At 69.9% G+C, this 110,694-nt stretch carries 111 protein-coding genes, 4 pseudogenes and 2 riboswitches (1 of these 117 only partly in view); of the genes and pseudogenes, 47 read left to right on the top strand and 68 right to left on the bottom strand.

Going from position 1 to position 110,694, the window contains the following annotated elements:
- Both G515_RS0110710 and G515_RS0110705 read right to left on the bottom strand, forming a co-directional pair.
- A protein-coding gene (locus tag G515_RS0110710; RefSeq protein ID WP_028660136.1) for a cation diffusion facilitator family transporter crosses the window boundary here: on the bottom strand, positions 1-603 show its 5' portion. Its footprint begins 315 nt before the window's first position; only the first 603 of its 918 coding nucleotides appear in the window; it begins with the start codon at positions 601-603; its stop codon lies off the left edge, out of view.
- Between the two features lie 201 nt (positions 604-804).
- Positions 805-4,242: a bifunctional proline dehydrogenase/L-glutamate gamma-semialdehyde dehydrogenase gene (locus tag G515_RS0110705; protein WP_028660135.1), complete on the bottom strand. Its 3,438-nt coding sequence runs from the start codon at positions 4,240-4,242 to the stop codon at positions 805-807.
- 164 nt (positions 4,243-4,406) lie between these two features.
- On the opposite strand from G515_RS0110705, the gene G515_RS0110700 reads away from it, so the two are divergent.
- Together G515_RS0110700 and G515_RS0110695 are read left to right on the top strand one after the other, a co-directional pair.
- Entirely contained in the window at positions 4,407-5,345 is a 939-nt protein-coding gene (locus G515_RS0110700; protein WP_028660134.1) for a LysR family transcriptional regulator, read from the top strand.
- On the top strand, positions 5,342-6,133 hold the full coding sequence (locus tag G515_RS0110695) for an SGNH/GDSL hydrolase family protein (RefSeq protein ID WP_028660133.1): 792 nt from the start codon (positions 5,342-5,344) through the stop codon (positions 6,131-6,133). Before G515_RS0110700 ends, G515_RS0110695 begins: the two co-directional genes overlap by 4 nt.
- 136 nt (positions 6,134-6,269) lie before the next feature.
- Here the strand turns inward: G515_RS0110695 and G515_RS0110690 are convergent, their stop codons facing one another.
- From G515_RS0110690 to G515_RS0110675, 4 genes are all read right to left on the bottom strand, one after another.
- Positions 6,270-7,121, bottom strand: a complete 852-nt coding sequence (locus tag G515_RS0110690; RefSeq protein ID WP_028660132.1) for an NAD(P)H-binding protein — start codon at positions 7,119-7,121, stop codon at positions 6,270-6,272.
- Between the two features lie 86 nt (positions 7,122-7,207).
- Positions 7,208-7,597, bottom strand: coding sequence for a VOC family protein (locus G515_RS0110685; protein ID WP_036555382.1), 390 nt, complete (start codon positions 7,595-7,597; stop codon positions 7,208-7,210).
- A 4-nt stretch (positions 7,598-7,601) separates the two neighbouring features.
- A complete protein-coding gene (locus G515_RS20820) occupies positions 7,602-8,459 on the bottom strand; it encodes a helix-turn-helix domain-containing protein (protein WP_211221016.1) in 858 nt (285 codons plus the stop codon).
- A gap of 55 nt (positions 8,460-8,514) precedes the next feature.
- The gene (locus G515_RS0110675; RefSeq protein ID WP_028660130.1) at positions 8,515-8,853 is read right to left on the bottom strand and encodes a hypothetical protein; all 339 of its coding nucleotides are present in this window, start codon (positions 8,851-8,853) and stop codon (positions 8,515-8,517) included.
- 165 nt (positions 8,854-9,018) lie between these two features.
- Here G515_RS0110675 and G515_RS0110670 point away from each other — a divergent pair, with 165 nt between their 5' ends.
- A complete protein-coding gene (locus G515_RS0110670; RefSeq protein ID WP_028660129.1) occupies positions 9,019-9,648 on the top strand; it encodes a TetR/AcrR family transcriptional regulator in 630 nt (209 codons plus the stop codon).
- An 80-nt stretch (positions 9,649-9,728) separates the two neighbouring features.
- On the opposite strand, the gene paaI is transcribed toward G515_RS0110670, so the two are convergent.
- The 6 genes from paaI to paaA are packed head-to-tail and all read right to left on the bottom strand — an operon-like array spanning position 9,729 to position 14,012.
- Positions 9,729-10,190 carry a hydroxyphenylacetyl-CoA thioesterase PaaI gene (gene paaI / locus G515_RS0110665; RefSeq protein WP_028660128.1) on the bottom strand — a complete coding sequence of 154 codons (462 nt, stop codon included), beginning with the start codon at positions 10,188-10,190 and terminating at the stop codon, positions 9,729-9,731.
- The gene (paaE, locus tag G515_RS0110660; protein ID WP_028660127.1) at positions 10,180-11,271 is read right to left on the bottom strand and encodes a 1,2-phenylacetyl-CoA epoxidase subunit PaaE; all 1,092 of its coding nucleotides are present in this window, start codon (positions 11,269-11,271) and stop codon (positions 10,180-10,182) included. The genes paaI and paaE overlap by 11 nt, the downstream gene beginning before the upstream one ends.
- Before the next feature lie 6 nt (positions 11,272-11,277).
- The gene (gene paaD / locus G515_RS0110655) at positions 11,278-11,802 is read right to left on the bottom strand and encodes a 1,2-phenylacetyl-CoA epoxidase subunit PaaD (RefSeq protein WP_245565346.1); all 525 of its coding nucleotides are present in this window, start codon (positions 11,800-11,802) and stop codon (positions 11,278-11,280) included.
- A gap of 2 nt (positions 11,803-11,804) precedes the next feature.
- A complete protein-coding gene (gene paaC, locus G515_RS0110650; RefSeq protein WP_028660125.1) occupies positions 11,805-12,746 on the bottom strand; it encodes a 1,2-phenylacetyl-CoA epoxidase subunit PaaC in 942 nt (313 codons plus the stop codon).
- Between the two features lie 10 nt (positions 12,747-12,756).
- On the bottom strand, positions 12,757-13,047 hold the full coding sequence (gene paaB, locus G515_RS0110645) for a 1,2-phenylacetyl-CoA epoxidase subunit PaaB (RefSeq protein WP_028660124.1): 291 nt from the start codon (positions 13,045-13,047) through the stop codon (positions 12,757-12,759).
- Entirely contained in the window at positions 13,047-14,012 is a 966-nt protein-coding gene (gene paaA, locus G515_RS0110640) for a 1,2-phenylacetyl-CoA epoxidase subunit PaaA (RefSeq protein WP_028660123.1), read from the bottom strand. The genes paaB and paaA overlap by 1 nt, the downstream gene beginning before the upstream one ends.
- 228 nt (positions 14,013-14,240) lie before the next feature.
- On the opposite strand from paaA, the gene G515_RS20815 reads away from it, so the two are divergent.
- The gene (locus G515_RS20815) at positions 14,241-15,206 is read left to right on the top strand and encodes an EamA family transporter (RefSeq protein ID WP_051218230.1); all 966 of its coding nucleotides are present in this window, start codon (positions 14,241-14,243) and stop codon (positions 15,204-15,206) included.
- 29 nt (positions 15,207-15,235) lie between these two features.
- Here the strand turns inward: G515_RS20815 and G515_RS0110630 are convergent, their stop codons facing one another.
- From G515_RS0110630 to G515_RS0110600, 7 genes are all read right to left on the bottom strand, one after another.
- Positions 15,236-16,048, bottom strand: coding sequence for an enoyl-CoA hydratase/isomerase family protein (locus G515_RS0110630; RefSeq protein ID WP_051218405.1), 813 nt, complete (start codon positions 16,046-16,048; stop codon positions 15,236-15,238).
- Positions 16,049-16,073: 25 nt separating this feature from the next.
- Complete coding sequence (paaK, locus tag G515_RS0110625; protein WP_028660121.1) at positions 16,074-17,381, bottom strand: phenylacetate--CoA ligase PaaK; 1,308 nt, start codon at positions 17,379-17,381, stop codon at positions 16,074-16,076.
- 208 nt (positions 17,382-17,589) lie between these two features.
- The gene (locus tag G515_RS0110620) at positions 17,590-17,799 is read right to left on the bottom strand and encodes a hypothetical protein (RefSeq protein WP_028660120.1); all 210 of its coding nucleotides are present in this window, start codon (positions 17,797-17,799) and stop codon (positions 17,590-17,592) included.
- Between the two features lie 153 nt (positions 17,800-17,952).
- A complete protein-coding gene (locus tag G515_RS0110615; RefSeq protein ID WP_028660119.1) occupies positions 17,953-19,347 on the bottom strand; it encodes a mycothione reductase in 1,395 nt (464 codons plus the stop codon).
- A gap of 413 nt (positions 19,348-19,760) precedes the next feature.
- Positions 19,761-21,482 carry a formate--tetrahydrofolate ligase gene (locus tag G515_RS0110610; RefSeq protein ID WP_051218228.1) on the bottom strand — a complete coding sequence of 574 codons (1,722 nt, stop codon included), beginning with the start codon at positions 21,480-21,482 and terminating at the stop codon, positions 19,761-19,763.
- The gene (locus tag G515_RS0110605) at positions 21,479-22,351 is read right to left on the bottom strand and encodes a methylenetetrahydrofolate reductase (protein ID WP_084653446.1); all 873 of its coding nucleotides are present in this window, start codon (positions 22,349-22,351) and stop codon (positions 21,479-21,481) included. The genes G515_RS0110610 and G515_RS0110605 overlap by 4 nt, the downstream gene beginning before the upstream one ends.
- Entirely contained in the window at positions 22,326-23,567 is a 1,242-nt protein-coding gene (locus tag G515_RS0110600; protein WP_028660116.1) for a glycine cleavage T C-terminal barrel domain-containing protein, read from the bottom strand. Before G515_RS0110600 ends, G515_RS0110605 begins: the two co-directional genes overlap by 26 nt.
- Before the next feature lie 196 nt (positions 23,568-23,763).
- Between G515_RS0110600 and G515_RS0110595 the strand changes: the two genes are divergently transcribed.
- A complete protein-coding gene (locus tag G515_RS0110595) occupies positions 23,764-24,546 on the top strand; it encodes an IclR family transcriptional regulator (RefSeq protein ID WP_028660115.1) in 783 nt (260 codons plus the stop codon).
- Positions 24,547-24,561: 15 nt separating this feature from the next.
- On the opposite strand, the gene G515_RS0110590 is transcribed toward G515_RS0110595, so the two are convergent.
- The 3 genes from G515_RS0110590 to G515_RS0110580 are packed head-to-tail and all read right to left on the bottom strand — an operon-like array spanning position 24,562 to position 28,727.
- Complete coding sequence (locus G515_RS0110590; protein ID WP_028660114.1) at positions 24,562-25,584, bottom strand: Gmad2 immunoglobulin-like domain-containing protein; 1,023 nt, start codon at positions 25,582-25,584, stop codon at positions 24,562-24,564.
- The gene (locus G515_RS20810) at positions 25,577-26,194 is read right to left on the bottom strand and encodes a SigE family RNA polymerase sigma factor (RefSeq protein ID WP_245565345.1); all 618 of its coding nucleotides are present in this window, start codon (positions 26,192-26,194) and stop codon (positions 25,577-25,579) included. The genes G515_RS0110590 and G515_RS20810 overlap by 8 nt, the downstream gene beginning before the upstream one ends.
- 22 nt (positions 26,195-26,216) lie before the next feature.
- A complete protein-coding gene (locus G515_RS0110580) occupies positions 26,217-28,727 on the bottom strand; it encodes a GcvT family protein (protein ID WP_028660113.1) in 2,511 nt (836 codons plus the stop codon).
- 177 nt (positions 28,728-28,904) lie between these two features.
- Between G515_RS0110580 and G515_RS0110575 the strand changes: the two genes are divergently transcribed.
- Both G515_RS0110575 and G515_RS0110570 read left to right on the top strand, forming a co-directional pair.
- Positions 28,905-29,786: an aldo/keto reductase gene (locus tag G515_RS0110575; protein ID WP_211221015.1), complete on the top strand. Its 882-nt coding sequence runs from the start codon at positions 28,905-28,907 to the stop codon at positions 29,784-29,786.
- 40 nt (positions 29,787-29,826) lie between these two features.
- Positions 29,827-30,582 (top strand): metallophosphoesterase family protein, encoded by a 756-nt coding sequence (locus tag G515_RS0110570; RefSeq protein ID WP_028660111.1) that lies wholly within the window; start codon positions 29,827-29,829, stop codon positions 30,580-30,582.
- A gap of 82 nt (positions 30,583-30,664) precedes the next feature.
- Here G515_RS0110570 and G515_RS0110565 read toward each other — a convergent pair whose 3' ends face one another.
- The 6 genes from G515_RS0110565 to G515_RS22690 all read right to left on the bottom strand — a co-directional run bounded on the left by G515_RS0110565 (position 30,665) and on the right by G515_RS22690 (position 35,117).
- Positions 30,665-30,997 carry a TraR/DksA family transcriptional regulator gene (locus G515_RS0110565; protein ID WP_028660110.1) on the bottom strand — a complete coding sequence of 111 codons (333 nt, stop codon included), beginning with the start codon at positions 30,995-30,997 and terminating at the stop codon, positions 30,665-30,667.
- Positions 30,998-31,003: 6 nt separating this feature from the next.
- Entirely contained in the window at positions 31,004-31,735 is a 732-nt protein-coding gene (locus tag G515_RS0110560; protein WP_028660109.1) for a mycothiol-dependent nitroreductase Rv2466c family protein, read from the bottom strand.
- A 194-nt stretch (positions 31,736-31,929) separates the two neighbouring features.
- Positions 31,930-32,226 carry an Rdx family protein gene (locus tag G515_RS0110555; RefSeq protein ID WP_028660108.1) on the bottom strand — a complete coding sequence of 99 codons (297 nt, stop codon included), beginning with the start codon at positions 32,224-32,226 and terminating at the stop codon, positions 31,930-31,932.
- Positions 32,227-32,246: 20 nt separating this feature from the next.
- Positions 32,247-32,909: a leucine efflux protein LeuE gene (leuE, locus tag G515_RS0110550; protein WP_211221014.1), complete on the bottom strand. Its 663-nt coding sequence runs from the start codon at positions 32,907-32,909 to the stop codon at positions 32,247-32,249.
- Positions 32,910-32,941: 32 nt separating this feature from the next.
- On the bottom strand, positions 32,942-34,195 hold the full coding sequence (locus G515_RS20805) for an MFS transporter (RefSeq protein ID WP_051218224.1): 1,254 nt from the start codon (positions 34,193-34,195) through the stop codon (positions 32,942-32,944).
- A 139-nt stretch (positions 34,196-34,334) separates the two neighbouring features.
- Complete coding sequence (locus tag G515_RS22690; protein ID WP_051218222.1) at positions 34,335-35,117, bottom strand: MOSC domain-containing protein; 783 nt, start codon at positions 35,115-35,117, stop codon at positions 34,335-34,337.
- 135 nt (positions 35,118-35,252) lie between these two features.
- Here G515_RS22690 and G515_RS0110535 point away from each other — a divergent pair, with 135 nt between their 5' ends.
- The 4 genes from G515_RS0110535 to G515_RS20795 all read left to right on the top strand — a co-directional run bounded on the left by G515_RS0110535 (position 35,253) and on the right by G515_RS20795 (position 41,307).
- Positions 35,253-37,052: a DUF429 domain-containing protein gene (locus tag G515_RS0110535; protein ID WP_028660106.1), complete on the top strand. Its 1,800-nt coding sequence runs from the start codon at positions 35,253-35,255 to the stop codon at positions 37,050-37,052.
- Between the two features lie 176 nt (positions 37,053-37,228).
- Complete coding sequence (locus tag G515_RS0110530) at positions 37,229-37,684, top strand: hypothetical protein (protein WP_028660105.1); 456 nt, start codon at positions 37,229-37,231, stop codon at positions 37,682-37,684.
- 28 nt (positions 37,685-37,712) lie between these two features.
- Positions 37,713-39,764: an ATP-binding protein gene (locus G515_RS0110525; protein ID WP_051218221.1), complete on the top strand. Its 2,052-nt coding sequence runs from the start codon at positions 37,713-37,715 to the stop codon at positions 39,762-39,764.
- An 82-nt stretch (positions 39,765-39,846) separates the two neighbouring features.
- Positions 39,847-41,307 carry an FAD-dependent oxidoreductase gene (locus tag G515_RS20795; protein ID WP_051218217.1) on the top strand — a complete coding sequence of 487 codons (1,461 nt, stop codon included), beginning with the start codon at positions 39,847-39,849 and terminating at the stop codon, positions 41,305-41,307.
- Here the strand turns inward: G515_RS20795 and G515_RS20790 are convergent.
- From G515_RS20790 to G515_RS0110500, 4 genes are all read right to left on the bottom strand, one after another.
- Complete coding sequence (locus G515_RS20790; protein WP_036555377.1) at positions 41,281-42,792, bottom strand: MFS transporter; 1,512 nt, start codon at positions 42,790-42,792, stop codon at positions 41,281-41,283. The two genes, G515_RS20795 and G515_RS20790, sit on opposite strands and share 27 nt — an antisense overlap.
- Before the next feature lie 130 nt (positions 42,793-42,922).
- Positions 42,923-43,321: a (R)-mandelonitrile lyase gene (locus G515_RS0110510; protein WP_028660103.1), complete on the bottom strand. Its 399-nt coding sequence runs from the start codon at positions 43,319-43,321 to the stop codon at positions 42,923-42,925.
- Position 43,322: 1 nt separating this feature from the next.
- Positions 43,323-43,574, bottom strand: coding sequence for a hypothetical protein (locus G515_RS0110505; RefSeq protein WP_028660102.1), 252 nt, complete (start codon positions 43,572-43,574; stop codon positions 43,323-43,325).
- A complete protein-coding gene (locus G515_RS0110500) occupies positions 43,571-44,629 on the bottom strand; it encodes a zinc-binding dehydrogenase (protein ID WP_342662867.1) in 1,059 nt (352 codons plus the stop codon). The genes G515_RS0110505 and G515_RS0110500 overlap by 4 nt, the downstream gene beginning before the upstream one ends.
- 92 nt (positions 44,630-44,721) lie before the next feature.
- Between G515_RS0110500 and G515_RS0110495 the strand changes: the two genes are divergently transcribed.
- Both G515_RS0110495 and G515_RS0110490 read left to right on the top strand, forming a co-directional pair.
- Positions 44,722-45,633 carry a helix-turn-helix transcriptional regulator gene (locus G515_RS0110495; RefSeq protein WP_245565341.1) on the top strand — a complete coding sequence of 304 codons (912 nt, stop codon included), beginning with the start codon at positions 44,722-44,724 and terminating at the stop codon, positions 45,631-45,633.
- A 37-nt stretch (positions 45,634-45,670) separates the two neighbouring features.
- Positions 45,671-46,714, top strand: a complete 1,044-nt coding sequence (locus G515_RS0110490) for a zinc-dependent alcohol dehydrogenase (protein ID WP_028660099.1) — start codon at positions 45,671-45,673, stop codon at positions 46,712-46,714.
- Positions 46,715-46,755: 41 nt separating this feature from the next.
- Here the strand turns inward: G515_RS0110490 and G515_RS20785 are convergent, their stop codons facing one another.
- The 4 genes from G515_RS20785 to G515_RS0110470 form a co-directional block, all read right to left on the bottom strand.
- Positions 46,756-47,745 (bottom strand): MBL fold metallo-hydrolase, encoded by a 990-nt coding sequence (locus tag G515_RS20785; RefSeq protein ID WP_211221013.1) that lies wholly within the window; start codon positions 47,743-47,745, stop codon positions 46,756-46,758.
- A gap of 29 nt (positions 47,746-47,774) precedes the next feature.
- Positions 47,775-48,293, bottom strand: a complete 519-nt coding sequence (locus tag G515_RS0110480) for a cysteine dioxygenase family protein (protein WP_051218213.1) — start codon at positions 48,291-48,293, stop codon at positions 47,775-47,777.
- A 51-nt stretch (positions 48,294-48,344) separates the two neighbouring features.
- Positions 48,345-49,394: an alpha/beta fold hydrolase gene (locus tag G515_RS0110475; RefSeq protein ID WP_028660097.1), complete on the bottom strand. Its 1,050-nt coding sequence runs from the start codon at positions 49,392-49,394 to the stop codon at positions 48,345-48,347.
- A gap of 85 nt (positions 49,395-49,479) precedes the next feature.
- The gene (locus G515_RS0110470) at positions 49,480-49,923 is read right to left on the bottom strand and encodes a MarR family winged helix-turn-helix transcriptional regulator (protein WP_028660096.1); all 444 of its coding nucleotides are present in this window, start codon (positions 49,921-49,923) and stop codon (positions 49,480-49,482) included.
- Between the two features lie 72 nt (positions 49,924-49,995).
- On the opposite strand from G515_RS0110470, the gene G515_RS0110465 reads away from it, so the two are divergent.
- Positions 49,996-50,415 carry an organic hydroperoxide resistance protein gene (locus G515_RS0110465; RefSeq protein WP_028660095.1) on the top strand — a complete coding sequence of 140 codons (420 nt, stop codon included), beginning with the start codon at positions 49,996-49,998 and terminating at the stop codon, positions 50,413-50,415.
- A 138-nt stretch (positions 50,416-50,553) separates the two neighbouring features.
- Here G515_RS0110465 and G515_RS0110460 read toward each other — a convergent pair whose 3' ends face one another.
- Positions 50,554-50,826, bottom strand: coding sequence for a DUF1905 domain-containing protein (locus tag G515_RS0110460; protein ID WP_028660094.1), 273 nt, complete (start codon positions 50,824-50,826; stop codon positions 50,554-50,556).
- A gap of 360 nt (positions 50,827-51,186) precedes the next feature.
- Positions 51,187-52,044 (bottom strand): SDR family NAD(P)-dependent oxidoreductase, encoded by an 858-nt coding sequence (locus G515_RS23075; RefSeq protein ID WP_211221012.1) that lies wholly within the window; start codon positions 52,042-52,044, stop codon positions 51,187-51,189.
- On the opposite strand from G515_RS23075, the gene G515_RS23635 reads away from it, so the two are divergent.
- Together G515_RS23635 and G515_RS0110445 are read left to right on the top strand one after the other, a co-directional pair.
- Positions 51,928-52,374, top strand: coding sequence for a TetR/AcrR family transcriptional regulator (locus G515_RS23635; RefSeq protein ID WP_342662866.1), 447 nt, complete (start codon positions 51,928-51,930; stop codon positions 52,372-52,374). The two genes, G515_RS23075 and G515_RS23635, sit on opposite strands and share 117 nt — an antisense overlap.
- 688 nt (positions 52,375-53,062) lie before the next feature.
- On the top strand, positions 53,063-53,629 hold the full coding sequence (locus tag G515_RS0110445; protein ID WP_245565339.1) for a TMEM165/GDT1 family protein: 567 nt from the start codon (positions 53,063-53,065) through the stop codon (positions 53,627-53,629).
- A gap of 251 nt (positions 53,630-53,880) precedes the next feature.
- Here the strand turns inward: G515_RS0110445 and G515_RS0110440 are convergent, their stop codons facing one another.
- Positions 53,881-54,684: an enoyl-CoA hydratase/isomerase family protein gene (locus tag G515_RS0110440; RefSeq protein ID WP_036555371.1), complete on the bottom strand. Its 804-nt coding sequence runs from the start codon at positions 54,682-54,684 to the stop codon at positions 53,881-53,883.
- 214 nt (positions 54,685-54,898) lie between these two features.
- Here G515_RS0110440 and G515_RS0110435 point away from each other — a divergent pair, with 214 nt between their 5' ends.
- The 5 genes from G515_RS0110435 (at position 54,899) to G515_RS0110415 (ending at position 60,961) form a co-directional block, all read left to right on the top strand.
- Entirely contained in the window at positions 54,899-56,383 is a 1,485-nt protein-coding gene (locus G515_RS0110435) for an AMP-binding protein (protein ID WP_051218209.1), read from the top strand.
- Between the two features lie 40 nt (positions 56,384-56,423).
- Positions 56,424-57,455: an NADPH:quinone oxidoreductase family protein gene (locus tag G515_RS20770; protein WP_051218207.1), complete on the top strand. Its 1,032-nt coding sequence runs from the start codon at positions 56,424-56,426 to the stop codon at positions 57,453-57,455.
- A gap of 3 nt (positions 57,456-57,458) precedes the next feature.
- Positions 57,459-58,622: an acyl-CoA dehydrogenase family protein gene (locus G515_RS0110425; RefSeq protein WP_028660090.1), complete on the top strand. Its 1,164-nt coding sequence runs from the start codon at positions 57,459-57,461 to the stop codon at positions 58,620-58,622.
- Positions 58,623-58,861: 239 nt separating this feature from the next.
- Positions 58,862-60,172, top strand: coding sequence for a TRAP transporter substrate-binding protein (locus G515_RS0110420; RefSeq protein ID WP_051218205.1), 1,311 nt, complete (start codon positions 58,862-58,864; stop codon positions 60,170-60,172).
- A 174-nt stretch (positions 60,173-60,346) separates the two neighbouring features.
- Complete coding sequence (locus G515_RS0110415) at positions 60,347-60,961, top strand: TetR/AcrR family transcriptional regulator (protein WP_028660088.1); 615 nt, start codon at positions 60,347-60,349, stop codon at positions 60,959-60,961.
- A 354-nt stretch (positions 60,962-61,315) separates the two neighbouring features.
- On the opposite strand, the gene G515_RS0110410 is transcribed toward G515_RS0110415, so the two are convergent.
- A complete protein-coding gene (locus G515_RS0110410; RefSeq protein ID WP_028660087.1) occupies positions 61,316-61,747 on the bottom strand; it encodes a VOC family protein in 432 nt (143 codons plus the stop codon).
- 181 nt (positions 61,748-61,928) lie between these two features.
- Here G515_RS0110410 and G515_RS20765 point away from each other — a divergent pair, with 181 nt between their 5' ends.
- Positions 61,929-62,693 carry a DUF4184 family protein gene (locus G515_RS20765; RefSeq protein WP_169570545.1) on the top strand — a complete coding sequence of 255 codons (765 nt, stop codon included), beginning with the start codon at positions 61,929-61,931 and terminating at the stop codon, positions 62,691-62,693.
- Positions 62,694-62,723: 30 nt separating this feature from the next.
- Here G515_RS20765 and G515_RS20760 read toward each other — a convergent pair whose 3' ends face one another.
- Complete coding sequence (locus G515_RS20760) at positions 62,724-63,455, bottom strand: winged helix-turn-helix transcriptional regulator (protein WP_036555594.1); 732 nt, start codon at positions 63,453-63,455, stop codon at positions 62,724-62,726.
- A 137-nt stretch (positions 63,456-63,592) separates the two neighbouring features.
- Between G515_RS20760 and G515_RS0110395 the strand changes: the two genes are divergently transcribed.
- Positions 63,593-64,453 carry a class I SAM-dependent methyltransferase gene (locus tag G515_RS0110395; protein ID WP_028660086.1) on the top strand — a complete coding sequence of 287 codons (861 nt, stop codon included), beginning with the start codon at positions 63,593-63,595 and terminating at the stop codon, positions 64,451-64,453.
- Between the two features lie 131 nt (positions 64,454-64,584).
- Here G515_RS0110395 and G515_RS0110390 read toward each other — a convergent pair whose 3' ends face one another.
- The 3 genes from G515_RS0110390 to G515_RS0110380 all read right to left on the bottom strand — a co-directional run bounded on the left by G515_RS0110390 (position 64,585) and on the right by G515_RS0110380 (position 67,598).
- Positions 64,585-65,067: a DinB family protein gene (locus G515_RS0110390; protein ID WP_028660085.1), complete on the bottom strand. Its 483-nt coding sequence runs from the start codon at positions 65,065-65,067 to the stop codon at positions 64,585-64,587.
- Between the two features lie 255 nt (positions 65,068-65,322).
- The gene (locus G515_RS23495; protein ID WP_028660084.1) at positions 65,323-66,606 is read right to left on the bottom strand and encodes an ankyrin repeat domain-containing protein; all 1,284 of its coding nucleotides are present in this window, start codon (positions 66,604-66,606) and stop codon (positions 65,323-65,325) included.
- Positions 66,603-67,598, bottom strand: coding sequence for an SMP-30/gluconolactonase/LRE family protein (locus tag G515_RS0110380; RefSeq protein ID WP_028660083.1), 996 nt, complete (start codon positions 67,596-67,598; stop codon positions 66,603-66,605). Before G515_RS0110380 ends, G515_RS23495 begins: the two co-directional genes overlap by 4 nt.
- A 140-nt stretch (positions 67,599-67,738) precedes the next feature.
- Between G515_RS0110380 and G515_RS0110375 the strand changes: the two genes are divergently transcribed.
- Positions 67,739-68,950, top strand: a complete 1,212-nt coding sequence (locus G515_RS0110375) for a sensor histidine kinase (RefSeq protein ID WP_028660082.1) — start codon at positions 67,739-67,741, stop codon at positions 68,948-68,950.
- A complete protein-coding gene (locus G515_RS0110370; RefSeq protein WP_028660081.1) occupies positions 68,947-69,573 on the top strand; it encodes a response regulator in 627 nt (208 codons plus the stop codon). Before G515_RS0110375 ends, G515_RS0110370 begins: the two co-directional genes overlap by 4 nt.
- 382 nt (positions 69,574-69,955) lie before the next feature.
- On the opposite strand, the gene G515_RS0110365 is transcribed toward G515_RS0110370, so the two are convergent.
- Positions 69,956-70,333 carry a hypothetical protein gene (locus G515_RS0110365; RefSeq protein WP_028660080.1) on the bottom strand — a complete coding sequence of 126 codons (378 nt, stop codon included), beginning with the start codon at positions 70,331-70,333 and terminating at the stop codon, positions 69,956-69,958.
- A 166-nt stretch (positions 70,334-70,499) separates the two neighbouring features.
- On the opposite strand from G515_RS0110365, the gene G515_RS0110360 reads away from it, so the two are divergent.
- Entirely contained in the window at positions 70,500-71,111 is a 612-nt protein-coding gene (locus G515_RS0110360; protein ID WP_028660079.1) for a BBE domain-containing protein, read from the top strand.
- Between the two features lie 140 nt (positions 71,112-71,251).
- On the opposite strand, the gene G515_RS20750 is transcribed toward G515_RS0110360, so the two are convergent.
- A complete protein-coding gene (locus G515_RS20750) occupies positions 71,252-71,611 on the bottom strand; it encodes an antibiotic biosynthesis monooxygenase family protein (protein WP_051218199.1) in 360 nt (119 codons plus the stop codon).
- 53 nt (positions 71,612-71,664) lie between these two features.
- Between G515_RS20750 and G515_RS0110350 the strand changes: the two genes are divergently transcribed.
- Positions 71,665-72,393 carry a GNAT family N-acetyltransferase gene (locus G515_RS0110350; RefSeq protein WP_028660078.1) on the top strand — a complete coding sequence of 243 codons (729 nt, stop codon included), beginning with the start codon at positions 71,665-71,667 and terminating at the stop codon, positions 72,391-72,393.
- Between the two features lie 37 nt (positions 72,394-72,430).
- Here the strand turns inward: G515_RS0110350 and G515_RS0110345 are convergent, their stop codons facing one another.
- From G515_RS0110345 to G515_RS0110335, 3 genes are all read right to left on the bottom strand, one after another.
- A complete protein-coding gene (locus G515_RS0110345) occupies positions 72,431-73,708 on the bottom strand; it encodes a pentapeptide repeat-containing protein (RefSeq protein ID WP_028660077.1) in 1,278 nt (425 codons plus the stop codon).
- Complete coding sequence (locus G515_RS0110340) at positions 73,705-76,122, bottom strand: P-loop NTPase family protein (RefSeq protein ID WP_028660076.1); 2,418 nt, start codon at positions 76,120-76,122, stop codon at positions 73,705-73,707. The genes G515_RS0110345 and G515_RS0110340 overlap by 4 nt, the downstream gene beginning before the upstream one ends.
- A gap of 271 nt (positions 76,123-76,393) precedes the next feature.
- Complete coding sequence (locus G515_RS0110335) at positions 76,394-76,873, bottom strand: DUF6326 family protein (RefSeq protein ID WP_028660075.1); 480 nt, start codon at positions 76,871-76,873, stop codon at positions 76,394-76,396.
- A 161-nt stretch (positions 76,874-77,034) separates the two neighbouring features.
- Between G515_RS0110335 and G515_RS20745 the strand changes: the two genes are divergently transcribed.
- Both G515_RS20745 and G515_RS0110325 read left to right on the top strand, forming a co-directional pair.
- Entirely contained in the window at positions 77,035-78,198 is a 1,164-nt protein-coding gene (locus G515_RS20745; RefSeq protein ID WP_211221010.1) for a sensor histidine kinase, read from the top strand.
- Positions 78,170-78,826, top strand: coding sequence for a response regulator (locus G515_RS0110325; RefSeq protein ID WP_028660074.1), 657 nt, complete (start codon positions 78,170-78,172; stop codon positions 78,824-78,826). Before G515_RS20745 ends, G515_RS0110325 begins: the two co-directional genes overlap by 29 nt.
- A gap of 24 nt (positions 78,827-78,850) precedes the next feature.
- Here the strand turns inward: G515_RS0110325 and G515_RS0110320 are convergent, their stop codons facing one another.
- The gene (locus G515_RS0110320; RefSeq protein ID WP_028660073.1) at positions 78,851-79,279 is read right to left on the bottom strand and encodes an aromatic-ring hydroxylase C-terminal domain-containing protein; all 429 of its coding nucleotides are present in this window, start codon (positions 79,277-79,279) and stop codon (positions 78,851-78,853) included.
- Between the two features lie 112 nt (positions 79,280-79,391).
- Positions 79,392-79,955 (bottom strand): dihydrofolate reductase family protein, encoded by a 564-nt coding sequence (locus G515_RS0110315; RefSeq protein ID WP_028660072.1) that lies wholly within the window; start codon positions 79,953-79,955, stop codon positions 79,392-79,394.
- Positions 79,956-80,041: 86 nt separating this feature from the next.
- Here G515_RS0110315 and G515_RS20740 point away from each other — a divergent pair, with 86 nt between their 5' ends.
- Positions 80,042-80,416, top strand: a complete 375-nt coding sequence (locus G515_RS20740; protein ID WP_036555367.1) for a nuclear transport factor 2 family protein — start codon at positions 80,042-80,044, stop codon at positions 80,414-80,416.
- A gap of 95 nt (positions 80,417-80,511) precedes the next feature.
- A complete protein-coding gene (locus G515_RS20735) occupies positions 80,512-80,967 on the top strand; it encodes a YybH family protein (RefSeq protein WP_036555365.1) in 456 nt (151 codons plus the stop codon).
- Between the two features lie 193 nt (positions 80,968-81,160).
- On the opposite strand, the gene G515_RS0110300 is transcribed toward G515_RS20735, so the two are convergent.
- Positions 81,161-81,997 carry a CPBP family intramembrane glutamic endopeptidase gene (locus tag G515_RS0110300; RefSeq protein WP_028660071.1) on the bottom strand — a complete coding sequence of 279 codons (837 nt, stop codon included), beginning with the start codon at positions 81,995-81,997 and terminating at the stop codon, positions 81,161-81,163.
- A 201-nt stretch (positions 81,998-82,198) separates the two neighbouring features.
- Between G515_RS0110300 and G515_RS0110295 the strand changes: the two genes are divergently transcribed.
- Positions 82,199-82,549 (top strand): DNA polymerase ligase N-terminal domain-containing protein, encoded by a 351-nt coding sequence (locus G515_RS0110295; RefSeq protein WP_036555364.1) that lies wholly within the window; start codon positions 82,199-82,201, stop codon positions 82,547-82,549.
- Between the two features lie 212 nt (positions 82,550-82,761).
- On the opposite strand, the gene G515_RS0110290 is transcribed toward G515_RS0110295, so the two are convergent.
- The 4 genes from G515_RS0110290 to G515_RS0110270 form a co-directional block, all read right to left on the bottom strand.
- Complete coding sequence (locus G515_RS0110290; RefSeq protein ID WP_157571076.1) at positions 82,762-83,595, bottom strand: hypothetical protein; 834 nt, start codon at positions 83,593-83,595, stop codon at positions 82,762-82,764.
- A 199-nt stretch (positions 83,596-83,794) separates the two neighbouring features.
- Positions 83,795-85,110 (bottom strand): IS3 family transposase gene (locus G515_RS0110285; RefSeq protein WP_425411231.1). Its coding sequence is split into 2 segments (ribosomal slippage): positions 83,795-84,822 and positions 84,822-85,110, totalling 1,317 coding nucleotides; the frame shifts between segments, so codons are not numbered across the junction.
- Positions 85,111-85,517: 407 nt separating this feature from the next.
- Positions 85,518-85,847 carry a YrdB family protein gene (locus G515_RS0110275; RefSeq protein ID WP_028660066.1) on the bottom strand — a complete coding sequence of 110 codons (330 nt, stop codon included), beginning with the start codon at positions 85,845-85,847 and terminating at the stop codon, positions 85,518-85,520.
- Positions 85,848-86,163: 316 nt separating this feature from the next.
- Positions 86,164-87,111 (bottom strand): NADP-dependent oxidoreductase, encoded by a 948-nt coding sequence (locus G515_RS0110270; protein ID WP_036555363.1) that lies wholly within the window; start codon positions 87,109-87,111, stop codon positions 86,164-86,166.
- A 69-nt stretch (positions 87,112-87,180) separates the two neighbouring features.
- Between G515_RS0110270 and G515_RS0110265 the strand changes: the two genes are divergently transcribed.
- Both G515_RS0110265 and G515_RS0110260 read left to right on the top strand, forming a co-directional pair.
- Positions 87,181-87,576: a winged helix-turn-helix transcriptional regulator gene (locus G515_RS0110265; protein ID WP_036555361.1), complete on the top strand. Its 396-nt coding sequence runs from the start codon at positions 87,181-87,183 to the stop codon at positions 87,574-87,576.
- A gap of 169 nt (positions 87,577-87,745) precedes the next feature.
- A complete protein-coding gene (locus tag G515_RS0110260; protein ID WP_028660063.1) occupies positions 87,746-88,435 on the top strand; it encodes a haloacid dehalogenase type II in 690 nt (229 codons plus the stop codon).
- A 122-nt stretch (positions 88,436-88,557) separates the two neighbouring features.
- Here the strand turns inward: G515_RS0110260 and G515_RS20730 are convergent, their stop codons facing one another.
- Together G515_RS20730 and G515_RS0110250 are read right to left on the bottom strand one after the other, a co-directional pair.
- Entirely contained in the window at positions 88,558-88,857 is a 300-nt protein-coding gene (locus G515_RS20730) for a nitroreductase family protein (RefSeq protein WP_084653442.1), read from the bottom strand.
- 254 nt (positions 88,858-89,111) lie between these two features.
- Positions 89,112-89,525, bottom strand: a complete 414-nt coding sequence (locus G515_RS0110250) for a MarR family winged helix-turn-helix transcriptional regulator (RefSeq protein WP_084653440.1) — start codon at positions 89,523-89,525, stop codon at positions 89,112-89,114.
- Between the two features lie 64 nt (positions 89,526-89,589).
- Between G515_RS0110250 and G515_RS0110245 the strand changes: the two genes are divergently transcribed.
- Positions 89,590-89,994, top strand: coding sequence for a hypothetical protein (locus G515_RS0110245; RefSeq protein ID WP_028660061.1), 405 nt, complete (start codon positions 89,590-89,592; stop codon positions 89,992-89,994).
- An 84-nt stretch (positions 89,995-90,078) separates the two neighbouring features.
- On the opposite strand, the pseudogene G515_RS20725 reads toward G515_RS0110245, so the two are convergent.
- Positions 90,079-90,303, bottom strand: a pseudogene (locus tag G515_RS20725) (nickel-binding protein); the annotation flags it as partial.
- A gap of 32 nt (positions 90,304-90,335) precedes the next feature.
- Between G515_RS20725 and G515_RS23070 the strand changes: the two are divergent.
- Entirely contained in the window at positions 90,336-91,085 is a 750-nt protein-coding gene (locus G515_RS23070; RefSeq protein WP_084653438.1) for an AraC family transcriptional regulator, read from the top strand.
- Here G515_RS23070 and G515_RS0110230 read toward each other — a convergent pair.
- Positions 91,033-91,431 (bottom strand): VOC family protein, encoded by a 399-nt coding sequence (locus G515_RS0110230; RefSeq protein ID WP_051218195.1) that lies wholly within the window; start codon positions 91,429-91,431, stop codon positions 91,033-91,035. The genes G515_RS23070 and G515_RS0110230 overlap by 53 nt on opposite strands.
- Positions 91,432-91,690: 259 nt before the next feature.
- Between G515_RS0110230 and G515_RS0110225 the strand changes: the two genes are divergently transcribed.
- Both G515_RS0110225 and G515_RS0110220 read left to right on the top strand, forming a co-directional pair.
- Entirely contained in the window at positions 91,691-92,119 is a 429-nt protein-coding gene (locus tag G515_RS0110225; protein ID WP_028660058.1) for a hypothetical protein, read from the top strand.
- Between the two features lie 315 nt (positions 92,120-92,434).
- On the top strand, positions 92,435-92,731 hold the full coding sequence (locus tag G515_RS0110220; protein ID WP_028660057.1) for a hypothetical protein: 297 nt from the start codon (positions 92,435-92,437) through the stop codon (positions 92,729-92,731).
- 173 nt (positions 92,732-92,904) lie between these two features.
- On the opposite strand, the pseudogene G515_RS20720 reads toward G515_RS0110220, so the two are convergent.
- From G515_RS20720 to G515_RS20715, 4 genes and pseudogenes are all read right to left on the bottom strand, one after another.
- Positions 92,905-94,174: pseudogene (locus G515_RS20720) on the bottom strand (IS3 family transposase).
- A gap of 247 nt (positions 94,175-94,421) precedes the next feature.
- A pseudogene (locus tag G515_RS24010) lies at positions 94,422-94,730 on the bottom strand (alpha/beta fold hydrolase); the annotation flags it as partial.
- 239 nt (positions 94,731-94,969) lie between these two features.
- Positions 94,970-97,465 carry a winged helix-turn-helix domain-containing protein gene (locus G515_RS0110200; RefSeq protein WP_157571074.1) on the bottom strand — a complete coding sequence of 832 codons (2,496 nt, stop codon included), beginning with the start codon at positions 97,463-97,465 and terminating at the stop codon, positions 94,970-94,972.
- Between the two features lie 202 nt (positions 97,466-97,667).
- Entirely contained in the window at positions 97,668-97,877 is a 210-nt protein-coding gene (locus G515_RS20715) for a hypothetical protein (RefSeq protein ID WP_051218193.1), read from the bottom strand.
- A gap of 249 nt (positions 97,878-98,126) precedes the next feature.
- On the opposite strand from G515_RS20715, the gene G515_RS0110190 reads away from it, so the two are divergent.
- The 3 genes from G515_RS0110190 (at position 98,127) to G515_RS0110180 (ending at position 100,117) form a co-directional block, all read left to right on the top strand.
- A complete protein-coding gene (locus G515_RS0110190) occupies positions 98,127-98,924 on the top strand; it encodes a bestrophin-like domain (protein WP_028660054.1) in 798 nt (265 codons plus the stop codon).
- 24 nt (positions 98,925-98,948) lie between these two features.
- On the top strand, positions 98,949-99,200 hold the full coding sequence (locus G515_RS0110185) for a hypothetical protein (RefSeq protein WP_028660053.1): 252 nt from the start codon (positions 98,949-98,951) through the stop codon (positions 99,198-99,200).
- An 83-nt stretch (positions 99,201-99,283) separates the two neighbouring features.
- On the top strand, positions 99,284-100,117 hold the full coding sequence (locus tag G515_RS0110180; protein WP_051218191.1) for a hypothetical protein: 834 nt from the start codon (positions 99,284-99,286) through the stop codon (positions 100,115-100,117).
- Here G515_RS0110180 and G515_RS0110175 read toward each other — a convergent pair.
- Positions 100,092-102,464, bottom strand: a complete 2,373-nt coding sequence (locus tag G515_RS0110175; RefSeq protein ID WP_036555358.1) for an arylsulfatase — start codon at positions 102,462-102,464, stop codon at positions 100,092-100,094. The two genes, G515_RS0110180 and G515_RS0110175, sit on opposite strands and share 26 nt — an antisense overlap.
- A gap of 180 nt (positions 102,465-102,644) precedes the next feature.
- Here G515_RS0110175 and G515_RS0110170 point away from each other — a divergent pair, with 180 nt between their 5' ends.
- The 3 genes from G515_RS0110170 to G515_RS0110160 all read left to right on the top strand — a co-directional run bounded on the left by G515_RS0110170 (position 102,645) and on the right by G515_RS0110160 (position 105,183).
- Positions 102,645-103,556 carry a formylglycine-generating enzyme family protein gene (locus G515_RS0110170; protein ID WP_245565333.1) on the top strand — a complete coding sequence of 304 codons (912 nt, stop codon included), beginning with the start codon at positions 102,645-102,647 and terminating at the stop codon, positions 103,554-103,556.
- Between the two features lie 292 nt (positions 103,557-103,848).
- Entirely contained in the window at positions 103,849-104,670 is an 822-nt protein-coding gene (locus G515_RS0110165) for a bestrophin-like domain (RefSeq protein WP_028660049.1), read from the top strand.
- A 288-nt stretch (positions 104,671-104,958) separates the two neighbouring features.
- Complete coding sequence (locus G515_RS0110160) at positions 104,959-105,183, top strand: hypothetical protein (protein WP_028660048.1); 225 nt, start codon at positions 104,959-104,961, stop codon at positions 105,181-105,183.
- A 135-nt stretch (positions 105,184-105,318) separates the two neighbouring features.
- Here G515_RS0110160 and G515_RS20710 read toward each other — a convergent pair whose 3' ends face one another.
- The 3 genes from G515_RS20710 to G515_RS0110140 all read right to left on the bottom strand — a co-directional run bounded on the left by G515_RS20710 (position 105,319) and on the right by G515_RS0110140 (position 108,193).
- Entirely contained in the window at positions 105,319-105,576 is a 258-nt protein-coding gene (locus G515_RS20710; RefSeq protein WP_051218189.1) for a TfoX/Sxy family protein, read from the bottom strand.
- 743 nt (positions 105,577-106,319) lie between these two features.
- On the bottom strand, positions 106,320-107,522 hold the full coding sequence (locus G515_RS0110145; RefSeq protein WP_028660047.1) for an MFS transporter: 1,203 nt from the start codon (positions 107,520-107,522) through the stop codon (positions 106,320-106,322).
- Positions 107,519-108,193, bottom strand: coding sequence for a GntR family transcriptional regulator (locus G515_RS0110140; protein WP_051218187.1), 675 nt, complete (start codon positions 108,191-108,193; stop codon positions 107,519-107,521). The genes G515_RS0110145 and G515_RS0110140 overlap by 4 nt, the downstream gene beginning before the upstream one ends.
- Positions 108,194-108,371: 178 nt before the next feature.
- Positions 108,372-108,466, top strand: a riboswitch (glycine riboswitch).
- A riboswitch (glycine riboswitch) is annotated at positions 108,467-108,549 on the top strand.
- Positions 108,550-108,616: 67 nt separating this feature from the next.
- Here G515_RS0110140 and G515_RS0110135 point away from each other — a divergent pair.
- From G515_RS0110135 to G515_RS20700, 3 genes and pseudogenes are all read left to right on the top strand, one after another.
- Complete coding sequence (locus G515_RS0110135; RefSeq protein WP_036555355.1) at positions 108,617-109,366, top strand: DUF5058 family protein; 750 nt, start codon at positions 108,617-108,619, stop codon at positions 109,364-109,366.
- Between the two features lie 69 nt (positions 109,367-109,435).
- Positions 109,436-110,263 carry a hypothetical protein gene (locus G515_RS20705; RefSeq protein WP_211221009.1) on the top strand — a complete coding sequence of 276 codons (828 nt, stop codon included), beginning with the start codon at positions 109,436-109,438 and terminating at the stop codon, positions 110,261-110,263.
- Between the two features lie 107 nt (positions 110,264-110,370).
- Positions 110,371-110,694 (top strand): annotated as a pseudogene (locus tag G515_RS20700) (hypothetical protein); the annotation flags it as partial.

Below are 110,694 nucleotides of genomic sequence, written 5' to 3'. Positions count from 1 at the left end.
CCCGATCGCGTCGTAGATCGCGTCCCCGGTCATCTGGTGCAGGGCCATCCCGGACGCCGCGATCACCAGCCCGATCAGGGCCGCGGCGTCCTCGGCAAGCACCGCGCGCAGGGTCGGATCGGAGGTCGCCAGCGCGTGACCCAGCGTGTCGCGGCCGAGTTCGCGTGCCTCGGCCCGGGTACGCCGGTAGGCCTGCATGAACGAGATGCCCTCCAGGCAGAACGCGAACGCCAGGACGACGTACCCGATCAGGTAATCCTCCCCCGGATCGTCGGAGCTCAGCTCGCGGATGCCGTGGTAGATCGAGAACGCACCGCCCGCGCAGAAGAGTCCGAGCGCGGCCAGCAGCGACCAGATGTAGACCTCGCGCCCGTACCCCAGCGGCCGGGACTCGTCGGGTGGCCGACGGCCGCGTCGTTCGGCGATGACCAGGAACACCTCGTTGCCGGCGTCCGCCCACGAGTGCGCCGCCTCGGCCACCATCGACGCCGAACCGGTCAGCCACGCCGCCAGCGTCTTGGCCACCGCCACCGCCACGTTCACGCCGAACGCGATCGCGACGGTCAGCGCCGACTCCGCACCTTCGTTCTCCGCAGTGGCCACGGCATCGCACGCTACCCGCGATCTCTCCCCGTGATCAGGTCACCACCCCGTGCGTCGGATCGGGCCTTCCGGGTTGTCGAGTCGGTCCTCGGGGATCACCACGAGGCCCAACTCAACGACCCGGGAGGCCCAACTCAACAGTCCGGGAGGCGCAACTCGACCGTCCGGGGAGGTAGCGGGGAGGTGGGGCCGGCCCGGAGCTCAGTCCAGGAGGCCGCGGACCAGGCTGGTGGGTGAGCCGAACCGGTGGGCGGTCATGCTGACGGCCTGCTCGTGGAGGAACGGGAGCAGTTCGACGCGGCCGGCCTCGACCACGGGCTGGGCGTACAGCGCGATCTCGGGGCGGCCGGCGGAGGCTTCGGCGAAGGCCTGCCGGTCGCCGCCGAGGAGGCGGACCCGGCCCGAAGGCAGGTCGGCGAGGGCGGCCCGCCAAGTCGCGGCGTCCTCCTGGGCGACCTCGACGCCGAGTTCACGGAGCAGGTCGACCAGCCGCAGATCGATGGTCGAGTGGAGCGAGACCCGCACGGCCGCCCCGGCGCGCAGACCGGCACCGACGACCCGCAGCAGGTCGCCGATCGGGCCGCCCTCGTGGCGCACCCAGACTGGGACGGGGAGGTAGCGGAGCACGTTGCGTTCGGCGTCCAGGCCGCTGACGTCGCTGACGGCGCCGAACTCCCGGACCCAGGCGGACTGGTCGGTGGCGAAGGCGCGGCGCAGCATGGCCAGTTCGTCCGCGGGTACGTCGAGCCGGGCGGCCGCGTCGATCAGCCGGCGTACCGGCGTGCAGAGGGCGCCGCCGGAGATCGAGGCCTCGGCGGGCTCCCAGTCGACCAGACCGACCAGGTAGTTCGGGCCGCCGGCCTTGGTGCCGGCACCGACGGCGGACTTCTTCCAGCCGCCGAACGGCTGGCGACGCACGATGGCCCCGGTGATCCCACGGTTGACGTAGGCGTTGCCGGCCTGCACCCGGTCGAGCCAGGTGGCGATCTCGGCCCGTTCCAGGGTGTGGATGCCCGCGGTGAGGCCGTAGTCGACCTGGTTCTGGATCTCGATCGCCTCCTCGAGCGAGTCGGTCTCGATCAGGCCGAGCACGGGGCCGAAGTACTCGGTGAGGTGGTACTCCGAGCCGCGCTGGACGCCGGTCTTCACACCGGGCGACCAGAGCCGGCCGCTGTCGTCGAGCGGCTTCGGCTCGACCAGCCAGCTCTCACCGGGGGCCAGCGTGGTCAGGACCCGCTCCAGCTTGCCCGACACGGGCTCGATGACCGGGCCCATCTGGGTGGTCGGGTCGCTCGGGTAGCCGACCTTCAGCGAGGTGACCGCGTCGACCAACTGCTCCCGGAAGCGTCGGGACGTGGCGACCGAGCCGACCAGGATGCCGAGCGAGGCGGCCGAGCACTTCTGGCCCGCGTGCCCGAAGGCCGAGGCGGCGAGGTCCTTCGCGGCGAGGTCGAGGTCGGCGTCGGGGGTGACGATGATGGAGTTCTTGCCGCTGGTCTCGGCGAGCAGCTGCAGGTCGGGGCGGAAGGAGCGGAACAGAGCCGCGGTGTCGAACGCGCCGGTCAGGATGAGCCGGTCCACCGCCGGGTGGGCCACCAGCTGGCGGCCGAGGTCGCCCTCGTCGACGTGGACCAGGCGCAGCACCTCGCGAGGTACGCCGGCATCCCACAGTGCCTGCACCATCACCGAACCGCACCGGCTGGCCTGCACGGCCGGCTTGACGATCACCGAGGAGCCGGCGGCCAGCGCGGAGACGGTGGAGCCGGTGGGGATCGCGACGGGGAAGTTCCACGGCGGGGTGACCACGGTGAGCCCGACCGGGACGGCCACGGCACCGTCCACGGTGTCGAGTTCCTCGGCCAGGTGGGCGTAGAAGGTGACGAAGTCGATCGCCTCGGAGACCTCGGGGTCGCTCTGGTCGAGGGTCTTGCCGCACTCGGAGGCCATCACCTCGAGCAGGTCGGCGCGGCGGCTCTCCAGTACGCCGGCCGCCCGGCGCAGCACCGCGGCACGCTCGGCCCCGGACCGGGCACCCCACTCCTTGCCGGCGGCCACGGCCTCCTGGATGGTCTGCTCGAGGACGTCGGCGTCGGTGAGCGTGTGTGCCGCGACCAGGTCCTCGCCCAGGGTCGATCCGGCGACCCGAGCGGTGATCCGGCGGCCCCAGTCGCGGTTGCCGGGAAGGGACGGGTCGGTGTCGGCGGCGTTGGCGAACTGCCCCTCGGGCGCGGGCAGGTCCGCACCGGTGGTGGTGCGGCGGTCCTGCCGGCGGTTGGGCTCCGGCACGGTCTCGTCGACGGCGGCGAGCGAGGCGAGGAAACGCTCGCGCTCACGCTCGAAGAGGGTGCTGTCGTCGTGCAGGTCGAACACGGCGGACATGAAGTTGTCCTGGCTGGCGCCCTCCTCGAGCCGGCGTACCAGGTAGGCGATCGCGACGTCGAACTCTCCGGGGTGGACGACCGGGGTGTAGAGCAGCAGCCCGCCGACGGTCTCGCGGACGGCCTCGGCCTGTCCGGTGGCCATGCCGAGGAGCATCTCGAACTCGATGCCGTCCCGCACGTCGCGCTCACCGGCGAGCGCCCACGCGTAGGCGATGTCGAACAGGTTGTGCCCGGCGACGCCGATCCGGACGTTGCGCACGCGCTCGGAGGTCAGCGCGTAGCGCAGGACCCGCTTGTAGTTGGTGTCGGAGTCCTGCTTGGTGCCCCAGGTCGCGACCGGCCAGCCGTGCAGGTCGGCCTCGACGTGCTCCATCGGCAGGTTGGCGCCCTTGACGACGCGCACCTTGACGGCGGCGCCGCCACGGGCACGCCGGTCCGCGGACCACTCCTGAAGCCGGACCATCGCGGCCACGGCGTCGGGAAGGTAGGCCTGCAGCACGATGCCGGCCTCGAGGTCGAGGAGTTCGGGTCGGTCGAGCAGACGGGTGAAGACCGCGACAGTGAGGTCCAGGTCGCGGTACTCCTCCATGTCGAGGTTGATGAACTTCTTCTGTCCCTGCGCGCAGGACTCGGCGGCCAGCCGGAACAGCGGCAGCAGGCTCTCCTCGATGTGCTCGACCGCCTGGTCGAAGGCCCACGCGTTGTGCGGGGCCACCGTGGAGGACACCTTGATCGACACGTAGTCGACGTCGGGCCGGGAGAGCAGCTTGCGGGTGCCGGCCAGCCGCTTGGCGGCCTCCTTCTCGCCGAGCACGGCCTCGCCGAGGAGGTTGATGTTGAGGCGTACGTCGTCGCGGCGGATCTTGTCGATCGCCTTGCCGAGCTTCGCGTCGGTGGCGTCGACCAGCAGGTGTCCCACCATCTCGCGCAGGGCGCGCCGGACGATGGGGATCACGAAGCCGGGGGCGACCATCGACAGCAGGGCACCCAGCCGCAGGCCGGCGCGCAGGTGCCACGGCAGGAACTTCGGGGCCCGCCCCGCCAGCTCCTGCAGTGCGTGCGCGGCCACGTGGACGTCCTCGGGACGGATCACCCGGTCGACGAAACCGACCGTGAACTCCAGGCCGCCCGGGTCCTTGAGAACGCCGGCGAGGCGCTGGGCCGCCGGGTCGACCGGTTTGGTGGCGGCCACGTCCAGCCAGCCGCGGACGAGTCGGTCGACCTCGGGGACGAGGTGCTGATCCGGAACAGTGGACATTTGAGTCCTCCGAGGGACGGGCAGGAGTGCTGCGTGCGGAACGACGGGAGGCGGGCGCGTCGTTACCAACGAAACGCCCTGCTGATCCGAGTATCAACCCGGATACAGATAAGGTATAGCGATCTTTTCTGTGCGTTATCGGTAAGCGAACCTGAAGGAATGCCGTGCTTGACATCCGCCGCCTCCGGCTGCTGCGCGAACTGAGCGTCCGGGGCACCCTGGCCGAGGTGGCCGAGGCCCTCCATCAGAGTCCGTCCTCGGTGTCCCAGCAGCTCACCCAGCTGGAACGCGAGGTCGGTGTCCCCCTGCTCCGGAAGGTCGGCCGCCGGGTCCAACTCACCGCCGCAGCCCACGTGCTGGTCGAGCACACCGGGGTGATCCTGGCGCGCCTGGAGCAGGCCGAATCGGAGGTGCTGGCCCTCGGCGACGCCACCGCCGGCACCGTGCGGATGGCGGTCTTCCAGTCCGCCGCGCTCGCGTTCATGCCGCAGACCCTCGCCGCCCTGACCCGCGACCACCCGAACCTGCACGTCACCATGACCCAGCGCGCCCCCGAGCAGGCGCTGCACGGCGTCTCGCTGCGCGAGTTCGACCTGGTGGTCGCCGAGGAGTACCCCGGCCACGCGGCCCCCTGGTACGACGGCCTCGACCGGATCCCCCTCACCACCGACGCCCTGGCCCTGGCCGTACCGCCCGAGGGGGAACCCTGGGACTCCATCACCTCGGTCGCCGACGCCGCGGGCGTGCCCTGGGTGATGGAGCCACCCGGCGCGGAGTCGCGCCACTGGGCCGAACAGGTCTGTCGGCAGGCGGGCTTCGAGCCCGAGGTGCGCTACGAGACCGACGACCTCCAGGCCCACGTCGCCCTGATCGAGGAGGGCAACGCCGTCGCCGTCCTGCCCGGCCTGATGACCGTGCGACACCGCCCCGACGTCCGCATGCTCGCCCTCCCCGGCACACCCCGCCGTACCGTCTTCACCGCCACCCGTACCGCCATCACCGACACCCCCGCCGTCGCAGCCTGCCGCGCCGCCCTCGCCGAAGTCGCTCAGCGATTCCCCGAATCCGACCGCCTCGGCCGGCTTGATAGCTTCCCCGGGTGACCAGCCACCGCACGCTCGCCGCACTCGGCAGCTCGTTCGCCGCAGGGCCCGGGATTGAGCCCGTCGCCGACCTCGGCGCGATGCGGTCGGGCCGCAACTATGCGCACCTGCTCGCCGACCGGCTGGGCGCGGACCTCGTCGACCTGTCCGTCTCGGGGGCGACCACGGCCACGATCCTCGACGAGCCGCAGCAGACCATGCACGGCGCCGAGTTCCCGCCGCAGATCCAGGGTGTGCCGGAGAACGCCGACGCGGTCACCGTGACCGCAGGCGGCAACGACCTGCACTTCATCGGGTCGATGCTGTTCTCGGCCTGGATGAACAGGGGCGAGCGCAACCCGATGGTCGACTTCCTGGCCGCCACGTTCCAGGACGGCATCCCGATCCCGACCGAATCAGCTGTCCAGGCGGTGGCCGACGGGCTGACCCGCATCGTGGCCGAGACCCGTCGGCGCGCCCCCGGGGCGCGGGTGATCCTGGTCGACTACCTGACCTTGGTCGGCGACGACACCGGACCCGGCGCAGGGACGATGTTCACCGAGGAGCAACTGAAGACCTTCCGCGAGATCCAGGCCGGCCTCCAGCGGGGGTACGAGATCGCCGCGCAACGATCCGGCGCCGACCTCCTGCGGGCCTCCGAGCTGAGCACCGAGCACGCCCTGGGCGCGGTCGACCCGTGGGTGTTCGACTACCAGGCGACCCTGGAGGAGTCCCCGCGGTCCTTCCACCCCAACGAGCGGGGCATGGCCGCGGTCACCGACGCTCTGGCCGCGCTGCTGTCCGCCTGAGCACAGGTACGCCGGCCGCCCGGCTCCTCCGCGCGGCGAAGCGCGACCGGTACGCCGTTCAAGCACGACCCGGGCACGGCCCGAGCACGGCCCGGGGCACGGCCCGAGCACGGCGCGGGCTCGGCCCGGGCACGCCTCAGTGGGTCGCGAGATAGCCGCGCAGGCCGATCGGCCGGTGCCCGGTGAGACGCTCGACATGGTCGGTGACGCCGGCGAGCTCGCCGGCCGCGATCGCGGTGTAGGTCGTCACCCACGCGTCGTACTGCCACTGCGGCGCATCCCACCGCCGACGGGACTCGTAGGCCTCCTCGACGGTCTCGTCGTGGAAGCGGACCACCCGCCCGGTGAACTCGGTGAGGATCTCGGCCACCTCGGCGAAGGTGAGTGCCTCCGGGCCGGTGAGGTCGTAGGTCGCCCCGCGATGCGGCTCGGGGTCGGCCAGGACCGCGGCGGCCGCCGCCGCGACGTCGTCGCGCGAGACCGCGGCGAGGCGTCCCTCGCCGGCCGGACCCCGGATCGCACCGTCACCGCCGACGAGGTCGGGCAGGATGTCGAGGTAGAAGTTGTCGCGCAGGAAGGTGACGGCCATCCCGCTGGCGCGGAGGTACTCCTCGGTGGCGGCGTGGGTGCGGGCGAAGGTGAAGGTCGCCTCCGGCGAGGCGCCGTAGAACGAGGTGTAGACGACGTGCCCGACACCCTCGGCCACCGCCGCGTCCACGATCGCCCGGTGCTGGTCCAGCCGGTCCGAGGACTCCGCCGCCGAGACCAGCAGCAGCGTGCTCACGCCGGACAGCGCCGCGCGCACGGCCGGGGCGTCGGCGTACCCGGATCCGAGGGAGGTGGCCACGGCACCTGGCAGGGCCGGCAACCGTTCGGGGCTCCGGGAGAGCAGCCGGGCGGGCACACCGCTGGCGGCCAGCCGGCGGGCGACCCGGCCCCCCAGACCTCCGGTGGCACCGGTGAGGGCGATCCGGGGCAGTTGCGGCATGAGTCCTCCTCGTGGCTTCCTTCCCCGACCCTCGCGCATCGGGCCGGGATCCGCCACCTGCCCGCCCGATCCGATGCCCCCGGCGACTACGCCTCCTCCCCCGCGTAGTCGCCGAAGGACCACAGGTTGCCTTCGGGGTCGCGCACGGAGAACTCGCGGGCGCCGTAATCGGTGTCGGCCAGCGGCCGGATCACCTCGGCGCCGCGCTCGGTGACTCGGGCGTAGAGGGCGTCGGGGTCGCCGGTGACCACGTAGCCGCCCGCGGTGCCCGGCTCACGGTTCCACGGGTTACCGGGCCGGTGACTGCCGAGCATGATCGCGCCGGCCCCCTCGGGCCAGTTCAATTGGGCGTGCTGGACGACGCCGTCCTCCTCGTAGCGGGCGGCCACCACGAAGCCGAAGGTGTCGACGTACCAGTCGATGAGAGCGGGCGCGTCGTGCGCCTGCAGGGTCAGGTAGACGGTCGGTGTGCTCATGGGCTCAGCCTTCCGCTGCGGGACGGCTGCCGTCTTGAATATTCCGGCGCTCCTCGGCGATCCACTGCCGCGGAGGTACGCCGGTGCGCCCGGTGAAGTCGCGGGTCAGGTGGGCCTGGTCGGCATATCCCGCCCGGGCGGCGACCCGCCCCAGCGCGGGACGCTCGCGGCGGCGTACCTCCGCGGTCAGCAGGTCGGTGGCGTGCTCGAAGCGCATCAGCCCTGCCACGGCCTTCGGCGAGCGGCCCACCTCGCGGGTGAACAGCTCACCGAGCTGGCGCCTGCGCAGGGCGACTTCGGCCGCTAGATCGCCGACCGCGATCCGGCCGTGCCTACGTTCGAGCAGATGCCAGGCCCGGGCCACCTCGGGCCGCAACCGCGCCTGCCGCCGCTCGTCGATCCGGGTGACCAGATGCTCGACGACCAAACGGAAGGCATGCGGCCAGCCGTCGGCCTCGGCCAGCTGCTCGTGCAGGCGACGGGCGTCGGCGCCGAGCTCGGCCAGGGCATCGAAGTCGCGCACGCTCAGCTCTGCGCTGGGCCGCCCGAAGAGGGCACGGCTGGCGAGCGGGTGCACGGCGAGCTGCACTCCCGTCTGCCCCCGCGCGGGCCGGATGAAGGCCGTGGTCAGGTGCAGTCCACCGAGCACCACCGGTGCCGGGCGGGCGGCAGCGAGGCCGGCCTCGGTGTCCGCCGACTCCACGCCCTCGTCGAGGCTGAGGATGAAGGTCAGCCGGGAGGACGGCAGGCCGCGGTGCAGCGTGCCGGCGTGGGCGGGCGTCCGGTAGCCGAGCATCGAGGTCGCCCCCGGCGCGGTGTGCGGGGGCGCCACCGCGAACTCCCACGAGTCGTCGGGACCCATGCCATCGAGGGTACGGCCGGACTCCGCCGGTGGGTACGGCGCGAACCGTGACCGGTCACCGCAGGACCAGCCACACCCCGATCACGGTGGGCAGGAAGCCGAGCAGCAGCCACAGGTTGAGCGGCCGGCGTCGGTGGATCAACTGCCCCGCGGCCACCCCGAACGCGCCGAAGAGCCCGGCGAGCACGCACAGGCCGATCTGCTGGGCACGGAACTCCGAGGACATCGCCAGCGCCGCCACGACCAGGCCGACGGCGAGGTGGGCGATGGTGAACACGGTGAGCACCGACATCACCCAGCGCTGGACCGTGGTCAGGCTGGCGTCGTTGACCGGCCGGACCGGGTTGGCGGGGTCCATCAGATGACGCGGCCTCCGGACCTGCTCGTGGGCCATGGCGCTCCTCGGTGTCGATCTGCTGCCCCCAGTCTGCACGCCCACCGCACCCGACCCCACATCCTCCCGACCCCGCCGTCACGGTCGGTCCGGTCGGTCCCGTCGGTCCCGTCGGTCCCGGACGACCCTCGCCGGCCCGAGTGGCGCCGGTGACACAATCCCCCCATGACCGATGCGGGCGAGCGGCCAGTACGCCGGGGGCGGCCGGGCTATGACCAGGGCACCGTGCTGCGCCGGGCGATCGAACTGTTCAACGAGCGCGGGTACGACCGCACCAGTGTCGGTGACCTCGCCAAGGACCTCGGCCTGACCAAGTCGGCGATCTACCATCACGTCGCCAGCAAGGAGGAACTGCTCGCGGCCGCGCTCGACGAGGCGCTGGACGGGTTGTCCGCGGCGATCGACGAGGCCCTCGCCGGCCCGGGGTCGGCCTACGACCGGCTGCGGCAGGCCGTGCACCGGTCGGTGGAGATCCTGGTGCGGCACCAGCCGGCCGTCACCCTGCTGCTTCGGGTCCGGGGCAACAGCGCGGTCGAGCTCGCCGCCCTCGAACGCCGGCGCCGGCTCGACGAGCAACTCGCCGCACTGGTCGCGGCGGCCGCGGCCGAGGGAACGGTGCGCGCCGATCTGCCGCCGGCCCTCGCCAGCCGCCTGCTCTTCGGCCTGGTGAACTCGCTGGTGGAGTGGTACCGACCCGATGGGCCGGTGGACGGCGACACGCTGGCCGACGACCTGGCCACGATGGCCTTCGAGGGCCTCGCCACCGGAGCCGCTCGCGCTCCCCTGCCTGCCTGAGCGTCGTACGCCGGACGACGTCGGTGCTCGGGTGAGGACCACCCCGGCGGCCCCGCCCGGTTTGCCCGACCGCGCCCGCCCTACCCGAGCCCGGGGTTGGGGCGACCGGTCGAGCGGGAGCGGCCGCGGAACACCGCGACGCTCTCGCCGTCCGCCTCGCGCACGACGGTGACGTCGTAGACGCCGGAGCGGCCGCTGAGCGCGACCTCGCGGGCGGTGGCCACCAGGACGTCGCCGAGCCGGCCCGGCCTGAGGAAGGTGACCTCGAAGCCGGCGGCCACGGTGACGGTGCCGCGGGAGTTGCACGCGACCGCGAAGGCGCTGTCGGCCAGGGTGGCGATCAGGCCGCCGTGGCAGATCTCCCAGCCGTTGACCATGTCGGGCCGCACGGTCATGGACACGACCGCGGTGCCCGGCCCGCAGGACCGCACCTCCATCCCGAGCGACTTGCTCGCCAGGTCCTCGCCCCACATCTGCTCGGTGCAGCGGCGGGCGGTCTCCTCCGCGGAGAGAGCCGCCCGCGGATCGGGTTCAGGCGTCATAGTCGACCCCCACCTGGTCGTCGACCGGGTAGGACTGGCAGGTCAGCACGAACCCGGCCGCCACCTCGTCCTCGTCGAGGGCGTAGTTGCGTCGCATCTGGACCGAACCGAAGGTCACCTTGGCCCGGCAGGTGCCGCAGACGCCGCCCTTGCAGGCGTAGGGCAGATCGTGGCGGACGGCGGCGGCGCCGTCCAGCACGGTACGTGCCTTCGGCAGCGCGGCGGTGGTGGAGCGTCCGTCCAGGGTGAGCGTGACCTGGCTGACCGCCCCCTCGACGACGGCATCGGCATGGCGCACCTCCGGCGGCGGCTCGTCGACGTAGAAGAGCTCGAAGTGCACGCGATCCCGAGGGACGCCGAGCTCATCACACACCTCGCGGGCGTCGGCGATCAGTCCGAACGGGCCGCACAGCCACACGTGATCGAGGGTGTCCGGCTGCGGCACCAGCACCGGCAGCAGGCGGCGCAGCCGGTCGGCGTCCAGCCGCCCGGAGAAGAGTTCGACGTCGCGGGGTTCGCGGGAGAGGACGTGGACCAGGTTGAACCGGGGACCGTAGCGGTTCTTCAGGTCGGCCAGTTCCTCGGCGAACATCACCGAGGACGTCGTCCGGTTGCCGTAGAGCAGCGTGACCTCCGCCGCCGGATGGGTGAGGACCGTGCCGATCACCGAGAGCATCGGCGTGATGCCCGAGCCCGCGGCGATGCACACGTGCCGACCGCCGACGGCCGGGTCGGCCCGGAACCGGCCACGGGGTGCCTGCACCTCGAGCACGTCGCCAACCCCCACCTCGCGGGTCAGCCAGGTCGAGAAGACGCCGCCGCCGGGCAGCTCACGGACGCCGATCCGCGGACGGGCCCCGGCCGGAGCGCACACCGAGTAGTCGCGCCGTTCCTCGCGTCCGTCGACGAAACGGCGCACGGTCAGGGACTGGCCGGCCGCGAAGTCGAAGGTCGCACGCAGCGCCTCGGGCACCTCGAAGGTGATCGCGACCGCGTCATCGGTGAGCCGCTCCACGTCCGCCACCGTCAGCGGGTGGAACGCCGTGCGCCCCGGTGCGGGCGCGGGTGCAGTGGTCGTCATCGACGCTCAGATCTCCTTCACGTGGTCGAAGGGCTCCAGACATTCCAGGCAGCGGTAGAGCGCCTTGCAGGCGGTCGCCCCGAACTCGCTGGTCAGCTCCGCACGCCCGGAGCCGCACCGCGGGCAGCGCACCTCGCGGCGCGTGGGCGACAGGTCGATCGCGATCGGCCCGCTCACCCGGCGTACCGGACCCGGCGGGGAGATACCGGCCTCCGCGAGAGCCCGCCGGCCCCGGTCGCTGATCCAGGCGCTGCTCCAGGCCGGGTGCAGCCGCACCCGCACCTCGACGTCGCGGACGCCGTGATCGTGCAGGGCGTGCACCAGGTCGTCGCGCATCGTCGCCATCGCCGGGCAGCCGGAGTAGGTCGGCGTGATGGTCACGACCACCTGCCCGTGGGGCTCCACCTCGACGTCGCGCAGCACGCCCAGGTCGGCCAGGGTCAGCATCGGCAGCTCGGGGTCGGCCACTGCCGCGGCCACCCCCCGGACCTGCTGCCGGAGCTGTTGGCGGTCCAGGGTGCCGGCGGACACGCTCACCACCGCCCCAGCGGGTGCGCCCGGGCCACCGACTGCATCTCGGCGAGCAGCCGACTCAGCGCCTCGGTGTGCCGCCCGTCCCGACCGGTGCCGCCGCTCACCGGGCCGGCGGAGGGGCCCGGGGGACGCTCGAGGCCGCTGGTCGCCAGCACCCGGTCGAGCAGCGCGCCCACCTCCTCGGCCACGCCCGCCGGATCGACCCCGACCCCCTGCTCGTCCAGCCGGCGGTCGACCTCGTGCGAGGCGAACAGGTCGGCGTAGTAGCGCCACACCACCGGCAGCGCGGTCTCGAGCCGGCGCCGGGACTCCTCGGTGCCGCGGGCCAGGGTGAGGAACCAGCGGCCGGCGTAGGCACGGTGGTAGGTCACCTCGGTGGCCCCCTTCGCCGCGATCGCTGCCAGCACCGGGTCACGACTCCCGGCCAGCCGCTCGAGCAGAGCCAGCCGCCAGGTCGCGAAGACCAGCAACCGGGCGACCGTGACCGCGAAGTCGCCGTTGTCGGGCTCCACGAAACGCACGTTGACGAACCCTCCGTCGTCGCGGAAGAACGCCAGCGCGTCCTCGGCCGGCACCGGCGACCCCTCGGGAAGCGCCGGCACCACCCTCGGGTCGGCCGCCCCTGCCCGGGCGAGCAGCAGCCGCGCCTGGCCGAGGAGGTCCAGGGCGATGTTGGCCAGGGCGATGTCCTCCTCCAGGTCGGGGGCGTTGCTGCACCACTCGGAGAGCCGGTGCGAATAGACCAGCGCGTCGTCCCCCAGCATCAGGCAGTACGCCGCCAGATCGGCCGGGTCCACCCCCTCGGGGATGGTGGTGTCCACGCCGGCCAGCGGATCCTCGAAGGAGGTGCCGAAGGCCCACTGCGAGGCGTCACCCTCCAGATCGGCCAGACCGTCGTAGACGGACTCGTGGTCGAGATCCTTGTCCGCGATGTGCGTCATCGGTCCTCCGCTACATGTGCGGCACGTCGGCCGGGATGTCGTAGAAGGTCGGGTGCCGGTAGACCTTGTCGCCGGCGGGCGCGAACAGCGGATCCTTCTCGTCGGGGCTGGACGCGGCGATCGCCGAGGAGCGCACGACCCAGATCGAGACCCCCTCGTTGCGCCGGGTGTAGACGTCGCGGGCGTGCCGGAGGGCCATCTCGTCATCGGGCGCGTGCAGCGACCCCACATGGACATGGTTGAGTCCGCGCTTACCCCGCACGAAGACCTCGTAGAGAGGCCACTCGCTCGGCGTACCCATCACTGCTCCTCCTCCTGCACCGATCCGCGGGCGGCGAACGCGGTGGCGGCCGCGCGCACCCAGGCGCCGTCGTCGTGCGCGCGTCGGCGGTGTGCGATCCGCTGGGTGTTGCAGGGTCCGCCGCCCTTGACCACGGTCATGAACTCCTCCCAGTCGGGCTGGGTGAAGTCGTAGTGGCCGCGCTCCTCGCTCCAGACCAGGCCGTCGTCGGGGAGGGTGACGCCGAGCCGCTCGGCCTGCGGCACGCTCATGTCCACGAACTTCTGCCGGAGGTCGTCGTTGGTGTCGCGCTTGATCCCCCAGGCCATCGACTGGGCGGTGTTGGGTGAGTCGGCGTCGGGCGGGCCGAACATCATCAGGGCCGGCCACCAGAACCGGTCCACCGACTCCTGCACCATCGCCCGCTGCTCCTCGGTGCCCCGCATCATCGTCATCAGCAGCTCGAACCCCTGCCGCTGGTGGAACGACTCCTCCTTGCAGATCCGGATCATCGCCCGCCCGTAGGGGCCGTACGACGTCCGGCACAGCGGCACCTGGTTGCAGATCGCCGCCCCGTCGACCAGCCACCCGATGGTGCCCACGTCGGCGTAGGAGAGGGTGGGGTAGTTGAAGATCGAGGAGTACTTCTGCCGCCCGTCGAGGAGGCGCTCGGTCAGCTCGGCCCGGGAGACACCGAGGGTCTCGGTGGCGGAGTAGAGGTAGAGCCCGTGGCCGGCCTCGTCCTGCACCTTGGCGAGCAGGATCGCCTTGCGTCGCAGGCTGGGGGCCCGGGTGATCCAGTTGCCCTCCGGCTGCATTCCGATGATCTCGGAGTGGGCGTGCTGGGCCACCTGCCGGATCAGGGTCTGCCGGTACTTCTCCGGCATCCAGTCCCGCGGCTCGATGCGATCGTGACCGCCCACGATCCGCTCGAACTCGTCCTCGAGCCGAGACGCATCGAGGACGATCTCGGGTGAGTTGGTCATGGCCCCTCCCCACATCCCACGCATTTACAGACCGATCGGTCAGGAATCACGTCACCACTGTGCCTCAGCACACCGGTGCGCGCAAGATCCGAGCTCGAGCGGTTCGCCGAGCGGGGTCGGTCGGTCCACCTGGTCGCCACCCGAGCACGACTGGCGTCCGACCGGTCGGGTCGTCACACTGGGCCACCGAACCGCCGCCCGTTGGGTATCGATCTGGGAGGGACCGGCATGCGTCGTACCGTGCTCGGCTTCGTCTTCATGGTCGTCTCGGCATTCTTCTTCGCCGTGTCCGGCCCGGTGGCCAAGACGATGTACGGGATCGGCTGGACGCCGGGATCGGTCGTGCTGGTCCGGCTCGCCGGGTCGGCGCTGGCCCTCATGGTCCCGACCCTGATCGCGCTGCGCGGCCGGTGGCCCGAGGTCGCCCGGCACTGGCGGACGGTGGTCGCCTACGGGCTGGTCTCGATGGCCGGCGTCCAGGGCTTCTACTTCATCGCGGTGGAGCACCTGACCGTGGCGGTCGCGCTGCTGCTGGAGATGACCGCGCCACTGCTGATCGTGTTCTGGCTCTGGGCGCGCAGCCGGCTGCGACCCTCGACCACCACGTTCCTGGGGGTGGCGGTCTCGATGATCGGGCTGATGCTCGTCCTCGACTTCCGCGGCTCGACGCTGGACCTGGTCGGCGTCCTGGCGGCGTTGGCGGCGGCCGTGTGCCTGGCCAGCTACTTCCTGGTGTCGGCGAAGGAGAGCATCGACCTACCACCGGTGGCGTTCACGGGCCTGGGGATGTGCGTGGGCACGCTCGCCATCGCGGTGGTGAACCTGACCGGCCTGATGCCCGGCAGGTTCGTGCGCGACGACGTCGCCTTCGCCGGCCTCCAGGTGTCCTGGCTGGTGCCGCTGATCCTGGTGGTCGCCTTCACCGTCGGGGCCTATGTCTGCGGCATCATCGGCCTCCGCTACATCGGCGCGACCATCGGCTCCTTCATCAACCTGCTGGAGGTGCCGTTCTCGGCGATCGCCGCCTGGATCATCCTGGCCGAGCTGCCCACCCGCATCCAGCTGGTCGGCGGGGCGGTCATCGTCATCGGCATCGCCCTGATCAAGTGGGGGGACGTCCAGCTCGAACGGCGTCTGGCGCGCGCACGACGCGGGTCGTCCGGGGATCCCTCCGTGTCGGAGGCGGTGCCGTGACCGACCCGGCGGGGCGGTGAGCACGCCCCTCATTCGCCGGTGAAGCTGGGCCTCTCCTTGGCCAGGAACGACCGGACGGCGCCCTGGTGGTCGGCGGTGAGGCCGAGTCGGGCCTGAGCGGCGCCCTCGGCGGCCAGCACGCTCTCCAGGTCGGCACCGGCGGCCGCCTCGGCGAGCAGGGCCTTGCTCTCGGCGTAGGCCAGGGTCGGGCCGGCGGCGAGGCGGTCGGCGAGCTCGCGGGCGGTGCCGAGGACCTCGTCGGGCGACACGATCCGACCGGCGACCCCCCAGGCGACGGCGTCCTCGGTGGAGAACATCGGCCCGAGCAGCAGGAGTTCGGCGGCGCGCGCCCGCCCGACCGCCTGGACCAGGGTCGCGGAGAGCCCGGAGTCGGCGGTGAGGCCGATCCCGCTGAACGCCGTACCGAGCTTGCCGCCCTCGGCGAAGACCCGCAGGTCACACGCGAGCGCGAAGCCGAGACCGGCGCCGACGCAGGTGCCGTTGACCGCGGCGATCACCGGTTTGGGCATGGTGGCCAGCGCGGAGACGATCGGCGAGTAGTGCGCCCCGACCGTGCCGAAGGCGGTGGCAGGATCGGAGTGGAGCAGGTGGGCGTGTTCGCCCAGATCCTGACCGACGCAGAAGGAGCGCCCCGCTCCGGTGAGCACCACCGCCCGCACCGAGACATCGTCGGCGAGGTCGGCGAGGACGTCGACCAATCGCTCCTTGAGCGCGACGTCGAGCGCGTTGTGCTGATCGGGCCGGTTCAGCGTCACCTCGGCCACCGCTCCGCGGCGCTCGAGGAGCACCGGCCCCGCCTGGTCCGTCCCCACCTGGTTCATCGGCTCCCCCTCGGGCATCCGCGTCTCACCGCTTCGGTCGCAGGTCGACGATACGCCGCATCTTGCCCACCGATCGCTCGATCGAGGCGGGGGCGAGGACGTCGACCTGGACGCTGACCCCGATGCGGTCCTTGATCAGCCGACGCAGGCGTGCGCCGGCCTCCTCGGCGTCCTCCCCCGGCACCTGGTCGCGCCGCTCGACGGTGATGCGGAGAGTGTCGAGGGTCGCCGGGCGCTCGAGCACGCACTGGAAGTGCGGCGAGAGGACCGGCAGGCCGAGGATGAGCTCCTCGATCTGGGTGGGGAACAGGTTGACCCCGCGCAGGATGATCATGTCGTCGGTGCGCCCGGTGATCTTCTCCATCCGACGCATCGTGCGCGCCGTGCCCGGCATCAGCCTGGTGAGGTCACGCGTGCGGTAGCGGATGACCGGCATCGCCTGCTTGGTCAGCGAGGTGAAGACCAGCTCCCCCTCCTCGCCGTCCGGAAGGACCTCTCCGGTCACGGGGTCGATCACCTCCGGATAGAAGTGGTCCTCCCACACGTGCAGGCCGTCCTTGGTCTCCACGCACTCGTTGGCCACCCCCGGCCCCATCACCTCCGAGAGCCCGTAGATGTCCACGGCGTGCATGTCCAGCCGCTCCTCCATCTCGCGGCGCATGTCGTTGGTCCAGGGCTCGGCACCGAAGATCCCGACCTTGAGCGAGGTGCCCCTCGGGTCGATCCCCTGCCGCTCCATCTCCTCGACGATGGCGAGCATGTACGACGGCGTCACCATGATCAGGTCGGGCTCGAAGTCGCGGATGAGCTGGACCTGGCGCTCGGTCATCCCACCGGAGACGGGGACGACGGTGCACCCCAGCTTCTCCGCCCCTGCATGCGCCCCGAGTCCGCCGGTGAACAGGCCGTAGCCGTAGGCGTTGTGCAGGAGGTCGCCGGTCCTGCCCCCGGAGGCCCGGATGCTGCGGGCCATCACGGTGGCCCACACGTCGAGGTCCTCGCGGGTGTAGCCGACGACGGTCGGGCGGCCCGTCGTACCGGAGGAGGCGTGGATGCGGGCGACCTGCTCGCGCGGCACCGCGAACATCCCGAAGGGGTAGTGCTCGCGCAGGTCGGCCTTGGTGGTGAACGGCAGGGTGGCCAGGTCGGCGAGGTCGGCGATGTCGTCCGGATGCACCCCGGCCTCATCGAAGGACCGGCGGTAGTGCGGGACGTGCTCGTAGGCGTGTCGGACGCTCCAGCGCAGCCGCTCGGTCTGTAGCGCTCTGAGCTCGTCGAGCGACGCCGTCTCGATCGGATCGAGCTCGCCCTCGCGCGGACTGAGGTCCCGCATGCCACACCCAACCTTTCCTGACCGTTCGGTCGGTAACGTAGCCGCGGTTCAGGTGATCCGGCAATGCCCATGCGACCGAAGCCCGGCCGGACCGGCGGGCGACGTCGACGTGCCCGGGGCCCGCCGAGCCGACGAGCGTCAGCCCGGTGTTCGGCCGGTGTTCGGCCGGTGTTCGGCCGGTGCTGGGCGCGGTGCCCGTCGAGATGGGTCAGTGCGACCCGTGCCAGGTCAGCACGTGCCCGTGCCGCCGGCCGGAGGAGAGCGGCCGGGAGCGACGGCGGATCTGACGGGCCTGCTTGCGCTCTTCTCGCGCGGCCCGGCTCAGCACGCCGGAGGAACCCGCCATTCCGATGCTCAGCAGCGCGACCAGCATGATGGCCGTGGCGATGAACCAGACGATGTAGGCGGTTGCGGTCATGGTCGCCCCTTCGCTGGTGCCGCGTCCGGCGCGACACCGGTCGCGTGATCCGTCCCGAAGGCTTCAATCTTCGAAACTACGCCGCGCGGGAGCGCACGACCACCCCCAAGATGGGTGGCTCGTCCCAGCGCGGTCCATGGGCCGCGATGGGACTCACAACTCGAGCTTGAGCAGCGCGTTCTCGACGAGTTCGGGCATCGACGGGTGGATCCAGTACTGACCGCGGGCCAGGGTGCGCACGTCCATGTCGAAGCTCATCGCCTGGATGAGCGGCTGGATCAGGGTCGGGGCCTGCGGTCCGATGATGTGCGCCCCCACCAGCCGGCCGGTGCCGCGGTCGGCGATCAACTTGGCGAAGCCGGTCTCCTCCTCCATCGCCCAGCCGTAGGCGATGTCGGCGTACTGCTGGAGGGCGACGGTGACGTCGAGCCCCTGATCGATCGCCTGCGCCTCGGTGAGCCCCACCGCCGCGATCTGCGGGGAGCTGAAGACCGCGTGCGGCACGAACCGGTGGTCGCTGGCCACGAGGTCGGTGGGATGTAGCAGGTTGTGCTGGACCACGCGCTGCTCGTGGTTGGCGACGTGCTTGAGCGCCCACGGTGAACTGATGTCGCCGAGCGCCCAGATCCCGGGAACGGTGGTGCGTTGGTGCTCGTCGACCACCAGATGGCCGTCGGCGGTGACCGCCAGGTCGGTGGCTGCGACGTTCAACCGGTCGGTGTTCGGCCGGCGACCGGTCGCCACCAACAGCACCTCGCCCTCGATGGTCTCCGCGCCGTCCGGCCCCACCACGTCCAGGCGGGTGAGGCCCCCGCTCTGCTCGACCCGGAGCGCCTGGGTGTGCAGCCGCACCTCCCAGCGCTGCGCCGCCAACTGGGTGAATCGCGCCGAGATGTCCTCGTCCTCGTGGCGCAGTACGCCGCCCGAGCGCGCGACCATGGTGACCCGGACGCCGAGCGCGCTGAACACGTGGGCGAACTCCGCGGCCACGAACCCGCTGCCCAGGATGATCATCCGCTCCGGCAGCTCCGCGAGCCGCATGACCGAGTCGCTGGTGTGGAAGTCCGCCCCCGCCAGCCCCTCGATGTCCGGGACCACCGGTCGCCCGCCCGCCGCGAGCACGATCTGCTCGGCGGTGATCGTCTCCGTGCCCGAACCGTCGTTGAGGGTGACGGTCAGCTCCTTGTGCCCGGTGAAGGCCGCGGTCCCCAGGTAGACGGTCACCTCGTCGTTGTCCGGGTGGGTGAGCCGGTACTCCCGGCCACTCCGCGCGATGGGGTCGATCCGGTCGGCGAAGATCCGGTCCCGGATCGCCGGCCAGCGGACGCCGTCCAGCGTCTCGTCCACCCCGAACCGGCCGGCCCGGCCCGGCGTGGCGGCGAGATCGGCGGTGTGGACGAGCATCTTGGTCGGGATGCAGCCGACGTTGAGACAGGTGCCGCCGAAGGTGCCGTGCTCCACCAGCGCCACCCGCTGATCGCGGAACCGCTCGTCGAGGATCGAATTGCCCGATCCCGTACCGACCACGATCAGGTCGAAGTGCCTCATCCAGTCTCTCCTCGGCGCTCGTCGGCACCGCGCGTCCCATCACCCGCGGCGTCCGGCCCCATCCTTCACCCCGCCCGTCAGCTCCCCTCCCACGACCGTCGAGTTGGGCCTCGTGGACCGTCGAGTTGGGCCTCGTGGACCGTCGAGTTGGGCCTCGTGGACCGTCGAGTCGTGCCTCGCGGACCGTCGAGTCGTGCCTCGCGGACCGTCGAGTTGAGCCTCGTGGACCCTCGAGTTGTGGCTTCCCGGCCGGGCCCACCGGGCGCGGCCAGCCAAGCGGTCCGGGAGGCCCGACTCAACCATCCGGGAGGACCCACTCAACCGTCCGGGAGGACCCACTCAACGATCCGGGAGGACCCACTGAACCGTCCGGGAGGACCGATTCAACCGTCCGGGGGGGGCACGTCGAGGGGTCAGAAGAGGCCGATGGTGCGACCGTGGTCGTCGATGTCGATGGCCTCGGCGGCGGGGGTGGAGCCGAGGCCGGGCATGGTGGTGATGTCGCCGCAGATGGGGTAGACGAAGCCCGCCCCGGCGGCGAGGCGGACCTCGCGCACCGGGAGGCGCCAGCCGGTCGGCGCGCCCTTCCGGGCGGGGTCCGCCGAGACGGACAGGTGGGTCTTGGCGACGCAGACGCCGAGGTCGCCGTATCCGTGGACCTGGTGGGATTCGAGGGCGCGTGCGGCGGCCGGGGCGTAGTCGACACCGTCGGCGCCGTACACCTCGGTGGCGATGGCCGCGATCTTGTCCCGCAGGGTCGCCCCCGACGGGTACAGGAAGGTGAACTCGCTGGATTCCGCGGCCGCCTCGGCGACCGCCTCGGCGAGTTCGAGGGCCCCGGCGCCGCCGTGGACGAAGTGCGTCGAGACGGCGGAGCGTACGCCGGCCGCCTCGGCGATCTCACGCACGGCAGCGAGTTCGCTGGGGTGGTCGGCGGGGAAGGCGTTGATCGCCACCACCGGGGTCACTCCGTGCCGCCTGAGGACGGCGAGCTGGGCGTGCAGGTTGACCGCGCCGGCATGGACGTCGTCCGGGCACTCCTCGAGCAGCTCGGGCGGGAGCGGACGCCCGGCGACCAGCCGGTGTCGGCCGGAGTGCGCCTTGAGTGCGCGCACCGTCGCGACGACCACCGCGGCGTCGGGCACCAGGCCGGACGCACGGCACTTGAGATTGAAGAACCGTTCGGCACCCATGTCGGCGGCGAAGCCGGCCTCGGTGACCAGGTAGTCGCCGCTGCGGATCCCGATCAGGTCCGCCACGACCGAGGAGTTACCGGTGGCGATGTTGCCGAACGGGCCGCAGTGCACCAGGGCGGGGGTGTTCTCCATGGTCTGGAGCAGGTTCGGCTTCAGCGCCTCGCGCAGCAGCACGGTCATCGCTCCCGCCGCGTGCAGGGCCTCGGCCGTGACCGGTTCTCCGTCGCCGGTGTAGCCGACCACGATCCGGCCCAGCCGGGCGCGCAGGTCCCGCAGCGAGGTGGTCAGAGCGAGGGTGGCCATCACCTCGGAGGCGGCAGTGATGTCGAACCCGGTCTCCCGCAGGGGTCCGTCGGTGCGCGCCCCGAGCCCCGTGACGATGTGGCGCAGAGCGCGGTCGTTGACGTCGAGGACCCGCCGCCAGCCGACCTCGGCCGGGTCGAGCCCCGACGGGCTGCCCCGGTGGAGGTGGTTGTCGACCATCGCGGCGAGCTGGTTGTGCGCGGCGCCCACGGCATGCAGGTCGCCGGTGAGGTGCAGGTTCATCCGTTCCATCGGTACGACCTGGCTCTGCCCACCGCCGGCGCCGCCGCCCTTGATCCCGAGGGCGGGCCCCATCGACGGCTGGCGGACCGAGATCGTGGCCCGGTGCCCGAGCCGGTTGAGCCCCTGGCCGAGCCCGACCGTGGTGGTGGTCTTGCCCTCTCCGAACGGCGTCGGGGTGACCGCGGTGACCAGTACGTACTTCGCGCGCGGCCGGTCGGCCAGCTCGTCGATCGCGGCCAGGTCGATCTTCGCGACGCCGCGGCCGTAGTGCTCGATCAGGTGCGGCCCCAGCCCCATCGCGCCCGCGACGTCCTCGATCGGCTTCAGGGTCGCAGCGGCCGCCAGTTCCAGGTTGCCCGCAGCGGCCCCGCGCGGGTCGGAGAGCGCGGTCATGCCGCCTCCTCCAGCCGGTCGAGCAGGTCCCGCCGCCATCGCTCGGTGTCCGCGACGGCGTTGAACGTGTAGAGGTGTACGCCGGCCACCCGCTCGACCGGATCGGCCGCGGCGGCCGACCCGGCGAGCGCGGCCAGCAGCCCCTCGGGATCGTAGGCGCCCGGCTTGGCCAGGCGCAGCAGGCCGGAGTGATCCTCCAGGAAGCGCAGCGAGGTCCCGACGCCGATCCGCAGCCCGACCCGCAACAGGCGTCCGGTCGAGACCGCTCCCGGCACGCCCACCAGCACCGGCAGGTCGATCCCGCGGCGACGGACCCGGGCGGCCCAATCCGTCACCGCCGCCGGGTCGAAGCAGAGCTGGGTGACGACGTAGGAGGCCCGTCGGCGCTTGTCCCACAACGCCTGGGCGGTCGCCTCGTCCGGGATCCGGGGATGGGACTCGGGGTAGCCGGCGACGCCGACGCGCAGCCGGGGGGCGACCCGGGTCAGGACCTCGAGCAGGTCCGCGGCGCCGGCGTACTCCCCTGCCGGGCGGGCCAGGTCTCCACCGACCACGAAGACCTCCTCGATCCCGCTGCCGACGAGCCGGTCGGCCACCTCCGCGACCTCGACCTCGTCGTGGAGGTGCCGGGCCGCAAGGTGCGGGATCGCCCGATGCCCGAGCGCGGTCACCTGCTCGGCGCAGGCGAGGGTCGCTCCGAGTCCGCGGGCGGCGGTCACCGTGACGGTGATCGTGGCCGGGGCCCTCACCTCGGCCGCGATCTCCTCGACCACCCCGGCGACGGGCAGCACCTCGTAGCGCGGTCGGGCGAGCCACTCGCGCAACTGCTGCCGTGCGGCGGCGTCAGAGGGTCGACTGCGGGATCGCATCGGAGGCGGCCTCCGCCGAGCGGGCGTCGGGGAGCAGCACCTGCTTGGGCAGCTCCTTGGTCGGGTCGACGAACGGCTTGGGTACGACGACCGCGCCGACCCGGCCGGACGGTGTCTCGACCACGACCTCGGTGCCCAGCTCGCCGAGCTCGACCGGGAGCATGGCGTAGCCGATGTTCCGCTCCAGCCGCGGCGACCAGCACGCCGAGGTGACCTCGCCGACCACACCACCGCGGTGATGCACCGGGAACGCCTCGATCATCGACCCGTCGTTGAAGGTGCCCAGCCGCTCGCCGGCGATCTCCACGCCGGCCAGGCGGCGGCGTACCCCTTCGGCCTTGATCCTGGTGAGCGCGGACCTGCCGATGAAGTCGGCCTCCTGCTCGAGGCTGACCATCCAGTCGTAGCCCATCCCGACCTCGAACGGGTTGGTGTCGTAGGTGATGTCGCAGCCGTGCGCCAGGATGCCGGCCTCGATCCGGCGGATGTGGCAGGGGCCGATCACCTGGAGGCCGAAGGGCCGCCCGGCCTCCCAGATGCGGTCCCACACCGCGACCCCGTGGCGGCTGGCTTCGCGCACGTAGACCTCGAAGCCGACCTCCCCGGTGTACCCGGTGCGGGAGACCACCACCGGCATGCCGTCCAGGTCGTACTCACCCAGGCGGTAGTAGCCGATGTCGAGGACGCTCGGGCCGAACAGTTCACGCATCACGGCGGCCGAGTGCGGCCCCTGCACCTGCACCGGTCCGACGTCCGCCTCCCGGATCTCGACGTCGTAGCCGAGCCCGTACGCCACCCCGCGGGCCCACAGCAGGATGTCGCTGTCCGCGAGGGAGAGCCAGAAGTGATCGTCCGCCAGCCGCAGCAGCACCGGGTCGTTGAGGATGCCACCGGCCTCGTCGGTGAGGAAGACGTACTTGCACTGGCCGACCTCGCACCTGGTGAGGTCACGGGTCACCAGCAGGTTGGTGAAGTCGAAGGCGTCCGGCCCGGTGATCTCCACCTGACGCTCGACGCCGACGTCCCACAGCGTGACGCCGGTGAGCAGCGCCCAGTACTCCGCGATCGGATCGCCGTAGTGGCGTGGGTGGTAGGTGTGGTTGTAGACGCTGTACTGAGCCACGCCGTGCCGCCTCGATGCGTGGAAGAACGGCGACTTGCGGATCCGCGGGTAGAGCAGGACTCGCGGGTCGGGGTTGGTGCGATCGACGGCCATCTCGGCCTCCCGGTTTCCCTGGTGCGAGCGTGCCTGCGCCTCCTGGACCAACGCGTTGGACGGGGCTTCGCCACGCTGGGGGCACCTGATTCGCTGACTTCCTCCAGTGCAGCACCGCACCGCGTCAGGCGCAATCCCGTGCGTAGAGCGCAACAGCTGCCAACGCCCGACCGCCGACCCGGCCTAGGGTGGTGGCATGAGCGAGGACGCGACCGCGACCACCGTGGGCCCCGTCCGCTCGGTCGACCGGGCGCTCGGCGTCCTGGAGATCCTGGCCCGCGACGAGCAGGCGTCGCTGGGCGCGCTGGCGCGGGAGCTCGGCGTACACCGATCGACGGTGTCGCGGCTGGTGAGCGTGCTCGTCGGGCACGACCTGGTGGCCCCGCCTCGCGGGAGCGGTGGGTATCGGCTCGGCCCGGGGTGCCTGCGGCTGGCCGCCGCCACCGCGGCCACCCTGGACGTCAGCACGGTGGCCCAGCCGTTCTGCGAGGGCCTGGCCGCCGAGCTGGACGAGACCTGCAACGTCGCCATCCTCCGCGAGGGCATGACGATCAACGTCTGCCAGGCGGAGGGCTCCTCCGCGGTGGCCACCCGCAACTGGGTCGGCCAGCGGACCGCCCCACACGCCACGTCCAGCGGCAAGATCCTGCTCGCCCACCTCGCCGCCGACGAACTGGCGGCCGTACTCCCCCACCGGCTGGAGCGGTTCACGACGCACACCATCACCACCCGCGCGGCCCTGCGCCGGGAGCTACGCGCCGTACGCCGGCAGGGGTATAGCTACGCGCAGGAGGAGTACGAGGTCGGATTGCACGCGGTCGCCGCGCCGATCCGCGACCACACCGGCGAGGTGGTGGCGGCGCTGAGCGCCGCCGGCCCCGGCTACCGCCTCACCGAAGAGGCCTTCCCCCGGGTCAGAGAAACCCTCCTGGCCTGCGCCGGAGAGATCTCCCGCCGGCTCCGGTTCAGCGCGGGGTGAGGAGCGGATCCGGCCTCACTCCACCACGAAGGTGCGCGTGTCGCTGAAGACCTGAGGGTCCTCGGTCGGCTCGTCGACGCGCGCGGTCAGGACGTACTCGCCGGGCGGCAAGCCGCTCAAGTCCAGCCGGGTCTCGAACGGGAAGAGCCGCTCACCCATCCACCCCGAGGCGGTGACCGGTTCCTGCCGCAGCACCCGGGGACCGTCCGAGACGGTGAGCACCACGTTCGCCTCGAACGCGTTGGCCGCACCGTTGACCTCGAGGGCGCCGTCGCCGACCACCGTGCCCTCCGCGGGGTCGGAGAGACTGACCCGGGAGAGCGTGTCCAACGGGGCCGCGTGGGCGACCTGCCAGGTATCGCCCACCTGCTGCATGGGTACGCCGAGCACCTGCTCGAGTTGCTCACCCTCGACCTCGAACGTCACCGGGGCCCGCGCTCCCGCTTCGGCCTGAGCGGTGTAGACCACCTGTTGGATCGCCAGGCGGGCCTCGTCCTCGGTCATGCCGGCCGGCCGTTCGCGCAGGGAGGCGTCGGTGAGATCGACCTGCAGGAGACCGCCGCTGGGTTCGTCGTAGTAGGTGACCCCGTCGGCCTCGGCGCCCTCGGGCCACAGGCTGCCGTAGTCGGGGTCCTCGGCGTCCCCCTCGATCGAGAGCCTGACGGGGTCGAGGAACCGGGTCTCCACCGTCCGGAACTCCCGGTACAGGCGCGGCCCCTGCGGGGTGTCGCCGGCGAAGTACACCGCGGCAGCGGCTCCCTCATTCGTCGGGGACGTCGACTCGACCGCGGCCGGCGTGTCGCTCGGGCCGGCGGGCTGGGGCTCGGGCGGCGGTGGTGAAGGGCGGGTCACCACGACCGCGGCGACCGCGGCTACGGCGGCGACCGCCACGGCGCTGCCGCCGGCGAGCCACCAGCCTCGCCGGTTCGTACGCCGGTCCGTCGTCGCCCGCTGGATCTCCTCCCAGCGCCGGCCCGGCTCGACCTCCTCCGCAGCACGTGCCAGCAGGTCTCGGGCCCACTTCTCGGGTTCACTCATCGCTCGTCCCACCTTCCGCCCGCCCCGACCGGTCCTCGTGCAACAGACCGCGAAGCTTCGCCAGCCCTCTCGAGGCGTGACTCTTGACCGCCCCTCGGCTGATTCCCAACATGTCTGCCGTCTCCGCCTCGGAGAGGTCGGCGTAGTAGCGCAGCACGACCACCTCCCGTTGCCGCCTCGCCAGCGACTGGAGACCCTCGAGCACCGCCTCGTGCCCGGTCCGGGCGAGCGCGCTCTCCTCCGCCGGCTCCACACGTTCCTCGGACCGGGCCGGGCCGTGCTTGGCCAGGAATCGGGTGGCCACCGTGCGACGCCGCAGCGCGGACCTGGCCCCGTTGACCACGCTCCGTCGCAGGTAGGCCAGCGCGAGGTCGGGCTCACGCAGCCGCCCCCAGTGCCGGTGCAGCGCCACGAACGCCTCCTGCACCACGTCCTCGGCGGTCTCGGTGTCGCGCACCAGCAGCGCCGCGGTGCGCACCAGCCGGTTCCAGTGGGCGGCATACAGCTCGGCCAGGACCTGATCCGCCTCGGAGCGGCCGGCGGCATCGGATCCGGCAGGTGGGCCCGTCAACGGCGCGCCTCGGGTGGCATGAGCGTTCACGCTACTCACACGCGCGACCCCGGCGCGGGGTTTACCCCTTCGGCCGCGACATCTCCGGGTCGAACGGGGCGGTGCGTCCCACGGTGAGCACCTCGGCCGGGAGCCGTTCGCCGAGGTAGTCGATCTGAAGGTGCGTGCCTAGGACGGCGTACGCCGGGGGCAGGTAGCCGAGCAGGAGGTAGCGCCGCAGCGAGGGGGCCGGGCCGGCACTGGTGACGAAGGAGCGCCGCCCCCGCGCGTCGAGGATCGGCCCACCGGCCGGATCGAGGATGGGTTCGTGACCGGTGGGGCACCGCTCCACCCCCGGGGCGAGGGCGAGCGTGCACAGTGTCGCCGCAGGATCGCGCCCCCGGGCCTGCAGATAGGACGCCTTGCCGACGAAGTCGGCGTCCTTCACCCGGGGCAGCGCCAGCCCGGCCTCGACCGGGTCGTAGTCCGACGTGAGCTCGGCGCCCATCAGCCGGTGGGCCTTCTCCAGCCGGCCGGTGGTGCCGTAGACGCCCGCCCCGGCCACGATCAGGCGGTGAGGCGCGCCGGCTTCGCGAAGGGCATCCCACAGCGCGCCGCCCAGCTCGGTCGGGAGGTGGATCTCCCAGCCGAGGTCGCCGACGTAGGAGATGCGGACCATCTGGGTGGGGATGCCGGCCAGTTCGACATCTCGGACGGCGCCGAACTCGAACCCGGACGCCGTGAGGTCCGCGTCGGTCAGACCCGAGACGAGGTCGCGAGCGCGCGGGCCCCACAGACCGATCGTGCACACCGCCGAGGTGAGGTCTGCGAGTGCGACCCCGTCAGCGGGGAGCTGCGCGGTGAACCAGGCGAGGTCGCGCGCACCGTCGGCCCCGCCGGTGACCACCCGGAAGTGCCGCACGCCCAGTCGCAGGATGGTCAGGTCGGCCCGGAACCCGCCGTGCGGGTCGAGCAGCGGGGTGTAGATCACCCGGCCGACCGGCCGGTCCACCTGAGCCACCGCGAGCCGCTGGAGGTAGCTGAGCGCCTCGGTGCCGGTGACGTCGAAGACCGCGAACGGCGTGAGGTCGATCATCGCGACACGCTCCCGCATGGCGAGGTGCTCGGCCTCGATGATCGGCGACCACCAGCGGGCGTCCCATTCGTGCGCCCGGCGGGTCACCTGGTCGGCGTACTCGTCCAGGAGCGGCTCGTTGGCGGCGTACCACTGCGGCCGCTCCCAGCCACCCACCTCGAAGAACTCCGCCCCCAGGGTCACCTCCCGGGAGTGGAAGGGGCTGACGCGTACGCCGCGGTGGCTCCCCCACTGCTCACGCGGGTGGGCGATGCCGTAGATCCTGGGGAACCCCTCCGCGGCCCGGGCCCGGACGTGCGACTCGCTGCGCTGGACGGGGTAGAAGCGGGCGATGTCGGCCCCGTGGACATCGACCTCCGAAGCACCGTGGGTGAGCAGTTCGGCCACCGCCCGGCCGACGCCCGGCCCCTCCTTGATCCACACGGCCGCCGCCGACCAGAGGCCGGCCACCTCCGGAGTCTCCCCGAGCAGCGGGGCGCCGTCGGGGGTGAGCGAGAGCAGACCGTTGATGGCATCCTGCTCGGTGACACCGGGACGGTCGAGCAGGCTCGGGAAGAGCCGCCTGGCCGCGGTCAACTGGTCCCCGAAGTCGGGGTGGGTGAACGGCATCCGGGTCGGTGAGGTCTGCGGCCCGGAGCCCAGCGGCGGGATCTCGGCCGGCCGGTGCAGGATCGCCCGGTGGGCATAGGAGCCGACCTCGAGATCGGCGCCACGCTGCCGCTCGTACATCCTCTCGTCCATGTCGCGGACGACCGGGAAGCTGATCTCGACGCCGGTCGCCGCGAGCTCCGGGATCGGTCCGAGGTCCATCATCTGGTGCACCGTGGGCGTGAGCGGGATCCGAGCACCCGCCAGGGCGGCGACCGCCGGGCTCCACACGCCGCAGGCCACGACCACGGTCTCGGTGGCGACCGCGCCCTGATCGGTGCGTACGCCGGACACCCGGGGCCTGCCCCCGCCAGGCATGGTGTCGATGCCGAGCACCTCGACCTCGGCCGCCACCCTCAGCCCGCCCAGTTCGGCCGCGCGGGTCCGGAGCAGTTCGCCGGCCCGCACCGGATCGACCACCCCGCCGGAGGGGGTGAAGAAGCCGCAGCGCAGCAGGTCCGCCCGGATCCAGGGCACCAGCTCCTGGATCCGGTCGGGCCCGATCAGCTCGGTCTCGACACCCCAGGCCCGGGCCGAGGACATCCTGCGGTGCAGCTCCTGGTCGCGCTCCTCGGTGCGGGACACCTCGATCGCGCCGCAGCCGGTGAGCACCCCGAGGTCGGCGTACTGCCGCATCGAGTCGAGGGTCAGCGCGGTCATCTCCTGGGAGTGGTCGACCGGGAAGATGAAGTTGGACGCGTGCCCGGTCGAGCCGCCCGGATCCGGCAGCGGCCCCTTGTCGATCAGCAGGATGTCGCGCCAGCCGAGCCCGGCCAGATGTCGCACCAGCGAACTGCCCACGATGCCGGCGCCGATCACGACGATGTCTGCCTGGGTGGGAAGCGCCATGGCGCTCACCTCGATCCCTCACGGTGTGAGATGCGGGAACGGCTCGGTCCGACGACCATAGGGCAGCGATCGCCGCCTTGACCATGCTCCGGTGGGCCGGCGCGCGCCGGCCCACCCGGGCGTCGACCCGGACCGGAGCGTTGACCTGAACCGAGGTTGACCTTCTAGCGTGAGGACATGGCGCGTTTTCCCCTCTGGCCCGACGACGCCCCGCCACGGCAGGGGCTCGGTCTGATGCGGTTGCGCGACCCCGGACCGGCAGGTCCCGACGAACCCGATCGCGACCCGGTCACCGTCGTGCACGCCGCCTTGGACGCCGGCGTCACCCTGCTCGACACAGCGGAGCTCTACGGCAACGAGGAACTCGTCGGCGGCACCATCGCCGGCCGCCGCGACGAGGTCGTGCTGTGCTCGAAGTTCGGGGTGGTGTGGGACGGGTCCGGGGGTTCCGACGAGTGGCATGTCCGCGCGGACGCCGACGCCGTGGTGCGCTCCTGTGAGGCCAGTCTGCGGCGGCTCGGTGTGGACGCCATCGATCTCTACTACCTGCACCACCGCAGCGAGGAGACCCCCATCGAGGAGACGGTCACCGCCATGGCGGAGCTGGTCACCGCCGGGAAGATCCGCGCGATCGGGCTGTCGAACGTGACCGTCGAGGATCTCCGCCGCGCCCACGCCGTGCACCCCGTGACCGCGCTCCAGGAGCAGTGGTCGTTGGTGTCCCACGCCGCCGAGGACTTCCTCCCGATCCTTGCCGACCTGGGCATCGCACTGGTGGCCCACTCGCCGCTTGGACACGGCCACCTCACGAGCGACCGGGCGCCGGACGACGTACGGCGGGCACTGTCGCGGCCGGCGGATCGCCTCGGGGTCACCCCCGCCCAGGTCGCGCTGGCCTGGGTCCACCACCAGCAACGCCGGCACGGCTCACCGGTGGTCCCGCTGCCCGGCGCCACCAGCGTCCGGCACGTGCGGGCCAACCTCGCCGCCGCCTCGATCGAGCTCACCGCGGAGGAACTGCTCGAGCTCGATCTGGTCAGGGCTGCCCTGGCCGGCTGACGCCCGACGTCTCCGGCGCAGCGTCTGCGACCCTGGGTCGGTGGCGAACTCGGTGGTGGTGCTCTCCGACATCCACGGCGTGCTGCCGGTCCTCGAAGCGATCCTCGCCGAACCCGAGGTAGGTGGCGCCGACCTGATCGTGGTCACCGGCGATCATGCCTCCGGCCCGCAGCCCAGAGAGGTCCTCGAGCGCCTCCTCGCCGAGGGTGACCGGATCCGACTCGTCCGGGGCAATGCCGATCGCGAACTGGTCGCGCTCCGGCGCGGTCCGAGCACCGAGGCCCCGGACGGCATCACCGCGTGGGCCGCGGACCAACTCTCCGAGGACCAGGTGGACCTCCTGGCGGAACTGCCGCACCCGCTGGTCATCGAGGTCGACGGCTTCGGTCCCGTCGTGTTCTGCCACGGAAGCCCCCGCCGCGACGACGAGATCGTCCTGGTCGACTCCCCGTTGAGCCGGTGGCGGGCGGCCCTGGCCGACCTCCCCACCGACCACCGCACGGTCGTCTGCGGGCACACCCACATGCCGTTCCTCCGGCTCGTCGACCGGCGGCTGGTGATCAACGCCGGCAGCGTCGGGATGCCCTACGGCCGGCCCGGCGGGAGCTGGGCCCTGCTCCGCGACGGCGGAGTCCGGCTCGAGCGCACCGTCATCGACGTGGACGCCGCGGTGGAGGCCGTCGTCGCCGGCTCGCACTACCCGCAGCGCCGGGCCTGGGCGGATGAGTACATCCGGGCCGCGAACAGCGACGCGGATGCGATCGCCGCCTTCACGCCGCCGGGCGACCGTCCGTGACCCCCGCTCACGCAGTCGACCCAGCACCCGGGTAGGCAATCGTCGCTCGCGGGGTCCGACCTGGCCGCTGCGCTGACCCGGCTCAACAGGAGACGCAGGTGCGGGCGGTGGGACGTGCGCCCAGCCGGGCGGGCGCGATGGCGGTGCCGCACCGCTCGCAGACGCCGTACCGGCCGGCGTCCAACCGGTCCAGCGCGGCGTCCAGTTCGGCGAGGGTCTCCTTGGCCTGGGCCAGCACCGTGGCGAGGTGGGACCGCTCGAAGGCCGTGGTCGCGCCCTCGGGGTCGTGCTCGTCGTCGACGTTGGTCGCCCAGGCGGAGTCGAGCAGTTGGCGGTAGTCGGCGTCGAGTTCCCGCACGCGGCGGACCGACCGCTCCCGCTCGCTGACCAGCCGCTCGCGCGCCACCTCGGTCACGCTGCGCTACTTCTTCAGGCGGCGGCTGCCGGCGTGCCAGTCCTCGACCGCGCCGGTCTGCTCGGGGTCGACCCCGAACGCGCGCAACTGCGGCCGCTCCCGCAGGCTGCGCTTGAGTTCGGCGAACCCAGGAAAGGTAGCCAGCCCGACGACGTGATCCCACAGTTCGGCGGCGCGCTCGGGCTCCGGCAGGCGGCTGATCACCGGGCCGAAGAACGCAACTCCCGCAGGCGGGCGGAAGTGAATGATCGGGGTGCCGACGTCCTTGCCGGTCAGGGCGAGCGCCTCGTCGCTGGACGCCTGGATCTCCCCGTCGCGGCCGGTGTCGTCGAGCGCCTCGGCCAGCTCCGCGGGCAGCTCCGCCGCGGCGAGGGCGGGGACGACGAACGCCGCCGTGCCGCGCCGGTCGAGACCGTCCTCACCCACCAGGTCGTGCAGCTTGTCGGTGTCGAAGATGCGGGCGCCGATCGCCTCGTAGAACCGCCCGACCGCCTCCGGTCCGTGGGATTCCCGGGCCGCCCCGGCGACCCGGAGCAGCCGCAGCCCGGCCGTGTGACCCGCGTCGTACCCCTCCGGGAAATGGGTGTCGTAGTCCAGGTGGGCGTTGATCAGGCGCAGAGAGATCGGGCGCCACTCCACCGAGTGGTCGCGCTGGGCCTGCACCATCCGCACCCACTTGCTGGTCATCCAGGCGAACGGGCACACCGGGTCGAAGTAGAAATGAATGTCAGCGGTCACAGCCGGTCCTCTCCTCGCTCCTGGCCATGGTGCCACCCGCCACCGACGGTCCTCGGGACGGGCGGTGCCGGGTCGGCGTGCCGCCCAGGCGCTGGACGGGTCCGGCCGGTGGCTGGCCACTGCCGAGCCCGGCTCCTGGCCGTAGGGCCCGGTCCGGGCGATGTGGGCCAGGTGGTCACCTGGGTCAGCAGGGATCAGCGCTCTGCGTGACCCAGCGACTTGTTCGGCGCGACCAGGTCGCGGACCCGACGCTTGAGCTCGGTGATCTCCGGGAAGCCGCCGTCGCGCTTGCGGTTCCACACCCCGGTCTCGGCGCCGTCGGCCTCGACGTCGACGCGGAAGACGCCGCCGGTGGCCGGGCGCAGGGCGACCTCGCCCAGCTCCTCCTCGAAGGTCTGCAGCAGCTCTCCGGCGTACCACTGGGCACGCAGCTGCCACTTGCACCTGGTGCAGTAGGTGATGACGACTCGGGAGCGGGTCACCGGGCCCATTGTGCCGAGGTCCGCGGACATCAGGCGCTGGCTGTGGCCAGCTTCACCGCGAAACCGAGGAAGACCACGCCCACCAGGGACGTGCCACCGGTGGCGAGCACCTGCCGGCGGCGTACGGCGGCGGCGAGCCGGGCACCGCAGAAGATCAGCATGCTCAGGTAGAGGAAGCTGGCGATCTCGACGAGGGCGCCGAGGAAGACGAAGGACAGCGCGGGATAGGCGTACTCGGGGTCGACGAACTGCACGAAGAACGCGATGAAGAAGAGGATCGCCTTCGGGTTGAGCAGGCTCACCACCAATGCCCGGCGATAGGGGTGTTCGCCCGTCGCCGGCGCGGCCTCGGCCTCGGTCGTCGGCTGGGCGGTACGACGGCGCCGCCAGCCGGTCCACGCCGAGCGCAGCAGGCCGATCGCGAGCCAGGCCAGATAGCCGGCGCCGAGGTACTTCACGACCGCGAAGGCGAACGCGTTCGCCTGGAGCAGCGAGGCCACCCCGGCCGCGGAGAGCAGCATCAGGATCGCGTCACCGGTGAAGACACCGGCCGCCGCGGCGTACCCGGTGCGCACACCCCTGCGTGCGGCGGTCGAGAGCACGTAGATCGAGTTCGGCCCGGGCAGCAGGATGATCAGCGCCAGTCCGACCAGATAGGTCCCCAGATCGGTCACTCCCCACACGGGGAGCATGGTCGCACGCTGCGGGGATCCGGTCCCATTCGCTACCGGTCGGTGACCGACTCCGCCCGCACCGGCGCTCCGCGGGTGAGGACCGGGCGGTTGACGGGATTGCCGGTGAGCGCCACCGCGACGGTGACGCCCACGAGCGCGAGGACCCCGTAGCCCAGGGCGATCGCCATCAGCGGGACGTGTCCGGCGAAGCGTCCGGCGACGAAGGAGGGCACCGCGGCGGAGGCATAGTTCACCAGGAACACGGTGGCCAGCAGGCCGGCGCGGTCGCCCGGTGAGGTGTCCGGGAGCAACGAGCGCATCCCTCCGGTCTGGCCGATGCCCTGGGTGATGCCGCACACCAGGCTGATCACCAGGAACGGCACGATCGCACCGGCCGAGAGTGAGGCGAGGATCCCGGCCACGCACGCCAGGTAGGTCAGCGCGCCCAGCCGGACGGCGGTGGCGGGCATCAGGCGAGCGGTGATCGGCCCGCCGAGGAGGTTGAGGACGGTGAAGGACCCGAACACCGCCGCCGCGACCAGGACGTCGTCCGATCCCAGGTGCGCGGAGGCGATCGAGGGGCCGAATGCCTGGTAGAAGCCGCCCACCGACCAGGTGGCCAGGATCAGCCCGGCCATTGCGGTCATCCTGCGTCCGGTGCCGGCCGGCACCACGATCCGCGGTCGCAGGGACGCCGCGGCCCGGCCCAGAGTGGTCCGCGCGACGGTCTCCGGACCGAGCGCGATCCCGACCGCGGAGCCGACCAGCAGCACCAGCACGATGGTGTACGTCAGGTGGGTGGGGTCTGGCGCGAAGTCGGCCAGCACTCCGGTCATCATGGCGCCGAACGGGATGCCGAGGGCGGGTGCCGCGCTGGTGATCACCGCCGAGAGCCATCGCGGATGGGGCGGGGCGCTGTCGATCACCAGGGCACCCAGTGCGCTGGAGGCCATCCCGCACGCCAGCCCCTGGAAGACCCGGCCCAACAGGAGGGGTCCGACGCTGTCCACGGCGAGCATGCAGCCCACCCCGAGAGCGGAGCTCAGCAGCGCGACCACCGCCACCGGTCGCCGGCCGAGGTGGTCGGAGAGTCGGCCGAGGAAGAGCAGCGAGATCGCGGCGCAGCCGAGATAGACCGCGGTGACGAGGCTGAAGTCGGCGTCGGTGAGGGCATCCTCGACGCGGTAGGTGTTGTAGAGCGGGATCGGCGTACCCGCGGAGACGAAGACGAGCACCAGCGCGACGGAGGCGACGACGAAGCCCACCGTCGCGGGCAGGCGGCCTCGGTTGGGCGTGGTGATCATGCATCCCTTCGAGCGCGACAGAACGGTCTGCGACGCAGCGGCCGCCGGTCTTCGGCAACCGGGGATCGGGCCGGGGCATTCCCGGCACGGGTGTGGCGTGGCCTACGCCCGACCGGGTTGCGGGGGGCCGGGAGCGGACTCAGCCGAGCAATTGGACCTGGTCCCCGACCGACACCCGGCCGGGCGTCACGACCTGTGCGTAGACGCCCAGGTCGATCGACTCGGGCTGCGCCTCCCCCGACCGGCGCTCCCGGATCCGCTTGAGCACGTTGACTCCCCGGCCGCCGTCGTCCGGGTGGCGCTGCACGGCCGCACATCGGGGCACCGGCCGGCCGACGACCAACTCCGCCCCGCCGACCCCGAGGCGCGACCCGGACCAGGTGTCCTCGACGTACGGCGTCGGGCCGGCGTCCAGGGTCAGGTTGAGCCGGAACCGGCGGGCGTCCAGCACGCTGCCATCGACCTCGGTGCCGAGATCGGCGACCGAGGCCTCGGAGTGCAGGGTCAGCGGTTCGACGTCCACCCCACCGGTGGGCTGCTCGGTCTTGATCAGCCGGACCTGGCGGCCGGCGAGCTCGGAGAGCCGGTCCACGATCGGTCCGGCGACGAGGAACCCGTGGACGGCTCGGTCGGCGAAGAACCGGCCGGTCGCGGGCTCGCCACGGTCGATCGTCTCGGCGAACAGGGTCTCCTCGCCGCGGCCGATCTCGAGCAGCCGCTCCGAGGGGAGGTAGCGGGACCAGTGGTCGAGGAAGGCGCCGGTCCGCGTCACGGAGAAGAGCTTGTCGGCCTCATCCACCATGAAGAACTCCCGGTCCGCCCGGGCCCCGGCAGCGCTGAGCTCCAGGAACGGCTCGGAGGTCACCCCGAAGCCCTTGATCGCGGTGCGGTGCAGGTGGGTCACCCGAGCCACCACTGTCATCTGGCATCCACTCCCTTGTCGAGGCCCGCCGGCGCTCGCTGGTCGCGGGCACTGGGCAGCCTGTCGGATCCGGCGTGGGGAGCCTAGAGCAACCGGGGGACTGTCAGGCAGCGTCGGGTAGGGCAGGCTGCACCCATGTACTTCGCGGGAGTCGACCTGGCGTGGGGGGAACGCCGGCCCACCGGCCTGGCCGTCCTGGACGAGCACGGCCGGCTCGTGCACGTCTCGGCGGCGACCACGGACGAGGAGATCGTCGCCGTGCTGGCGCCGTACCTGGAGGAGGAGGGCCTGGTCGCGATCGACGCGCCGCTGATCGTCACCAACGCCACCGGCAACCGTCCGGCCGAGGCCCTGCTGAACCAGGACTTCGCCCGGTTCGACGCCGGCGCCCACCCGACCAACACCGGTCGACCCGAGTTCCGCGACAAGCCGCGCGGGGCCCGCATCGCCGCGCGGCTGGGCCTCGACCTGAACCCGCGTTCGCGCCGACCCCGGCGCGCCATCGAGGTCTACCCGCACCCTGCGACCGTCGCTCTCTTCCGGCTCGGCCGCACCCTGAAGTACAAGAACAAGCCCGGCCGCGACCTGGAGCAGCTCCGGGCCGAGCTGGTCGTCCTGCTCGGCCTGCTCGAAGGACTCAGCACGGCCGAACCTCCGCTGCTGCTCGACGCCGACCCCGGCCCGCCGCCCGGCGCCCAGACCTGGAGCGGGCTGCGAGCCGTGGTGGAGCAGGCGGGCCGGAAGAGCGAGCTGCGTGTCGTCGAGGACCAGGTCGACGCGGTGCTGTGCGCCTACATCGGACTGTTCGCGACCCGGCGTCCCGACCGCACCACGACCTACGGCGACGTCGACTCCGGCTACATCATCACGCCCACCCTGCCCACCGACCTCACCCCGACGCCCCGCGGAGGCAAGAAGGCCGCGACCGGTGGCAGCGACCCCGGCTCCGCGGTCCGTCAGTACGCCGAGCTCCAGCCGCGTCTCCGCCGGGCCGTCGACCAGGGGATCCAGCTGGTGACCTCGATCCTCGACGACGCCGGCATCAACTATCTGGCGGTCACCGGGCGGGCCAAATCGGTCGCCTCGTTCGCCGCCAAGGCCGCTCGCTCGGTCGACGGTCATCCCGTCTTCACCGACCCGCTCCGAGAGATCACCGACCAGGTCGGGATCCGGGTGGTCACCTATGTGCAGGACGATGTGGAGGCCGCGGCCGACCTGCTCGGGGATCAGGTGGTCGTCCACGACGACCGAGACATGGGCCTGGAGACCGCCAGCGAGGGACGCTTCGGCTACGCGAGCCGGCACCTGCTGGTCGGCCTCGACGCCACCCGAGCCGACCAGGCGGCGTACGAACTGCTGCGCGATCGGCCACTGCAGATCCAGATCCGGACCGTGCTGCAGCACGCCTGGGCGGAGTTCGAGCACGACATCCGCTACAAGGGCACCATCCCCGACGAGCACGTACCGGAGTTCGACCGGCGCTTCACCCTCGCGGCCGGCCTGCTGGAGCTGGCCGACCACGAGTTCTCCGCCATCTGGGCCCAGCTCCGCGCGTCGGTGACCGACGCCGGCGCGGATGACTCCGTTCGCGGACCCGTCGACGACCCCCGGATCAGTGCCCGGGACCTGGCCGCCTTCCTCGCCGGTCAGTACGCCGAGTCCGCCTGGTCACGCACCGTCCACTACGAATGGATCGCGACGGTGGTGCTCGAACTGGGCATCACCTCGCTGGCCGAGCTGGCCGGCACCCTCCGCACGGTCGACGACGACCTCTTGGCCGAGCGGATGGCCTACCGCTCGCCGTCCGGGGCGGTACGCCGACTCGACGACGCGCTGCTGTGGGCCTACGGCGACACCTATCTCGGTCTGCGCACCAACGCCCACCGCGTCCCCGCCCTGCGGGCCCGCCTCGCCAGGATGCGCGGGGAGGTCTGACCCCCACCGCCGTACGTCCGGCTTCGTTCCAGCATCGCGACGGCGCGCACGCGAGCGGGAGCAGGATTGGGCAGGCAATGAGCAGCAGCTGACCTGTCGGGTGGGCAGCGCATCGGGCCACGGTTGGTTCGCCGTGAAGAGCGCGGCACCCACCGAACCGACGGAGAGGCACCACCATGAACAAGACTCATGCCACCCGATACCTGCTGGCTGCGGCCGTCTGCGGCGTCGTCCTGACGCCGTCCGCGGCGTCTGCCGGATCAGCGGGGTCAGCGGCGACGGCCCAGCAACGGGCCGCCGCACCCCCGACGTGCTCGGTACGCCTGGTCACCACGAAGGCGATCAACCTGCAGCACGATGTCAAAGGCACCGACGACGTCCGAGCCCGACTGGGGACCACCCTCACGCAGGTCCGTCCGTACACGCTCGGGCAGAGGCGCAACACCCTGAACGACGGCACCGGACGCTTCCGCGTCCTGACCATCCTCAGACTGCAGGTCAAGGTCGGCAACGGCACCTGGCTGCGCATCCAGGACCGTTTCGTCCGGTGCTCGGACCACACTCGCGACCTCGTCTTCCAGAACCGGGACGCGCGGTACAAGGCGCGGGCCGTCATCGACGTACTGCCCTGAGGCCAGCCGAAGGGATTACGCTCGAAGGATGTCGGGCAGGGGGCCGGCGGCACCCGCCGCGGACGACCGGAGGGGCCTGCTGCGCGGACTCCTCGACGAGGCGCGGGAGCGCGGCTTCGTCGGCCGTACCGAGGAGCTCGCGGCGTTCACCGGCTCGGCCCGCGGGACGAACGGTGTTCGTCTGCACTTCGTGCACGGCCCGGGCGGGATCGGCAAGACGACCCTGCTGGAGGCGATGGCGCGAGTGGCCGTTCGAGACGGCCGCAGTGTGTCCTACCTCGACGCGCGGGATCTGGTCTGTTCGACGCAGGCGGTGGCCGAGGCCATCGGCACGCCGCCACCGGATGTTCTGCTCGTCGACGGCTATGAGTTGCTCGAGCCGTTGGACGGCTGGTTCCGCGAACTGCTCGTCCCGTCACGTCCGGCGGACGGGGTCACCGTCCTGGCGGGACGCGCGGCACCGCCCCGGGCGTGGCTGCTCGACCCGGGCTGGCGGCAGTTGTCCAGGGTCCACCACCTCGACGGCCTCGATCCGGCGCAGAGCGCCGACCTGCTCGCCAGGTCGGAGGTCCCGGCACGAGAGCGCGAAGGTCTCGCCAGACTCGGGCGCGGCCACCCGCTCGCCCTCGCGATGCTGGCCGAGGCGGCCGCGGGCGGGTCGGCACCCACGCACCTGTCCGAGGCACCCGACGTGGTCACCCGCCTGTGCCAGGTCATCGTCGACGACGTACCCGACGCGGCGCACCGCGCCGGCCTGGCCACCTGCGCGCACGCCACCCGGATGACCTACGACCTCCTCGAGCACACCGTCGGGGCGCGTGCGGAGGAGGTGTGGGGCTGGCTGGAGTCCCGCCCCTACGTACGCCGTGGGGCGATCGGCCTGTTCCTGCACGACGTGGTGCGGGAGGTGTTCGAGGCAGAGTTCGCCCACCGCGCGCCCGATGCCTACGCCGACCTGCACCGGCGGATCAAGGAGTACTTCCTGCAACGGCTGGTCGACCCCCGCGCGGTCCACCCAGACCGGTCGGCCACCGAGATCTTGATGCTGCACCGGAAAGGACCCCTCTCGGAGGAGACGGCCACGTTGCGCGACGGCGGCCTCATCCCCATCGGCCGCGCCGGACCGGAGGAGCACGAGGAGATCCTGGGCCTGGTGGCGCAGGCCGAGGGTCCGGAGGCGGCCGCCCTCGCAGAGCGCTGGCTGCACACCCGATCCCGGGTCCTGTACCGGATGCGTTCCGAGGCCGGCGTACTCGCCTTCGCGCTGCAGGTGTACCTCTCCCCCGGCGACCCCTTGGCCGAGGACGACCCGGTGGCCGCGGAGATCCTCCGCGTCGTCCAGGAGCGCGCTCCACTGCGACCGGGAGAGCGGATCAACATCAATCGGTTCGCCGGCGCCTCCGAGGCCTACCAGCGCGATCCGCTGGTGCTCCTGGTCAACGGCGTCTCGTGCATCCTGGAGTGGGCATTGGAACCGGCCGCCTGGACCTTCATCGCCAGCCTCACGCCCGACCTCTACGGAGCCTATTTCGAGTATCTCGGGATGGAGGCGATGTTCTCGGTGGACCACTTCGGTACGCCGGTCGTCGGCTACGGGTGGGATCGGCGACGCTTCCCCGCCACCGAGTTCTTCGAACTCATGGCGCGGCGCGAGCTGAGCGGTGAGACAGGGCCGCCGCCGGCCTCGATGCTTCGCCCGGCGCCCCTGGGGCACGACGCCTTCGCGGCCGCCGTCCGCGACGCGCTGACCGACCTCCGGCAACCCGACCGGCTCGCCGTCTCCCCGCTGACCGGCACCGCCCTCGTCGAGGCCACGGCACCCGCGCCGGTCGAGCAGCTCGTGCAGGTCCTGATCGGCACCATCGCCGACCTCCAACGCGAGCCGCGCGGCGCGGACCACCGCACTGTGCTCGAGCGGACCTATCTCAAGGGTGCCCCGACGCAGGAGGCGGCCGCGGAGCTGCTGGACCTTCCGTTCAGCACCTACCGCCGCCACCTGGCCCGTGCCCAGGAACGACTCATCGAGCTGCTCTGGGCTGTCGAGATCGGCGTACGCCGGCCACCGGTGCGGTCGGACTGAGCAGCAGTTGAGCAGTGGCTGGCCTGGTAGGTGGCCAGCGGTCGGCGCGAGCGTGGGACCCCCACCGACCGAGGAGAGAGCCATGACCGTTCAGCAAGCCCAGCGCGTCGTCGTCATCGGAGCCGGGCTCACCGGGCTCACCGTCTCAATCCTCCTGGCCCGAGGCGGTCACCGGGTGACGCTGCTGGACCGCGACCCCGCACCGGTGCCGGCGCCCGGAGCGACCGAGGACGCGGAGTCCGCCTGGGAGGCCTGGCAGCGACCGGGCGTCAACCAGTTCCACCAGCCCCACCTGATGCTGCCGCGCTGGCGCCAGGAGATCGACCGCGAACTACCGGAGCTTCGCGACGACCTGCTGTCCTACGGGGCCACCCGGACCAACCTGCTCCACCTGCAGCCCGACGCTGCCACCCATGGCTGGCAACCGGGCGATGAGCGGTTCGACACCCTCACCGCCCGCCGTCCCCTCCTGGAGGCGGCGCTGGCGCGGATGGCGCAGTCCCAACCCGGCCTGATCGTGCACCGAGGCGCCCGGGCGACCGGCCTGGTGGTCGACTACGGCTCCACCCTCCCGCGCGTGTGCGGGCTGCGCACCACAGCCGGGGAACTGCCCGCCGACCTGGTGGTCGACGCGGCCGGACGCCGGACGCCGCTGCCGGGCTGGATCGCTCAGATCGGCGGGCCACCGCCGGCGGAAGAGCGGGAACCTTGCGGTTTCGTCTACTTCAGCCGCTACTTCCGCAGTCCGGCCGGGCCGCCCCGGGGCGCGGGCCCGGTGTTGACCCACCAGCCGTCCTTGTCGGTCCTCACGCTGCCGTGCGACAACGATGTCTTCTGCGTGGTGCTGCTGGCCAGCTCACAGGACCGGGCGCTCCGCGCACTCCGCGACCCCGACGCCTGGCTCGCCGCCGCCCGGTGCAGCCCGACCGCGGCGGCATGGGTCGCCGCGGGCGACCCGGTCACAGACGTCCTGCCGCTGGCCGGACTCGAGGACGTACGCCGCAGCTACCTGCGCGACGGCGTCCCGGTCGCGACCGGGATCGTGGCGGTCGGGGACAGCGCCGCGGCGACCAACCCGTCACTCGGACGGGGCGCGACGATCGGGGCGATCCACGCGATCGCACTGCGCGACACGCTGGCCGAGGCTCCCCGGGACCCCACCGACGTCGTCACCGCGTTCGAGGAAGCCACCGCCGCCCGGGTGCGGCCGTGGGTCGAGGCGACGACCCGCTTCGATCGCCATCGACTCGGCGAACTCACCGCAGACCTGGCCGGCACGCCGTACCTGACCGAGGACCCGACCTGGGCGGTGACGACGGCACTGCTGTCCGGCGCGGCCGCGGACCCCGTGCTCGCCCGCGCGGCAGGGCGCATCTCGGGGATGCTTGCCACACCGCCCGAGGCGCTCGCCGATGCTACCGTGATGGCCCACCTCCGACCCCACCTCGGCAGCGCGCGCTACCCGCAGCAGGGCCCGACCCGGGGGGACCTGCTCACCGCAGTGGCACAACAGACCTCATCTCGGTCCCTCCGCGCTCGTTGAGGTCCGCGGCAGCCCCGTCGTACTCGTCGGGAGCGTGTGCAGGTGGGCCGAGGCCGAGGCGGCGGCGTCCAGTGCCCCCGCGGTCGCGGCCCGCTGGCGGCGGATGGCGACCACCGCCAGCAGGATGCCGAGTGCGCTGAGGACGACCATCAGCCACGAGGCCGCGCCGAGCCCGGCCGCGAGCGCCTCCGCGGGGTCCGCGCCGTCCTCGAGCCGGTTGGTCTGGACACCGGCGTAGATGCTCGCCGCCAGCGCGGTGGCGACCGCGGCACCGACGTATCGCGCCATGTTGGACACGCCGGAGGCCTCCCCCACCTGCTTCTGGGGCACGCACGAGGTCGCCGCGGACGAGGACGGGCCGTTGGAGAGGCCCATCCCGACCGCGATGGCCAGGATCGGCAGCAGGAACGCCGCGTAGGCCCACGACGCGTCCACGATCCCGATGCCGGCGAACCCAGCGGCCATCAGGACGAAGCCGAACCCGATCACCTGACGCGCGCCCATCCGGTTGGTCAGCTTCGGGACCAGCGGCGCGACGACGACCAGGCCGACGGTGGCGGGAAGGGTCGCGATGCCGGCCTGGAGAGGGGTGAAGCCGAGCGTCGCCGGGTCCTGGAAGTAGAGGCTGAGCAGATACATCAGGCCGTTGATCGTGCCCGCGCCGATGAGGATGCAGACGGTGGCGCCGACCAGGATCCGATTGCGCAGCAGGGACAGGTCGAGCAGCGGCACGGCGACCCGCCTCTCGGTGATCACGAACAGCACCCCGGCGACGATCGATGCCGCGAAGCAGCCCAGCGTCGCTGCCGAGAGCCAGCCCCAGTCGCCGCTCTTGGTGAAACCGTAGATGAGCGGCACCAGGGTCAGCGCGACGAGCGCCGTACCGAGGTAGTCGATGGATCGCGGCCGGCCTTCATCGCGCGACTCCGCTATCGCCGTGTAGGTCAGCACCATGCAGACGACGGCCACACCCGCGTCGATCCAGAACAGGCCCTGCCAGCCGGTCAGGTCGACGAGGACGCCGCCGAGCAGCGGCCCCGCCGCCGCGCCGACCGCGGCTGCGGCTCCCCACAGCGATACGAACCTCAGTTGCTGGTCGCCCGAGGTCGCCACCGTCAGCAGGCTCAGTCCGCACGCCAGGATCGTCGATCCGGCGGCGCCTTGCACGACCCGGCCGGCGATGACCATCCCACCGCTCTCGGCGAGCGCGATGAGGACGCACGAGAGCACGAAGAGCAGCAGCCCGAGCTGGAAGATCCGCTTGCGGCCGAACACGTCTCCGAGCGACCCCGAGGTGATGATCACCGCCGCGCCGACCAACGAGTAGCCGGTCACCGCCCACTGGAGCGTTTCGACCCCCATGCCGGTGTCCGCGCTGATCGCCGGCAGGAGGATGCTCACCGCAGAGGTGTTGGCGTTGACCACCAGGGTGGACAGACAGGTCGCGACCAGCACACCACTCGTGGAACTGCGACCAATGCCCATCCGCCCCCCTCGCTCGCCGCGACCGACGCTAGCCACTTCCAGCCCGGCGCGCTATCCCGGTGCCGTGTCCGGGCGAAGGTTCCCGATCTGGCTGCGCGCGGGCCGCGCCGGCCCGGGTGGCCGGTGCTGCTCAGCCGAGGTAGTGCTCGTCGGTGACGTGTTCGAGCCAGGTGGTCGAGGTGGCGGGGTCATCGGCGTGGTCGATCATGGCGAGGTGCTCCATGAAGGAGTCCGGCGCGGCGCCGTGCCAGTGGTCCTCGCCGGCCGGGCAGTAGATCGTCTCTCCGGCATGGGCGACGATCTTGGATCCGTCGCGGGTGCCCATCCAGGCGATGCCCTGGGTGACGTGGAGGGTCTGCCCCAGCGCGTGGGAGTGCCAGGCCGTCCGGGCGCCGGGCGCGAAGCGGACCCTGCCGACGAACATCCGCTGGCCCGGTTCGCGGGGGGCCGCGATGACGTCGAGCCATACGTCCCCGGTGAACTGGGTCGCGGGATTCTTGATCGTCTCCGTGCGGGGAAGGATCTCCATGTCAGACCTCGATCTCGTGGTTGCGGGTGATGGTGTTGGTGGGTTCCTCGATGTGGGCGGAGTGGGCTCTGCCGTGGCCGAAGGCGTCGGCCAGGGCGGTACGACGCCACTGCCGGGCCCGAGCTGGCGCTCGCCGGGGCGCTCGATGGGCGACGTGGTCGTTGTGCCGGCCCGCTCCCCCGGCCGCCGGGCCGTTGGGGCGGGCGCAGCGGACGGGGGACGTCGCGTCGTGGTCGCTGTGGGTGCTCGTCACGGGGTGACCATGACCTTGAGCGCCTCGCGGTCGTCCATGGCGACGTACCCTGCCGGGACCTCGTCGATCGACACGGTGCGGTCGAAGACCTTGCCGGGGTCGATCTCCCCGGCCAGCACCTGGGTGATGGCCTCCTCGAGGTAGGCACGGACCGGCGCGGGGCCGCCGGCGAGGCGGGCGTTCTTCCCGAACAGGGAACCGAACCCGACCGGAGCCTCTTCGTACTGCGGGACCCCGACGCGGCTGATGATGCCGCCGGGGCGGACCACGCCGTAGGACTGCTCGTAGGCGGGCATGTGACCCACGGCCTCCAGCACGGCGTGCGAACCGAACCCGTCGGTGAGGTCCATGACCTTCGCGACGCCCTCGGCGCCGCGTTCGGCGACCACGTCGGTGGCTCCGAACTCACGGCCGAGGTCGGTGCGGGCCTGGTGGCGGCCCATCAGGATGATCTGCTCGGCGCCCATCTGCTTGGCGGCCAGCACCGCGGAGAGACCGACCGCGCCGTCACCCACGACGGTGACGCTCTGGCCGGGCTTGATGTCGGCCATGTGGGCCGCGTGGTAGCCGGTGAGGTAGACGTCGGAGAGGGTGAGCAGCGAGGCCAGCAGACCCTCGTCTGCGCTGTCGGGGTTCACGTCTGGGACCTTGACCAGGCTGCCGGAGGCCTGCGGGATCCGGGCCCATTGCGCCTGGAGGCCACCGGTCTCCTCGCTCCCGTAGAAGCCGCCGTTGGGACAGGCGGTGTGGAAGCCCTCGCGGCACAGGGTGCAGGTGTTGTCGGCGAAGGCGAACGGTGCGACGACGAAGTCGCCCTTGCTCAGTCCGGTGACCTCGCTGCCGGTCTCCTCGACGACGGCGATGACCTCGTGACCCATCGGGGAGCCGAGGGTGCTGGTGGGCATGGAGTGATAGGGGTGCAGGTCGGAGCCGCAGATGCAGGAGCGGACCACCCGCACGATCGCATCGGTGGGCTGCTTGATGACCGGATCGGGCACGGTCTCGACACGAACGTCGCCGGCGCCGTACATCAGGGTTGCTTTCATGACATCCATCAGACCCGCTTGCGCGGGCCTGCGGGAGTGTCGCTCGTTCCGGGTACTGCCAGTGCCTGCCTCAGCGGAGGTTCCCGACCTACCGTGGAAGCATGACCAGCAACACCCCAGTCCCGGGCCACGGAGGTATGGACCTGCGTGCTGAGATCAAGGAGTTCCTCTCCACCCGGCGGGCCCGGATCACTCCCGAGCAGGCCGGCCTCCCGGCGTACGGCGGGAACCGGCGGGTCCAGGGCCTGCGCCGCGAGGAGGTCGCGATGCTGGCCGGGGTCTCGGTCGACTACTACGTCCGGATGGAGCGCGGCAGTCTCGCCGGCGCGTCCGAGTCGGTGCTCGACGCGCTGGCCTCGGCGCTCAAGCTCGACGACGCCGAGCGGGACCACCTCTACGCCTTGGCCAGGGAATCCGGAACGAGTCACCGACGGAGGAAAACACCGCCGACCACGGTCCGACCGCCGATCCAGCAACTGCTGGACGCGATCACCGACGCCCCCGCGTGGATCCGCAACGGCCGCCACGACATCCTGGCGATGAACCCGCTCGCCGCAGCCCTCTACGCCCCCGTCCTGGACGCCGACGACCGCCGCCCGGCCAACACCACCCGGTTCGTCTACCTCTACCCCGAGGCCGCCCGGGAGATGTTCATCGACTACGACCAGATCGCCAAGGACGCCGCCGCGATGCTCCGGCTGGAGGCCGGTCGCAACCCGCACGACAAGGCCCTGATCGAACTCGTCGGGGAGCTCTCCACCCGCAGCGAGGAGTTCCGCCGCCAGTGGGCCAGCCAGGACGTGCGCTACCACCGCAGCGGCCGCAAGCGCATCCAGCACCCCGTCGTGGGCCGCCTCGACCTCGACTTCGAAGCCCTCGAACTGCCCTCCGAGCCCGGGCTGGCGCTCAACGTCTACACCGCCGCCGCCGGTACGCCGACCGCCGACGCACTCGCCATGCTCGCGTCCTGGGTCGCGACCACCGGGTCGACGAAGACACCGGCCGACCAGTAGGGACGCAGCCCCCAGCGGCCCCACATAGGGTGGAGGCATGACGGGCTCTCGCTATGCGCACGTGACCGACCCCAACACCCTGACGATCAGTGAGGAAGCCGTCCCGGAGCCCGCACCCAATCAGGTGGTCGTCAAGATCCGGTACGTCGGCATCTGCGGCACCGACGTGCACGGGTACCAGTCCCCACAGTTCCTTCCGCCGGCCGTGTTCGGCCACGAGTGGACCGGCACCGTCACCGCGGTCGGCACGTCGGTCTCCACGGTCGAGGTGGGTCAGCGGGTGATCGCCAGTGTCGGGATCGCTTGCGGCAGCTGCGCCTCCTGCGCAGCGGGGTTCGCGGAGATGTGCGACCTCGTCTTCGCCGAGGCAAACGGCGTTGACCCAGCGGCGCCGGCCCACGGTGCCTTCGCCCAGACCGTCGTCGTCGATGAACGGCGGGTTCAGCGAGTGCTCGACGCCCTCACCGACGAGCAGGCCGGACTCATCGAACCCACCGCGGTCACCTTTCACGCCGTGCGCCGGACGCAGCAGCGCCTCGGTGCTCTCGTGGTGGTCCAGGGTGCCGGCCCGATCGGACTGTTGACCGCCCAGCACGCCCGCCACGCCGGTGCCCGGGAGGTGATCGTCGTCGAACCCAATGAGAATCGCCGTGCCGTGGCCGCCGAGCTGGGGTTCACCGCCGTTTTCACTCCGGGTGACGAGTTCAAGGCCCACCTCGACAATGTTTCCTCCGGCCTCGGAGCGGATGTGCTCTACGAGTGCACCGGGGCGGCCGGCCTCCTGCAGGCCTCGGCCGAGATGGTTCGCCGCGGCGGCACCCTGTCCCTGCTCGGGTACCCGATGACCGCCTCCGAGGTCAGCTACGGGGACTGGCAGAGCCGACAACTCACCGTGATCGGGTCGTTGGCCTATACCCACGACGACTTCGTCGGCGCGATGGCGGCGGTTGCTTCGGGGGCGGTCAGTGTCGACGTGCTGCACACCAACACCATCGGTCTGGGCGACCTCGAGTCCGCGTTGTCCGCCCTGGGCGACGGCACCAGCCCGGACACCAAGGTGCTGGTCGACCCCTCACTCTGACCCGCGCGAAAGGCGAACGTCCGCGCTCAGCGTGACTGGGCTCAACGACGGGCGCTACGACGTGCGGGGGCGGATGGGTGCTCAGGCGCGATCGGTCCGAGGGTGAACGTGCTGCCGACCGAGTTGGCCCGATAGGCCCGACCGAGGGAGGTGACCAGCGCGTGATGGCCTTCCCACGAGGTGCAGTGGGCTGGTCCGACGACGGCCGGGTCGATCTCGACGAGCGCCGCGACCGAGGGGGCGAGCGTGGGTCCAGGTCGGAGGTGGAGGCCGCCGAGGACGGCGTGGATCCGGGCGATGCCGGTGAGCCGTTGGGCGAAGCGGACGGTGTTGACGAGGCCGGCATGTGCGCAGCCCGTGAGCACGACGAGTCCGCGGTCGCGGAGGTTCAGCACCACGGCCTGGTCGTCGTGGGTGAGAGGGTCTGCGACCCACGCACCGTCGAGCCAGGCGTACTGCCCGGGGATGCCGAGCTCGAAGTCGGTCTCGCGGTCGACCCGTCCCGTGACCAGCAGGGCGCCCTCGAGCAGGTACGACGGGCCGCGCTCCTCGATGACGAGGTAGCCGAGGCCTTCGAGCGCCCGGCGACTCGGGGTCGGGAGGTCGCAAGAGCCACCTGCGCCGACGATGCGTCGCCGGCGCCAGGCGTCCGGGTGAACGACGAGCGGCGTCGGGCCGTCGAGGCGACGAGCCAGTCCCTGTAGCCCCATCACGTGGTCGAAGTGGCCGTGGCTGAGCACGATCGTCTCGAACGTGGTCGGGTCCAGGCCGAGCCGGTCGAGGTTGCCCACCAGCCCGTCGGGCGAGGGCCCGGCGTCGTACAGGATCCGCCGACGGTGGCCGTCGATCACCACCTCGACGAGGGCGGAGAACCCGTGCTCGGCCCTGAGAAGATCCAGGGTCTGCCCCTCCTGCGCCACCCGGCTCGGCTGGACTGCCAGCGGGGCACTCGCACCGACAGAGCCACGGCGCCGCACGTCATCCTGGTCGGGGAGCAGGGCGTCGGAGGAGTTGTCGATCAAGGTTGTCACGCAGATGCTGTCGACCGGTCGGAGCGGGATCATGCGTCACCGTGGATGTCAGGAGCGAAGATCTTCGCCGCGCCCGTGGCAGGGTCGTACTCGTGTCGGTGTTGGGTGACGATGTCGGTGCCGTACACGTGGATCGACACGGCATCGTGCCCGTCGAGCGCCTCGACCGTGTGGATCGTGCCGCTTGGAACGACGACCGTCGTCCCGCGGGGACTGACCAGGACCCGATCGACGACCAGGCCCCGGGGCGGGTTGGCGCGGCGGTACCTCGTCTCGCGCTCCCTCCCCCGGTACACACCCACCACGGCCCAACTGCCGTGATCGTGGGCCGGACACACGATGCCGGGCCCGAACACCACGGCCAGCACTGACAGCGAGGCCGCCCGATAGAGGCTGTGCATCATCCAGTCCTCGCCGCCGCGGTGCTGGTGACGAGGATCGAGCCAGTCCGTGGGGTCGGCCAGGACCGCTGCGACCACGTCTCGGACCCGCTCCGGCCCGAAGTCCGGTTGAGTGGTCGTTCTCAGGATTCGTTCGATCAGGTCCATTCCCACAGGTTGCGCGGTCCGGGCACCCGGCACATCCGTACCGCTACGCAGTTACAACCCGAACTCGCCCGCGCGGCGGACCAGTTCAACACGCGATCCGATCCCGAGCTTGGCGTAGGCGTTTGCCACGTGCCGCTCGGCGGTCCGTTCGCTGATCGACAGGCGCTCGCCGATCACTCGCGCCGTCAGGCCCTGCATCGCCAGACCGCAGACCTCGCGTTCGCGCCGAGTCAGCGATTCCGGTCCGAACGCCGGACGGTCGCGTCGGCGTGGTCTGGTCCCGGTCACGAACTCCTGGATCTCAGCCAGCACCGCCTGGCCATCGCCGATCCACGGCCAGTGGTCCACACCGGGCAGCTCGACCAATCGTGCGCCCGGGATGTTCGCGGCGACGTAGCGGGAGTGATCCACCGAGAGCCACGGGTCATCGGTGTGGTGCAGAAGCAAGGTCGGTACATCTACCTCTCCAAGCATCGGCCGCAGATCGCTCTCGGCGCACAGGTGGAAGAGCTCCCTGGCCTGGGCGGGACTGGCAGCGGCACGCGCGTGCCGGATGAACCAGTCCCGGAAACGCTCGTCACCGGCGGCCGTGGGGTTCATCGCCTCGATGCCGGAACCCGTGGCCCAGCTTGCGTCGATGCCCGCGAGCGCGGCGGCGTAGAACTCCTCGGTCCAACCCGCGGGGTAGTCGTGCGTGGCGAGCAGCCGGGCGTGCGCCGCCCACAGCACAAGGGACCGCACCCGCTCCGGCTCACGCAGCGCGAAGCTGGTGCACAACCCCGCCCCCACCGCGACCCCGAACAGGGTCGCGCGCTCGGCCCCGACGGCATCAAGGACAGCGCGGATGTCTGCCAGAGCGTCCTCAACCGTCGCCGGGCCCACAGACGGGTCCGACAACCCGGTGCCACGCTTGTCGAACCAGGTCAGTCGACTGAACGACGCCAACCCGCGCAGGAATCGCGCCAACGAGGGCTCCTGCCACGCCAGATCGAGATGCGAGACGAACCCCGGTACGAACAGCAGATCGGGACCGGCACCGCCCAAGACCTCGTAGGCGATGCTGAGGTCGCCGACATGGGCATAGCGCACCTCCCGCCGCATCGGACCAGTCTAGATCCGTGCTTCGCCATCCGATCCCTCCTCGCTGGCTCCCCCCGGCGTCAGGCGTCGGCGTCAGGCGTTGGCGTCAGGCGTTGGCGTCGAGGTGCTCGATGATGTCGTCGAGGAGTCCACGCAGCGCTTGGGCCTGGGCCAGGTCGACGCCGAGAAGCTCCACCACCCCGGCCGGCACGTCGGCGAGGTCGTCCTGAAGTGCGTCGCCGGCCTCGGTGAGGGTGACGACCACCCGACGCTCGTCGGTGGCGTCGCGCAAGCGGGTCAGGAGACCCATGGCCTCGAGGCGCTTGAGGAGCGGGGTGAGCGTGCCGGAGTCGAGACGCAGCTTGGCGCCGAGCTGACCCACGGTCGGCGGCGCATCGCTCGACCAGAGGGCCAACATGGTCAGGTACTGCGGGTAGGTCAGCCCGGCCTCGGCGAGCAGCGGGCCGTAGGCGCGGGTGAGGGCGCGGGAGGCCGCGTAGAGCGGGAAGCAGAGCTGCAGGTCGAGCTCGTGTTGGGGGTGGCGCGGCATGGCGTCAGTCTAGCTCGCAACCAACTCTTGCTCAATTTGATTGTGCACAATAGGCTTGTCCACATGACTGCCATGGAGAAGACCCTGTACACCGCTGTCGCCCACGCCGCCGGAGACGGCCGCAACGGACGCGTGTTCACCGACGACGGCTTCATCGAGGCCGACGTCCGCATCCCGAAGGAGATGGGCGGGGCCGGCGGAGCCACCAACCCCGAGCAGCTCTTCGCTGCCGGCTATGCCGCCTGCTTCCACTCCGCGCTGCGGCTGATCGGCGGTCAGCAGAAGATCAACGTCGCCGACTCGGCGGTCTCGGCGTCGGTGCACATCGGCGCCCTCGACAACGGCGGCTTCGGGCTCGCTGTCGAGCTCGACGTCAGCCTGCCGCAGGTCGACGCCGAGACCGCCCGGAAGGCCGTCGAGGCGGCCCACCAGGTCTGCCCCTACTCCAACGCCACCCGCGGCAACATCGACGTCACGCTCAACGTCGTCTGATCCGTACGGCGGGTGCCGGGGCCGCGGCCCCGGCACTCAGGGTCGCAGGAAGTCCGCGATCACCGGCGCAGAAAGCTGGCGCCGGGGAGAGACGAATGGGAATGCGAGAGCCGGACTCATATGCCCGACGGCACTGTGTCATCGCCTGACGATCGTCACCTCGACGGTGTCACCGATGCCCTTACCGAGGGCCTTCCGGACCTTGGCGTTGAGGGACACCATGTGACCTCCCGCCCCGGTGACCATCGCCCCGACGTTCTCCAGCACAACGTCATCGATGCGCGCGTCGATCCTGACGGTCTTTCCGGTGCCGAGGAACTCCGCAGATCCCGGGATCTCGACGCAACTCCACACGTCGCCCTTGACCTCGACGCCGATCGACGCCGCAAAACTCATCTGCTCCGCACCCATCACCACAGCGTAGGCACCGCCCACCGTCGACGACGTGATTCCACGAGTCCCGCTGGACGGGCTGCCGATTCCCAGTAAGCGGCCGCGTCGAACGCCGCCAAGGACGCGTCGAGCCCCACATGACGATCGGTCTGTGGGACACGGGACAGAAGGAAGTCTCCGAGGCTGACGCGTCGTTCGCGGCGCTATGTCGCGACCCGGTCGGTACGCGGCGGATAGACGCACCTTTCGGCGCGTACGGGCAGGCCGCAGATCCGGATGCTGCGAGTGTGCTCGCCCGCCACTCACTCGGTCCGGGCCCGCGACCCCTGGCTGTGGAGATGCGCGGGCGAAGCCGTTCCGGGTTGGCGGTTGCGTTCGTCAGTTCGGCGTCGGAGTGGTGACGCCGGTGAGTTCTTCAGCCAGCGTCCACAGGCGGGCGGCTGCCTGCTTGTCGGTCGCGGTCTTCGGAAGGGTGACGGCTACGGGGCGTCCGACCAGGCCGTACTTCGGGCCGTAGTAGCTGCCCTGCTCCGCTTCCGGGTCGGTGGCGGCGAGGACCATCGGTCGGGCGCCATCGGCCGGCGTCGACGAGGGAAGGACGCGGCCCAGGACAGTCAGCAGCACCGGAGGGCGTCCGCCCATCGTCGGACCGGAGGAGCTGATGTTGGTGCGCGAACTGCCGGGGTGTGCCGCGGTCGAGAGCAGGTTCCACCCGTTCTGGCTAGCGAGCTCGGCGAGGTGCTGGCTCATCATGAGGTCGGCGAGCTTGGACTGCGCGTACGCCGGGATGGCCTTGTAGCCGCTGGCCCAGTTGAGGTCGTCGAAGCGGATCGTGCCCCGCGCTGCCTGCCCGCTGGACATGGTGACCACACGGGGCGCCTCAGCCGTGAGCAGGAGCGACAGCAGCCGGACGGTCAGGGCGAAGGGGCCGAGGAAGTTGCTGCCGATCTGAAGCTCGAACCCGTCCTTGGTCTCGTGGCGAACCGGCGGCATCATCACGCCGGCGTTGTTGAGCAGCAGGTCGAGCGGACGACCGTCGGCGATCAGCTGACCCGCGAAGACCTGGACGGAGGCGAGGTCGGCGAGGTCGAGGTGGCGGACCTCGAGGTCGCCAGCGCGATGCTCACCGAGATGCCGGATGCCCAGATCAGCCTGAACGAGCTCGCTCGCCGCGTGGGCCTGGCCAAGTCGAACGTGCTCCGCTACTTCGAGACACGAGAAGCCGTCCTCATCCACCTTCTGAACAAGGAGCTCGACTCGTGGGTCGATCAGCTCTCTGAGGCTCACCTGACGGCGACGGGTTCGGCATTCGAGCGTGCGGACGCGGTCGCATCGTGGCTCTCCACGTCGCTCGCCGCGCGGCCGGTGCTGTGCGACTTGATCAGCTCGCAAGCGTCTGTTCTCGAGCGAAATGTCTCGACCGAGCTCGTCGTCGAGCACAAGCAAGCAGTGGGAAGGACGGCGGGGCGGCTTCAGGCGCTGGTGCGCGACGACCTTCCGGAGCTGAGCGCCGAAGACGCCTACGTCGTCATCAGTCACGCCCTTCTGATGACCAGCGCCGTGTAGCCGCAAGCCGAGCCGTCGGACTCGGTCCGCGCCGCCTACGAGTCGCATCCCGAACTCGCCGCGCAACACCAGTCGTGCGAACAGTGGCTCTCAGCATCGCTGTCGCTGGTGATCTGGGGGCTCTTGGCGCGAACGGTCATCTGACCTACGCCGGCCAGCGGCCCAACTCGTCGATACGGGCGCGCGGCCTGTGCAGACGGCGGAAGGCAGCACGTTCGGGTTCCCCCTGGTGGGGGCGGGGCAAGTGGCAATCTGCTTGGTTCGGACTGCTTCGATCGTCCCGAAATACGGATGAGGCCGGTGCAGCTCAGGCTCCCTGCCGGAGCTGAGGCAGCGTCGGGCTGGACGACGTACCAGTTACCGCATTGAGAAACACGTCGTGACAGAGGACAGGTGGCACCCGACGTCCGCGCACCGGCGATGCCGCATCGGGTCACGCCGGCCAGATCATGTAGATGACGAGGACTCGTCGTACCCCTCGGTGCGAAAGGGAGTAGTCCCCAACAGTCGCGTCGACACACTGGCCCACGGGCCCGGCACGACCGGCCAGCACCTCGATGGCGGACGAGACTTTCGACCAGTCCGTAGACACCTATGTCATCGCGCCTGGTCGAAGGGGCCTCCCCGACATGGGCAGCACTCCTCCGGCCAGCGCCGAGAGGAAACGATCCCCGTGTACGCCTTCCTGTTGAGCACAGCCGTGATCTTCGTGGCCGAGCTAGGCGACAAGAGCCAACTGATGGCGATGACCTTCGCCGCCCGCTACCGAGCCCGCGACGTCCTGATCGGTATCACTGCGGCCGCCGCCCTGGTGCACCTGGCCTCAGTCGGGATCGGCTACTTCATCGGAGACGCCTTCGCCGACCACCAGCAATGGATCTCCATCGTCGCAGGCCTCGCGTTCCTCGGCTTCGCGGCCTGGACCCTGCGCGGTGACGAGCTCACCGAAGACGAGGCCAATAAGGCACGCACCAGCCAGGGCGCCGCGATCCTGGCCGTCGGCATCGCGTTCTTCCTCGCCGAACTCGGCGACAAGACCATGCTTGCCACCATCACCCTCGCCACCCAGGAGGGCTGGCTCGGTACCTGGATCGGTTCCACCCTGGGCATGGTCGCCGCCGGTGCCCTCCCCATCGGCGTCGGGGCGGTCCTGGGCAAGCGACTGCCCGAGCACATCACCAAGTGGGGCGCCGCCGCCTTGTTCGTGCTCTTCGGCATCCTCCTCGTCGTCGACGGAATCCGCATGATCGCGTAGTCATCGCCTCTCGGCACACGGCGCGCCCGCGGCGAAATCGGGTGTGCGTGGTCGACTTCCAGCGGCACGAGCGAGCGTCCGCGGGCGCGACATGGGCGGCGCTATGACGTAGGTCGACAATCCCGGTTGCCGATGGGCTCGCGGAGCGCGCCACAGCCGTGTAGCTAACCGGGACGCCGAGTGCGGGTCTCCCCGACCGGTCATCCGGCGCCGGTGGCGGTTTGGGGAGTCGGGGTGAACTGAGGGACCCGTTAGGCAGTAGGGTCGGCAGGCTTTCTGGACCGAAACTGCTCCATGGCGTTGCGATGTGATGCAGTCTCGCCGCCGATCGCCTGGGACCTGAGTTCGAGCTGGAGATGGTCCCGGTAGTTCGACGCGCTGGCGGAGGCGTTGAGGATCTCTTTGGTTTGGAGGATTGACTCGCGGGGCATGGCGGCGAGCTCTCTGGCCACCTGAAGGGCCCGTGCCCGGGGATCCGCGGAGACCTCCGCGGCCAGGCCCCAGGAGACGGCCTCGTCCGCTGTGATCGTTCCGCACCGGTAGAACAGCTCGGTGGCCCGGCCGGCCCCGATGATCCTGGGCAGGAAGTAGGACAACCCCATGTCCCCGGGGGTCATCCCGATGCGGACGAACGGGGCCATGAAGCGGGCGTCTGGAGACACGATGCGTAGGTCGCTTGCCACCGCCAGGGCGAAGCCAGCGCCGACGGCGTGTCCCTGGATTGCGGCCACGACCGGTTGGGGAATTTCCCTGAGCGCGCGGATGACCTGGGCCATGGTGCGATTGACCATCATCTTCTCCTCCATGGTCCTGCTGGGGGCGGAGGACCCCATGTCCTTCCCCGAGCAGAAGGAACGACCGTTGCCGGCCAGGACGAGGGCGCCGCAGCGGTCGTCAGCTCCGGCTTCGAGCAACACAGTGGCGAGCTTCGTCATCATTTCACTATCGACAGAATTGAGGCTCCGCGGGCGATTCAGAGTGATGGTCACGACCGACTCTGTCTGCTCGACCATAATGTCTGCCGACAATTCCGAACGCGCTTCCTGGGTGCTCATTGCTGGGCATTCCTCTCGTTGAAGAATTCGTGCTTCGGTGTCGCCGCCATCCCGCCGGGGGCGCTGGTGGGACCCACTATTGACGATAGTCGCACGATCGTGCAACTATCCGGCGTGATCGCCGTCACGTGGATCCGGGTCGTGACTGAAGCCGCCCGGCCGACGGCGAACTGGAACCACTGACGAGAGCCCTTGGCTGTGAGGGGAGCATGGTGTGCAGACATTGACCGGTGAGTCGCTTGTGATGCGACTGAGTGAACTGGCGGCGAACTCGCCGGATGCGATTGCCGTGACGGCGGAGCGGGGCCACTTGAGCCGCGGCGACCTTGAGTCGGGTTCGAACGGGTGGGCCGGAGAGTTCATCCGGCGAGGCGTCACGGTGGGCGACGTCATCGCCTTCGCCCTGCCCAATGACCTGGAGTTCTTCAGTGTTCTCGTAGGTGCTTGGAAGGTCGGGGCAGTGCCGCTACCCGTGAGCGACAAGCTGTCTGATGCGGAGTTGACGCTGATGCTGGAAGCCGCGGCGCCGGTGGTGGTGATCGGCCGCGAACTGGAAGCTGTCGAGGGACGCACCTACCTACCGGCGGACCTCGACATTTCCGATGCAGAGGACGTCGATCTCGCCCCGAGCGTGGTGTCCCCATCGTGGAAGGCGATCGGGTCCGGGGGCAGCACTGGCCGTCCGAAGGTGATCGTGACTCCGACGCCGGCGTTGCTGTCCAGTCAGAACTTCAAGAACGGGCCAATGGGGATCGGTGAGAGCGAGACCACCGTGGTCACCGCTCCGCTGAGCCACAACGGGCCGTTCATCGCGGCCGTCCAGACGATCCTGCAGGGTGGCCGGGTCGTCCTGACCGGACGGTTCGATCCGAAAAACGTCCTGGCCGCGGTCGAGCAGGAGAAGGGCACCTGGTTGTACATGGTGCCCACGATGATGAGCAGGATCTCGAAGCTGCCTACGGAGACCCGCGAGCGTTATGACCTCAGTTCGCTGAGGCGAGTGGTGCACATGGGTGCTCCCTGCCCCGAATGGGTCAAGCGGGCCTGGATCGACTGGCTCGGCCCGGAGACGATCGCGGAGATCTACACCAGCACGGAGGCAGTGGCCATGTTCTCCGTGAGCGGGTCCGAATGGCTGGACCACCCGGGAACCGTCGGCCGGCTGAGCCGGGGCGAGCTGCAGATCCGCTCCCGCGAGGGCAAGCCGCTGCCGGTCGGCGAGACCGGCCTGATCTGGGTCAACAACGGATCACCCGGAGGGAGCGCGAGCTTTCAGTATCTCGGCGCGCAGGACGAGCCGGGCGAGGGGGGATGGAGGACCCTCGGGGATATCGGGCGGGTCGATGAGGACGCATACCTCTACATCGCCGACCGGGAGACGGACATGATCCTTGTCGGCGGGTCCAACGTGTACCCGGCTGAGCTGGAGAGCGCGCTCAGCGACCACCCTGCCGTGGTCGACGTGGCCGTCATCGGCCTCCCGCACGACGACCTGGGGCAGGCACCCCACGTAATCGTCCACGTGGCCCAACCGGTCACGGAAGAGGAACTTCTGGAGCACTTCCTCCGGAAAGTTTCGGCGTACAAGCGACCCCGGTCCTGGGAATTTGCCGATGAACCCATCCGGGATGCCGCCGGCAAGATCAACAGACGCCGACTGCGCGAGGCCCGGCTGGCCGCGCCCTCCACGGTCTCGTGACCGCGCCCCGACATCTGATGGGACACAAGAAATGACAAGCATGCAGTCGTGGCTCAGTCACCTCCCGGGAGGCCCGGAGACGCTGAGCCTGGACGACGTCGAGTGGCCAGAACCTCGGGAGAACCAGGTCCGAGTGAGGGTGGCTGCTGTCGGGATCAACTTCCCCGACGCCCTCCTCATCAGGGACCTCTATCAGGTCAAGCCGGATCGTCCCTTTTCGCCTGGGGGAGAGTTCAGTGGGGTGGTGGACGCGGTAGGCGCGGGGGTCACCGGTCTCAACCCTGGGGACGCTGTGGTCGGCATCTCTGGGTGGGGAGCCTTGGCGGAGTACTTCTGCGTCGAGGCGGGCCGGCTCACCCTGGTACCTCGGGAGATTCCCATGGTGGAGGCTGCGGCGTTCCTCTTCACCTATGCCACCGCCTATCACGCGCTGTTCGACGTCGGCAGAGTGAAGCCCGGCGAGACGGTCCTGGTCCTGGGAGCCGCCGGAGGGGTCGGATCAGCCGCGATCGACCTGGCGAGGGCGACCGGTGCCAGGGTCATCGCGGGAGCCTCGAGCCGGGAGAAGCTCGAGTTCGCTCTTGCGGCAGGTGCCGAGTCCGGCTTCGTCTACGCCCGGGACATGGCCTCCACACCAGCGCAAAAGGCGCTGAGCGCCGAGATCAAGAAGCTGGCGCCGGGCGGCGTCGACATCGTCGTCGACCCGGTGGGTGGCGGCTACTCCGAGCCGGCGTTGCGGACCTTGGCACACTGCGGGCGGCATCTGGTCGTGGGCTTCACGGCCGGGATCCCGGCCATTCCGCTCAACGCCGTGCTGTTGCGCAGCAGCAAGATCCTCGGCGTCGATTGGCGGACCTTCACGAAACGCCACCCGAAAGAGAACCGGGCCAACGTCCAGGAACTATTTCGCCTCTGGAAGGCCGGCGAGATATCACCCCGCATCACCAAGACCTTGCCTTTCGGCCGCGTACCGGAGGCCATTGCCGACATCGAATCCAGGAGCGTCCTGGGGAAGATCGCGGTGGACCTCGACATCAACACCGCACGACTATCCATCGAAGAAGAAGGCTGAACCATGGACTTTGAACTGACGCACAGCCAGAAGGACCTCCAGGCCCGGGCCCGCGAATTCATGGAGATCGAGGTTCTGCCCCACTACCGGTCGTGGCCGCTGGCCGTCGAGGACTACGGGACAGAACTCACCACCCACCTCAAGTCCAAGATGCACGAATACCGCATCGACGGATTGAACGTTCCGAAGGAGTACGGCGGTCAAGGACTGGGTGCCACCGAGGATGTCATCGTCCTCTCCGAGACCTCGAAATCGCCCCGGCGCCTGCCCGGCGCTACCTTTGCGCCGTGGCCGGTGATGTACGAGGCCTCGGATTACATCAAGGAGAAGTACCTCTATCCGGTGCTCGAGGGAAAGACCGGCTGGTCCATGTGTTTTACCGAGCCGGGCGCCGGTGCCGACCTGGGCGGCATCCGCACCACCGCAGTGCTCAAGGACGATCACTGGGTGATCAACGGCCGCAAAATGTGGCGGACCGGCCATGCCACCGCCTCCTACACCGCGATCGCCGCCGTCACGGACTCTGAGAAGGGCAACCGCGGCATCAGCGTCATCCTGGTGGACAACGACAACCCCGGCATCAAGAAGGTCCGGGACATCCCGGTCATCTCCCGCTCATGGGGCTCCGAAGAGGAGATCGAGCTGGACAACGTGATCGTCCCGCGGGAGAACCTTCTCGGCGAAGAGGGTCAGGGTTTCAAGATCGCCCAGCACCAGTTCAACCGCTTCCGCCTCCGCCTCGGCGGCGGGGCACTCGGCGCCGCCCAACGCAGCCAAGACCTGGCCATCGATTACGCCAACACCCGCGAAGTCTTCGGCGGCAGGCTGGGCGACAACCAGGCCATCCAGTGGATGCTTACCGACAACCAGTACGACATCGAATCCATCCGCTGGAACACCTTCCACGCGGCCTGGCTCGTGGACAACGCCAACAACGACTACTCATCGACCCGCCTTCAAGCCTCCATGGTCAAGGGCTACTGCATCGACGCCGGGCTGAGAGTCGTCGACCGATCCATGCAGGTACTGGGTGGTCGTGGCCTCGCCCTGGACGACTACCCCTTCAGCGACTTCTACAACCACCTGCGTATGTGCAAGCAGATGGAAGGGCCCACCGAGATCATGAAGATCGTCATGGCCCGCGAACTCCTGGGCCGCAGGGTCTGACCCTCCCGAACGCAGGACCCCTCAGCCTGCGCTGCCGCGAAGCACAGCGCCAGAGGACCCGGACCCCGGGACATCCCACGCAAGGACACTCCCACGCTCCGGCCCAGATGCAGCCCGACGCAACCCGAACTCCACCCGAGTGGCGCCCGGCGAGTGCGGGCCAGGCCGGCGGGACGTCATGCCTCAACGAGGCCACCTGAGCGGACCCCGAATTCGCATTGCCCTCAAGGGAGGCGCAGATGAACAGCAACGATCCACGTACCGACTGGCGTCGGAAACTGGTGGCCCCGGCCGCACTCTCGATCGCCGCCCTCGCCCTAACCGCTTGCGCCGGCAGCGCAGGCGGCGGAGACACCGGCAGCGGAGACAACGCCGGCGGAGGTGAAGGATTCGCCTACGGCGCCTCGCAAGACGAGGTCGACGCCGCCGTCGAAGACCTGGAACCGGTCACGTTGACCTTCCAGCCCACGGCCGCCTCGCAGAACACGATCGCCGCCCCAGCCGGCATCGCCTTCAAGAAACTGGTCGAGGAACGATCCAACGGCAAGATCACTCTCGACCTTGTCTGGGGCCAGGCGATTGCCGACTATGCCGAGATCCACGACGCCCTCGTGGATGGCCGTGTGGACATCGCCGACACCCTGCCGGTGTACCAGCCCACGGAGTTCCCTGCCGTCAACGACCTGGGCACGGTGATGGCAGGTCTTCCCTCCTCGCCCTACATCGGAGAGATGGTGGCCAACGCCGTCGGCAATGAGGCGGGCTGGAACAACGACACGGTCCTGACCGAGTACGAGGAGATGGGGTTGACGCCGCTCACCCCCTTCAAGGCCCTCGGCGGCTACTACTACCTGTGTGACGAACCGGTGCAGTCTGCCGAGGACTTGAAGGGCCGGCAGGTGCGCATCGCCTCCGCTGCCCAGGCAGAGCAGGTGAAGGAGCTCGGCAGCACGCCGGTGTCCATGGAGTACGGCGAGGTCTTCGAGGCCCTGCAGCGCGGCGCGGTCGACTGCACTCTCGCTCCGCTGCTGACGTCGGCGGAATCGGGGCTCCTAGAGGTCGCTCCCCATATCGGCTACACCACCGACTACAGCTTTTCCCGGTCGCCAGGAGCGTTCCTGGCGGGGTCGAGCTTCAAGGAACTTCCGCTGGCCTACCAGCAGATCCTTTTCGACGCCAACATGACTGCCCAGGCCACCAACATCCTCGGTGTGATCAAAGGCAACGCCATGGCGATCCAGCAGGCAAAGGAGGCCGGTGGCGAGATCCACGAGCTGGACGAAGATGTGCAGCAGACCCTTGGCAAGCACGCCGAAGAACTCGCGGAAGAGACCCTCGCCAACGAAAACCTGAACGACGATGCGGGCGAGGCTATTGCTGCGTCCATGGACGCATGGCTGGAGAAGTTCGCGTCCCGCGGCTATCAGGACGGCGGCTCCACCGAGGACACGGACGTGTGGTTCGACATAGACACCGACAGCACTGAATTCGACGAATACGCTACTGCCCTCTACGAAGACGGTGCCGCCATGGATCACCGGCCGGAGTGACGCTCACTCCTCGACGACGAGACGCGGGTGGGTGGCTGGTGAAGGGCGCCACCTCACCCCGCCGTCGTCCGCGGGGGTGATCTGGTCCCGCCGGACACGAGGCCACTGCGTCGGCCTCTAGCATGAGTAGAGCACGAGCGAGGGCATGTGCCACGACAAGGAATCAGGTGTGCGATGGCGAGACCGCGGGGGGACCATGTCAGGGAAGACGTCGTTCTGGCCACGTTCGAGCTCATTGCGAACCGCGGGGTGGACGGGATGTCCATGCGTGCACTGGCCGAGGCGACTGGTCTGAGCACAGGGACGATCAATTACCACTTCGGCTCCAAACGCAACGTTCTGTTCGCTTCGATCGGTCACGGCTACCAGCAGCGACCCCGGGTCTGGGACGAGAACGACCCGGTCTCCAACCTGAGGCGGCTGCTTCACCGGTTCGAGTTGTCCAACCATCGCCGCCAGACTTGGTGGCGCTTCTGGTTGGCTGTCTCGTCCTACGCCCAGGCTGACGAGGAGGTCGCCGCTTACCTCGAGGCTCGGCACAACGAGAACTACGAGAAGTTCGAGACCACGGTCAACGAGTGCGTCGAACAGGGCCTCTTCCCCACAGATCTGGACACTGGAACTGTCGCCAAGACATTGGTGAACGCCGCCTACGGACAGGCCATCGCGCAACTCATCGGCGGAGTGGAGCCGCAGGACGTGGCCGCCTGCTTCGACCGCCAGATCCAGGAATTGAGCCGCAGCCTAGACCACGTTAACGGGGATAGAACGCTTGCTGGCACACCCTAGTGGCGCGTGCTTGAAGCTACGCTCGACCAGGCGGCACTTCAGTGTCGCCCTCGAACTCCTCGGGTGGGCTGGTGGCCGTTGGGACTGCTGCACGGTTCGGAGACAGGTTGACCTGACCCATAGTGGGCGGTTCGAGGCACTTGCTCGGGGAGCGCCTGTCCTGCAAGCCGAACCCCTGCTGGGGCTGACACCGGGTCGGCGGCCATCAAGGCGCCGGGCGTGCAGCCGAGGTGCCGGATCAGGGGCAGCCCTGCCCGATGGCGGATCGATCATCGCGTCTGCCGACAGTTCGGTCGTATCGGCCACGGCCATCTCCTTTCGGATCAGACCAGACCCGACCCCGCGCACCGCTCTTCAGACGGTTCCGCGGACACTCCCATCGCGAACTTGCTTCGCTTGATCGGTCACCGGCGTGAAGAGGTTGACCAGGTTGCCGTCGGGGTCGCGGAGCAGCAGGGAGCGATTGCCCCACGGCATCGTGGTGGGCTCGTTGACGAACTCGATCGCGGGCTCTGTGCCGGACGTGGCGGCGAGGCGTTGGTAGTCGTGGTCGACATTCTCGACGAGGAGTTCGATGATCGCGCTGTGATTGTCGGCGGCGCGGGCGCTCCCGGGCGCGAACAGGGGCACGGTGCGGGTGCTTCCGATGGCGAGGGTGCCCGACGGGGTTGCCACTTCGGCGAAGTCGGGCGTTGCCCAGGTGGCCGTCAGGTGGGTGACGCGCTCGTAGAAAGCGACGAGGCGAGCGACGTCGTCGGTGATGAGGCGGATCGAGACCAGGTTCATGGGTGCTCCTCGCGGTGACGTGGTTTCCGGCACGCTACGTGGCACAGCGGACAGATTCGGTCCCGTATCTCCGGACGCGGGAGTTTCGGCCCACAGGAGGGGTCGTCGGCACGTCCAACTGCGATCGATCCTGATGAACGCGGGTCCTGTCCTCGTCGGGCCCCCGCCCTAGCCTGTGGCTGTGCCCTTGACGCTCAGCCACCCGGCTGTCGTGTTACCGCTCCGCCGGCTTGGCCTTCCAATGACGACACTGGTCGTCGGATCCATGTCGCCAGATTTTCCCTTGTTCCTCCACTGGCCCCGCGGATACGCGTTCTCGCACAGCCTCGCCGGCGTCGCCACCGTGGACATGGCCGTGAGCCTGACCGTGGTGTGGTTGTGGTTCGCGCTGTTTCGCGACGCGATGATCGATCTCGGCCCCGATGCGGTCCGGGCACGTCTGCACGCGCATGTACGGCTCACCCCGCGCGACTGGATCCTCAGCGTGCCCGCCGCGTGGCTGGGTGCCTTCACGCACGTCGCGTGGGACTCATTCACGCACTCCGACCGCTGGGGGTCCGAACGAATCGCCTGGCTGGGGCTCGAGTACGAAGGCATGCCCCGCTATGAATGGGCGCAGTACGCCTCGACACTCATCGGCCTTGCAGTCGTGGGCGTGGGCGGCATCCTCTTCCTGCGGAGGATGCCTCCTGTCCACGAGCCGGATCTTCGTCCGAGGTGGGTGGCGGTCCTGTTGCCAGCTGCCCTGCTTGTCGGAACCTTCGTGGGTCTGCTCGTACTCTCGAGCCATGCCTGGCCGATGTCACCCTCGACCGTCCTCACCTACGCACTGAACGTCTCCATTGCGACCTGCTGGTCCGTGGCCGGGTTGTGCGTCGCATGGCGGCTCTTCCTCCGTCCGACCGCGATGGGCGGGAACGCATCTCTGTCGCCGCCCGACGCCTGACACCTCCGGCGGTGGCCACCTGCTCGTGGATCAGTCCGAAGTCGGTGTTCCAGTGATGTCTTCGGTGTCGGGCTCGGCCAACAGGCGGCGTACGGCCGGCGCGAACGGGCTCCAGGCGAACCATCGCGGCAACGCTCGGGTGAGCCGTGGCGGGCCCGACACGGAGATGGTCCCCTCGGTCGTGGCCGCGACGTAGGAGGTGATGCCGGAGAAGACCCGCATCAGGGCCACCGCGTCGGTGTTCACCACCACGTCGCTGTCGAATCCGGGCGGGTCGGTGCATACCGAGGACTCACCGCGATCCAGCACGATCCAGATCCTGGTCGGTGCGGTGTCCACACCCCGGTAGTCGAACTGCACGACGATCCGACCCGAGGGGATCTCATCCCACACCAGACGTCGGGACATCCACCAGGTCAGGGTGACCGGATCGACCTCGCGCGGGACGGGCTCAGTGAACATCCAGCGCACCGCCCACTCACCGACGGCCATGATCACGCCCTCCAGGTCTCGTCCCGCCGGAGTCAACTGATACTCGTGTCCGCGCCCGTGGCCCAGCTCGACCCGCTCGACCACGCCCTTGCGTTCGAGGTGATCCAATCGCTGCTTGAGCAGAGTGCGAGAAATCCCCGGCAGGCCCCGGTCTATCTCGTTGAACCGCCGTCCGCCGAGCACCAGCTCGCGGATGATCAGCGGCGTCCAGCGCTCCGCGATGACGGAGCTGGCGATCGCGACAGGACAGTACTGCGCGTAGTCCCTCACCCCGACCATTCTCCGACCATGACCGGGCCACGTCCAGAATCTGTCCCGCCGGGGTCCAGAACCCGTTCTGGCAGCAGTGCGCCCCCGCGGTGAGGCTCGGACAAAGGCCACCACGGCCAGACCCGAGGAGGTTCACCATGACATCCAACTTCGACCCGGTCGCGTTCAAGCGCACCACCCGTGCCCAGTGGGAGCAGGCGGCGGAAGCCTGGCACCGCTGGGGTCCGGTCATCGAACGATGGCTGGGCGACGCCACCGACGCCATGCTCGACGACGCCGCCCTCACCAGCGGCTCCCGGGTGCTCGATGTCGCTGCCGGTGCCGGGGGACAGACCCTGGCGGCAGCACGTCGCGTCGGCCCGTCCGGGCATGTCCTCGCCACCGACATCTCCCCCGCGATCCTGGAGTACGCCGCGAAGACGGCGGCCGAGGCCGGGCTGACCAACGTCGGAATCCAGGAGGCCGACGGAGAGGACCTGACCACCGTCGGGGCCGGGAGCTACGACGCCGCCCTCTCGCGGGTCGGGTTGATCTACTTCCCCGACCAGCACCGTGCTCTGACCCAGATCCACGGCGCCCTGAGATCGGGAGGACGGCTGTCCTCGGTGGTCTACTCCACCCCGGACCGCAACGGCTTCTTCGCGCTGCCGGTCGGCATCATCCGGCGCGTCGCCGCCCTACCGGCCCCTGCCCCGGGCATGCCGGGACCGTTCAGCCTGGGATCGCCCGGCGTCGCGGAGGCCGCCTACCGCGACGCCGGCTTCGTCGACGTCACGGTCCGGCGGATTCCCTCACCCTTGCGCCTGGAGAGTGCCGCGGAGTGCGTCCGATTCCAACGGGAGTCCTTCGGCGCACTGCATGCCATGCTCGCGGCGGTGACTGATGCCGAGCGGAGCGCGGCCTGGAGCGAGATCGAGGACACGCTGTCTCAGTTCGAGGGCCCCGAGGGGTTCGTCGGTCCCTGCGAGATGCTCGTCGTGTCAGGCGTCAAGCCCTGATTCCCGCAGCAGCGCCCGAGGCTGCCATCCGGTGACGTCGTACGGATTCCACCCCGCCCGGCACCGGACTTCGGCATGCTCATGCACACGCCGATGGGGCATCCAGCTGCGGGCGTGCCGACCCAGCCTGCTCAGCTCCGGTGGCTGCGGCGTTCGTGCAATTGCTCGACCAGGATGTCGCCGTGTCCGGCGTGCCGGGCGAGTTCCCTGATCATGTGCAGGAGGGTCCAGCGCAGGCTCACGGGAGTGCCCCGCCAGTCGAGGAGCTCGTCGAGGTCGCGGCCGGCGACGAGCGCTCGGGACCGCTCGCAGGCGGCGCGGTACGTCGCGAGCACGGACTCCCTGGTGTCCGTCGGTTCGAGCACGAAGCTCTCATCGACCGTTTCGGGGAGGTCGAGCTCCTTCCGCGTGCGTCCTCCAAGCCGGTGGTCGAACCACACCCGCTCGACGAAGGTGGCGTGCTTGACGAGTCCGAGCACCGTCGTGAGCGACGGCACCAGCCTCGCCCGCGCCTCGTCCTCGGTGATGTCATCGAGCAACGCGTCGATCGCGGATCGTTGGGCATCCACCATCGCCTCCAGCGAGTCACGCTCGCTTGCGGTCAGGGCTTCCACGACTGCCCACCCTAGGGGCTGCCACTCCAGCCTTGCCGGCGCGGTCCAACGCATCGCGTGGGTGGCCGCCGCATCGCGGCTCGGGGTTCATCCCGCTTCCGGCCGGTCGCTTCGTCAGGTCCACCACGACCTGGATACCTCGAGAGCCTGTCACCCGCGCCTGCTGCGGTCCCGTCCGCACGGAAACCGAGTCAGAGGATCCCTCGCCCTCGTCGCGGCGCCGGGCGCCCGTGCGCTGGGACCGCTGACCGTGGGTCAGCCGCGGAGCACGGCGACGATCCGGTCGTAGCCTCGGTTTTCGGCGTGCTGTAGCGCGGTGATGCCGTCGCCGTCGGTGATGGTGCGGTCGGCTCCGGCGGCGAGCAGGATCTTGACGACTTCCTGGTGACGCCGGCCGCCGTCGCCGAGGATGACCGCCTCCAGCAGGGCAGTCCAGCCGAGGTCGTTGACGTGGTCGATGTCGACGTCGGTCCGCACGACGCGGCGCACGTAGTCGACATGGCCGCGCTCGCTGGCCGGGATGGGCGAGAGGCCGCCGTAGCGGTTGCGGATGGTGAGGTCGGGGTGTGCCGGCAGCAGTGCCTCGAGCATCGGAACGCTGCCGGTGACGCCGGTGACCAACCAGGGTGTGTCGTGGCGGTCGTCGAGGGCGTCCGGGTCGGCGCCCATCGCGACAAGGACCTCGGCGACCGCGACGTGGTCGTGGCTGCTGGCCAGCAGGAGGGCGGTGCGCTGGCGCTCGTCGCGGGTCTCGATGTCGGCGCCGGAGCGGAGCGCGAGCGCCACGGCGTCGGCATCGCCCTGCCCCGCGGCGACGAGCAGCGCGCGGTCGGGGTCGGCGGGCGGGCGCTCGTTGGTCATGTGGCTCAGGATGCCCTCCAGTTGGTCGAATCCTCGCGCGCGGGCCATCTCGACGGGGGTGAGGCCGGCCGACGGCGACCGGTCGGTGAGCCGGACGCCGCCGGCGGCGAGTACCCGGACCGTGGCGGCGTACGACGGCGTGTCCGCGCCGAGCCACACTGCTTCGTGGATCGCCTGGTAGCCGATCCGGTTGACGTGGTCGCGGTCGACGCCGGCCCGGAGCAGGGCTCCGACGACGTTCGCGTGTCCGCGCTCGGCGGCCCGGATCAGGCCGGTGCCGTTCCAGCTGTCCTTGTCGTCCACGTTCGCGCGGTGGCGGAGGGTGAGTCGGAGCAGGTCGAGGTAGCCCTCGCTCGTGGCGATCAGATACGCCGACTGCTCGGTGTCGTCCTTGGCATTGACGTCGGCTCCGCGGAGGATCATCCGCCGGGCGCGGGGCACGTCGTCGGCCCACGCAGCGGCCCGGAGCCGGGCGTTCAGTGCCGCCTGGTCGAGCCGGTCATCAGGCTCGCGCCGGTCGACGGGGATGCGGTCGGACCCGGCCGGTGGCGCGGACGCCGGTGTCGTCGGTCGCCCTCCGTCTCCGGTGTCCGGTGTCTCGGCTGGTCCGCCTCCTCCACAGGCGCTCAGGACGAGCGCGAGCGGGAGAGCGGCGAACAGTGCGGTATGCGATCTCATCGGACGAACGGGCGGGTGATGACCTCGTACGGCGCCGAAGCGACGGGCTCGTCGAACTTGCTGTCCACGTAGAGCGTCTGTCCGCGCAGCAGCTTGGCCGTCGTGAGGACTCGATCGGGATCGGTGGACCGCTGGCCGACGAGGAGGGCGTGGCGACCGTCGGCAGAGATCCGCAGAGTGGCCAGCATCCTGGTGAAGTTGCGGATCACGGTGAGCCGGTTGCCCTCGCGCACCAGGCCGTCGGCGTTCACCAGGTCGGCGCCGCCCGTCTCGATCGCGCTGACCACGCCGGTGCGGGTCGAGAACCGCCACAGGCGGCCGGTGTTGCCCTGCGCGACAACGAAGGCACTGCGGTCGGCGGTCAGCACGATGCCGCCCAGGTTGAAGCCGTCCTGGCGCTCGATGGTGTCGGTGGCGTCTGCCCACAACGTGGCCCGCCAGCCGTCGTGGTCCGGGGCCACCCGGAAGACCTGCGGGTCGTTGGAGTTGGTGAAGTACGCCGCGCCGTCGGGTCCGATCGCGACGTCGTTGAGGAAGACGTCGGTGCCCGGAGCGCGGAGCGCCGCGAGCAGGTGGCCGCGCGCGTCGTAGACCCACAGGTCGGGGCGGTCGGCTCCGATGCCATTGGGCCCGCCGGCGACGTAGACGCGGCCTTGGCGGTCGACGGTGATCCCGCGTGCGGTGAAGCGACCGTCGGTGCCGTCGCCGGAAAGCCACTCCGTGGTCTGCGCGTGCCGGACGGAGCCGCGGTGGATCTCGCCACCGGTGACCTCGCTGACGTAGAACACGCCCCGTCGCTGGTCCGCGCCGATGCCCTCGAACTTCGAACCCGCCGGATCGGCCGGCCCCACGTCGTCGCCGATCAGCTGGTAGGCCGCCGGCGAGCCGTGGTGTCGAGCGTCCCCGTGGGCGAGGGCCGGGGTCGCGGCGAGGCCGGCTCCGACCGCGGCGACGGCGAGGAGTGAGCCGGTGACAAGAGTGGTGCGCTTCATGGGTGTCTCCTGGGTGCAGAACGAGCCGATGTCTCCACGGTGCTACGTCCCGGCTCCCCGGACCTCTGGCAACCGGCTAGGCCTCGATAGCCAATTGGCTGACGTCGTCGACCTCCGATCCTCCGTAGGCTGATCCGACGATGACCTCGCCCACCGACCAGCGCCGCCCCGGCGAGCACGGGATCCTCGCGACCGCCTCGCGACTCGACTTCTGGCTGCTCGTCGTGCTCGTGGTGCTCATCGCGACCAGCGCGACCCGGTACGTGGACCGGCACGGCCTGGACGCTGGCGGGGCCGCGGTACTGGCCGGGGCGGTGCTGCTGGGGCCGGCGTACGCCACTCGCAACCTGCTGCGCGGTCGCACGTGGTGGCCCATCGCGTGGGTGATCGGGATGGTGGTCGTGTGGGCCGCCTTGACCGCCCTGGCGCCGTCGTTCGCCTGGTGCGCGGTGCCGGTGGCGTTTGCGGTGCTGCAGGTGCTGCCGTTCCCGTGGGCGGTGGCGACGGTGGTCCTGATGACCGGGCTGCTGACCGCGTCGTGGCAGCGGATCACAGACGGCTTCGACCCGGTGCAGGTGGCCGGGCCGATCGGCGTCGGGCTGCTGACGGTGCTCGCCTACCGGGCGCTCGACCGGGAGGCGCGGGCACGGCAGGAGTTGCTCGACCGGCTGGTCAAGGCCCAGGACGAGCTCGCCGGGGAGCAGCGCCGCACGGGGGCGCTCGCCGAGCGCACCCGCCTCTCCCGCGAGATCCACGACTCGGTCGGTCAAGGCCTCTCGAGCATCAACCTCCTGCTCCAGGCCGCCGAGCGCTGCTGGGAGGCACAGCCCGAGACGGCCCGCGAGTACGTCGGCACTGCGGCGTCGACCGCCCGCGATGGCCTCGACGAGGTGCGCCGCGTGGTCCGTGACCTGGCACCGCACGACCTCAGCGCAGGTGGTACCCGCGCCGCCCTCCCAGCCGCGCTCGGCCGGGCCGTCGAGCAGGCGTCGCCCGGGATGCCGGTCGAGGTGCGCGTCGACGGCGAGCCGGCCGTCGTACCGTCCGACATCGCGTCGGCCTTGGTGCGCACCGCCCGAGGTGCACTGGCCAATGTGCGTGAGCATGCCGAGGCAGGACGGGTCGTCGTGACCCTGACCTATCACCCGGACGAGGTCGTGCTCGACGTGCGCGACGACGGGCGTGGCTTCGACCCCGACCAGGTACGACCCTCGGGGGCGCGCGGCCACGGCATCGCCGGCATCCGCGACCGCGCCGCTGCACTCGGCGGTCACGCCGAGGTCGAGAGCGCGCCCGGTGAGGGCACGACGGTGTCGGTCCGCTTCCCCCTGCCCATCGAGGAGACGCCGTGATCACGATCGTGCTGGTCGACGACCACCCGGTGGTCCGGGCCGGGCTCCGCGCCCTGATCGACGGGCAGGCCGATTTGTCCGTGGACGGCGAGGCCGACGGGCTCGCCCGGGCTCTGGAGGTGGTCGGCGCGCACCGACCCGACGTCGTACTGATGGACCTGAGCCTCGGTGACGGAAACGCCGGCGGCGCAGAGGTCACCGCGGCCCTGCGCGCGCTCGACAGCCCGCCGGAGGTGCTCGTGCTCACGACGTACGACACCGAGTCCGACATCCTGCGCGCGCTCGAGGCAGGTTCGCGCGGCTACCTGCTCAAGGACGCGCCGCCCGATGAGTTGTTCGCCGCCATCCGCGCCACCGCCCGAGGCGAGACCGTGCTCGCCTCGTCGGTCGCGGCGACCCTGGTCCGGCGTACGACTCCGGGCGCCACGCCGATCACCGAGCGCGAGGTGCAGGTCCTCCAGCTGCTCTCGCGCGGCCTGGGAAACAAGGATATGGCCCGCGAGCTGTTCGTCTCCGAGGCGACCGTGAAGTCCCACCTCTCGCACATCTACACCAAACTCGGCGTGGACACCCGAGCCGGCGCCGTCGCAGCAGCGATCGAACAGCGCATCATCAGGCCTTGATTCGACCAGCCCTCGAGGGAGGGGTCCGACTGGTGCTCGAGGAGATCGTGGACACGATCCTTCTGCCGTTGGTGCAGCCGAGCGCAGTCCCGTGAGTCAGCACCCTGGGCGTTCGGGCAGACGCTGGCCTCGTTCGACTCCGGTGATGCCGGGAGCAACGCCACCCTCCCGCCGAGTTCACCGCCACCAGGGCGGTCCCTGACCAACCCTCGAGCGAGCCATCGGAGGAGGCCAAGGAACGGAGTACCGGAGGTCTGCCCCGAGGAACCGCACCCGAGTCTGGACGGGGTCGAGCGTGGGTACCTGGCCCGTGGTCGATAGCCAGCCGGTGCCAGCCGCGGTGAGACGGACCACGCTCGTCTCCACCACGGTTGGGTCGCCGTCACGGGTTGCGGCGTACTCGTATGGTCGGGCTGACGTCGCCCCTGCACCCGGGCTTGGGAGCGACCTTGGCGAAGAAGCGCCCCTCGGTGCCCGTGTTGCCGGTTGACCACACGAAGGCGCGGCCTTGCCGACCCGTGGTGTCGGTCGCCCACAGGTGCGGCTCACCCCTCACGAGCTTGAACACCTTCACGGTCCGGTCAGCGGCACACCTCTTCGGCCTCGAACTCTTCACGACCCCGAACATGTCGGTGCCCTCCGCGCTGATGGTCACGGTGACACTGGCCCTGGCGGGCGCCGCTTGTGCCACAGGGGTCACGGTGGACAGCGCTGCAACCCCGCCCATCGTGAGTGCGATGGCGACGATCGATGACTTCATGACATTCCTTCCACGGAACGGATCTCGTTCCGTCGCAGAAGATGACCCTGAACCGAGGCAGGAGATACATGGAGCTCAGGCAAATCAGCCACAGTGGAACTTCGAAGGGGGAGCCGACAGCGCCGGTCCCACCCCCGGCGAGCGTCGATCTCGCTAGCCTTGTCCCATGGCCTTTGAGGTGGGTGGCCGCACGTTCTACGACGCCGGCCTCGCCGCACTCACCGCTGGTCAGTGGGCGGAGGCGGCCGAGTCGCTCGAGCAGGCTGCCGAGGTCGACCCGACCGCGGCCGTGCTCGAGGCTCTCGGCCGGGCCTACTTCTGGACCGATCGACCGGAGACCATCGAGGTGCGGGAGCGTGCCTACAAGGCCCACCGTGCGGCTCGTGACCCGTACGGCTCGGCTCGGGTGGCGACCGCGCTCGCCTTCGACCACCTCACCTTTCGGGGTGAGGAGTCGACCGCGCAGGGCTGGCTGCAGCTCGCTGGGCGGGCCCTCGAGGGGCACCCGGTGGCCGCCGAGCACGGCCACCTGTTGCTCTGGGAGGCAGACTTCGCGATCAGTGCGGCCGACCTCCGGGAGTGGACACGAGCGGTGCGTGCCTCCGTCGAGCCGTGGGCGACCGGTGACGTGTACCTCAACTTCATCAGCCACGAGGGACCCGACCGGCTGCGCGCCGGGTTCGGCGCGGGATGGGACCGCCTGGTTGCGGTCAAGCGCGAGTTCGACCCCGACAACGTGTTCCGGCTCAATCACAACATCAGGCCCTCCGCCGGATGAGGTGCCCGGCCAACGGGTGGATGACGATGGAGCCGTCTCGATCCAGGTGGTCCGGCAGAGCGCGAACGGCGTCCAACCGCCATCGCCGGTCGACGACCCGCAGCGTCGCAGACAGGTCGTCCTGAGCGGCGGCGCGATGCTCAGGGTGCGACCGACCGCTGCGCGCTCCGGTCCTCGGTCACCTCGGGCGCCGCGTCGCCGGCGGTCCACTGGTATTGCTTCCAGGTCGTGGCGATCGTGATCTCGTAAGAGGCGAAGAACTCCTCGCGACCTCGGTCGCGCGTACGGACGTGCTCGGGGTGGTCGCGCCAACGGGCGATCGCCTCGGGAGAGTCGAACCGGGCCACGGCGAGCTCCGAGCCGTCCTCCCCCGCGAATCCTTCGATGCCCACGAACCCCGGGATCTCGGAGACCAGTTCGAGCATGTGCTCGAATGTCCTCTGGTACTCGGCCTCGTCCAGGCCGTCTCGCGGGTGGATGTGGAAGAGGACGATCTCCATGACACCTCACCTTCCCTTGTTCAGGCGTCGGCTCGGGGTTCACCATGATGGGCATGACCCCGGGACCGAAGCTCGAGGGCCGTCACCTCGAAACGGTACGCCTCGCCGACCTGGACGACCATGCCTGCACGGAGCTCTATCGCGTCGTGCTGGAGCCGAGCTTCCCGCCCTCCGAGCTGATGACACTGGACGAGCTGGGCGAGGCCCGGCGTACCGGCGGCAGTGACGGCCTCACGTTGCTGGACGATGGGCGGCCGGTGGCCGTGATGGTCACGGAGGACTACCTCGGTGGCCGCGTCCGCCTTCTCACCTACCTGGCCGTCGCCGAGCCGGCGCGTCGCGAAGGACTCGCCTCGCACCTCCTCGCGGCGCTCCCCCAGGGAGCTGGGGCGCCCCTCGTGCTCGCAGAGATCGAGGATCCTCGCTTCCATGCCGTCGAGCGGGCCAGCGACCCGGCCGCGCGGGTCCGCTTCTACGAGCGGCACGACTGGCGATTGCTGCCGCTGAACTACTTCCAGCCGTCGCTGCGGGTGGGCTCGCCGCGCGTCGCACACCTGTTCCTGATCGCGTTGGACCCGCCGGACGGCGCCCTCGAGGGCGAGCTCATCGCCGACTTCCTGGCGGAGTACTTCATCGCCTGCGAGGGCGACGCGGTGGCGTACGACGCGGACTTCCGAGGCCTGCTCAATGCCGCTCGAGGTGACGCCGGGCGGCTGCGCGCTGGCTCCCTCGCCGACCTGACTGCCGCGCGACCAGACCCCGATGTGCCCGTCGGCGGGTGAGGCGCGGAACACGAGGAGTGGGCGCTGGGCGCGGCGATCATGGCTGCGGACCATCGAGCAGTGGCCTTCCCGCGTCGGGTCCGGGCGCCGCCGGTTCGCTGATCACCAGGCCGCCGGGCTCGCGCCCCTCGATCCGGGGTGGTGCGCTGCGCATGCGGGTCAGGTCGAGGTGTCCGCCCATGCTTGCCGTCTCCTCGTCGAGGACGAGCTCGGCGCCGTGGTTCCCGGCTGCCTCGAAGTCGACGTCGCGGGCGAACACGGTGCCGCGGAAGGTCAGCCGGGCATGGCTCTTCAGCTCCGCGTGGCGGAACGTGACGGGGGTGTCGAGATGTGCACCGTCGAAACGGACTTCGCCCTCCACGGTCGTCTTCTCGAAGCTCACCGCCTCGCTGCTCGACAGCGTGGCGTCTTGCATGCTCAGCGCCGGCCCGGCCCCGCGAGCTGCGCCGGCGTGAGTGCGCGCATCCTCTGGGCCGCTGACCAGGTGGGCTCCGAGGAACGACAACCTCGCGCCGCTCTCGACTCGCGAGCCGGCCAATGTCACCGATGCACCCTCGATCCTGGCGTCGGCGAAGGTCACCTCGGCGGTGAGCCTGGTGCCATCGAGGCACAACGAAGCCCCGTGCTCGAGGACGAGATCGTCGAAGCAGAGGTCGCCGAGCTCTATCCCCGGGCCGCCGAGGAGCATCCGTCCACCGGACAGCTGTGCGCCCTTGAAGTCCACGGGCCGGGTGAGCTTGATGCCGGACAGGTCGAAGGTGTGGCCGGACCAATCGGGCCTGCTCTGGGTCCCGAGCACCCAGCGCCGCCACAGGCCAACCCTGGGACTCGGTCTCAGGTGTTCGGCGATCACCTGCAAGACGGTGGTCCGGGAATTGACCGCGGCGGTTCCAGCCACTCCGGGTAGCCTGACGTGCGCGCAGAGGACCTCGATGCACGCCTGTCGCTGGTCCGGCCACCCGTCGGCCAGCTGGGCCATCGAGTAGACGCCGGCCATCCGCACCGCCTCGTCGTCGGTCGCCATCTGCTTCGCCGCGCTCTCGAACTGCGCCCGGAGTTGGCCCATCTGGTTCAGGCGGAAGGTCCGTGCCGTGTAGGCAAGGGTGCCGCCGGTGAAGACCATGATCAGGGCCGCCACCAGGTTGGTCCGGATGGCGGCCATCGCGTTGAAGCGCTCGACGTCGTCGGCGGAGAAGGACGACGTCATCAGGAGGGGCACGACGAGACCGGCGACCGAGAAGAGGCCGACCGCGAGCACGACGAGGGCGGCCGCTTCGAGGAATGCGGCCCGACGCCGGCTGCCCGGCGGACTCACGACGGCACCGTGTGGAGGTCTCGGGCGAGGGTGCTGCGATCGAGCCGGGTCAGGAACTGTCGCAGCTCATCGCCGAAGGGCGAGTCGGTGGTGTCGAGCTCGCTGACCTCCGGGCCCCGCGGAAATATCAGCTGGGCCAGCGCCAGGATCCGTTGCTCGCGGAGCGTGCAGCTGATCGCGTCGCGGTCGAACCTCTCGACTCCCGAGGCGGATGCCAGCTGCACGGCCCACTCGGTCGCCCGCTCCTCGCCGCGCGACTCGTTGACTTCGCTCACTCGGCGCAGCGCTCGGGCACGGATGTCAACGTAGAACTGCAGCGTGTACTCGTCGGGCGACCCGCTTTGCGGGTCCCCCGGCCGGGGCCCCGAGCGGTGGGACAAATAGGCGTGGAGCACAGCCCGGCCGTACGAGGTGGCAGCCGCGTCGAGCTGCCCCGCCAAGAAGCGCTGGTCGGCACGAAGCCGGTGCAGGTTGGCGATCAGCTCCTCGTCCGGGTCATCCAGGGGATCGCCCGGAGGCTGGACGAGCTCGGCGCTTTCCTTGCGGAGGTCCTCGACCTCGGACAGCTTTCCCTGTTCGAGGTGCATGTCTGCCCACTCGAACAGCGCCCACGGCTGGCTCCACCCGGTGAAGAGGGCCCTGGCGGCCTCGTAGTAGCGGTCGGCGTCCTCCCCCTCGCCCTCCTCGTAACGGTAGGTGTGCGCCAGCAGCACGTTGAGCATCGCTGCTACCTCTTGCTCGTACTTGTCGAGGCCGTCGCTGTGCGGACGTCCCATTCGCATGCTCAGGCCGCAGACCTCCGCGACGACGAGCAGGGACTCGCGCACGCCACCCCACGCTGCCTGCTGCGGTTTGACGGAGCGCAACGGGTAGCAGGTGAGGATGCGTCGGAGCGCTTCGTGGAGCTGGGCGAGCTGGGGCCAGGCACCGCCGGGCGCGGCCACCCGCTCGGTCGGGCCCCTGTGATGCTCGACGAGGTGCTGCAGGTCAGCCACCAGTTGGTCGCAGAAGTCGAAGTGGATGTAGTTGCCCCACCACCAGAAGGCGTCGAGGAACATCTTGCTGAAGTCGACAAGGGCTTCGCGCCGTTTGGTCGGGCGCGCGGCCTGGCCGCGGTGTACGAGCCACTCGCGCTTCTTGACCTGCCAGTCCGGGTCCTCGTAGACGAAGGCCGAGGTGTAGGGGTGCTTGGTGTCTTCCTCGTCCTGCAGCATCGCGGCGTAGTAGTCCGCTGCGCGTTCGTTGAGGTCCTTGAAAGCGGGGATGTCAAAGGTGGCCATGCGGTCCAGGAGGCCTCGCCGGATGAACGAGTGCAGCCTGATCCGCGACCCGTTGCCGGACAGGTCTTCGACGAAGGAGTAGCGCGCGAGCCGCCGGAAGACGTCGATCACGTTCCTGCGCTCGAGTTCGTTGCCGCCCAAGAGGTGATGGAGCAGGTCGACGTCGAGGTGGCGCGGTACGGCTGCTGCCTGCAGTGCCCGGCGCATCAGGTCGTCGCCCTGCCGCTCGACGAGTCGCTCGGCCAGCACGGCCCCCCGCTCCACGAACTGGTCGGGCAGGTTGCGGAGCAGCTCCCGGCGGTCGTCGAGGGAGCCGACGTCCGGTCCCCACAGCAGTTCCCGGACGAGGCTCAGGGTCGCTGGATGGCCCTGGCTCACCTCGTGGACACTCCGGACGATGTCCTCGGGCACCGGCTCGTCCACCACCTCTTGCGCCAGCCACCGCCCGACCGTCTTGCGGTCGAAGTTGTGGATCTCCGCCACGCGAGCGTTCGTCGGCAGCGCTCGGATCGAACCGCCGGAGTCTTCGGTGAGTACGACGACCGTCCCGGTCAGGGCCGGGAACACCTGCGCGGTGAGCCAGCCTCCGATCTCCTGGTCCGCGATCGCGTGGAAGTTGTCGAGGAGCAGCAGGCAGGGTGTCGTGGTGGTGGCGGTCTTCCACCTCCGGACGAACTCCTCGCCCAACGTTCCCGCCGCCCGGCGCCAGGCATCGGCGAGCGCCTGGGGCGCCAACGCCTTGTTCTCCTTGAGCTCGTCGAAAGTGGCCTGCAGGTCGGCCACCTTGGCGTTGGTGACCTGGGAGTGGCGCGCGTCCCTCGCGGCGACGCTGAGTTCGTCGCGCTCTTCGGGGCGCAACTCGCCGATGAGGTGCTGTAGCAGTCGCGCGAACTGGTGGAAGCTACCTTGCACCGCCCCCACGGAGGCGTCCTCCCCGCGCTCACCGGGGTGGCCGGGGTCGAAGTCCTCGAGCAGGACCCGGACCGCGCGCCGGGAGCCCCCGGAGCCTTCGAGGTAGCGCAACATCGAGGTCTTCCCCGAGCCGAGAATTCCGGAGAGCACCTCGACCCGCAGGTCGCCCGTGTCCTTGGCCAGGATGTTCTCGAGCAACCGTGGCTCGGCAACGATCAACATGGCTCTCCCTCCCCCTCCGCGGTCATCCTGAGCCGTGTCGTGGACATGTCAGCGGAGATGACGAGCGCGAGGTAGGCGCACGTGATGGCCGTGCCCCCGCATCCTCGCCTGCGCGGCGAGGGATCCGTGATCTGTGAGATCAGGCATGCGGCTCCCCCCGGAGCGGTTCGCGGCTCATGCGCAGCCCGAAACTCCAAAGTGCTCCCGGCGCATCGCGTTGTCAACAGATGCAGATGACGTCAACACGACCGGGCCTGCTGCCGGGTTCGGTTCACGCTTGCTCTCGGGCGTGCACGGTTTCACCGCCCGCCCTGGTCGCCGATGGTGCGGTGCGGGGCCAGGTCCAGGCGTACCGGATGATGAGGGCGAGCAGGATCAGTTCCAGGACGATGCCGAGGCCGTAGAAGTACACCCAGGACTCCCCCACCACGTTGAACGCCGTGACGGGGAGGTAGAGCGAGGCCACGACCAGGTTCGCGATGCGGCTCACTCCTGCGGGCAGCGTCATCGACAGCACGATCATGAGGCTCGGGACCGCCATGAGGGCCAGCGCCGCGGTCGAGAAGGTCTGCGAGAGGTCGAACTCGAAGACCCTGCCGTCCAGGATGTCCTCGACGGTGCCGGGCGTGAAGAAGTTGAGAATGTCCACGTAGGCGTACAGGAACATCAAGCTCGTCCATGCTGCGGCGAGTTTGACCCTCAGCGGGATCGGCTCGTCTTCCAGTGCGGTGGCGGGGTGACGTGTGCTCATGGTGGCCTCCGTGATCGTGGTGGGATCGGTGGGTCCACCCTCGCCGGCCGCGGCGGCGGGCACCTCGGCCCAGAGGCCGGAGTTCAACTGGCCGATGGAATGGTCTCCGCCTCGTCCTTTCGGCCGGTACGCCGCGGCGGCCGGGTCCCTAGGCTGGTGCCGTGGTCGGTGTCCGGCGCTCCATCTGGCATGAGCCGCGGCCCGCTGACGTCCCACCCATCGGTCGTCTCGACTGGCTGCTGGTGGGCGTGTTCGCGGCCGTCGCGTTGGTCGAGGGCATCGTTCGGCCGGACTTGGCCTGGCGACCGCTGGTGACGGTGCTCGCCCTGGCCCTGATGCCCGCCCTGCTGTGGCGGCGGGGCCGTCCGCTGCTGGCCGTCCTGATCGGTTGGGGCGTCGCGGGGCTGCTTTCGGTCCTCCAGTTGACTGCACGCACCGGGGACCTGGGCCTGTACTCCATGATGGCCGTCCTGATCCTGCTCTACTCCCTGGTGCGGTGGGGCTCGGGACGCGAGTTGGTCTTGGGGACGGTGTTCGTGACAGTCGTCGTCGCGCTGGGGACGTACGCCTCCTCCGCGGGCTTGGCCGACGTTGTCGGCGGGAGCCTCCTCTTGCTGTTGCTCGTCGCCCTCGCGGCGGTGTTCCGCTACCGCGCGGACCTCTGGCATCGCCAACAGCGCGAGATCCGCAATCAGGAGCGGGTGGCGCTGGCGCGCGAGCTGCACGACACCGTTGCCCACCACCTCTCGGCCATCGCGGTGCAGGCGCAGGCCGGTGGCCTGGTCGCCGGCATCCAGCCTGACAAGGCTGCTGAGGCCCTGGCCGCGATCGAGTCGGAAGCATCGCGAACCCTGGCGGAGATGAGAGCCATGGTGCGGGTGCTGCGAGAGGAGGAAGCGATCACCTACTCACCGCAGCCGGGTGTCTCGGACCTGCCTGCTCTGGCGAGCGCCGACGCGACGCCCTCGGTCGAGGTCTCACTGGAGGGTTCGGTGACCCGGTTGGCACGACCCGTGGACGCCGCGCTCTACCGGCTCGCGCAGGAGTCCCTGACCAACGCCGTACGGCACGCCCGGAGCGCAACCCGCGTCGGCATCGACGTACGCCGGGAGGGTGACGCCGTCAGGCTACGGGTCTGCGACGACGGACAGAACGAGCCTGGGCCAGTCCCGGAGCCCGGGTTCGGCCTGCTGGCATGGCCGAACGCGCCCAGCTCCTCGGCGGATCGCTCTCCGCTGGGCCGGCGCCCGAGGGTGGCTGGGTGGTCGAGGCGGTGCTGCCGGTGGAGTCGCTGGCATGAGCATCCGTGTTGTCGTCGCCGATGACCAGGACCTGGTCCGGACCGGGTTGGTGATGATCCTCGGCGCGCAACCCGAACTCGAGGTCGTGGGAGAGGCCGCAGACGGGCTCGCAGCCCTCGACCTGGCGACCAGGCTGCGTCCCGATGTCCTGCTCGTCGACATCCGAATGCCCGGGCTCGACGGCGTCGAGGTGACGCGGCGCCTGGCCGGGCCGGACGTGACGGACCCGATGGCGGTCGTGGTGATCACCACCTTCGACCTCGATGAGTACGTCCTCGGCGCCCTCCGCGCCGGTGCCCGCGGCTTCCTGCTCAAGGACGCCGGGCCGGAGCTGCTCGTGCAGGCCATCCACGCGGCAGCCAACGGGGACGCGCTGATCGCCCCCAACGTCACCCGACGGCTGCTGGCGACCTTCGCCGACCAGGCGCCGGAGGTACCGGCCCAGCCCGTCGACCCGCTCACCGAGCGCGAGGAGGAGGTGCTCGCGCTGGTGGCACGGGGCCGGACCAACGCCGAGATCGCCACCGAGCTCTTCGTCGGCCTGAGCACGGTCAAGACCCACGTCGCCTCGTTGATGAGCAAGCTCGGCGCCCGCAACCGCGTCGAGATCGCGATCTGGGCATACGACACCAGGCGCGCGAGAGCCGATTGACCGACTGGTGGCGTGCTGGTGGGTTCAGGCGGGCCCCGCGAGGCTGGTGAAGTCCGCCATCGCGCCGGCCCAGTCGCCGTTGGCCGCATAGGCCAGGTAGCCGTCGGGTCGGATCAGGATCTGCGCCGACACCGTGGTGCCGTACGCCTGCGCGAGGTGCGCGGCCGCGGTGGTGGGAACCGCGACGGGGTGGAGGGCCGCCCCGGCCTCGGGCCACTGGGAAGTGGCCTCGCTGAGCCCGTCGATCGCGGCGTCACCGAGCGCGAGCAGGGTGAAGTGGGGGCCACGGAGGTGGTCGATGAGCCGCTGCGGACCGGTCTCCGGGTCGCTCCAGTCCACATTGGGTGCCCGGTCTCCCGCCTGTACGCCGGTGGCGTCGTCGGGCACGCCGAGCGCCAGCGGGCCGCGGCGGTAGCTGAGCGTGAGCTGGCGCTCCTGGTCGCCACGCTTCATCGCGGCGGTCGGGCGGGTCCGGGTGCTCTCGTAGAGCTTGGTCGCCAGGCCCAGGACGCCGGCCGCGACCGGCTGCCAGCACTCCTCGGCGCGGCATCGAATCTGCGTTTTCTCAGCGCTTGACTCGATAGGCGAGGCGCATGACGCCGGAGCCGAACGTGCGGGTATGGACGAGCTCGAGGTCGACGCGGCGCTCGTGCCGGGGAAAGAAGGGGATGCCGCCGCCGACCAGCACCGGATGGACCATCGCCCGGTACTCGTCGATCAGCCCCGCCTCGGCCACCTGATCGGCGAGCCCCGCGCCGCCGATCGCGATCTCGCCCTCCCCCGGCTCGGCCCGCAACCGCTCGATCTCCTCGGCCGGGCTCCCGGTGGCCAGCCGTGTTCGGCCCTCCACCGCGGACAGGGTCCGAGAGAACACCACTTTGGGCAGAGCCTTCCACAGGGTGGCCCACTCACGCGTCGAGTAGTCGGTGTCGGGTTCCTGCTCGTGAGTCTCCCAGTACAACATCGTCTCGTAGAGCCGCCGCCCCATCAGGTGTACGCCGACGCCGCGGAGCTCGTCGGTGAAGACGCCGAAGACCTCCTCATCCGGATCGGTCCAGTCGAACGTGCCGTCCGGTCCGACGATGTAGCCGTCGAGTGAGACGCCCATCGAATAGGTGACCTTGCGCATCACACACCCCCCGGCCCGACAATACGACCAAGCGCGGGGGCGGCGACACCGTCAGCGAGCCAGCGACGACGTGCGAGACTGCCCTGATGAGCGAGCGGGACGAACTGCTGGCCGCGGCCGCCGAGTGGGCCGCCGCGATCGTCTCGAACGACGCCGAGCGGATCGCGGGATTCACGACCGAGGACTGGGTGATCGTCTCGGACTCCGGCGTCTCGCCCGGGGAACGGTTCCTCGATCTGGTACGTCGTGGCGCGCTCACCCACTCCGCGATGCGTACCGAGGGTCAGACGCGCGTGCGTACCTACGGCGACACGGCGGTCGTGACCGCCCGGGTGACCAACACGGCGCACTACGCGGGTGAGCGGTTCGACGCCGATGAGTGGACCACCGACGTGTTCGTGCGCACCGACGGCAGGTGGCGCTGCGCGCTCAGCCACATCACGACAGCGTCGGATCGCTGAAGGTCCTCCACACTCATTCCCGCTGGCGCACACCGTTCCCGCTCATCGGTCCGGATGTGGTGCCCGGGCTGAGATGGACTGGCTACCGTGGCTGGATGACGGACGATCATCCCGCGCTGCCCCAGCTGATCCGGATGGCTCAGGAATCTGCGGAGGCCTACCTCGCCGGTGACCTCGACACCTACGCCAGGGTGTTGCCGCACGCGGAGGACTTCACGCTGATGCCGCCGTTCGGTGGGCCGACCAGGCAAGGGTTCGTCCTGGACGACGAGACACGCGAGGCCACCCGGAGCACCTTCCGAGGCGGTCAGGTGGAGGTCGACGTGGACGCGTCGTACGTGACCGACGAGCTTGCCGTGCTGGCGGTGATAGAGCGACAGCGCGGGGTGGTGGGCGACCTCCCCGAGCAGGACTGGTCTCTACGCGTCACGCTCACCTTCCGGCGTGACGGCGGGCGTTGGCGACTCGTGCACCGTCATGCGGACGCGCTGGTTCACACCGTCGGTTGGAACACCCTCGCGAGGCTCGCGCGCGGCGACCTGCCGGACTGAGCATCCTGCCACCAGTCCGCGCCCCAGAGCCGTTCGGGCATAGGACTCGGGCGGGGCTCGCTCCGGTCCTCGTACGCCAGGAGCCGTCGAACCGAGAGGGTTTGCCAACTCGTCACAATCCGCGGCGCGTGAGGACTGGGCGAGAAGCCCCGGCCTTCAGCCCGGGGACGGAGCGCGCCTGGCACCAGCGCGCTCAGGCGTCGGCCGGGACCGCGGGGCCGGACGCGCGCCCGCGCACGAAGAAGACCGAGACGAAGCCGACGATGACGATGAGCACCGTCGCGGTCACTGCGAGCACGCTGGCGCCCGAGCTCTGGTCGGTGACTGCCTTGTCCAGCCCTCCCGATGCCAGGAACGTCGTCGGATCGGTCAAGGCGTGCAGGATGATCGCTGCCCAGATCGTCCCGGTCACCCGCATCGCCATGTACATGCACATCCCGAACCCGAAGGTGTACACCACGGTCGCGGCAACGGTGGATGGCTCCATCCCGGAGATCAGGTTCGTCATGTGCATCAGCGCGAACAGCAGTGATGAGATGAGGGCGACGAACTTCTCGCCGTGGTGCGCATCGCGCATCATCTTGACCACCACGCCGCGGGTGGCCAGTTCCTCGGTGAAGCCCACGCTGGCCCCGAGGAGCACCATCGCAAGCAGCTGACCGGTCCCCCAGGCACCCCAGTCCGTGCCGAACATGTGGCCCACGATGGCGGTGGCGGCAAGGATCGGCCCGATCCACATCCATCGGCGTCCTCGCACGGGCTGTGCGCGGAAGATCTCGGACAGCCACCCCTGCCTGGCGGCGAAGAATGCGATCGCGGCACCACCGATGACGATCGGTAGCACCAGACCGAAGAAGATCGATAAGAAGTCGGCCAGGATGTCGTCTTCGTTGATCGGGCCATCGAAGACCGCGTCGACGATCCAACCCACGACCAGGTAGAACACCAGATAGGCCAGCACGAAGAGGACGGCCTTCCACAGGGTCGGACGGCCCCAGAAACCGGACCCTCCCGTCGCAGTCGTTGTCATGACGCGGATAGTTGCAGACGTTCCGTCGCCCCGCCCTCCCGCTCGAGTGAACGGAATGTAAATCCGACCCCGTGACGTCTCCAAGTTCGTCCCCGGCCACCAAGATGAGCCTCCATCACAGGCACTTCGAAACGCGCCGCCTGAGACCGTGCGCGCTCGTGCGACCTGCCGTCCAGAAGCTGGCGAGGGTAGAACTGTTGTGTGCCCAACCCCGTGTTCGTCCTGCACGACCACCGCAAGCCACGCCCGCACTTCGACCTGCGACTCGAAGAAGAAGGCGTTCTTCGGTCCTGGGCACTCCCGAAGGGTCTGCCGACGAGCAACCATCACGACCGGCTCGCCATCGCCGTTCCCGACCACGACCTCGACCACGCGACGTACAGCGATGACAACAAGTCTGTCGCGGACCACGGCACCTGGACGTTGATGAGCCGCACCGATCGGCGTTTCGTTTTCCAGCTGCACGGCGAGCGCGGTGTTCGGCGCTACGCGCTGATCGACACAGGTAGAGACTGGCTCCTCCACCTGACGAAGGAGCAGCCCGAGCAGTAGGCGGCTTGAGAAGCCGCTCTTGAACCCCGTCTAACCCAGGCGAGGCCACATGCCAGCCACCACGAGCGGGTCTGTCGTGGACGCCCTGACCGCAACCAGCCTGAAACGCTCGAGGCGATCGGCATGGGGAGCTCGATAAGCGTCTTGGCGGCGGTATGACGCAGGTCGTGAAGGGGCACAGCGCGGCGTTCACGGCCCGGCCGATGCACATCCTAATTTCCAGGAACGTCGCGGCGAATGAGCCAGTCGTCGATCCTGACCGGAGGGTTGAACTTCGGGTCCGAGGACACCCGCACAATCACATAGGGCACAACTCGCGTCCAGACCAGCGTCGGTTCAAGACTGTGCATCGCGAGCTCACGGCGATGGGCGTTCAAGAGTCGGGCGCTCGCGTTGCGGTAGTCATCAGTTTGAGTCAGGACCGTGAACGGAACAAAGATGTTTTCACCGCCTGGCGGTGAGGCATTCCAGTACACGTAGTTCATCCCTTGCGATCCACCGCACATGACCCACAGCATGGACAGAGCGCCCGCCATGTCCGCCGTCGTAGGTTCGACGTTGTATAGAACATCCTCCCGAAGCAGAGATGTCGCGTAGCTCTCGAAACGGGCGGTCGCGTCGCAGAGTTTGTAGTATGCCTGTTGGTCTTTCTGGAACTCTTTGTCTGCAAGCAAGGGGTGGGTGACTCGCGCGGTGCGGTGGTCCCGAGGCAGCGCTTGTATCGCTCGGATGAAGTCCGCCACCGCCTTGGGATCTCCTTCACCGAGCTTGCCGTCCTCCTTCCCGATGGTCAGGCGTGGTGGCTCTGGGTGCATCGGCTCGGGCGCGGGCTCGAGCGGACTCTTCAAGTGTTTGACCTCGCGCGCGGTGATAAAGCCGGCCACGATGGCGACCGCGCTCAAAAAGGTTCCGGCAACCTGCGACCTATCCGCGAGTTCATCGACCATGTGATCGCTCAGGAAGAGATAGATGGCGCCGAGGCCGGCTGCCATAAAGACGACGAAGCCTCCGCCCACACTGATTGCGACTCTCCAGTTCGCACGCATAAAGCCATTGACGCACGTTTGCTGTCCAAGCTGTAGGCCGGCCCACCCGCGCCAAGATCCTCCGGCTGCAATGTGACGTGACCCGGCCGTGGTCACGCTGGGCCTCGTTCGTGCCGCGGCCCCGCGCGACCTCCGGGTCCAGGCGATGTCAGACCTTGTCGCGGCGAAATGAATCGCCCCGGGTTCCGTGGAGGCTCGGTTACTTGGAACCAGCCCCGGTCGGGACGGGTGTCTCAGGGTAGATCTGGGCGGTGACGCTGGTCTGCTGATGAGACCAGTGGTTGGCCTCGAACTCGGCCGGTGGGACGAGCCCGATCTCGCCGTGAAGCCGGCGGTGGTTGAACCAGTCGACATACTCGGCGACCGCGATCTCGACGTCGCCCACGTTCTTCCAACCGCCCTTGGGACGCATGACCGGGTTGCGGATGCACTCGGCCTTGAACAGCGAGTTGAGCGCCTCGGCCATGGCGTTGTCATACGAATCGCCTCGGCTTCCCACCGAGGCGACGGCGTCGGCCTCGGCGAGCCGCTCGGTGTAGCGAATCGCTCGGTACTGGACTCCGCGGTCGCTGTGATGGACCAGGCCGGTGACGTCCTGCCTGGCCCGCTGCCGGGTCCACAGGCCCATGTCGAGGGCGTCGAGCGCCAGGTCGGTGCGCAGGCTGGTCGATACCTGCCAGCCGACGATCATCCGAGAGAAGACGTCGAGGACGAACGCGACGTAGGTCCACCCGGCATGCGTACGGACGTAGGTCAGATCGGCTACCCACAGCTGGTTGGGACCCGTGGCGACGAACTTCCGGTTGACGAGGTCCTCGGGCCGCTCGGTCTCTGCGCCGTCACCGATGGTGGTCTTGCGGCTCTTCTCCCGCGGGATCCCGCGCAGGCCCTCGGCCCGCATGAGTCGCTCCACGGTGCACCGGGCGACCGGCACCCCTTCGCGGTTCAGCTCGGCATGGATCTTCCTCGCGCCGTAGACCCCCAGGTTCGCCCGGTGGGCGACCTTGATGTCCTCGACCAGGACGGCGTCGCGGACCGCGCGCGCCGAGGGCGGCCTGGACTTGGCCGCGTAGTAGCCACTCGGGGCGATCTGCACGCCGGCGCTCTTCAACACCGCACAGATCGGCTCGACCCCGACCTCACGCCCATCGACCACGTCACCGCGGTGGGCGTCGATGTAGGCCACTACCTGCTGGCGGGGCGGTCGAGCTCCGCCGCAAAGAAAGCCGCCGAGGTCTTCAGAATGTGGTTGGCCCGCCGCAGCTCGCGGTTCTCCTGCTCGAGCTTGGCGATCCGCTCGGCCTCCGCTGAGGTGGTGCCGGGCCGGACACCACCGTCGATCTCGGCCTGCCGGACCCAGTTGCGCAGGGTCTCGGGATGCATGCCGAGCTGCTCGGCCACGCGGGCGATCGCCCCCTGCTTGGTCGCCGGGTCTTGGCGGAGCTCAACGGCCATCCGAGTGGCCCGCTCACGCAGCTCGTCGGGGTACTTCCTGGGTGCTGCCACGACTCTCATCCTCCATGGATTGAGAGCCTCCACCAGACCCGCGGCGATTCAACATGTCCATTCGTGGTGGCCGGCCCCGGCCCGGTCGGAGCAGCTGGCCTGATCAGGAGCTTGACCGCCGGCGTTGCCGCGCCAGCGTGTCCCATCACAGTCCTGCCGAATCTCCGCCCCTGGACCGGAACCACGTCCCGTCCATGGCAAGGAGAGAACGCATGACCAGTCTGACTGATGTCGTCGATGTCGTCATCGGTGTCGACACCCACGTCCACACCCACTCGGCTGCGGTGATCGATGGGCATACCGGCGCGGTGATCAGCGCAGGAAACGGTCGGGCAACTGCTTGTGGTCAGGGGCGAGATGTAGTTGACCCGGCGGTGTGGGTTGACCAGACGCCCAGAGGCGTCGTTGCTGATGACTCAGGCGTCCCACTGGTGCAGCGCGGTGAGGAGCGCAGCGTTGACCACGACGAGCGAGAGGTAGACCGCGGCCCACGTCACCGCGCCGACAACAAGTAGACCGAGCGCCGCCGACACGAACACCGCAAGCTCGAGCGGGATCCGGGTGCTGGGTGGCAACCGTCGGGTCGACCGAGGCGCGTTCCAGCGCGCCCAAACGGCGATCGCGACGGCGGGGAGAGCCACGGCGAGGGCTATTGCCCAGAGACCGGATCCGATCGCTGCACCTGTGTAGGCCAGCGTGGCGAAGCAGGTCACTTCAAGGAGGAACTTCATGAGGAGGTTGGCCATTTGCACGACCCGAGTGTCCCGAATGTCGATCCTCCACCACGACGAACCCGCAAGGCGAACGGCTGTCGCCGACGGATGGTCGACCTCGGCGACGTCGAGCTCGTCGTCCCTGGTACAGATCCCGAACCGGATCGTTCGCTCAGATCAGAGGCAATGCCGCTCACAGGAATGTCGGGGATCCCCCAGCGATTCGCTCCGCGATCCCCACGTACTCGAAGCAGCGGCGACGAGGCTCGCCGGTTGCAGGAAAGTGTGCCATCCACGCTTGTGGGTGAACGCGAGGACGACGACGGACAGGCGGGATGGGGTGGGACGATTACGGCGTCACTACCAGCCGTCCCCGCACGCCGCCCTGCTCGAGTCTGGCGTGCGCGAGGGCGAGGTCGTTGAGCGAGTGGACGTCAGCCACGCGAAGTTCCAACCGCCCTGCCTCCGCCAACGCGGACAGCAGGTGCAGCGAGCCGCCATCGGCCCACACCTCCTGGACCGAGACGGACGTTCCTCTCAGCGGGGGTGGTGCGAACGGCGCGACCAGCGCCACGAACCGCCCGCCGGCGCGCAGAGTTTCGTGGGCCGCGACCCCGAGCACGGCGCAGTCGACCACGGCGTCGACGCCGCGCGGCAGAATCTCTCGTACGGCGGGTGCGAGTGGGGTGCTCCGGTCGAGCACGTGTCGCGCTCCCCAGTCTCGGAGACGCGCCTCGTCGCCGGGATCGGCTGTGGCCACGACCTCGACGCCGTGCATGGCGGCGAGCTGAACCAGCAGGCTGCCCACTCCGCCAGCGGCACCGGTGAGGAGGAGGCTGTCGCCGGCGCGCACTCGAGTGGATAGGAAGGCGTGCCAGGCGGTCAGTCCTGCGAGGGGGAGCGTCGCGGCGTGCTCGGCGGAGACATCGCGGGGCGTCGGCGCCAGCGACCCCTCGCGGAGTACGACGAAGTCGGCATGCGTCCCGCCGTCACCGAGGACGTCACGGAGGCCGATGACGCCCTCACCCACTGCGAACCGCTCCACTCCGGCACCGAGTTCGACCACCTCACCGGCAACGTCCCAGCCCAGGCCGTGGTGGGGTGCGGGAGCAAGAAGCCCGGCGGCGGCCAGGTTGCCGTTCCGGGTGGACAGGTCGATCCGGTTCACCGCTGCTGCCACAACCTTCACCAGCACCTCGCCCGCCCGAGGTCGGGGGCGCTCCACCGCTGTGATCTCGATCGAGTCCGCCGCACCGGGTGTACGGACCAGGGCGGCACGCATCATGTTGTTCGTCATGGCCGTGACCGTAGTTTTCGTAACTATCGATTCGGAAGTAGGCACCTTTGAGTGCCTTACTATGGGTTCGTGACCCGAACTGCCGCCGAAGTCCGCCTGGACGCCCGCGAGGCCTACAACGCCAACCTGCGCGAGTGCCCCGGTCACCAGTTGCTCGCCACCCTGAGCGACAAGTGGGTCACGCTTGTGATCAGCGCGCTCGCCGACGGCCCGCTGCGCTACAACGAGTTGGGACGGGTGGTGGTCGGCGCGTCTCCCAAGATGCTCACCCAGACGCTGCGGACCTTGGAACGCGATGGGATGCTCTCGCGCGAGGTAATCGTGGCGGTCCCGGTCATCGTGTCGTACGAGCTCACCGACCTCGGACGGGACCTCCTGCCTCTCCAGCGGGCGATCAAGGCATGGGCCGAGCACCACATCCCCCAGGTCCACGCCGCGCGGGCTGTCTACGACGGCGATCGCTGAGAGCGCCCCCCGCTCCTGATCGCTGGAGCGCGGAGCAGTGGCTGCGACCCGGCCGACGCCACGGCACGGAATGATCGCGGGCTGAGAGCGTTGAAGCAGACGGGCTCAGCGGGGCGGATCGTCCTACGGTGGGCCGCGGATAGCCGGTACGCCGGGGAAGCGGGGAGGGATGCTCGAGTACGCCGATATCGAGGTCGTGGTGTTCGACGTCCTCGGGACCCTGGTCGATGAGCCTGGCGGGATTCGCGATGCCATCCGCGAGGCGACACCGGTGGCCGACAACGCCGCTGTCAGCGACATGCTGAGTGTCTGGCAGGGGCATGTCGAGCGCGAGCAACGGCGAATCGCGCAGGGCGCCCGAGGTTTCGCCAACACCGATGACATCGACCGCGAGGCAGCCGCACACGTGGCCGAACTCGCCGACCTGCATGATCCCATCAGCATTGAACGACTCGCGACGGCGGCGCAGCGCCTGGACCCGTGGGATGACTCCGTCGAGGGACTCACGCGGTTGGCGGAGGCATTTCCCGTCGTGGGCCTCTCCAATGCCAGCCGGAAGACGTTGCTCAGGCTCAACGCGTACGCAGGGCTGCGCTGGCACCAAGCCCTCTCGGCCGAGGACGCCAACACCTACAAGCCTGCGCCGGAGGTCTACCGGCTGGCCGTCGACGCTGCCGGGTGCCCACCACACCACATCCTGATGGTCGCCGCCCACGCCTGGGATCTCCGCGGAGCCCAGGCGGTCGGAATGCGAACTGCCTACGTGCAGCGCCCGGTCGGGGATCCGCCCACCGACTCCGACGACTTCGACGGGTACTTCGCAAGTCTCGGAGCCTTGGCCGCCGCGGCGCAGGCGTAGCCCGATCTCGGCGGTTCTACCTACCTTCGGATACGGGGACGCAATCACCCGGTACGTCGGCTTCGGCGCTATCTCGTTCCCAGGCCAGCCCTCGATCTGGCCACGGCTCGAGTGAGACGACCTCAGTCTCCGGTCGCACGGGACACGAGTTCGTCGATACCGACGCGAGTCCGTTCCTCGGGCGCGGCGTCCAGCGCGCGACGTGCACTCGGCGCAAGGAACTCGACCAACGCCGAATGACCGACCGTTCCCCGCTGCTCGAAGATGAACGCCCAAGGTTGCGAGTTGCCCGCGGAGGGTGTCCATCGGGCCGCCTCCAGCAGAACGCCACGGTCACGATTGGAGATCTCCGCGACGGGATCGAACGCCAGCGGACTCCAGCGGCCACGTAGGAGCGGATGCACTCGGCCCTCATCGCTCATGATGGGTTAGACGCCGACCGTGTCCGGCATATTCCGGGGTGGGTTCCTGGGCTGATGGCGGCGGTCTCGGTTGCGAGAGAATCAGTGGGGACAGCGGCCGCCGATGGTGGTTCGCCCGCGGGGCTGCAAGAGCGACGACAATTCAGTTCCTTTTCGCCAAGATGGATTCATGACACAGGCCGCATGCCTGGCGGACCGACGTTGGGCGGCCTATCGCGACCGTGCACACGTCGTGGTCCGCGAATGCGTAACGTTCACCCGATGCGTTCGAGGAACTCGACGAGCTGCGCGCGCTCGCCGGTGCTCAGACCCCCGAACACCGCCTCCTGTACGCCCTCCATGGCCTCTGCCACCTCGACCATGAGCCGGCGGCCAGCCGGGGTGAGGGTGGCGAGGACCCGCCGCCCGTGCCCCGGGTCCTTTGCCCTTGCGACGAGTCCCCGGCCCTCGAGTGCTCGAAGCGTGTGGGTGACGTCGCGCGCGTCGAGTGCCGCCGCCGCGCCGACCTCGGTCTGGCTCAGCGGGGCGTCCCCGGCGAGGGCCGCCAGGCAGCGGTACTCGTAGCCGGTGACGCCTACCTCCGCCAACCCGTGCTGCAGGAGCCGGTGCGCGCGAGTGGCGGCCGAGCTCAAGACCCAGGTGGGCAGGCGTTCAAGTGGACTGGTCATGACCCTTGCTCTCATGTTGGTGACACCAATACTATGGTGGTGTCACCAACATTATGGAGGACAGATGGCTCGCGAACGCACCTTGCCCACGGTTATCGGTCCCACCGAGAACGCCCTCCGTGCACTGCTGCTCCAGGCTCTTGCCACAACGCCGATCCGGAGCTACTCCGAGTGGGTGATCCTCAACGCCGCGAGCTCGACCGACGCCGACTGGCGGATGAGCGTCGCGGACGCCCTGAAGGTCGACGACACCGAGATCGACGCGGTGCTGGAGAGGCTCCGCCTGCTCGGGCTGCTTGACGACGACGGGCTGACCCCAGCCGGCCGCGCGCAGCTCACCGATGCACGGACCCGGGTCGCCGCGACCACGAGCCTGCTCATCGAGGGGATCGACGCCGATCAGCAGGAGCAGGTGCGGACCGTACTCGACTTGCTCCGTAGCCGCGCCGAGGAGATGTTGGCGCGCTGACGTGCGCCGGAACACGATCAGCCTGCGGGACGTGTGGTTGGCACCGGTCCTCGACGACTGTGCCGCTGGACGCTGGAGGTCGCGTCACTCGCCGGTGGCGGGGTCGATCGTGCGCCGTACCCTGGCGGTCGTGTCGAGAGGGGAAGCCGCCGAGTTTCCGTGCTCCAGCACGGTGCTCTCGTCGTCGGCGATGTAGACGCAGTAGAGCTTGTCGTCGGTGACGTAGCTGTGCAGCCACTGTGCTCGATCGCCGAGGCTGTCGGCCACCTCGTTGGACTTCTGTGCGATCCCGCGGAGTGTGCCCTCGGCGAGAGCTCCCGGCGCCGGGAAGGGTGCGCTCGATGACGAACTTGGGCATGAGTCTCCTTCGTGAGGCCCGGGGGCCGGATGGGTTCGGTGCTTTCACGTTGGACCACGACGCCCTGTCCCGGCGCCTTCCTGAGTTGCTACTGGCGGAGGTCCTCCGCATCCACCTGTCGACCATCGAAGCCGGCCAGGGCTGGATCGCGGCGCTGCGGGATCCGGTGGTGGGTCCCGCGATGTCGGCGATCCACCGATCGCCTGACGAGCCGTGGACGGTTGCCGCCCTCGCCTCGGTTGCCGCGGTGTCCCGGTCCGTGCTGGACCAGCGGTTCCGGCAGGTGGTCGGACGAGCGCCGATCCGCTACCTGTCCGACTGGCGGCTGCACGTTGCGGGTGACCTGCTGCGCTCGACCGATCTGGGGGTCGCGACCGTGGCGCGGCGGGTCGGCTACGAGAGTGAGGAAGCGTTCAGCCGCGCCTTCAAGCGCCGGTACGGCACGCGCCGGGCGGTTGGCGCCGCCGCCGGCCAGAGCCGCTGTCCGCACCACCCGGCTGATCCCGCCTGGCCGCCAGCCGGGTACGCGAAGTGCCCTACTCCGAAAGCCGATCCCGCTCTGGTCATGCTTTCGCGGTGCGGAAGGCGAAGAGTCAGCCCGGTACCTCGCGAGAGCGGGCGAGTGAGCTCAGACTGCATCCCGAAGGAGACCCGGGTGAATCCGCCCTCCCGCACTGTCCTCACCACGGTTCGGCGTTGGTCACCACCCAGAGGTGTCCGTCGGGATCGGTGAAGGAGCCGGTATAGCCCCACTCCTTCTTTTCCGGGCTCAGGACAACAGTGGCTCCGGCCGCTTCCGCACGTTCGACCACGGCATCGACTTCTTGATCGTCATCGCATGAGTACTGCAGCAGGCACTCGCTGACTCCGGGTTCGGCTGCCGGTTGCTCGCCGAGCACCCAACCGAAGCCCCCGCGGGGGATGAACATCAGGGTCACGTCCTCGCCTAGCTTGAACTGAAGTGGCTCGACGATCCCGTCATCAGCGCGCTCACCGACTGTCTCAAGCCCAAACGCATTGACGTAGAACCTGTACGCATCGGCACGCGATTCGATCGGCAGGGTGATGATCGTCTTCATGGGTCCTCCATCGACGTTGCACAACGAGACCACTATGGCTTGGCGAGCCGTCGGCGCACTGCGATGAGGTGCAAGGGAAGGCCAGAAGCGCACGCCGGCAATCGTGCGTACCGCGACCCGATGCCCGATCCCCCACCGGGTCGCCCCGGCGGCATTCTGGTCCGGCGAAGATTGAAGGAAGACATGTTCGACAGAAGGGCTTGCGCCGGGGCCGCTGAGTCGTAGGCTGCCGCCACCTAGTCAGAGGGTGGGGTATGCAATGGCGCATCTCGACGAACTCGGATTCCACTCGGACACCCCGGGAGCACGTTGCCCGGGTGAGCAGCTCCAAGTCACCGGCTGGTCGGTCCAAGTGGTCGGCACCGTGGTGCTCCTCATCGGATGCACCCTGACCCTGGGGGCCCTGCCAGATCCGGTCGGCGGGGCGTTGCCAGACGGCACCGACCTCGGCCCGTTGCTGCTCGGCCTGGCGGTGTCGCTGGCGCTGGGCATCGGGCTCGCGATCATCGGCGCGATGATCGGCGCCCTCGGCAAGCACCGTTCCCAGCGCACCCTGGGCGCGAGCCGTCCGGTGTGGATGGTGCTGGGCCGTTGGCAGCGCGGCCTGGGCGCCGCCGTGGTCGGGATGAGCGCCGTATCCCTGGTGGCCACCCTCATCACGTTGCTGCTGGCGGTCAACTCGCCCTGATCTGAGGCCAAGGCCTGCACAGATCTGCCTGCCCCACAACTGCCCGTCCCAGGAGTGCAGCTCGCGCGGTGTGGGCAAACGAAGGAGCTTGACCCCCATCGAGTACGAGTTGGCCTCACCCGCAGACACCGTTCCCGACTGAGGACCCATCACCCCGTATGGAACCAGCCTGTAGGGCAGGTCAACGTCACCCGAACGCACAGCAGTCCCGTTGGCGGCCTTGATCGTCGCTGTCAGTGCGATCCAGAACCGCGTGACCAGGTCGTCATGTGGACCACTCTTCAGCCGACCGTCCCAGGGCTAGGCTCCCATCCCATGGCAGATGAGTCGGTAGTCCTTTCTTGTCTCCTGTGGGCGGTTCCGGGTGAGGAATCCGGGTTGAGCAGCTACGAGGACAGCGTGCTCGCGCTGGTGGGTGAGCACAGCGGGACCGTTCTCCAAAGGGCTCGGTCCGACGGAGCAGGGGGTTGTCCCCATGAGCTTCAGCTCTTCCGGTTCGAGGACCAGTCGGCGCTCGAGGGCTATCTGCAGGACCCGAGGCGTCTTGCGCTCGCCGGCGAACGGGATCGGGTCGTCGCCCGCACACAACTCTTCCCCGTCGAACTCGGCTGACCACCATCGGGCGGTGACCCCGGACCCTGCAGAGGACTCTGAGGGTCCGACGGGCACGCGCCTCGGCGGACATCAGGTTGTGGTGACCTGCTCCACCGGCGGGCAGGGCCCTGAGCCCGTGGCAACGGGACGAATGACACCTCCCGGCGTGTCCGGAGACTCGGTTTCCTGAGTCACCCGACGGTTGCCGGTGTGCTCCAGTGAATGTAGTGGAGTTCCTCAGCCCTTGCTGGGGTGAGGTCGTCGAGGTACTCGTGGGGCCGCTCGGTGTTGAACCAGTCGACCCAGTTGAGGGTCTCGATCTCGACGTGCTCGACGTCGCGCCATGGCCCTTCGCGCCAGATCAGAACGACCCGACGGTCGTCTCGGCGAGCGCGTTGTCATACGCGTCGCCCACTGATCCGACCGAGGGATCCACGCCGGCCTCGACCAGCCGGGTCGTGAACGCCACCGACGTGTACTGGCTACCCGCATCGGAGTGGCTCACCAGCCCGGTCAGATCGGTGACGCCCTCCTGGCCGCGGGTGAAGAACGCGTGCTCGAGTGCGTCGAGGACCAGCGCGGTCTTCATCGACCGTGCCGCTCTCCAGCCGATGATCCGACGCGCGAACGCGTCGATCACGAACGCCACGTAGACCATCCCGGTCCACGTCGGCACATACGTGAAGTCGGCTACCCAGAGCCGATTCGGCGCGGGTGGGGCGAAGTCGCGGTCGACCAGGTCCGGGCGCCGGTCGTGGGTCTCATCCGACCGCGTGGTCACGTGGCGCGACCCGTAGCGGGCGCCCTCCCAGGCGTGGGTCCGGTAGAGCCGCTCCACAGTGCAGCGCGCGACCTCGTGCCCCTGCCCGCGCAACTTGATCCACATCTTCCTGCTCCCCAACCGCACGTTCAGCTTGTTCGCTGCCCGCACGCTGAGGATCAGCTGGGTGACCTCGGCGTCGCGCAACTGCTGCCGGGTGGGCTTCTTGGCGACCCACTCGTAGTAGGTCGAGGGGCTGATCTTGATCCCGTGCTCAGCCAGCACGGCGCACATGGGCTCGACTCCCCAACGCAGCCCGACCCCGCCACCGGCGGGGTCGGGCACGTCGTGGTCCTTGTGCTCGGTGATGAACCTGACTACCGCTTCGCGGGCCGGTCGAGCTCGGCCGCGAAGAAAGCCGAGGCCGCCTTCAAGATCTCGTTCGCCCGACGCAGCTCAGCGTTCTCCCGCTTGAGCCGCTTCAGCTCCTCAGCCTCCTCGGTCGTCACACCCGGACGCCTGCCGGCATCGACCTCGGCCCGACGCACCCACGTGCGCACGGTCTCCGGGGCACCGACCCCGAGCTTCCCAGCCACCGCACAGATAGCCGCCCACTGCGAACCGTAGTCCGGGGCCACCTCGGCGACCATCCGCACCGCCCGCTCCCGAAGCTCCTCGGGATACTTGTTCGGTCGTCCCATGTTCCAGATCCTCCCAACGAAGGGAGCCTCCGGACACGCCGGGAGGTGTCAGTTCGAGCGGCCAACTCGGTCTGATGTCGTTGCCTGCTGCCACAAACCTCATCGGAACGGAGCTGTCCGCGACGGTGCGCCAAAGATTGGGCTGATGGATCCACTCCGGGAACGACTCCCACAGCGAGGCGTGGACCTCAGGCACCCAGTCGATGTCGATCGCCGGCTCGGTGGCTTTGCCGGCTTCATACGTTGCCGACCATTCGCGGTCGCGATGCAGCCCATGACCCGCAATCCCGACGACGCCTCCGACACTCTGGGGATGTTCGAGTGCGTACCTCACTGCGAGGTCCGAACCCCACGAGTGTCCAAACACGATCCACTCGGCGACGTCGAGGGCTCGACGGATGGTCTCGAGGTCGTCGAGCGCTCGCGCCATGTCGTGCGGCCCTCCGCCTGACTTCGAGACGCCACGCGGGTCGGGGAACCAGCTGCGACATCCGAGCGGGGCAAGGGACTCGTCCGCGAGGTTGTGAACGCAGCCAGGGCCGCCGGACAAGATCACGACGTCGGGGCCGGACCGTGTCCCGCAACGTGGAGAGAAGCGCCACCGACAGCGGTTACGAAGATCGACTCCACCGCGACCTTGTGTCTCAAGGCGATTCAGTTCTCCTGATCGGCTGTGCGCCGATGGGCAATACCGTTAGCCGAACGGCGACTGGGCGGGCGCGATGGCGGACTTCACCAGCCTCGCGACCCCCGCCTGAGCCCCACCGGCACCTCACCCACCCACCGACACCGTGTCTACCGTGGAGCAGTGGTCATCGACCATCCCTTCGAGCCGTCAAGCAGCCCGAGCGCGCCGGCGCGGTCGATTCCCTCGGCGCGGTTGGCTACCCCGAGTTTGCGATAGAGGCTGCGCAGATGCGTCTTGAGCGTGTTCACCGAGATGAACAGCGCCTCGGCGATCTCCACGTTGCTCAGCCGAGTGGGCAGGTACTCCAGGACGGTGATCTCCCGGGCCGTCAGCGGCTCGGTCAGCCGCTGGTTCGCCGCGACCCGACCGTCGTCGGCGGCCGGCGACGACAGCAGGGCCACGGTGATCCGAGGTAGCGGGCGCGTTGGTGCTGCGGTGCGGAGGATGTGAAGTGCGAGAGGGACGTCGAGGAACGGCGTCAGCAGTTCCTCGGCTTCCGCGCTCGCGGCGGCCTCTGCCACGATGGCGCCGGCAGCACCGGGGTGCCCGGCCCGGTGTTGGCGGGCTGCGCGGCGCAGTCCGTGCTCGAGTCGAGCGCGCCGGTCCAGGCCGTGGGGGTGCCACTGGTCCAGGAGGGCACCGGCCGCCTGCAGGTCGTCCTCCGTGAGCAGGACGTCGATCGCCGCCGCCGGGGCAGGTCGCCCAGTCGCCGCGAGTACCTCCCGCGCGTCAGGGAGGGCGCCGCAGCGGAGGAGGAGTTGCGCCTCGAGCGCCGTACGTGCAGTCGCGACCACGGGACGGACCGGCTCGCCAGTTGGCGTGCCACGCAGTACGGCGAGGGCCGCATGTGCCCCGACCGAGACGCCCCGGTGGCGTGCCCGGACGATGTCCAGGAGATGGCGATACGTCGGTCGACCTGCCCGGTCGATGAGCGCACGAGCCGCGGCCAGATGGACCCCCGCTCGGCCGAGGTCGAGTCGTTCGATGTGGACGATGGCGGCGGCGAGGTGCGCGAGAGCGCAGGCGATGTGGTCCATCGCACCCACCTCACGCGCCACATCGAGCGCCGTGATCGCACTGGCCTCCGCCTCGTTGAGCCGGCCGATCCAGGCGCGGCTGAGGGCGAGCGCACCCAAGGTGTTCACCCGCCACAGCGGGTAGGCGGCCCCTCTCAGCCCCAGCACCCGCTCGAAGGCGGCGACGCTCTGCACGACGTCACCGGTGAAGAAGTCGGCCATACCTGCCGCGAAGGCCGCCATCGTCTCGCAGGAGTCGGCGCCCCCCACGCCGAGGAAGTCCACCACGCAGGTGCGGTCGACGCGAGCGAGTGCGTCGAGCACCCCATCTGCCAAGTACCTCATCTGTGACTCTGGGAGGTCGCCGAGGCCGAGCATCGCGGCGAGCGTGTCCGCGGCGATTCTCTCCCCGCTGGTCAGGTCGTCGCGCCCGGTCAGCGTCCGGTAGGTCTCGCCGGCTGCGGCGAACTCGTCCGCACCCACCTGGCTGGCCATCAGGTTGATGCCCATCAGGGGGGTCGGTGCAGGGTCCCGGTCATGGATCAGGCGCAGACCGCGGGCCAGGGTCCCTGTCTCACCCCGCTCGAAGAGCCGGTGCCCCTCCACCTTGATGACCTCGAAGGCGGCATGGTGGTCACCCGCGGCCAGCAGTTGCTCGAATCCGGCCCGATGCTCCCCGTGGGCGATCAACCACCCCGCAGCCCGCCGGCGATACTCGCGCTCCACCTCCGCCCCCTCGGCTCGGAGTTCGAAGCGCAGCAGCTCAGCGAAGAGCTTGTGGTAGCGAAAGACCCCCTCGCTCCGTTCGAGCTCGCTGATGAAGAGCCCACGGTCGCCGAGAGCAGTGAGCATCTGCCCTCCGTTCGCCGCACTCGTCACGGCATCGCAGGCGGCGGGGGACAACGTCTCCAGGATCGAGGTGCGGAGCAGGAAGGAGCGCAGGTCGGGAGGGAGGGTCCGCAGGATCTCCCCGGTCAAGTAGTCCGCCACCAATCGGTCATCACCCGCGAACCCACGGACGAACGCGTCGACGTCCGCGACGTTCCGCATCGAGTGGGCAGCGAGTTGCAGGCCCGCGGCCCACCCGTCGGTGCGCTCGAGGAGCACCTTGACCTGGTCCGATGTCACGGCGACGCCCGACGACCGCTCCAGCAGCTCGCGGGCCTCGTTGACGTCGAAGGCGAGGTCGTCCCAGCGGAGCTCCACCACCCTGCCCTGCAGGCGGAGCTGGGTCCTCGGCAGGGGCGGATCCCACTGTGCCGAGATGACCGCTCGACAGCGCGCGGGAAGCCGGAGCAGCAACTCTCCCAGATCCTCGACCAGTGCGCGGTTCGTGAGCCGATGGGCGTCGTCGAGGGCGAGCAGTAGGGAGGGTCCCTCCGCCCCGAGCTCGCCGAGCAGGGCGTCGAGGAACTGCGGGCCCAGCCGGTGCCCACCACGAGGTGCCAGCGCTCCCACGGCCGCATCGACGCTGTCATCCATGCTGCGCAACGCAGCGGTCAGCTCCCGGGCCACGGCCACGGCGTCGTCGTGAGCCGGGGTCAACTCGAGGGTGCAGGCGCGGCGTCCGTGCAGCCACTGCTCCATCAGCACTGACTTACCGGTTCCGGGCGCGGCGACCAGCATCGCTGTCCCACCGGGAGGCACGGCATCGAGGGCGGCGAGCAGCCGTGTCCGGTCGATCAGGTGTGAGGACCTGGTCCCGGTGCTCCGGGTTGGCACGCCTCAGCGTGACATCGGTGCCCGCGGCCCGGCATCCCCCATCCGGGGGAGCCGCCGTGGGCCGATCTCAGTCCTCCTCCAGCCGGCGCACCTCCACGATCGTGAGCCCGAGCAGTTGAAGGCGATGGAGGACGCCGTGCAACTCCGCGTCGTCCCGGAGGGTTCCGCGCAGCCAGATCCGGCCACCGTCCGCACCGGTCACCGTGAACTCCTCGAAGGCCGCCGTCACCAGCGGCCCGGGGGTGCCCTCGACCACGAACACGTAGGTCCGCATCATCGGAGGCGCCTCCCTGCCGTGGTCCCCCTCACCCGACCATCGTGGTCGGTTCCTCCCGCGTCCGGATCACCCCGTGAGAGTGAGCGGCCCCGGCGGCGGTCCGATCACCCCCGTGGGGTGATGCGATCGCAGCGTCGGGTTGGGAGTCTCGAGATCCGATCGTGCGATTCGCAGGAACATCAGAGGCCGGACGACACCATCCTCGGATCCTGACCGAGCGGGCACGATCAGCACAGTGAGGGGTGGCCGGTGTCGGATCCTTGGCTCAACGCCCTCCTGATGCTGGCCGCGGCGGCGCTCGCGTTCGGGGCCAGCCTGGCCGTCCGATACGCACTGCGAGACCGGCGGGCCGACACCGGGTCCTGGTCGTCCACGCTGTCGTACGTGGCCACCGCCTACGGGGTGGTCATCGGCTTCTCGATCCTCTTCCTGTTCGGCGAGTACGCCGATGCGCGGCAGGCGGTCGGCGACGAGGCGACCTCCGTCGGCACGGCGTACGAGCAGGCGGCCCTCTTCCCCGACAGCCGCGACGGAATGCAGCGCGCCCTCATCTGCTACGCGCGTGCGGTGATCACCTACGACTGGCCGGCCATGCGCGAGCACCGCGGTGCCCCCGAGGTCGACGCGGCCTTCCGCGACCTGGTCGTGTCCGTGGGCCCCGGTGACGCGCCGCCCGTCGGCGCGCTCCACTCGGCCACGGCCACGAACCTCGTCTCCCAGATCGGGAGCATCTCCACGGCTCGAGAGACGAGGCTGGTCGCGGCCGAGACCCATGTGCCCCCGATGCTGTGGGCGCTGCTCCTGGGCGGTGGCGCCTTCGTGATCGCGATGATCTTCGCCGTCACCAGCACGGCCAGACGCGTGACCCAGGCGGTGCTCGTCGCTGCCTCGGTCGTCTTCACGGTCGTGATGCTCCTTCTCGTCATCGCGCTCAGCGCCCCCTTCTCCGGGGGATCCGGGCGGGTCACGCCTCGACTGATCGAGGAGACCCTGACCACCATGGAGAGCGCCGCGCCCCCCGCAACCACCGCGCCCTGTGAGACCTGAACCCCGTCAACCCCAGGAGAGGCCATGACCCATCTCGACGACCAGGATCGTCCTGACCACGCCGACCCTCTGGAGCGCGGCCCCATCCACGGGCGCCGGGGATTCCGGGAGCGCATCGTCCCGTTCGCCTTCCCCGAGCAGACCATGGATCCCGACGAGGCCTACGAACTGCTTCGCACCGCGCCGGGCCGGCGCGGGAGTGGCAAGCCGGACCTGTGGACGGCCCCGACGCACGCCGCCACGCACAGCAAGGCACGCACGGGCCTCGCCCGCTAGCCGTCGTCGTGACCGATCCGGTGTCCGGCACACCGTCCCACCCGACGGGGCGGGTACCGGGGCTGCCTCCGGGATGGACGGTCGTGCGCGCCTACGGTCCGCTCGGCTTCATCACCCGTCTGGAGCTCGTCCGTCCGGACGGCGTCGAGGTCGAGTGGACCTCGCGTCGGCACCGCAAGCTGCTCGGACTGTCGGCACGCGGCGTTCCGGCACGGGAGCGGCGGCGACGTCCTCCGACGGCGATGAGCTGTTGGCTCGCGACGCTCTTCGGTGTCGGTTCGGCCTGCTTCGCCGCGGGCTCGATCCCGCTGTTCGTCGATCACGTGGACGCGCACGTCCTCGCCTGGACCTTCGCGGTCGGGTCGGTCTTCTTCACCGGTGCCGCCTTCCTGCAGTTCCACGAGACGGTCACCGCACCCCAGGAGCTCCTCGCGGCTCCGCGTCGACGCCGTCTGAGCGGCCTGGTCCGGTGGCGCCCGCGTCGGGTCGACTGGTGGGCGGCCGCGACCCAGCTCGCAGGCACCGTCTTCTTCAACGTGAGCACCTTTGCGGCGACGCGGACCGATTTGTCCTTCGACCGCGCACAGCGCCTGGTCTGGGGCCCCGACGTGGCGGGCTCGGTGTGCTTCCTGCTGGCCGGCTGGCTGGCCTATGCCGAGGTCAACAAGGGCGTCCTGCCGCGTTCGGACCGTACGGTCGGCTGGCGGATCGCAGCGCTCAACCTCATCGGCGCGATCGCCTTCGGCGCGTCTGCGGTGGGAGCCCGACTGCTCCCCACGACGGGCGAGCCGGTCGACGTCGCGCTCGTCAACGCCGGGACCTTCCTCGGCGCGGTGTGTTTCCTCTTCGGAGCCGTGCTCCTCCCGGTGGAGTCGTCGCGAGACGCCACCGCTACTGCCGCGCCATCGCGATCCTGAACCGCTCCTCCGGGTCGATGAAGTGGTCGTGGACGTCGTCGCCGAGGTCGATCCGGACCCACGCGATCCGGCCGCCGAACCGGCTGGTGCCGCTGGTGTAGTCCGAGGAGACCGTGGTGCCGGACTCGTAGCCGACGTCCGTCGTCTCGTCGGCCGAGAAGATCATCGGCTGGGTGGCCTCCACCCGGCCGGACCCCACGGCCTCGCCGTCGTGGTACAGCGTCACGTCGCCGCCCTTGCCCAGGCCGCCGCCGTTGTAGGCGAACTCGACCCGCACCTGGTGGGTGCCGGAGGGCAGCGGTGACTCTGCCGTCACCGAGTACTCCTGGATACCCAGGACGTTGTAGAGGAACTTCAACCGCCCGCCCCAGGCGTACAACGTCCAGCCGCCGAAGCGCCCGCCCTGGGCGATGAGAACGCCGTCGGCGCCGTCCTCGGGCACCGTCACCTCGGCGGTGACCGAGAAGGACTTGTTCTTGATGCTGACCACGCTGTTCTCCGACAGCCGGCCCATGCCGGGGAAGAAGAGCTGGCTCGTGCCGTGGACCAGGGCCGGCCGTCCGGCCATCGAGGGCTCGATCCGCTCCGCGGTGCGGTCGTCCATCGGAAGCACGCCGTACTTGACCGCCTCGATCAGCCACAGCCGCTGCAACTCGGCCAACTTCTCGGGCTGCTCGCGGGAGAGGTCCCGAGCCTGGCTGAAGTCGGTGGTGCCGTCGTACAACTCCCAGACGTCGTCGTCGAAGGCGGGCAGGTCCCCACCGACCATCACCCACGGGGTGCGGTGCTTGGTCACCGCGCTCCAGCCCAGGTGGTAGATCCCGCGGTTGGCGAACATCTCGAAGTACTGGAGGTCGTGCCGCTCCGGTGCGTCCTGGTCGGTGAAGGTGTAGAGCATGCTCGTGCCCTCCATCGGCGACTGTAGGACGCCGTTGACCATGGTGGGCTCGGGCAACCCCGCCGCCTCCAGCACGGTCGGGGCGATGTCGATCACGTGGGTGAACTGGGAGCGCACCGAGCCCGGGTCGGTGATCCCCGCCGGCCAGTGCACGATGGTGCCGTTGCGGGTGCCGCCCCAGTGCGAGGCGACCTGCTTGGTCCATTGCAGGGGGGTGTTCATCGCCCAGGCCCAGCCGACGGAGTAGTGGTTGTAGGAGCTCGGGGAGCCGAACTCGGCCATCTTGGAGCGCATGAACTCGGGGGTCTCCAGGGCCGCCATGCCGTTGAAGTTGGCCATCTCGTTGAAGGCACCGTTGGCGGTGCCCTCTGCCGAGGCACCGTTGTCGCCGATGATGTAGTAGACGATGGTGTCGTCCAGGATCCCGAGCTCCTCCACCGTGTCCAGGAGCCGCCCCACGTGGTGGTCGGTGTGCTCGAGGAAGGCGGCGTACACCTCCATCTGCCGGGCGAGCACCGGCTTGAGGTCGTCCGGCATGTCGTCCCAGGCCGGGATCTCCTCGTGGCGACGGGTCAGTTCGGCCTCCGGGGGGATCACCCCGAGTTCCTTCTGCCGGGCGAAGGTGCGCTCCCGCTGGACGTCCCAACCCTCGTCGAACCTCCCGGCGTACTTCTCGATCCACTCCGGGGGGACATGGTGCGGTGCGTGGGTCGCACCGGGTGCGAAGTAGGCGAAGAAGGGACGGTCGGGCATCAGGGCCTTTTGCTGGCGGATCCAGGCACAGGCCTTGTCTGCCAGGTCCTCGGTCAGGTGGTAGCCCTCTTCGGCGGTGGTCGGCGGCTCGATGGGGGTGGTCCCGCTGTACAGGGCGGGGTCCCACTGATTGTTCTCCCCGCCGATGAAGCCGTAGAACGTCTCGAAGCCACCCCCGGCCGACGGCCAGGCGTCGAAGGGGCCCAGCGGGGAGGTCTGCCAGACCGGGACCTCGTGGCACTTCCCGAACTGGGCCGTCGAGTAGCCGTTGAGTTTGAGCGTCATGGCCAGGGGAGCCTTGGTGTTGGGCCGCACCGAGCTGTTCCCGGGGGCCGACGTCGCCGTCTCGGTGATGCTGCCCATCCCCACCGAGTGGTGGTTGCGACCGGTCAGGAGGGCCTGCCGGGTCGGGGCGCACAGCGCGGTGGTGTGGAAGCGGTTGTAGGACAGCCCCCCGGCCGCGAGGCGCTCGGCGACCGGTGTCTCGCACGGGCCTCCGAAGACGCTGGACGCCCCGAACCCGACGTCGTCGAGCAGGATGACCAGGACGTTCGGGGCGCCGTCGGGTGGCAGCAGCGGTTCGATCGGCGGGAAGGAGGTGTCCGGGTCCTTGGCGTCGTAGGTGATGTGCCCCTGCCTGGGTCTGTCCGGGATGGGCAGCATCGCTCGCGCGTGCGAGTCGTGACCGGTCGCCATCGGGGCTCCCTTCGTCGGGTCTCGGGTCCCAGAGCAGCGAGTCCCTCGACGTCGGGCCCGCCCGTGCCTTCTGTGGTCGAGCGTCACACGCGCCTGTTGACACGTCTTCACCCCTGCGGGGTGAACGTCGTCCGACCGATTCGGTCAGGGACGCGGACCGAACGGGCTAGTCTCACTACCGTGACGCGCGGGTCGAGGGACATGGTGCGGATCGAGGGCGCCGTCTTCCGGATGGGGAGCGAGGAGTTCTATCCCGACGAGCAACCGGTCCACGAGCGACGGGTCGAGCCGTTCTCGATCGACCGTCAGCCGGTCACCAACGAGCAGTACGCCGCCTTCGTCGATGACACCGGGTACGTCACCGTCGCCCAGCGTGACCTCGATCCCGCCGACTTCCCCGGCGCCGACCCGGCAGCGCTCGTCCCGGGGTCGATGGTGTTCACGCCCACGTCCGGACCGGTCGACCTGGGCGAGTGGCGCCAATGGTGGCGCTGGGAACCCGGCGCCCACTGGCGCCGTCCGTTCGGTCCGGGATCCTCCATCGAGCTGCGGATGACCCACCCCGTCGTCCACATCGCCTTCGAGGATGCGGTCGCCTACGCCGAGTGGGCCGGCCTTCGGCTGCCGACGGAGCCCGAGCACGAGTACGCCGCCCGTGGCGGCCGCGCAGGGTCGCGGTTCGCCTGGGGCGAGGTGCCGTACCCCGAGGGCGGACCGCGGGCCAACACCTGGCTGGGCCGCTTCCCCTACGACAACCAGGGGGTGGGCGACACCTCACCCGTGGGCAGTTATCCCCCCAACGGCTACGGGCTCCTCGACATGATCGGCAACGTCTGGGAATGGACGAGCAACCTCTACGAGCCCAGGCATCGCAGGCCCACCGACCGGCCGGTCGATCGCGGCGACCGCCCGAACCTGTGCGTCCCGACCGACGACCCGGGTACCGAGCCGGCCGCACCACGCGTGCTCAAGGGCGGATCCCACCTCTGTTCGCCCGACTACTGCCTACGGTTCCGCCCGGCTGCCCGGTCGCCGCAGAGCGAGGACACCAGCGCTTCCCATATCGGGTTCCGCTGCGCCCGCGACGGCTGAGGCGTCTCGGCGACTCAGCCCAGAGCCGCCGAGACCACCGCGCGAGCGGTCGGGTCGGCCGTGTCGGTCAGGTGTGCGTGCAGCCACGGGCCGATCTCCGACCTCGGGATCTCCCGAGGGCGCGGTTCGACGTAGGCGGGGCCACCCCACCTCAGGTGCTCACGGAGGTCGGGAACGACCTCGCCGGCCAGGGCTCGTAGCTCGAGGATGCGACTCTGCGCCTCGGGAAGAAGCGATTCGTGTTCGCGCTTGAAGGAGGCGCGCAGCCCGCTCGACTCCTAGTCTGTGACGGGTGAACGTCGTCCTGGGGCTCCTGCTCGCGGTCGCGACGACTGCCGTGGCGGTCGCGGTCATGCTGCTGGTCCGCCGACGGGCGCCGGAGGGGAGCCGGTTCAGCGACGGCGACCGGGCCTCGGGTGTGTTCGGCGTGATCGCGACCGGCTTCTCCGTGCTCCTGGGCTTCATCATCTTCCTGGCGTTCACCTCGTACGACCAGGCACGTACCGGCGCCGAGAGCGAGGCGACGATTGTGGCCCAACAGCTGCAGACGGCGCAGTTCCTCCCCTCCGATCCCGCTGAGGAGCTCAGCGGCGAACTGATCTGCTATGCGCGTTCGGTGGCCGGTGCCGAGTGGGAGGCCTTGGACGACGGCACGCTCAGCGAGCGGATCAACCCGTGGAGTGTCGAGCTGTTCCGCACGATCCGGACCGTCGAGCCGACGACCACCGCCGAGCAGTCGGCCTACGACCGTTGGATGGATCAGACCGCCGAGCGAGAGCAGGCCAGGGTCGACCGGGTGCACGGCGCCCAGGGGCTGATACCGACACCGCTCTGGATCACCCTATGGATCGTCTGCGGCGTGATCTTCTGCTTCATGCTGTTCTTCGCCGACCGGGCCGAACAGGCGGCCACCCAGGCTTTGCTGATGGGATCGGTCACCCTGGTGATCACGCTCCTGATGCTGCTCCTGGTGTTCTTCGACCACCCGCATGGCGACGGGGTCGGGCGCCTGAAGCCGACCGCGATGGAGCGCACCTTGGAGACCGTGGACCAGGAACTCGTGGTTGCCGGAATCGACGTCGAGGTGCCTTGTGACGAGCACGGCCAACCCTGAGGAGGGCGGCGCCCGCGCCGACTGACGGCGGCCCTGCTGACCTTCCTCCCCGTGTTCGCCGCCTCGGCACGTCGTGGAGCAGTTACCAGACGACTCGCTGGAACGGCGAGCAGGCCGCCGTGGCCAGCCGGACCGGCGCGATCCGCGTCGAGACCGCCCGTCGCAGGGCCTGGCGGAGGCGCAGACCGAGGTGGACGTGGCGACCTTCATCGCCTGGGCTGACGCGGAACCTGCCCCCCTCCCGATTGCCGTTGCGGGCACTCGCTGTGCGGGGCATGGTGTGCATCAATGGCAAGCCACCCGGAGGGTTTCGAGTATCGGCTGATCGGCGAAGACGTCGTCATCAGCCACAACGGTCGTCGCGCCACGATCCTTCGGGGCGCCGCCGCTCGTCGTTTCATCTCGGACGTCGAGATCGGCGATCCTCAAGAACTCATCGCCCGCTTGACCGGCAACTACAAGCGAGGCAACGAGCGCGTGGCCAAGAACCACCCGCGCAACAAGAGGCGCTGATACGGCCGACCTGTGTGCGGTGGCGCGGTCGCCAACGTTCGACGCGCCGACATTGCGGTGGCGGAACGGGTGGTCCTCCGCAGTGGGCGACGGCACGTCCAACCCAGTCGGATTTGTTGGGAAGGCAGGGGAACCTTACGAACGATGCTTGGGCGGGTTGGCCGCGAGACCACGGTCGACCCACAAGCGCAGTGCGCGTTCCTCGCGCAGGGCTTCGTCGCCGACGTGGACCCAGGAGTCCGAAACCTCATCGCGCATTGTCATCGACTCGACATGGTCGAGCTCGACCAGCTCGGGGAACGCCTCGCGCCCGACCTTGACCTGCAGTCCACCCTGGCCGCTCACGCAGCAGGCCATCCGGCCCTCCACCATGAAGGCCAATCCGCCGAGCATCTTCTACTCGTCGCATGCCATGCAAAGATTCTGCAGGCCGTCGCCGACATGTTGTCCGCCAGGTCAAGGCACGGCCGTCTGCGCCTGCGCGCTCGGAGTCCATTGCCTAGAACGTCTGGCGACGCGACGTGTCCCGCGTCACCCTTCGCCGACCTCCAGGACGGCAACGACAGGGTCCCCTGGTCGTCGACGACCTCGCCCCCGGCCAAGGGTGGGCACCGCGCTACCTCTGCATTTACGGCACCGCCGAGCTCGTGAACGCCCCGCCGGATCGGGCACCCTGATCATGAAGATCACCCCCACCGCCTCGTGGGCGATGAACCTCGACGCCGAGTGGACCCCGGGCACCGGACGAGGCCTCACGCCGCGCAAGGCCCGCCATCAACCACCCGCCCGCCAATAGCAGTCAGGACTGCCGCCGCGCCGATCGGCGAAACCCGAGCGGGGGCAACCTCTGGTTCACTCGCTTGGAGGCCCCTGAGTTCCCGCAAGACCTGTCCGGAGACGCACGCCGGTGACGGAGCCCTATCCGGCGGACCGCCAGAGCACACGCCCTGATGTCGACGAAACCAGCGTCAACGACCGACCTCGCCCCGCCCCACACAGGAGCGTTCACCAACGATCGCGACACCTCCGCGTTAGAGCTGGGGGCACCCCGCCACCGGTACGCCGGGCGTGGAACTCATGCACATGCCGGGCGACGTCGCCGGCCTCTGGACGGTCAGGGACGTCGGGGCCGGCAGCTACTGGGTCTGGGCGACCGCAGGCAGGTGCTGGCGAGAGCGCACGACGAGGACGGCGTAGCAGGTCACCGCGAGCAGGGTGAGCAGGGCGAACATGACGCCCACCGACAGCACAGGGGCGAGCGGTGCCATCAGGCTCGGGGCGAGGAAGCCGGCGTACGACACGGCGTAGAAGCGGCCGGTGAGCCCGGCCAGGTCGCGGGCGCCTGCGATCCGCTGGACCTCGAGCAGCCCCGAGACCAGTCCGATCCCCATCCCGGCACCGACCGCGACGTTGGCCAGGAGCCCGAGCCAGACCGACTGCTGGAGGATCGAGGCCCCGACCAGGGCGAAGGACAGTGTCAGGGCGAGCAGCGAGGCGACCAGACCTCGGGCCGAGTCGAACGAGTGCAACCGCTTGGCCAGCGGCTGGATGAGGCTGGAGATGCCGAGCGCGATCGCCCCTGCGGCGGTGGCGAAGACCAGACCCCACGAGCCGGTCGCCTCGTGCAGGCGGGTGGGCAGGTAGCCGTAACCGACCGCGGCCCCGACGAAGATCCACGGACCGGCGAGGCAGACGACCCGGGTGAAGCGCCGATGGGATGCCGCGGGCACGCGCAACTGGTTCCACCACGGCCCCGGCACCCCGCCGGGTGAGGTCTCCGGCGTCCGCAGGACCACCCACAGGAACGGTGCGGTCACGGCCAGGTGGATCGCGAACGGGAGTACCTCGGGCAACGGCCCCCACTGCGCGATCAGTCCGGCCACGAGCGCTCCGGTTCCGGAGCCGAGGGTGAAGGCCAGCGAGGCGCGTCGGGCCCCGGCAGCGGGATCGCCGCTGGGGTCGTACGGCGGGTCGGAGAGCTCCTTGATCCAACTGTTGCCGACCGCCATCGCGACTCCCACGGTCACTCCCGAGAAGAGCCGGCCGACCGCGAGGAAGATGGGGTTCAGCCCACCGAAGGCCAGCAGGAAGCTGCCGACCAGCGCGGCACAGAGCCCGGCGAGCAGGACCGGACGACGGCCGTGACGGTCGGACAGCGGACCGGCCATCAGCAGCGCCGGGGCGAGGCCGAGCACATAGACGCCCAGGAAGAGATTGACCAGGACCGCGGAATAGTGGGCGCGGTCCTCGTACATCAACAGCAGCGGGCTGAACTGGTTGCCACCCCAGGAGGACACGAACACCGCCCCGAAGATCCCCCACCAGGGCGCCCGCCTCACAGCGCACCCCGGTGCAGTGCGACGTGCTCGTGCAGGGTGGCGGCGTACCCGGCCGGATCCCCCGCCTCCAGTGCATCGGCGAGCAGGCGGTGATGCTCGAGCGCCGGGCCCATCTGCTCGGTGCGCACCCGGATCAGCTGATGACGCAACCGCTGCTGTCGGTCCCGGATGTACTCGCTGAAGTGCACCGCGATCGGGTTCCCCGAGGCCCGGACCACGCCCAAATGGAAGGCCTCGTCGAGTTCGACGAAGGTGTCCACGTCCTTGGCCCCGACCGTGGGCACCTGCCGCTCGATGAGTTCGCGGAGGGCGGGGAGTACGTCGGCGATCCGGCCGTCCGCGATCGCGCGCGCTGCCGCCGAGGCTTCCACCGCCTCCCGCATCTGGAGCACGTCCTCCGCCTCGCTCGGCGACAACGGACGCACCACCGCCCCCTTGCGCGACTCCAGGGAGAGCCACCCCTCGGCGGCCAGACGCAGGAACGCCTCGTGCACCGGCGTACGACTCACGCCCAGGTCGGCGCAGATCGAGCCCTCGCTGATCGCCGCGCCCGGAGCGAGCACGCCGCGGAGGATCGCGAGCTTGGTGTGCTCGTAGGCACGGGCGGCGGCACTGACCGCCGAGCGGCCCGGCGCGGGCGGCTGGGTCAGGGTGGGGGGATCGACCGGCATGACCGCGATCGTACCCTTTGCATGCATCGTTGCATGCAAGGGGTCATCGCGCGCGGGCACGACCTACCTCAGGGCCACGACCCACGCGTCGCCGGTTCCCCACCCGGGCGTCGCCGGATTTACCGGGGCTTTACAGGAGCGCAATCGGGCCAACACGGCGCGACGCCAAGGTTCCATCCAGGCCCAGGGTGGAGAGTCCCGGAGTGAGAACTCCGGGCGCCGAAGGAGCAACAGCCCACCAATCTCTCAGGCAACGAGGACATCCTGGGGCGCAGCAACAACTCTGGAGAGCGAGCCGAACGCGGGCTCCACCGAAGGGGATCAAACTCTCAGGTGCAAGGGACAGAGCGGGCGCAGGACGGAACCAGGCAGCGAGGCCGACCTCCGTCATCGCATTCGTGAACCTGAAGAGGATCCCTGCCGATGCTTCTCCCTGCTGCCGTAGACGGCAACTCGACCGATGTCCTGGCGCTCGCCAACCTTCCGATCCTGTGGGTCGGGGTCGGCCTGGTCTTCGTGATCATCGCGTTCCAGTCACTGATGTTCTATCGCGCCGCCCGGCGGGCTGCTCCCGACACCGGGATGGAGCGCGGCGACGTCGTGGTCGCCTTCCGCTCCGGAGCGATCAGCGCGATCGGCCCGTCCCTGTCCACCTGTCTGGTCGCGATCTCCCTGCTCGGGCTGCTGGGCGGGCCGGCGGTACTCACCCGGATCGGACTCATCGGCTCGGCGCCGTACGAGGTCGGAGCCGCCGGGATCGGCGCCCACGCCCTGGGCGCGGAACTGGGCGGTGAGGGCTATGACCAGCGTGTCTTCGCCACCATCTTCCTCGCGCTGTGCCTGGCCGGCGGCATGTGGATCGTCTTCACCCTGATCCTGACCCCCCTGATGAAGGCCGGGAACGACGTCCTCGGCAAGAAGCACGCGACCCTGCTCGTCGTCGTCCCCGCGGCCGCCATGATGGGCGCCTTCGGGATCTTCGCCCTCCAGCAGATCGAGGTCGGTGTCCACGCGGGCGGCAGTTGGGTCCCCACCATCACGATGGTGGTCGCCGCGGTCTCGATGATCGGGCTCGTCGTCCTGCGCCGCGTGACCGGCGCCGCATGGCTGCAGGAGTGGGCGCTGGGCATCACGCTCGTGCTCTCCCTGGGCGCCGCGGCCCTCGTCAGCTGATCTCCCTTCCTCCCCGGACCCTCTCCGCGGCTGTTCAGTCGCGCCCTGAACCAGAAGGTGGAACCGTCCATGACCGAGCTCATCTCAGCCTCAGAGAACAGCACCACCACCAGCTCCGGACCCGGCAGCTGGGAACGTTTCGAGCGCACCACGACCGGCTGGGGCCGGGCCACGATGCTGGCCACCCTGCTGGTGACCCTCGCCGGGCCCTACATCCTCGTGCAGTTGACCGGCGCCCGGCTGAGTGATGTCTTCACGGTCTTCTGGGCGATCGCCCTGGCCTTCGGCGTCGTCTGGTTCGTGGAGCCGATCACCTACTACCCGATGCTCGGGTCGGCGAGCATGTATCAGGCGTTCATGATCGGCAACATCTCCTCCAAGCTGCTCCCCGCGGCCCTGGTGGCGCAGGAGGCGGTCGGCGCCAAGCCCGGCACCAGGAAGGCACAGCTCGCCTCGGTGCTCGCGATCTGCGGTGCGGTCGTGGTGCACCTGATCGCTCTCACCACCGTCGTCGGCGTCCTCGGCAGCTGGCTGCTGAGCGTGATGCCCGCCTTCCTGCTCCAGGTAGTGCAGACCAACGTCCTCGCGGCGATCATCGGCGCCGTCCTGGTCCAGATGGTCCTGTCCAACCCGAAGCCGATCATCGTCGCGATCGCCGCCGTCGTAGGCACCTTCGTCATCTTCTTCCTCGTCCCGAACGCTCCCGCTCTGTTCGGGGAGACCGTCGGAAGCAAGGTCGCCATGTTCGGCACCCTGATCGCGGTCCTGCTCACCATCGGTATCTCGATCCTGGTGGCCAAGGTCGCGCCACAACTGCTGGGTCTCTCCGCCGGCGCGGACGCGGCCGACGAAGCATCGACCACCACACCGGCCACCACCAGCCGCGACCAGCACTGATCCCGCGGCCCCGGACCGCTCCGACTCCCGTCAGCTGCCCCCACTCCTGGAGGCCGCGGTCCCGCCGCGGGACCCCCTCCCCCACAAGGACGACACGAGAGGAAACCATGACGTCCGTATCGAAGATCGCTCCGCTCATCGATGAGCTGGGCCCCCGTTTCACCCGACTCAGCGACGAGATCTGGGCCCACCCCGAACTGCGGTGGGAAGAGCACGAGTCGATGAAGAAGCAGATCGAGGCCGCCGAGGAGTTCGGCGCCCGGATCACCACCTCGGTGGGAGGTGTGCCGACCGCCTTCTCCGCGGAGTGGGGCTCGGGCGCACCCGTGATCGGGTTCCTGGGTGAATACGACGCCCTGGCCTCGCTGAGCCAGGAGGCGAGCTCCACCGAGCGTGCCCCCGACCTCGAGAGCGACACCGAGGCCGGCCAC

Source organism: Nocardioides insulae DSM 17944, assembly GCF_000422825.1.
GTDB lineage: Bacteria > Actinomycetota > Actinomycetes > Propionibacteriales > Nocardioidaceae > Nocardioides > Nocardioides insulae.
This window is presented reverse-complemented; position numbering and strand designations above follow the sequence as displayed.

Bases quoted from the DNA above. Each gene is read 5' to 3' on its own strand.
- G515_RS0110685 (WP_036555382.1), bottom strand. From the start codon at position 7,597: ATGAGCACACCGACCGTCTACCTGACCCTGCAGGCGCACGACGCGCCC.
- G515_RS0110315 (WP_028660072.1), bottom strand. From the start codon at position 79,955: ATGCGCAAGGTCACCTATTCGATGGGCGTCTCACTCGACGGCTACATC.
- G515_RS0110500 (WP_342662867.1), bottom strand. From the start codon at position 44,629: ATGGATGTCATGAAAGCAACCCTGATGTACGGCGCCGGCGACGTTCGT.
- G515_RS0110360 (WP_028660079.1), top strand. From the start codon at position 70,500: ATGGCCTTTGAGGTGGGTGGCCGCACGTTCTACGACGCCGGCCTCGCC.
- G515_RS0110275 (WP_028660066.1), bottom strand. From the start codon at position 85,847: ATGGCCAACCTCCTCATGAAGTTCCTCCTTGAAGTGACCTGCTTCGCC.
- G515_RS0110480 (WP_051218213.1), bottom strand. From the start codon at position 48,293: ATGGACCTGATCGAACGAATCCTGAGAACGACCACTCAACCGGACTTC.
- G515_RS0110575 (WP_211221015.1), top strand. From the start codon at position 28,905: ATGGCGCGTTTTCCCCTCTGGCCCGACGACGCCCCGCCACGGCAGGGG.
- G515_RS0110320 (WP_028660073.1), bottom strand. From the start codon at position 79,279: ATGAAGCGTGGCGACCAGGAGCGCCAGCTCACGCTCAGCTACCGCCGC.
- G515_RS0110615 (WP_028660119.1), bottom strand. From the start codon at position 19,347: ATGAGGCACTTCGACCTGATCGTGGTCGGTACGGGATCGGGCAATTCG.
- G515_RS23070 (WP_084653438.1), top strand. From the start codon at position 90,336: ATGACGAACTTGGGCATGAGTCTCCTTCGTGAGGCCCGGGGGCCGGAT.
- paaB (WP_028660124.1), bottom strand. From the start codon at position 13,047: ATGGGTACGCCGAGCGAGTGGCCTCTCTACGAGGTCTTCGTGCGGGGT.
- G515_RS0110260 (WP_028660063.1), top strand. From the start codon at position 87,746: ATGCTCGAGTACGCCGATATCGAGGTCGTGGTGTTCGACGTCCTCGGG.
- G515_RS20805 (WP_051218224.1), bottom strand. From the start codon at position 34,195: ATGATCACCACGCCCAACCGAGGCCGCCTGCCCGCGACGGTGGGCTTC.
- G515_RS0110250 (WP_084653440.1), bottom strand. From the start codon at position 89,525: ATGACCAGTCCACTTGAACGCCTGCCCACCTGGGTCTTGAGCTCGGCC.
- G515_RS20740 (WP_036555367.1), top strand. From the start codon at position 80,042: ATGAGCGAGCGGGACGAACTGCTGGCCGCGGCCGCCGAGTGGGCCGCC.
- G515_RS0110380 (WP_028660083.1), bottom strand. From the start codon at position 67,598: ATGAAGCGCACCACTCTTGTCACCGGCTCACTCCTCGCCGTCGCCGCG.
- G515_RS0110325 (WP_028660074.1), top strand. From the start codon at position 78,170: ATGAGCATCCGTGTTGTCGTCGCCGATGACCAGGACCTGGTCCGGACC.
- paaK (WP_028660121.1), bottom strand. From the start codon at position 17,381: ATGCGGGACCTCAGTCCGCGCGAGGGCGAGCTCGATCCGATCGAGACG.
- G515_RS0110350 (WP_028660078.1), top strand. From the start codon at position 71,665: ATGACCCCGGGACCGAAGCTCGAGGGCCGTCACCTCGAAACGGTACGC.
- G515_RS0110375 (WP_028660082.1), top strand. From the start codon at position 67,739: ATGACCTCGCCCACCGACCAGCGCCGCCCCGGCGAGCACGGGATCCTC.
- G515_RS20735 (WP_036555365.1), top strand. From the start codon at position 80,512: ATGACGGACGATCATCCCGCGCTGCCCCAGCTGATCCGGATGGCTCAG.
- G515_RS0110140 (WP_051218187.1), bottom strand. From the start codon at position 108,193: ATGCCGGTCGATCCCCCCACCCTGACCCAGCCGCCCGCGCCGGGCCGC.
- G515_RS0110495 (WP_245565341.1), top strand. From the start codon at position 44,722: ATGACCAGCAACACCCCAGTCCCGGGCCACGGAGGTATGGACCTGCGT.
- G515_RS0110490 (WP_028660099.1), top strand. From the start codon at position 45,671: ATGACGGGCTCTCGCTATGCGCACGTGACCGACCCCAACACCCTGACG.
- G515_RS0110460 (WP_028660094.1), bottom strand. From the start codon at position 50,826: ATGGGTGCGGAGCAGATGAGTTTTGCGGCGTCGATCGGCGTCGAGGTC.
- G515_RS0110230 (WP_051218195.1), bottom strand. From the start codon at position 91,431: ATGAAGACGATCATCACCCTGCCGATCGAATCGCGTGCCGATGCGTAC.
- G515_RS0110335 (WP_028660075.1), bottom strand. From the start codon at position 76,873: ATGAGCACACGTCACCCCGCCACCGCACTGGAAGACGAGCCGATCCCG.
- G515_RS0110160 (WP_028660048.1), top strand. From the start codon at position 104,959: ATGGCAAGCCACCCGGAGGGTTTCGAGTATCGGCTGATCGGCGAAGAC.
- G515_RS0110225 (WP_028660058.1), top strand. From the start codon at position 91,691: ATGGCGCATCTCGACGAACTCGGATTCCACTCGGACACCCCGGGAGCA.
- G515_RS20730 (WP_084653442.1), bottom strand. From the start codon at position 88,857: ATGAGCGATGAGGGCCGAGTGCATCCGCTCCTACGTGGCCGCTGGAGT.
- G515_RS0110690 (WP_028660132.1), bottom strand. From the start codon at position 7,121: ATGCCGCAACTGCCCCGGATCGCCCTCACCGGTGCCACCGGAGGTCTG.
- G515_RS0110340 (WP_028660076.1), bottom strand. From the start codon at position 76,122: ATGTTGATCGTTGCCGAGCCACGGTTGCTCGAGAACATCCTGGCCAAG.
- leuE (WP_211221014.1), bottom strand. From the start codon at position 32,909: ATGCTCCCCGTGTGGGGAGTGACCGATCTGGGGACCTATCTGGTCGGA.
- G515_RS23635 (WP_342662866.1), top strand. From the start codon at position 51,928: ATGCTCACCGAGATGCCGGATGCCCAGATCAGCCTGAACGAGCTCGCT.
- G515_RS0110270 (WP_036555363.1), bottom strand. From the start codon at position 87,111: ATGACGAACAACATGATGCGTGCCGCCCTGGTCCGTACACCCGGTGCG.
- G515_RS20795 (WP_051218217.1), top strand. From the start codon at position 39,847: ATGACCGTTCAGCAAGCCCAGCGCGTCGTCGTCATCGGAGCCGGGCTC.
- G515_RS20715 (WP_051218193.1), bottom strand. From the start codon at position 97,877: ATGATGCGGACCTACGTGTTCGTGGTCGAGGGCACCCCCGGGCCGCTG.
- G515_RS0110525 (WP_051218221.1), top strand. From the start codon at position 37,713: ATGTCGGGCAGGGGGCCGGCGGCACCCGCCGCGGACGACCGGAGGGGC.
- G515_RS20750 (WP_051218199.1), bottom strand. From the start codon at position 71,611: ATGGAGATCGTCCTCTTCCACATCCACCCGCGAGACGGCCTGGACGAG.
- G515_RS20815 (WP_051218230.1), top strand. From the start codon at position 14,241: ATGCGTCGTACCGTGCTCGGCTTCGTCTTCATGGTCGTCTCGGCATTC.
- G515_RS0110530 (WP_028660105.1), top strand. From the start codon at position 37,229: ATGAACAAGACTCATGCCACCCGATACCTGCTGGCTGCGGCCGTCTGC.
- G515_RS0110610 (WP_051218228.1), bottom strand. From the start codon at position 21,482: ATGACCGCGCTCTCCGACCCGCGCGGGGCCGCTGCGGGCAACCTGGAA.
- G515_RS0110605 (WP_084653446.1), bottom strand. From the start codon at position 22,351: ATGCGATCCCGCAGTCGACCCTCTGACGCCGCCGCACGGCAGCAGTTG.
- G515_RS0110475 (WP_028660097.1), bottom strand. From the start codon at position 49,394: ATGCGGCGGGAGGTGCGCTATGCCCATGTCGGCGACCTCAGCATCGCC.
- G515_RS0110185 (WP_028660053.1), top strand. From the start codon at position 98,949: ATGACCCATCTCGACGACCAGGATCGTCCTGACCACGCCGACCCTCTG.
- paaI (WP_028660128.1), bottom strand. From the start codon at position 10,190: ATGACGCCTGAACCCGATCCGCGGGCGGCTCTCTCCGCGGAGGAGACC.
- G515_RS0110675 (WP_028660130.1), bottom strand. From the start codon at position 8,853: ATGGCCCACGAGCAGGTCCGGAGGCCGCGTCATCTGATGGACCCCGCC.
- G515_RS0110510 (WP_028660103.1), bottom strand. From the start codon at position 43,321: ATGGAGATCCTTCCCCGCACGGAGACGATCAAGAATCCCGCGACCCAG.
- G515_RS0110220 (WP_028660057.1), top strand. From the start codon at position 92,435: ATGGCAGATGAGTCGGTAGTCCTTTCTTGTCTCCTGTGGGCGGTTCCG.
- G515_RS20790 (WP_036555377.1), bottom strand. From the start codon at position 42,792: ATGGGCATTGGTCGCAGTTCCACGAGTGGTGTGCTGGTCGCGACCTGT.
- G515_RS0110290 (WP_157571076.1), bottom strand. From the start codon at position 83,595: ATGCGTGCGAACTGGAGAGTCGCAATCAGTGTGGGCGGAGGCTTCGTC.
- paaA (WP_028660123.1), bottom strand. From the start codon at position 14,012: ATGACCAACTCACCCGAGATCGTCCTCGATGCGTCTCGGCTCGAGGAC.
- G515_RS0110465 (WP_028660095.1), top strand. From the start codon at position 49,996: ATGGAGAAGACCCTGTACACCGCTGTCGCCCACGCCGCCGGAGACGGC.
- G515_RS20770 (WP_051218207.1), top strand. From the start codon at position 56,424: ATGCAGTCGTGGCTCAGTCACCTCCCGGGAGGCCCGGAGACGCTGAGC.
- G515_RS0110245 (WP_028660061.1), top strand. From the start codon at position 89,590: ATGGCTCGCGAACGCACCTTGCCCACGGTTATCGGTCCCACCGAGAAC.
- G515_RS0110300 (WP_028660071.1), bottom strand. From the start codon at position 81,997: ATGACAACGACTGCGACGGGAGGGTCCGGTTTCTGGGGCCGTCCGACC.
- G515_RS23495 (WP_028660084.1), bottom strand. From the start codon at position 66,606: ATGAGATCGCATACCGCACTGTTCGCCGCTCTCCCGCTCGCGCTCGTC.
- G515_RS20705 (WP_211221009.1), top strand. From the start codon at position 109,436: ATGACCGAGCTCATCTCAGCCTCAGAGAACAGCACCACCACCAGCTCC.
- G515_RS0110200 (WP_157571074.1), bottom strand. From the start codon at position 97,465: ATGGAGCAGTGGCTGCACGGACGCCGCGCCTGCACCCTCGAGTTGACC.
- G515_RS22690 (WP_051218222.1), bottom strand. From the start codon at position 35,117: ATGACAGTGGTGGCTCGGGTGACCCACCTGCACCGCACCGCGATCAAG.
- G515_RS0110395 (WP_028660086.1), top strand. From the start codon at position 63,593: ATGACATCCAACTTCGACCCGGTCGCGTTCAAGCGCACCACCCGTGCC.
- G515_RS0110630 (WP_051218405.1), bottom strand. From the start codon at position 16,048: ATGAACCAGGTGGGGACGGACCAGGCGGGGCCGGTGCTCCTCGAGCGC.
- G515_RS0110590 (WP_028660114.1), bottom strand. From the start codon at position 25,584: ATGAGTGAACCCGAGAAGTGGGCCCGAGACCTGCTGGCACGTGCTGCG.
- G515_RS0110670 (WP_028660129.1), top strand. From the start codon at position 9,019: ATGACCGATGCGGGCGAGCGGCCAGTACGCCGGGGGCGGCCGGGCTAT.
- G515_RS0110425 (WP_028660090.1), top strand. From the start codon at position 57,459: ATGGACTTTGAACTGACGCACAGCCAGAAGGACCTCCAGGCCCGGGCC.
- G515_RS0110705 (WP_028660135.1), bottom strand. From the start codon at position 4,242: ATGTCCACTGTTCCGGATCAGCACCTCGTCCCCGAGGTCGACCGACTC.
- G515_RS0110365 (WP_028660080.1), bottom strand. From the start codon at position 70,333: ATGAAGTCATCGATCGTCGCCATCGCACTCACGATGGGCGGGGTTGCA.
- G515_RS0110620 (WP_028660120.1), bottom strand. From the start codon at position 17,799: ATGACCGCAACCGCCTACATCGTCTGGTTCATCGCCACGGCCATCATG.
- G515_RS0110555 (WP_028660108.1), bottom strand. From the start codon at position 32,226: ATGGGCCCGGTGACCCGCTCCCGAGTCGTCATCACCTACTGCACCAGG.
- G515_RS20820 (WP_211221016.1), bottom strand. From the start codon at position 8,459: ATGGGTCCCGACGACTCGTGGGAGTTCGCGGTGGCGCCCCCGCACACC.
- G515_RS0110440 (WP_036555371.1), bottom strand. From the start codon at position 54,684: ATGAGCACCCAGGAAGCGCGTTCGGAATTGTCGGCAGACATTATGGTC.
- G515_RS0110600 (WP_028660116.1), bottom strand. From the start codon at position 23,567: ATGGCCGTCGATCGCACCAACCCCGACCCGCGAGTCCTGCTCTACCCG.
- G515_RS0110415 (WP_028660088.1), top strand. From the start codon at position 60,347: ATGGCGAGACCGCGGGGGGACCATGTCAGGGAAGACGTCGTTCTGGCC.
- G515_RS0110535 (WP_028660106.1), top strand. From the start codon at position 35,253: ATGTACTTCGCGGGAGTCGACCTGGCGTGGGGGGAACGCCGGCCCACC.
- G515_RS0110420 (WP_051218205.1), top strand. From the start codon at position 58,862: ATGAACAGCAACGATCCACGTACCGACTGGCGTCGGAAACTGGTGGCC.
- G515_RS20710 (WP_051218189.1), bottom strand. From the start codon at position 105,576: ATGCTCGGCGGATTGGCCTTCATGGTGGAGGGCCGGATGGCCTGCTGC.
- G515_RS0110580 (WP_028660113.1), bottom strand. From the start codon at position 28,727: ATGGCGCTTCCCACCCAGGCAGACATCGTCGTGATCGGCGCCGGCATC.
- G515_RS0110175 (WP_036555358.1), bottom strand. From the start codon at position 102,464: ATGGCGACCGGTCACGACTCGCACGCGCGAGCGATGCTGCCCATCCCG.
- paaE (WP_028660127.1), bottom strand. From the start codon at position 11,271: ATGACGACCACTGCACCCGCGCCCGCACCGGGGCGCACGGCGTTCCAC.
- G515_RS0110135 (WP_036555355.1), top strand. From the start codon at position 108,617: ATGCTTCTCCCTGCTGCCGTAGACGGCAACTCGACCGATGTCCTGGCG.
- G515_RS0110410 (WP_028660087.1), bottom strand. From the start codon at position 61,747: ATGAACCTGGTCTCGATCCGCCTCATCACCGACGACGTCGCTCGCCTC.
- paaC (WP_028660125.1), bottom strand. From the start codon at position 12,746: ATGACGCACATCGCGGACAAGGATCTCGACCACGAGTCCGTCTACGAC.
- G515_RS0110470 (WP_028660096.1), bottom strand. From the start codon at position 49,923: ATGCCGCGCCACCCCCAACACGAGCTCGACCTGCAGCTCTGCTTCCCG.
- G515_RS0110595 (WP_028660115.1), top strand. From the start codon at position 23,764: ATGAGCGAGGACGCGACCGCGACCACCGTGGGCCCCGTCCGCTCGGTC.